This window comes from Bradyrhizobium sp. LjRoot220, assembly GCF_964252915.1.
GTDB lineage: Bacteria > Pseudomonadota > Alphaproteobacteria > Rhizobiales > Xanthobacteraceae > Bradyrhizobium.
Map to the genome: position 1 here is coordinate 1 of NZ_CAXUPS020000012.1, position 115,343 is coordinate 115,343.

Consider the following 115,343-nt stretch of genomic DNA (forward strand, 5'->3'; position numbering starts at 1 on the left):
GCTTGCGGGGAGAGGTCGGATCGCTCTTGCGATCCGGGTGAGGGGGTACAGGTCTCATCACGCACACCGAACTTGCGGATAGAGCCCCTCACCCCAACCCTCTCCCCGCAAGCGCGGGGCGAGGGAGAAGCGACACCTCGGCCTGTTCCGCCAATCCCGTCCACAGCGCGAACGCCGTACGGCCGCGCCTTCGTCGTCTCACTCCGCCGGGCTGTGCGCGATATTTCGCACCGATGCTTCGCCATGTTGCGTCAGCGGCCGGTTGCCGGCCAATGCGCGCAGCAGCACGTAGAACATCGGCGTGAAGAAGATGCCGAACGCCGTGACGCCGATCATGCCTGAAAACACCGCAACGCCCATGGCATGACGCATCTCCGAACCGGCGCCGCTGGAGATCACCAGCGGCACCACGCCCATGATGAAGGCAAGCGAAGTCATCAGGATCGGCCGCAGCCGCAGTCGGCTGGCTTCGATCGCGGCTTGCACTGGCGTACGCCCGGCGAATTCCAGCTCGCGCGCGAACTCCACGATCAGGATGGCGTTCTTGGCCGACAATCCCACCAGCACGATCAACCCGATCTGGGTGAACACGTTGTTGTCGCCCCTGGTTAGCCAGACACCGAGCATCGCCGCCAGCAATCCCATCGGCACGATCATGATGATGGACAGCGGCAGGGTCAGGCTCTCGTACTGCGCAGCGAGCACCAGGAATACCAGCAGCAGTGCCACTGGAAACACGATCAGCGACGAATTGCCGGCTATGATTTCCTGGTAGGTCAGGTCGGTCCACTCGAACGCGATGCCCTTCGGAAAGGTTTCTGCCGCGATCTTCTCCACCGCAGCCTGGGCCTGCCCGGTCGAATAGCCGGGCGCCGCACCGCCGTTGAGGTCGGCCGTGAGGAAGCCGTTGTAGCGCATGGCGCGCTCCGGTCCGGCGCTTTCCTTGATCTTCAGCAGCGCCGACAGCGGCACCATCTCGCCGGTGTCGGAGCGCACCTTCAACAGCCCGACGTCGTCGGCGCGGGCGCGGAATTTCGCGTCCGCCTGCACCCGCACCGAATAGGTGCGGCCGAACTTGTTGAAGTCGTTGACGTAGAGCGAGCCGAGATAGATCTGCATGGTCTCAAACACGCTGGTCACGGGCACGCTGAGCTGCCGCGCCCGGGTGCGGTCGATATCGGCATATAGCTGCGGCACGTTGACCTGATAGCTGGAGAACAGCCCGGCCAGTTGCGGAGCCGCGCTGGCCTTGGCGATGAACGCCTTGGTAGCGTCGTTGAGCGCGTCGTAGCCGAGCCCGGCGCGGTCCTCGATCTGCAGTTTGAAGCCGCCGATGGTGCCTAATCCGGCCACCGGCGGCGGCGGGAACATGGCAATGAAAGCTTCCTGGATCGCGGAAAACTTGCCGTTGAGCTGGCCGGCGATCGCGCCCGCGCTGAGATTGGCCGCCTTGCGCTCCTCGAACGGCTTCAAGGTGACGAACACGATCCCCGAATTGGAGCTGTTGGTAAAACCGTTGATCGACAGGCCGGGAAACGCCACAGCGCTTTCGACGCCCGGCAGCTTCAAGGCGATATCGCCCATGCGGCGGATCACCTCTTCCGTGCGGTCCAGCGTCGCGCCGTCAGGCAGTTGCGCGAAACCGACCAGATATTGCTTGTCCTGGCCGGGGACAAAGCCGCCGGGCACCGCCTTGAACAGCCCAAACGTGACGCCGATCAGCGCGACATAGCCGACCATCACGATCGCCCGCCGCGAGATCACCCGCTTGACGCCGTGGCCGTAGGCTTCGGAACTGCGGTGAAAGAAGCGGTTGAAACGCCGGAAGAACCAGCCGAGCACGCGGTCCATGCCGCGGGTCAGCGCGTCCTTTGGTGCATCATGGGATTTCAGCAGCACCGCCGCCAGCGCGGGCGACAGCGTCAGCGAATTGAATGCGGAAATCACCGTCGATATCGCCACCGTCAGCGCGAACTGCTTGTAGAACTGGCCGGTCAATCCGGTAATGAACGCCAACGGCACAAACACCGCGATCAGCACCAGCGCGATCGCGATGATCGGCCCGGTGACTTCCTGCATCGCCTGATACGCCGCCTCCTTCGGCGTTAGCCCCTGCTCGATGTTGCGTTCGACGTTTTCGACCACGACGATGGCGTCATCGACGACGATGCCGATCGCCAGCACCAGCCCGAACAGTGTCAGTGCGTTGATCGAGAAGCCGAATACATGCATGACGGCAAAGGTGCCGATGATGGAAACCGGCACTGCGATCAGCGGAATGATCGATGCACGCCAGGTCTGCAGGAACAGGATGACGACCAGCACCACGAGGGCCACGGCTTCCAGCAACGTGTGCACCACCGCCTCGATCGAGGCCCGAACGAATTGCGTGGGGTCATAGACGATGCTGTAATCCATGCCGTCGGGCATGTTCGCCTTCAGCTCGACCATCATCTTGCGGACGGTGTCGGAAATCTGGATGGCATTGGAGCCCGGCGACTGGAAGATCGGAACCGCGACCGCTGATTTGTTGTCCAGAAGCGAGCGCAGCGAATAGTCCGCGGCACCCAGCTCGATCCGGGCGATGTCGCGCAGCCTCGTGACTTCGCCATTGGCGCCGTTCTTGACGATGATCTCGCCGAACTCTTCCTCGGTCTGCAGCCGCCCCTGCGCGTTGATGGAGAGCTGCAAATCGAGCCCGACTTCGCTTGGCGATGCTCCGACCACGCCGGCTGCCGCCTGGACGTTCTGCGCCCGGATTTCGCGTACCACGTCGGCGGCCGACAGCCCGCGCTCGGCGACCTTCTGCGGATCGAGCCAGACCCGCATCGAATAGTCGCCGGAGCCGAACAGTTGCACTTGGCCGACGCCTTCGATGCGCGCCAGCCGATCCTTGACGTTGAGCACGGCATAGTTGCGCAAATAGGTCATGTCGTAGCGGCCGTTGGGCGACAGCAGATGCACCACCATGGTGAGATCGGGCGCGCTCTTGATCGTGGTGATGCCGAGGGTGCGGACCTCGGCGGGCAGCCGCGGCTCGGCCTGCGCCACGCGATTTTGCACTAGTTGCTGGGCCTTGTCGGGATCGGTGCCGAGCCGGAACGTCACGTTGAGCGTCATCAATCCGTCGGTAGTGGCCTGGCTGCTCATATAGAGCATGCCTTCGACCCCGTTGATCTGCTCCTCGATCGGCGTCGATACCGTCTCGGCGATGACCTTGGGGTTGGCACCCGGATATTGCGCGCGCACCACCACCGTCGGTGGCGCCACTTCCGGATATTCCGAGATCGGAAGCGCCGGCAGCGACAACAGTCCCGCGACGAAGATCAGGGTCGACAGCACGCCTGCGAAAATCGGCCGATCGATGAAGAATCTGGAAAAGTTCATGACACAGTCTCGCTGATAGCCGGGCTGCGAAGCGCAAGGGTCCCGGCGCGGCCGACCGTGATCGACCGCACTGATTTTATTTCTGTTGCTTTTTGATATTTGCCCGGTGCTCTCGTAAGAGCACCGGGGTCAGATTGCTAGCGCTGCGCCACCTCGGTCGCGGAAGAAGCAAAACCCATCGCCACCACCTCGGGCGCGACCAGCGCACCTGGACGCACGCGCTGCAGTCCCTTGACCACGATGCGGTCACCGGCCTGCAGCCCGCTGGTCACCACGCGCATGCCGTCGATCGATACGCCGAGCGCAACTTCGCGATATTCCGCCTTGCTGTCGTTGTCGACGACCATCACGAATTTCTTGTTCTGGTCGGTTCCGACGGCGCGTTCGCTGATCAGCAAAACCGGCTCGGCTTTGGGCTGTCCCATCAGCAGCCGCGCGAACTGGCCGGGCATCAGGCGGCCGTCGGCGTTGTCGAACACCGCCCGCACCCGCACGGTGCCGCTGCGCGCATCGACCTGGTTGTCGATTAGCTGCATCCGGCCCTTGTAGGGCGTGCCGTCGGAGGTGCCGGTCCCCATCTTCACCGGGATGCGTCCGATCTCGGACGGCGTCGATTCATCGGCCAGCGTCCGCAACGCCCGCGTCACCACCTGCTCGTCGGCATTGAAGCTGGCATAAATCGGATTGACCGAGACCAGCGTGGTCAGCACCGGCGTGCCGGGTCCGGCGGCGATCAGATTGCCGACGGTGATCTCGAGCTTGCCGACCCGCCCCGCGACCGGCGCGCGGATCTCGGTATAACCGAGATTGAGTTTTGCCGTTTGCAGCGTCGCCTCGGCCGCCTTCAGATTGGCTTCGGCTTCGCGGTAGGCGTTGACGCGACCGTCAAAATCCCGCTGCGAGATTGTGCGCGAATCCGTCAATTGCTGGCCGCGCTCGAAATCGCTCCTGGTGAGGATCAGGCGCGCCTTGGCTGCCGCCACCTGCCCTTCGGCGCGCGCCACGTCGGCCGCATACAGCGACGGATCGATCTGGATCAACAGGTCGCCCTGTTTGACCAGCGCACCCTCCGTAAAGTGGATATCCTGAATGGCGCCTGCGACGCGGGAGCGGATTTCCACCCGTTCGACAGCCTCAAGCCGGCCGGAAAACTCGTCCCAAGGTACGGTCTGCTGCGGCGCGACGACGGAGACCGAGACCGGCAGGGCCGCCGGGGCTGCCGCGGTCGTCTCGGCCTGCGCGCTTCCGCCCCGACCGCTCAGAAAGATCGCACCCGCGCCGATGGCCAAGGCGGCCAGCACCAGCCCTGCTCCAACCAAGCGTTTGTTTTTGATTATATTTTTATTTTTCATGAAGACCCCATCCGGCAGGACACTTGCGCTGCGAACCCCCGTTTCGACAGACGGACCCGGTGACGACACCCGATCCCCGCTCACGTTGCAGCGCACACATTCGTAACGTCCGGTATAGATGGCCCATCGACATCGACTGTCAAGTCACTTAACTAACGATTGGTAGGAAACTAAAGGAGGACCCCACATGGCCATGGGACGGCCCCGCGAATTCGATGTCGACAAGGCGCTCGACCTGGCGCTCCAGGTATTCTGGCGCAAAGGCTACGAAGGCGCGTCGATGGCGGACCTCACGGAAACCATGGGGATCACCAGGCCAAGCCTTTATTCCGCGTTCGGCAACAAGGAAGAACTGTTTCGCAAGGCGCTGGATCGTTATGTCGACGGTCCCGGCGGTTACGTCCAGGTCGCACTGGCCAAGCCGACCATGCGCGCCGTGGTCGAACACTTGCTGTACGAAAGCGCCGACGCCGTCACGGATCCCAACCATCCGCCGGGATGTCTGGCGGTCCAGGGCGCGCTGAGCTGCGGCGATGCCGCCGAATCCATCAAGCAGGAATTGATGTCACGCCGCGCCAAGGGCGAACAGGATTTGCGTGAGCGCTGCGAGCGGGCGATCGTCGAAGGCGACCTGCCTCAGGGATCCGATGCTGCCGATCTCGCAGCCTATCTCTCCGCGTTCCTGCAGGGGATGGCGGTGCAGGCGGCCGGCGGGACGACGCGCGAGCAACTGCGCAAGATCGCCGAGATGGCGCTGCGCACATGGCCGCCGCCGAATCCGGCAACGGTCTGACGCTGCAAGAGCGGGGCGAGGGAGGAGTTCACACCTCCGCCTTCTCAGCTAATCCCACTGCCCACAGCGCAAACGCGTACACGATCGCGATTTCGTCGAGCCGGTTGAAGCGCCCCGACGCGCCGCCATGGCCGGCGCCCATATTGGTGCGGAGTAGCACCGGGCCGCCACCGGCCATCGTCGCGCGCAATCGCGCGATCCACTTTGCGGGCTCCCAATAGGTGACGCGCGGATCGGTCAGTCCGCCCATCGCCAGAATCAGCGGATAGTCCTTGGCTTCGATATTGTCGTAGGGCGAATAGGACAGGATGGTGCGGAAATCCTTTTCGCTCTCGATCGGGTTGCCCCATTCCGGCCATTCCGGCGGCGTCAGCGGCAGCGTGTCGTCCAGCATCGTATTGAGCACGTCGACGAACGGCACTTCCGCGACGATGCCGGCGAACAATTCGCCTGCGCGGTTGGCGACCGCGCCCATCAGCATGCCGCCGGCGCTGCCGCCATGGCCGACGATGCGTTTGGCGCTGGTGTATTTGGCCTCGATCAGTGCGCGGCCCGCTGCCGCAAAGTCGTCGAACGAATTGGTCTTCTTTTCTCGCTTGCCGTCGAGATACCAGCCCCAGCCCTTGTCGGCGCCGCCTCTGATGTGCGCGATCGCGTAGACAAAACCGCGGTCGACCAGCGACAGCCGGTTGGCGGCGAATGAGGCCGGCATCGCCATGCCATAGGAGCCGTAGCCATACAGCAGCAGCGGCGCGTTGCCGTCGCGCACCAGATCCTTGCGATGCAGGATCGAGACCGGCACCTGCGCGCCGTCATGCGAGGTCGCCATGATCCGCGTGGTGACGTAATCGGCCGGGTTGTGGCCGGACGGAATCTCCTGCCGCTTGCGCAGCACCCGGGTTCGCGTCGCCATGTCGTAATCATAGACTTCCGACGGCGTCGTCATCGACGAATAGGAAAACCGCAAATTGGTGGTTTCGAATTCATAGCCGCCCATGGTGTCGAGCGAATAGGCGGCCTCGTCGAAGGCGATGGCGTGCTCTTCGCCTGATGTGAGATCGCGGATGATGATGGCGGGCAGCGCGTTGGCGCGCTCCAGCCGTACCATGTGGCCGGCATAGAGCTCGACATCGAGCACATAGATACCTGCGCGGTGCGGAATCAAGTCGCGCCAGTTCGCGCGCTCGGGTGCTGCCAGCGGCGCGGTCATCACCTTGAAGTCGATTGCGTCATCGGCGTTGGTGAGGATGAACAATTCGTCGCCGCGGTCGGCGATCGAATATTGCACGCCTTCCTCGCGCGCAGCGACCAGCCGCGGTGGCGTCTCGGGATGAGCGAGGTCGATCAGGCGCTGCTCGGAGGTCTCATGGTCGCCGCCGGCGATCACGCAAAACCGCCCGCTGGCGCTTTCATGCAGGTGGGTGAACCAGCCGGAATCCTTTTCCTCATAGACCAGCGCATCGTCCGCCTGCCTGGTGCCGAGGCGATGGCGCCAGACCTGCATCGGCCGGTGGTTGTCGTCGAGCTTGACGTAGAAGAAGCTCTTTGCGTCCGTGCTCCAGACCACCCCGCCATCGGTCTCCTCGACGAGGTCGTCAAGGTCCTTGCCGCTGGCCCAGTCGCGCACGCGGATGGAAAAATATTCCGAGCCCTTGGTGTCGGCGCTCCAGGCCTGCAATTTGTGATCGGGCGAATGCCGCGCGCCGCCGAACTTGAAATAGTTGTGGGATGCCGCCAGCGCGTCGCCGTCGAGCACGATCTCGACGTCGCCGCCATCGCGCGGGGTGCGGCCGAACATTTCGTGCTGGCCACCTTCGCGAAACTTCCGCAGGTAAGCAAACGGACCGTCCGGCGCCGGCACACTGGAATCATCCTCCTTGATGCGCCCGCGCATCTCCGCGACCAGCTTCTTCTGCAATGGCGAGGTGTGGCCTAGCAGGCTCTCGGTGTAGGCGTTCTCGCTTTCCAGATATTGCCTGATATCGCCGTCGAGGATCGAGGGATCGCGCAGCACCTCCTGCCATTTGGCGTCCTTCAGCCACGCATAATCGTCCGTCACATTGATGCCATGGGTGGTGAAGGAATGCGGCCGGCGCGGCGCGACCGGCGCCGGCAGTGAATGGCCTTTGGTCGTCGGTTGGGTCAAGCGATCCTCGTTCAGTTCCTGGAAATTTCGTGCGCGCTCGGCTTTATTGCGCGCTCGGCTTTATATCGGGTCGAAAGCGCCAATTGCCAGAAGGGTTGCCCGCTGGCTTGTTGGCGGCTGGCTTGTATGGTTAGGCTTTTCGGCGCGCTTGAGAAAGGCCTTATGCTCTTCAATTCCTACCTGTTTATTTTTGCGTTCCTGCCAGTCGTGCTGGCCGGCTATTTTGCCTTTGGCCGCCGCAGCAATCTGGCGCCCGTGATGTGGCTGGCGCTGGCATCGCTCGCCTTTTACTCCTGGAGCAATTGGCAATTCGTGCTGCTGCTACTTGGCTCGATCGCGTTCAATTACGGCGCCGGCTATCTCCTGATCGAACGGAAGTTGCATCCCAGTTGGCGCTTTGCCGTGCTGACGATTGGCGTCGCCGGCGATTTGCTGCTGCTCGGCATCTTCAAATACGCCGGCTTCGTCGCCGCCAATCTCAACGCGATGTTTGCGACGAGCTTCGTCGTCAACATCCTGCTGCCGGTCGGCATCTCCTTCTACACCTTCACCCAGATCGCCTTCCTGGTCGATGCATTCAGAGGCAATGTCGCGCGCTATGCGCTGCCGCATTACGCGCTGTTCGTCACATACTTCCCGCATCTGATCGCCGGGCCGATCCTGCACCACAAGGATATGATCCCGCAGTTCGAGCGCGCCGAGGCCAAGCGTCCCGATCCGCACCTGATCCTGTGCGGCCTGATTATCTTCGCGATCGGCCTGTTCAAGAAGAGCTGTCTTGCCGACGGCATCCAGCCGCTGGTTGCGGTCGCGTTCGGGCCGAATACGCCGACCTTCGATCAGGCCTGGATCGGCGCGCTGGCCTATACGTTCCAGCTTTATTTTGATTTCTCCGGCTATTCCGACATGGCGATCGGGATATCGCTGATGTTCGGCATCTTCCTGCCGCTGAACTTCAACTCGCCCTACAAGGCGACCTCGATCATCGAGTTCTGGCGGCGCTGGCACATGACGCTGTCGCAGTTCCTGCGCGATTATCTCTACATCCCGCTCGGCGGCAACCGCCACGGCCCACTGCTTCGCTATGTCAATCTGGCGATCACCATGCTGCTCGGCGGCCTCTGGCACGGCGCGGCCTGGACGTTCGTGGCCTGGGGCGCGCTGCATGGCGCCTATCTCTGCATCAACCACGCCTGGAACAATTTTGCGCCGACAGCTCCGCCGCGTTTCGCAGGCCTTGCCAGGGTTGCCGGCCTGATCCTTACGTTTCTCGCCGTCGTCGTGGCCTGGGTGTTCTTTCGCGCCGACAGCATGACGAACGCGCTCTCCGTGTTGTCGAAAATGGCCGACCCCGGCAACATCGCGTTCGGCCGCCTCGAAATTGCGCAAAGCCTCTTCGTGCTGATCTATGCCGGGATCGCCTGGTTCGGCCCGAACACGCAGCAGATCATGGGTTACGACCATCGCAACAGAAGGGTGGGTGAGGGGCTCAGCGCTTGGAAGATGCGCCCGCTCTTTATTTATGCGACCGCCGCGGTGCTGGCGTTCGGGATCCTCGGAATCCAGCAGCACAGCGAATTCATCTATTTCAGGTTCTGATGCGCAATCCGGCCAAATATCTCCCCAGATTCCTTTGCGCGGCGGCGCTCATGCTCGCCGCGGCCGTCGCGCTCACTTATGCGGTCGATCCGCTGCAGCTGTTCCGGCCGGCGCGGCTGTTTGCGGCGATGTATTCGCAGGATCCGCGCATGCAGAATGCCGGGCTGATCCGCAGCCAGCAATTCGACACGGTGTTCATGGGCACATCGCTCGCGGTTCATTACCGGCAGAGCGATATCGACAAGGCGTTGGGTGTCCGCTCGCTGAAGCTGGCGCTGGCCGGCTCGACCTCGAAGGAGCAGAAGTTTGTGCTGGACGCCGCGATGGAGCGGCATCCCAAACGCGTCCTCTGGCAGATGGACGAATGGATCTTCCGCGATTCGATCGACGTCGATGCCGACAGTTCCTATATTCCGGTCAATCTCTACCGCCGCAATGCCAGTGGCATCGCCAGTTACCTGTCCAGCGGCAGCATGGCGCGCGAATCGCTGTGGATCGCGCTGCGGTCGATACCGCCGCTGCAGCCGTTGATCGCGCGGTTGACCACCGGTGTCATGTTCCGGTTTCCGATCGCTGATGTCGACGACATCAATGCGCTGCATCCCCGCTTCGACGTCGCCGGCTTCTACAATGCGAAGAACGCGCTGGCGTCCTACAAGCGCATCATCGATCCTGCGAACCGTTTCCTCATCGCGCAAGGCTACGATTACGACGCCCTGGTCCGGAACTTCGAGCGCGATGCAATCGGTCTGATCGCCGCCAGTCCCGACGTGACGTTCGATATCTATTTTCCGCCCTATTCGATCCTGCAATTCGTGTCGATGCGGGACGCCTCGCCCTCGACGCTGAAGATCGTGACGGATTTCTCGGCCTATGCCGCGCCGCGCCTGCTGCAGTTTGCGAACGTCAATCTGCATGATTTTCGCGAGGCCCGCGAGATCACCCACGATCTGAACAATTACGGCGACGTCATTCACCACTCGCCCGCCACCGATCTGAAGGTGCTGGGGCTGCTGGCGACGAAAAAATATCAGGTCGATCGCGCAGCGCCATTGGCGTCGCTGGAACGGCTCAAGGCGCAGATCGAGGCGTATCAGCTCGAGCGTTAACGAGGGAAAACTGTAGGGTGGGCAAAGGCGCGCTTGCGCCGTGCCCACCATCTATCGTTGGATCGTTGAACCGTGCCGCGGCGACCGATCACGCGCCCACGCTTTCGCCGAGCCATTCGATCGCGGCTTCGGTTCCGCCCTTGCCGTGGGGGATGTTGAGGGCGTTGAGGCCGACTTCGATGACGCCGAGCGTGCCCAGGACCATCGGCGCGTTGACGTGGCCCATGTGCGCGATCCGGAACGCCTGACCGGAGAGGTCGCCGATGCCGGTCCCAAGCACCACGCCACATTTTTCCTTGCAATAGCGCTGCAGCGCGGCGGGGTCATGGCCGTTCACCGTCACCGTCGTCACGGTGTTGGAGCGCTCGTTTGCTTCCGCGATGTTGAAGCCGATGACCTGGCCCTCGGCCCAGACCGCGACCGCGCGGCGAACCGCTTCGGCGAGCAGCCGGTGGCGCAGGAAGGCATTTTCCAGGCCTTCGGCGTGGAGCATATCGATCGCCTTGCGCAGCGCGAACAAGAGATGCACCGGCGCGGTGCCGGCATATTTGCGGTAATGCTCGCTGCCTTCGCGCTCGGTCCAGTCCCAATAGGGCGTGCGCAGGTTTGCCTTCTTGTGCACCTCGCGCGCGCGGTCGTTGGCGGCGACGAAACCGAGGCCCGGCGGCGTCATCAGACCCTTCTGCGAACCGGACATCGCGACATCGATGCCCCAGGCGTCCATTTCGAACGGTACGCAGCCCAGCGAGGCAACCGTGTCGACCATGAAGAGCGCAGGATGACCCGAAGCCTTGATCGCCTTGCCGATCGCTTCGACGTCGTTATGAGCGCCCGAAGCGGTATCGATCTGCACGGCGACGATGGCCTTGATCTTGTGCTCCTTGTCCAGCTTGAGGCGCGCCTCGACTTCGGCCGGGCGGATCGCGCGGCGCCAGTCGCCTTTCAGCACCTCGACCTCAGCGCCCATCGCGGCCGCGGCCTGGCCCCAGCCGATCGCAAAGCGTCCGCTTTCCAGCACCAGCACCTTGTCGCCGCGCGACAGCACATTGGAGAGCGTCGCTTCCCAGGCGCCATGGCCGTTGGCGATGTAGATGTAGGAGTGGCCCTTGGTCGCGAACAGCTTGGAGAGATCGCCGAGCAGGCCGTGCGTCAGGTCCAGCATTTCTTTGGAATAGATATCGAGCGCCGGACGGTGCATCGCCTGAAGCACTTCGTCGGGCATGGTGGTGGGTCCGGGGATGGCCAGAAATTCCCGGCCCGCGCGAACGGTCATTTGTTTTTGTTCCTTGTTGGTGGAATGCAGAATCAAGGCACCCAAGGTTTGGCAAGGTTTGCTGGGTAGGAGCGTGACAATAATCGATCGGAGCCGCCATTGTCTGCAACAAACGCCAAGCGTTTGTGCATGAGAGCGCAGCGGAGCAATGCAGAGCCCCAAAAAGGCTTGCTCCATCTCGGAGCAATGGCGGCAAATGGCAGCTGTTTCCTCATTGCACTCGCCGGCGGGCTCGAGCGCAGCGAGCCACGAAGGATGGGCCACGGGCTATGTTCATCCCGCCCTAACGTTTGGTCTCGCGGCAGCCCGCGGCTTCGGCTTCGTCGACCGAGCAGAACCAGCGCGTGCCCTTGCTGATCTTCATTTCGATCTTCGCATACCAGCGGCTGGTGGGCTGGTGGAAGATGCACTCGCCCGAACGGTTGACGTTGCCCTTGATGGTGCAGTCGGGCGACGGCGCGACCGAGCCGGAGGCGGATGCCTGCAGAATCGTACTGGCGTTTTCGGGCGGCTTGGCGGCGCCGAGAATGACGGTTTTCTTGTTGCGGGCGCGCCAGTCCCACGGCGCAATGAAGGCGCCCTGCCACATGCCTGCCTTGGCCTCGCGCGCGGCTTTTTCATCCGCCTCGTAGTCGCGCGAAATTCGAACGGAGGCCAGCGCCCAGCCGTTGGCGACCATCCATTTCTGCACGTCCTCGCCGCCGACCTCGCATCGCGCCACGGTGCGGCCGCGGCGATCCACGGCGCGGGCACGGCAGGTCCAGCTCTTGTGGCCAAAATGCTTGATCATCTCGTCGCGCGCCGCGACCCCGCAGGTCCAGCGTTCGCCCTTGTTGTTAAGACAGAGTTGATCCACCGCCGGCGCGTCGATGCCGGCGAGCCGGATGCGGGTGTTGCCGATCTGAAGCTGGTCGCCTTGGCGGATTTTCGGGACGCCGGTGATGTCTGCGGCGTGCGCCATCGTGGGCAGCGACAAAATCACAGCAGCGCAAAACCAAATCTTTGATTTCCAGATCTTGGATTTCCAGATCTTCAATTTCATCGGCAATCCCGGCGCGAATATTTGCACAATAATTGCGCGGATTGTGCGGACATTGAGGCCGGCTCGCCAGTGTTCCGGGGTCGCATGGCTTTCAACTTCCCGTCAGAATCGAGCGGTCCCTCTTACCCTTTGCTTAAGGCGTCCTGTTACCTGCCTCGAAACAGACGCCGTTTGACTATTCTGTGAGATCGGGTGCCAGGAAAACAACGGACATCGAACGCCTGGTCGGCGTCCGATGTCTCGCTTGCTTGTATTAGCGCGCCGTCGTCTGCGGCTGCGCGGTGGCCTGGGCCTGCGCCTGCAGGTCGGCCGCGGTCGCCACCGCCGCTTCACGCGTGCAGAGATCGCGGAACACCACGCTGCCGTCGGTCTGATACTCTTTGGTGAGGCAGGTGCAGGGTGCCGGTGCGGCAGCGGGCGCCGGAGCGGCCGGCGCAGCCATCACCACGGGCTGCGGCCGGACATAGGTTGGCGGTGCCTGAACGACCACGGGCTGCGGCCGGACATAGACCGGCGGAGCCTGAACAACCACGGGCGGCCTTTCCACGATGATGGGCGGATAGCGGTCCGGCCGATGCCCGCCCGGATAGGTGTTGCCACCGCTCGGATAGGTGTTGCCGTTGCCGCCGCTTGGAGGCGTGCCCGGGTAACCGCCACCCGGCGGGTAGCCGCCGCCCTGCGAGGGGCCTTTGTTCGGCCAGTTGCCGCTACTCTGCGAGCTGCCACAGCCTGGCAAGTGGCCGAAGATTCCGCAGTCTTTGTCCGGCCTGGGCTTGGTGCCGCCGCCGCCACACCACTTGGCGCCACAAGGGGTGGTGCTGGTACCGTTGCCGGCTTGAGTGCCGCCACCGGGCGGAACCCAGACCGGTCCGGGCCGGCCGGAACTGGCGCCCGTGCTGCCCGGAACACTGCCCGGAACACGAATCGGTCCGCCGTTGCCGCCATAGCCGCCCCAGTTGCTGCCGGCTTGGGTCGGTTTGTTGGTCGGGCGGCCCGACTGCGTGGGGGCGTGTGGCCGGTGCGTGTCGTAATGACGATAGCCGCCCGGGCCAAAGGCATTGGCCGCGGCCGGCATGAGGGTGGATCCGATGGCGCTCAGGCCGAGCGCGATCGTGAGCAGCGTGGACTTGCGGGTAATCGACTTGTGGGTGATCGAGTGATGAAACATGGTGGGCTCCTGTCGGGTGAGATCATCCGGACTTGCGCGTCGGTTCACGGCGAGCCGGGTGGATTTCCGAGGCCGCACCATGCGGCTCGTGGCGCTCATCCTGATTTAATCGTCGCGCGTGCTCAGTGACGGCGGTCACGCTGATTTGGCGACACACGCACAACGCGCGCTGAAATTTTGAGCAAGGCTGTCCTACGCTCAGGCCCGCGGAAGGCCATGGCAACTTTCCGGCCGAAGCAGCGCAGGCGGCACGTTGATTGTTACGTCCTGCCGCCCCGCATCATCACCCCTCTTGCCAGCGCCAGCCCCATCAGCACGAAGGCCGAAGTCACCTCGGGGCCGCCGACCAGGATGCGCGTCGGAGTTTTCATCTTGTTCCACTCATAGGCCTTGAAGGGACCATGGCGGCCGCCTTCGCCGACATGGGCGACGATGCAATGCAGCGCAGGCGTGAAGCTTGCCGCATCGGCGCCGAGATGCGCCAGCGCCATCAGCGCCAGCGCGGCGTCGAAGGCGTTCATCTCGTGGGTGATCAGCTCGCCCTCGACATAGGCCAGCACGCGGCCGCGAATGAAGTCGAAGGTGTTTTGCGGATCGATCGCCAGCCGCGCCGCCAGCGGCAGCGCGATGAAGGCGGCATAGCAGCGGCCGAAATAGGCGCAATAGAGTTCCGGCAGATAATAGATGTGCGAGCGCGGATTGGTGAACGCGCCGGTTTCCACCAGGCGCTTCTGGAAGCCGATGATGCGGTGAACCGTCTCCAGCCGTGACGGCGTCTCGATGACCTTCCAGCGCGCAGCGTTGCGGAAGCTGACTTCGAGGATGTCGAGGTTGAGCGTGGGGTCGAGGTCGTTGCCGTAGGGGCGGTCACCGGCGAGGTTGTCGATCCAGGTGACGACGCCGCCCTCGTACTCGACATTGTCGTTCAGCGGCACCGTCACGCGGGGCTCGTTGGCGCCGCTGCGGACCTGATATCCCCGGTAGAAATCCAGCAGCGGCTGGTCGAGGATCGGATCGTTGGAACCTGCCTGTGTCGCCGCCGAAAACGAGCAGGCCGTGGTGTCGCAGTCCGGCACGTAGATGCCGAAGCCGAGATCCTGCTTGATCTGGGAAAAGAATTTTGAAAAGCGCGGATGCGGCAGCGGCGCCAGCGCGGTGATGACGCGCACCGTCGAGCCGTCATGCGACGGCACTTCCTCGGCGCTGGTGGCGAGACAAAAATCGACCATCTCGGTTATGGCGCGGCGCGAGGCGGCACTCTGGTCAACGGAGGGCAAACCGGTTTCGATGAAGCTGAGCAGCGCCTCGGTGAAGAAGGCGTCGTAATAGGCCGAGCGGTGCCGGATCTGCATCGGTTCCCACATCGGCTCGGCGATGCCGGTCCAGGGCGGGTTGATCAGCGCGCGCGCCGGCGAATGCGCGATGAAGATCCGCGCCAGATTGAACAGCAGGGTCGAGTTCTTGTAGCCGCGCGAGTTGAGCCCGGTCAGCGCCATCAGCATTTCGCGCCCGCCCATGTCGGCATCGCCGAGCAGGTTGAACGCAGCGTAGGTCGGGATGAAGCCGTTCTTGGCGAACGAGCGCAGCAGATGGGCTCCGCAGGTGCGGATCACGCGCTCGATGTCGGCGAGATCGGGCGCGTGCGCGGGGGCCACGGCCGGTGCCGGCTTTGGGTGGCGGACATCGATCGTCGCCATCAGTTCGGCGATCGGTTGACCGACCGCCTCCCAGTCCGGCGCGTCCTCGTCGCGGGCGCGGGTCAGCGCCTCACGCAGCGACTGCAGCCGGGCTTCGTCGCGCAATTGCGGCAGTCCGGTCCGGCACAGCAGCGGGCGCAACGCGGGGTTACCAAGGGCTGTTCGATAGAACTTGCCGAGATGGGGGTCGCCGCCGCGATAGTTCAGCAATAGAGGATCGCAGACGTCATAGAGCGACGGGCCGTCCTTGCGGGCGGTCAGCGCACGGTACGCGGCGCCGGCGAAATATTGAAAGCCCATGCAGTCTCTTTCGCCGGAACCGTGAGTCGAGGGCCGTCGAATCCGCCGCCGGCCTGCAAGCCATTGAAAATGATACAAATCAGCGGGAAACACAAATGTGACGCAAGTCACATAAATTGTCCCGATTTAGTACCAACATCTCCTTGGGGAACGCCATGCGCCAAAGGAGGTTGCCCGGGACCTCCCTGCGGGTTAAGGGTTTCTTTGTTGCGGTGCCGCAAATTGCCACAATTCGGCGGCACACCTCCTTCGCAACCCCTCAAACCTAAACGGCACTGGCGCGACTAACTTGGCGCGCCCTGGTCAACGATTGGGAATTGAATGATGGACGGTAAGCTTCGCATCTCACGCCGCACGGTCACCGTGGTCGCCGCGTTGGTCGGCTTGGTGTCGCTGGCGATCGGCGCCCATGCGGCGCTCAACAAGCGTTCGCTCGATGTCGCCAAGGCGATCGCGACCGAACAGAATTCCGATGTCGCCACCAAGACTTCCCGCGTCGCACTGGTGATCGGCAACGGCCATTATCCCGACGCCGCGGCGCCGCTGGCGCAGCCGATCAATGACGCGCGCGGTCTGACCGCGGCCCTGCGCGGCAAGGGTTTTGACGTCGACGTGGTGGAAGACGCCACCAAGGACGACATGGCCCGCGCCATCGGCCGGCTGAAAGCCAAGATCAAGCCCGACAGCGTCGTGATGCTGTTCTTCGGCGGCTACGGCGTCCAGGTCGGCCGCCAGAGCTACATGATCCCGGTCGATGCCGTGATCTGGAAGGAAGCCGACATCCGCCGCGACGGTGTCAGCATCGAGTCCGTGCTCGACGCGATGAGGGACCTGGGTGCCAAGGCCAAGCTCGTCGTCGTCGACGCCTCCCGCCGTAACCCCTATGAGCGCCGGTTCCGTTCCTATTCGCACGGCCTGGCGCCGATCTCGGCACCGGAAAACGCGCTGATCCTGACCTCGGCGACGCCGGGCAAGGTGGCCGACGATTCCAAAGGCCAGTACAGCGTCCTGATGTCCGAGCTGCTCAACAACCTCGCCGCTCCCGACGCTGGCCTCGAGACCGCCTTCAACAAGACCCGCGTCTCGATCTCCCGCGCCAGCGCCGGCGAGCAGGTTCCCTCGGTGTCCTCCTCGCTGCTCGAAGACGTCGCCATCGGCGGCTGAGACGAACACAACTCGTCATGCGCGGGCTTGACCCGCGCATCCATCTAAAAAACTTCTCTCAAGATCGATGGATGGCCGGGTCAAGCCCGGCCATGACGGCTATGCGCCGTCACTTCTGCTCCGCGGCCACCATCACCGGCCGCACCGGATCGCCCTCGCGCAGCAGCGCGCCGGCGCGGGCAACCACGATATCGCCTTCGACGATGCCCTCGCGGATCTCGACCTGGCCCTGCGACATCAACCCGGTTTCCACCCGCCGCGTCTCGACGCGCTGGCGTTTCACCACCTGCACCACGGTGCCGGCATTGCCGTAGAGAATCGCGGTCAGCGGCACCGAGATGCCGCAGCTCTGGCCTGTCTTGATCTGCGCCCGCCCGGCTGAATTGACCAACAGACGCCGGTTGGTGGTGATGGCGATGAAGACCTGGGCGAGCTGGCTATTGGGCTCGACCGTGGTCGACAGCCGCCGCACCCGGCCATCGACTTCGCCGGCGCCGATCACCTTGATCCGCGCACTTTGGTTGATCTGGAGTTTGGCGATGTCGCGGGTCGGCACCAGCCCGACCAGGTCGAACTCGCTGCGCGCGATGATCGAAAACAGCGCCTCGCCCTTGCCCGACGCCATGGCGCCGACCGCGGCCGTCGAGGCCGAAACCAGCCCGGCGACCGGGGCCTGCACCAGCACCGTGCCGCCTTCCGGCAGCGTCAGCCGGGCCAAAGTTTGCCCGGCGGTGACGGTATCGCCGGCATCGACCAGCACTTCGGCCACCTTCAGCCCCATGCGCTCGGGCCGCACCTGCGTCTCCTCGCGCGCAATGATGTTGCCGGACACCTCGACATTGTTGCCGAAGCAGGATTTGGCGGCCTTGAACACCGTTACCGCGGCGCCCTTGGGCGGCGCCTCTTCCTCGGCGGCGAGCGCGGCCGGCGCGGCGAGGCCGAGCGCCCCCAGAACCAGCAGAGCAGGCAGCTTGAGCTCGCGCGCGGTGATCATCGGCGTTTCGTTTCCATTCTTGGCCCGTTTCCTGGCCCGGTTCCGGGCTCATCGATACCAGATGCCCGACCGCCGCGCCAAGCGGCAAAGCCGCTCAACCGCTGGCCAGCCTTGCCAGCTTCGCTGCGCGCGGACCGGCCGCCAGCGGCACGCCGGCGAGTTCATCGGCCCGGGCGATGTGGGCCGCGATCGCCGGGTTGATGATCCCGGCATGGGTCATCGCCAGCATATGGCCGGCATCCGGCAGATGGCGCATCTCGGCGCTGTCCATGACCGCGGCCAGCCGGCGGACGATGCGCTGGGTCAGGTTCGGCGATTGCCCGCCTGAGAACAGCAGCGTCGGCGCCCGCAGCGAGGCCGCGGCCATCGTGACGTTTTGTTCGGCGAATGCGGCCGCGAAATCGAACGCCAGCCGTTCCGCGTGCTCGATCATGCGGATGCGCGCGGCCGGTGACAGCGGTTCGCGCGGGCCGGAGCCGCACCAGAATTCGGAAAACTTGTCGATCGCCTCCAGCACGGCGCCGTCCCGCAGATCCCGATGCACCTCGGCGGCGAGATCGGCGAACTGGTCGTGCAGCCGCCGGTCCGGCGCACTTTCCAAGAGCAGCGTCGGCAGCACCGGCTCGATCAGCGTCAGGCTGCGGATGCGATGCTCGTAATCCGGATCGGTCGCGATCTTGAACGCGATGGCGCCGCCATAGGAATGGCCGACCAGATGGATCGGTCCCTCGGCGTCATGCAATGTCTCGCGCAGACATTCCACTTCCCGCGCCAGCGTCACCGGCAGGTCGAAGCTGCTGATGTTATTGCCATAGCCGATCAGATCCGGCGCAACGAATTTGACGCCGGGCCCGAGTTCGGCGGCGAGCTTGCTCCACTGGCGTCCCGAACCGAGTGAGCAATGCAGCGCGACGACGGAGGCGGTGGCGCTTTGACGTGAAGATGCTTGAGTCGAGATATTCATCGAAGCAATCCTGTGTGTTCTTGCGCGATATCTCCCTCTCCCCGTTCTTCACGGGGAGAGGGTCGGGGTGAGGGGCTCTCACCGCGAGCGCTTGTGCCAATGGAGAGACCTGTACCCCCTCACCCGACGCTTCGCGTCGACCTCTCCCCGCAAGCGGGGCGAGGTAGGAAGCAAAAAAGTGAAGCGTCATCGCTTCGTAATCACCACTTCGAGATATTCGCTCGGCACCACCAGGCTGCCATTGCCGGCGCGGTTCATGCGCACGATCAGGGCGTGCAGGTCGTTGTGCAGCTCCTCCTGCCTGGCCGGCTCCAGTGCCGCGAACGCTTTCAGCACCGGGCCGTAGAAGGTCTTGAACACGTCGAGGAAATGCTCGGCCGAGCGGTAGCGGAAATTGAACAGCCGGGATTCCGCCTTGACCGAGCTCGCCCCCGCATCGAACATTTCGGTGAGCCGGGCGCGCGTGCCCCACAGCGCCGGCGATTTTGCGCCGGCCGGCGGCGGCAGATGCTTGCCGAGCGTCTTGAACACCTGGCCGATAAAACCATCCGGCGTCCAGTTGGCGAGCCCGATCTGTCCCTTCGGCTTGCACGCGCGCAGCAATTCGGAAGCCGCTCTGTCCTGGTTCGGCGTGAACATCACGCCGAAGGTCGACAGCACCACGTCAAAGCTGTTGTCGGCGAACGGCAGGTTCTCCGCATCCGCCTCGCGAAACTCCATCGTCATGCCTTCGGCGGCGGCGCGCGCCCGGCCGCGCTCCAAAAGCGCCGGCACGTAATCGGTCGACGTCACCTCGCACCAGCGCCTTGCTGCGGCGAGCGAGGCCATGCCGTTGCCGGCGGCGACATCCAGCACCGTGGAGCCGGCTTTCAGATCCATCGCCTCGCACAATTCCTCGCCGACGATCTGTAGCGTCGCGCCGACGACGGCGTAATTGCCGGATGACCACGCCGCCTGCTGCCTGGTCTTCAGCGCGGCCAGATCTGGCGCGGGCGCGGCGGCGGGCATGCTCGGGGCGGTGGCGGCAGCTGGGGTGGCCATGCGGTGTTTCCTCCGGGTGATGCGGTCACGGGGGCGACCGCTGAACCGAACATGCCCCTCGGAGGACCTAAAGACTCTGACAGGGGGCTGATTTTGCCTTGAGGACACCCTGATTTTTCTGTGAGGTAGGACACGCCATGGCTGATTTGAGCGCGTTAATTGAGCGTCCCCGCGCGGAAATCCCGGCAAAACCGGGTTCAACGCGCGTCCGATCAACAGGCCACGGGGATCGTCGCGTGCAGTTCCAGTTTGCCAACCTTGTGCTCGACACCGCCGTGCGGGAGCTGACCCGCGATGGCCAAAATGTCGCAGTCGAGCCGCAGGTGTTCGACCTGCTGACCTATTTGGTCGAGCACCGCGACCGCGTCGTTTCCAAGGACGACCTGATCGAGAGCATCTGGCACGGCCGCATCGTCTCCGAATCCACGCTGACCAGCCGCATCAACGCCGCGCGGACCGCGATCGGCGACACCGGCAAGGACCAGGCGCTGATCCGCACCATCGCGCGGAAAGGGTTTCGTTTCGTCGGCGACGTCAAGACGCCGTGCGCCAAGGCGCTGCCGCAAGCCGTGCCTGCGGCGCCCTTGCAGCCCGATCTGCCCCAGCTCACGACGCCGCAGCCGCTGCTGTCCCGCGAACCCGCCTCGCTCCCCCCGCTCGACCGCCCCGCCATCGCCGTGCTGCCGTTTACAAACATCTCCGGCGAGCCCGAGCAGGAATATTTTTCCGAAGGCATTTCCGAAGACATCATCACCGCGCTGTCAAAGCTACGCTGGTTCTATGTCATCGCCCGCAACTCCGCCTTCGTCTATCGCGGCCGTCAGGTGCACTTAAAGCAGATCGGCGAGGAGCTCGGGGTCGGCTATGTCATCGAGGGTTCGGTGCGCAAGGATGGCGACCAGGTGCGCATCACTGCCCAGCTCAATGATGTCGTCACCGGCAGTCATCTGTGGGCCGAGCGCTACGACCGCAACCTCGCCGACGTGTTCGCGGTGCAGGACGAGATCACGCAGGCCGTGGTCGCCGCGATCGAGCCGCAGCTTTACGCCGCCGAGAATTTCCGCAGCCAGCGCAAGACGCCCGACAATATGGACGCCTGGGATCTCTTGATGCGCGCGCTGTCGCATTACTGGCGGGTGACGCGGGCGGACAATCTGGTGGCGCAGGCGCTCTTGGAAAAAGCCATTGCGGTCGATCCCGGCTACGGCCAGGCGCTCAGTCTGCTCGCGGCCTGCCACACCTTTGCGGCCCATATGGGCTGGGAGGCGATGCCGTCGGCGGTGTCGTCAGCCGAGCGCGCCGCATTGGCCGCGATCCGCGCCGACAGCGAGGATGCCTGGGCGCATTATGCGCTGGCGAGCGTCTATCTGTTCAACCGCCGCTTTGACGATTGCATCGCCGAGTTCGAGCTGGCGCTGCGGCTCAATCCGAATTTCTCCCCCGCGCGCGGCGTCTATGGCGTGGCGCTGTCCTATCGCGGGCGCTGGCAGGAAGGCGACGCCGCCGCCCGGCAGGCGCTGCGCTTTTCCCCGCGCGATCCCTTTGCCGGCATCTATTGCGGCGTCGCCGCCTATTGCCAGTATGTCGGCCGCAACTACGAGGAGGCGATCCGCCTCTCCCGCGAAGCGCTGCGCCAGCGCCCCGATTTCGTCGGCGCCCACCGCGTGCTGACGGCCTCCCTCGGCATGTCCGGCCACGTCAAGGCCGCCGCCGCGGCGCTGGAGGGGCTGCGCGCGGCCCAGCCGAACATCTCGCTGGCGTGGCTGGCGAGCGAAATGCCGTATGAGCACGAGGCGGACCGGGCGCATTATCTGGAGGGGTTTAGAAGGGCGGGGTTGGGGTAGCACGATCCAGGCCGCGGCGGATTTCACGCCGCCTTCGTCAGCGGCCGTGCGCGTTCAATCCGCTTGCGTTCACGCGGCGAGTGCATCGCTTCCCAAAGGTCGGTTCGCCGCTGCACATTCAGCCAGAAATCCGCGCTGTTGCCGAATACGCGGGCAAGAATGAGCGCGGTCGCCGCAGTCACGTTGCGGCGATCGTTGCATAGGTCGTTGACATGCTTGCGTTGCACACCCATGGCTTCGGCCAGCGCACCCTGCGTCAGGCCGTTCGGCTGCATGAATTCCTCGACCAGAATTTCACCAATCGTCGCCGGCTTGCGTTTTGTCATCAACATCTGACGGATCCCTATGATCGTCCACATTGTATCCTAACGCGGCTTGGGCACCAACATTCTAGCGAGTAGCCCGCTTGAGCGGAGCGATATACGGGATCAGCGCAAGCCCCGGATGTCGCGTTGCTTATCCGGGTTACAGGCTACAGGCCGCGACGATTGGCCCGTCGGGCAAATCACTTCTGTTTTAAAGAAGTCATGTCAAGCCCCAAAATAAAAAATATTTCGCTTTTACGGAAGGCCGACTCAGGAGCATAGCTTGGCCATCCCGTCCTCCTCAGAAGGGCGTCGGCCGTGGTCACGGACGTTGGACGGGGTTTGCGGTGGACGTGACGGTGCCCTTGACCAAAGGCGCCGAAGCGTACGGCGAAGACGTGTGGTCCTGACGTCGCGGTGCTGGCGTCAATGCACCTGGAGGCAATAGCCTCCAGGGCGCTACGGAGGCAAAAGAGCCGTTCTCCGGGGAGAGCTCGTTATAAGCCGTAAAGCCATTGCGCAGGGAAGGCCGGATGCTCTCCGCTGGACCTGTATGCTCGTGTGCATTTTTTCTATGCAAACCGCACACGGGACCGCGGGTGCAGCGCGCACCCGGTCTTCCCTGCGCCCTCTATTTGGAGAGGGCGGGAAGTTTCCAGCAAACCTCGGGCGCAATGCGTCGCGAGAATGCGAAGGTGTGTATTCCACCCACAACTGTCATCACCCGCGAAAGCGGGTGATCCAGTATTCCGGAGACGCCAATGATTGAACCGAGAAGCCGCGGCGTACTGGATCGCCGCGTGCGCGGGGATGACAACCGATAACGACATGGAGCGTGATCGTTCCATGTCGTTCGTCGTTTGGGTGACCTAGTGGCAGGTGGTGGCCATCACGGGGTGGCCGGGATTGGTGGTCCGGTCGACGTACTTGTGGCAATGCAGCTTGATATTCGATTTGATCATCGGCTTCGGCGTCGGCGTCTGAACGCGGGGCGGCGTCGGGATCGGGTGGTGGATCACCGTCTTGCCGTCGAAGCTGGAGTTGCCGACCATTCCCGTCTTCGAGCCGGCGAAGCTGGAGTTGCCGACCATTCCCGGCTTCGAGCCGGCGAAGTTGGAGTGGCCGGCCATTCCCGTCCTCGAGCCGCCGAAGTTGGAATTGCCGACCATTCCGGCCTGCGCGACGGAAACGGAAGCAATGGAAGCAACGGCGGTGGCAAGGGTGATGACGGACAGGGTGATAGCGCGGGAAAGCATGGGGGTAGCTCCTGGTTGTTGGTGTTTCTGAAGGGACCAGGCCGCGACCTCTGATGCGAACTGACCGCCGTTTGTCGCAGCGAGCGGGCGGTGGGTTCTATGTGATGGCGATGAGAGGCGATGTTTTTGTGCGCTGCGACGATTTGGCGATGGTTTGCAGCTACAAACTCATCGTCGTCCCGGCCTTGAGCCGGGACCCACACCGCGTGATCTATCGAGGGGGAAGGGTGGCAGATGCCTTCCGCAAAACTTCAGCCGGTGGCTATGGGTCCCTGCGTTCGCAGGGACGACGAGGAGGCGACGATAGCGCCTACACCTTCTTCTGCCGCCGCGCCGCCGACGCCGCATCCACCACGTTATCCACCTCTTCCCGCCAGCTGATAATCTCAGCCGCCAGAATCGGATGATTGAAGCCCTTCAGATTGAGATCGTCGATCGGCCGTCCCTCCACCCAGGGCTCGACCATGCCGTAGACGCGCCTGCTAACCACGATCTGGTTGGCCTTGGCTTCGTCGCACAGCCGCGAGGCGAGGTTGGTGACGCTGCCGATCGCGGCGTATTCCAGCCGCTGCTCGAAGCCGATTTGGCCCAATGTCGCGTAGCCGAGCGCGATGCCGATGCCGAAGCCGAGATTGTGGCCGCGGTTGCGCCACTTCTCGGTGAGCTGCCCGATGGCGTCGCGCATCTCCACGCTCATCTTCACCGCGCGCTTGACGTGGTCCTCGAACTGGATCGGCGCGTTGAACAGGATCATCACGCCGTCGCCGGCATAGCGGTCGAGCGTGCCCTCATAGCGGAAGATCAATTCGCCGAGCGCGGCGTGATACTCGCGCAGCACGTTCATCGCCTCTTCCGGCTCGGTGGTCTCGGTGAACGAGGTAAATCCGCGCAAATCGCAGAACACCACCGTGACTTCGCGGCGGTGGCTGTCGAGCAACCCCTCATGGCCGTCGCCGGAGGCGATCAGTTGCGCCACCTGCGGCGCCAGGAAGCGTTCGAGGCGGCGGATGCGTTCGATCTCGCCGAGCTGGGTCTCGACCCGCTCTTCCAGCGACTTGTTCCAGTCGATCAGCTGGTGGGTCTGTTCCTGCAGCTTGTCGGCCTGCTCGCGCACGGTCGAGTTCGCCATCTCCAGTTCGCGGCTCTTGTGGTCGACTTCGCTGAACAGCCGCGCGTTGCGCATCGCGAGCACGCTTTGGTGCGCAAAGGTCTTCATCAGGCCGATCAGATTGTCGGAAAATTCGCCGGCGCTTTGCCGCAGCACCACCAGCGATCCCAAAATGCCCTGCTGGTCGACCAGCGGCACGACAAGCACCGAATGGAAGCCGGCCTCGACCACGACATCGCGCAGCGGATGATCTGGTGTCGCGTCGAGATCGGGGATCGCGATCGGCTCGCTCCGGGCGGCGGCCTCGCCGAGCGGCGAATTGTCGGCGTCGATCGCGAGGTGCTTGCCTTCTGCCGCCTTGTCGATGCCGATCGATTCGGTGAGGTTGAATTGGCGGTTGGCGGCGTCATAGCCGTAGATCAAGACCGCGTCGGCATGAGTGATTTCGAGCGCGCGGGCGGCAACCGTCGGCAGCACGGCGTTGAGGTCGAGCGAGGACGACACCGCGCGGCCGACCTCTTCCAGCACCTTCAATTCGTTGATCGACTGCGCCAGATCCCGCGTCCGCTCCTTCACCTTGGCCTCGAGGCCGGAATAGGTTTCGGCCAATTGGCTCGCCATGCCGTTGAACTGGTCGGCGAGCTCTTCCAGCTCGTCGGAGGTCTTCACTTCGATGCGGTGGCTGAAATCGCCGGCGCCGAGCCGGTGCGCGCCGGCGCGCAGCGCCTTGATCGGCACCAGCATCCGCCGCGCCATGACGGTGCCGGCGATGATCGCGGTGACGAGGCCCATCGCGATCAACAGCGCAATGCGCACCAGTTGATCCCTGATCGGCGTCAGCGCCTGCGCCGTCGGCTGCTCGAAGAACACGAACCAGCCGGTCCGCGGCACCGGGCTCACCGCCGTCATCACGTCGTGGCCGGAAACGTCGGTGCCTTCCGAAAGCAGCGAGCCGTCGAGGGCCGCAACCTGCGGCAGCTTCGAGACGTCGGAGCCGATCTCGGGCCCTTTCGCCGAACTCGCCAGCACCTGGCCCTTGCTGTCGACCATATAGGCAAAGCCGACCCGGCCGACCTCGGTATCGCCGAAGAAGTCCTGCAGGAAGCGCAGGTCGATTTCAGCGACGGTGACTTGCGAATCCGAATGCGGCAACGAGATCGCCGTGAACGGCCGCCCGTCGCGGAAATAGGGCACAGCGAAGCTGGTGCCGCGGGTGGCGGGCGCGGTGAAGCGCAGGTCGCGGGAGAAATCCGCGTTGCTGCCGTAGTTGACGGTCTGGCGCGTCAGGCGGAGCTGCTCGCGGCCCTGGGCCGAAAGCAGCGTCAGCTGGTGCACGTAAGGCACCTGATTGAGCAATTGCGCATAGTCGGCGCGGCGGTCCTCGATCTTGTTGGAGGAGGCGCGCGTCACCCAGTTGATCTGCCGTTCGAGGTCCGACACCGATTGCTGGATGCGCTTGGCGGTCGCCTCCGCCTTCTCCGACATGCCGTCGGTCAGCGAGGACTTGATGCCGCGGTAGCTGATCCAGATTTCCATCGCGCCGTTGACGGCGAGCACGAAAACGACAAGGCCGACCAGCGCCATGACGTATTTCGCGAACAGGCCCTCACGCAGGAACCAGACCTTGTCCTTGACGGCGTTCACATCCGTAACCCTCGAGCGCCACGCGTCGTGTGCGCGCATCGGTTGTCGCTGGCAGCATTCCCCGGCCGCCGGAGCCGCCGCGGTCGGCCCTGTTTAGCACGATTTGGAGGGGCGAGTCGGTGGCCTATCCCACACATGGTTAGCCCCGATTTTAGGCGGACATGCCGGGATTCTCGTCATGCCCCGGGCTTGTCCCGACGGTCGCCTCAAAGACGGTCGGCTCCCTCTCCCCTTGTGGGAGAGGGCTGGGGTGAGGGGTCACGGTCTATCGAGAGACCAGGCTCACCGGTTGAACAGCTGCCGCAAGACGTCATTCATGGGCTGGCTGTCCGCCTGCGGCGCAGCGTCATGCTGCGCCGAGGGCGCGGCGGGCGCCGCCGGCCCGGCTTCGGCGGGCGGCTGGCCCGGAGTCGGAATGCTCCGCTGGCTGTTTGGCCGCGGTGCGCCTTGACCGGGAGCGCCGCCCTGTCCTTGCTGTCCCAGGCCTTGGCCCAATCCGCCGCCCAAGCCCTGCTGCAGCAGATTGCCGAGGGCCTCGCCGAGCGGGCCGCCGAGCAGATCGCCCGGCCTGCCGCTGCCTTGACCACCTGCGGGGCCCTGTGGTCCACCCGGCGCGCCCGGCTGTCCGCCGCCGAGCAGCCCGCCCAACGCGGCACCGAGGCCGCCGCCGTTGGGGCCGAACAGGCCCTTGCCCATCTCCTTGAGCTTGGCATAGGCGGCATCGGGGTTATCCAAAATGCCCTGCATATCCGGATAGATTTTCGGCGCGCCCCACGGCCCCTCGATCATCACGGGAATGCCGAACCCGACCGGCTCGTTGGCGCGGCCCTGGCCTTCGGTGGTCATGACCAGCTTCGGTTCGACGCGAAATCCGATCTGCTTGGTGTCGAGCGCAATGGTGCCGACGCCCGTCATCCGCACCAGCGGGCCGACCAGATTGAGATCGGTGGTGACGGCCTGCCCCTTGTCGATCTTGAACGACCCCGAAAGCTGCGACAGGTCCGTCGACTGCTCCTTGCCCTCCTGCCAGCCGGACAGCGTGCCTGATGTCAGCGAGCGGATCATCTGGGCGACGTTGAGACCCTTGATGGCGCCGTCCTGGAACACGACGAACGCGGTGCCTTGCACGCCGGCCATGATCGCGCGCTGGCTGCTGCCGGCGGAGCGCACGCTGATCTTGGCTTGCATCTTGCCGTCGAGCTTGTCGAAATCGGCCAGACTTTTCAGCAGCGGCAGCGCACGCACGCTGGTGAGGTCGGCCCGCAGCGCAAACGAAGGATTGCCGGTCGTCGCATCGATGGTGAGATCGCCATTGGCGTTGCCGTCATAGGCGCCGAGATTGGAAACTTGCGTCTTCAGCACGCCGCTGTTGAGCGTGACCTCGATCGCGGCCGGCGCGAAACGCGCGTCGCCGATATTGAGCGCGGCCGCGGAGATCCGCGCCTGGGCATCGACGTAATTGAGGCCGTTGAGATCGATCGTGGCATTGCTCCAAGGCTGCGAAGATGGCTGCGCCGCCGAACCGCCATCGCCGCGGGCCAGCGGGACATCGAGCCGCTGGAAATCCAGATCGAGCTTGACCAGCGGCTTGCTCGCGATGTCGACCGAAGCCCAGCCGTTGAACGCGCCGTCGCCGAGCGTTCCGGTCAGGCCGTTGATCATCACCACCGAGCCATTGAGCCGGACTTCCGCCTTGCCCGACAGCTGCGCCTGCAGGAAACCGGGCGCCTCGATCTTGAATTCGGTCGGAATATTCTGCCGTTCGAGCGGCGGCGCCGGGGCCAGCGCCTTGATGTCGAATTTCAGCGCGTGCTCGCCGGCGCGCGCGTTGCCGGTCGCCCGGATCTTGCGGTCGGCATCGATCGACACCTCGGCGTTGACGGTCTCGATCCGGTTCTCGACGCGGTCGCGCAGATTGGAAAGCACGATCGTGCCGCCGGTGACGCTGATATGCTCGATCGTAAAGGCCTCGCCCTTGATCGCGGCGGCGGGCTTCGGACCTGGATTGGCGTCCCTGACGCGTTCGCGCTGCAGCGGCAGGTTCACGACCGGACGCACGATGGTAAGTTCAGTTATCTGCGGCTTGCCGGACCATACGCTCGCCAGCGCCACGTCCGCCTGGATGCTGCCCGCGGTGATGCGATTGTTGACGTCGCCGTTCTTCGGGTCCTGCAGCGTGACGTCGTTGAGCGTGATGTTGAGCGACGGCCAGAGCCCGATCCTGGTGCCGCCGTTGATGCTGAGCTTGTAGCCGGTCTCGCGCTCGACCCGTTCCTGGATCTGCGACGTCAGGAAGCCGGACGGGATGCCGATCACGAGCAGCAGCGCGATGATCACGATCACGGCGCCGATGGCGGCGCCGGCAATTTTCAATGCTCTCATTTCGACTTTCCAGGCCGGCTAGCGGCATCGGTTTCGGCGGCGCCTGATCGGGCGCAGCCGGACAAGCGAGCTTATCCCGGAAGGGGAGATCGCTCAAAGCAGCCCAAAATTATTCCAAGGCTACTGCAATGCTATGTGACTTATGACACACTTCTGCCGGGGTGAATCTTGCTAGGGCCTCTGGGGACGGTTTTGGGATCGAACTGGAAGGCAAACCAATGAGCAAACAGGCTGAATTTGCGGTCATTTTGAAGATGAACCCGATGTTCGCGGACCTTGGCGCCGACGAACTGCAGCGAATCTCCGGCCTCTGCCACACCCAGCAGCTGACGCTCGGCGAGACGCTGTTCCAGAAGGGGGACCCCGGCGACGCGCTTTACGGGGTCCGCCGCGGCCAGATCCGGATCGAGACCGGCGCCTCCGATGGCAGTCGCCTGACGCTGAACTTCATGGGTTCCGGCGATCTGTTCGGCGAGGTCGCCGTGCTCGACGGCCAAAGCCGCACCGCGGACGCCACCGCCGGCGAGGCGACGGAACTGTTCGTGCTCCGGCGTGAGGATTTCCTCGCCTTCCTCGAACGCGAGCCGAAGGTCGCCATCAAGATCATCACGCTGCTGTGCCAGCGCATCCGCTGGCAGAGCGAACGGATGGAAGAATCCATGCTGCAGCCGCTGCCGGTGCGGCTGGCGCGAAGGCTGGTGGCGCTGGCCGCCGATTTCGGATCGGAAGTGCATATTTCGCAGGAACAGCTCGGCGTCTTCGTCGGCGCCGCGCGCGAAAGCGTCAACCGTCAACTGCAGGCCTGGCGCAAGGATGGCATTCTGGACCTGCAGCGCGGGCGCATCCTGCTGCAGAACCTGAACAAGCTGACGACGGTGGCGCGGAACGAGTAACCGCGCCTCACTTTGCCGCTGATGACATCGCCGGCGGGACGGGCGGCGGTCCCTTGGCCGGAGGCGGCGGGGCGGGATGACCGCCCGGCGGAAGGTCGTCGCTCTCGGCTTCCGAGGCCAGCAGCAGCTTGCCGTAGCGCCAGATCAGCGCGCCGAGATCGTCCATCATCATGAACATCGCCGGCACGAACACCAGCGACAGCACCGTCGAGAATACCAGGCCGCCGATCACGGCGAGCGCCATCGGCGAGCGGAATTCGCCGCCGGCGCCGAAGGCCAGCGCTGAAGGCATCATGCCGGCCGCCATCGCGATGGTGGTCATGATGATGGGGCGGGCGCGCTTGATGCCGGCGTCGATGATCGCAAAATCGCGCTTGTTGCCTTCGCGGATCGACTCGACCGCGAACTCCACCAGCATGATGGCGTTCTTGGTGACGATGCCCATCAGCATCAGGATGCCGATCCACACCGGCGTGGTCAGTTGCTTGCCGGTCAGCAGCAATGCGGCGATCGCGCCGCCGATCGAGAGCGGCAGCGAGAACAGGATGGTGATCGGCTGCAGGAAGGTGCCGAACAACAGCACCAGCACGGCGTAGACCATCATCAGGCCGGCGGTGATCGCGGTGGCAAAGCCGTCCGACAACTCGGCCAGGCTTTCGGCGTCGCCCGACGGGCTTACCTTGACGCCCTTGGGCAGGCTCTTCATCACCGGCAAGTCGTAGATTTTCTTGGTGGCGTCGCCCAGCGCGGCGGTGCCGACGAGGTCCGCCGCAACCGTGGCCTGGCGTTCCCGGTCGTAACGGTTGATGCTGGTGGGACCCTGATCGAGCTGGATGTCGGCGACGACCGAGAGCGGCACGCCGCCGCGCTCGCCGCGCTGGCCGAGCGGAACCCGCAACTGCTGCAGCATCTGCAGATCGCCACGCGCGCTGTCTTCAAGCTGGACGCGGATCGGCACCTGGCGGTCGCCGGCGTCGAACTTGGCAAGCGCCGGGCCGACGTCGCCGATCGTCGCCACGCGGATGGTCTGCGACAGGCTTTCGGTGGAGACGCCGAGCCGCGCCGCCAGTTCGGCCCTGGGGCGGATCCGCAGCTCAGGCCGGTCGAGCGAGGTTTCCGAGATCACGTTGGCGATGATCGGAATCCGCTTCATCTGGGTCGCGAGTTCGTTGGCGACGTTGCCGACGATGTTGCTGTCGATGCCGGTCACGACCAGCGAAATCGCACGCAGGCCGTTTTCATCGAGGAACCAGAACCGGATGTCGGGAATGTTTTCCAGCTCCTTGCTAATATCAAGTTCGAGCAGGCGCTGGGTGTGGGCGCTGTCGCGGTCCTTCTTCGGCGTGTAGTTGATGATCAGCGCGGCACGCCGCACTTCCTGCGTCCCCGGCGGTACCCGGCCGCCATCGACGAATATGCTCTTGATCTCCGGGCGCTTGCGCAGGCGCTGGACAATTTCCTCCGTCACCTTCTCGGTATAGGCGAGTTGCGAGCCCGGCGGCAGCTCCATCGCCAGCAGCGAGCGCGCGGTGTCCTGCGCCGGCAGGAAGCCCTGCGGCAGCAGCGTGATGCTCCAGATCGAGGCGGCAAAGATCCCGAATCCGACCAGCACGGTGACGAAGTAGTGTCTCACCGACCAGGTCACGAGCTTGGTGTAAGCCTGCAGCAGGCGCCCGGGCGGCGGGTCCTCATGCGGGTGATCCTTGAGGAAGTAGGCTGCCAGCACCGGCGTGACGAAGCGCGCCGCGAGCAGTGAAAAGAACACCTGCACCGACACCGTGATGCCGAACTGCTTGAAGAATTGCCCGGCGATTCCGGACATGAAGCTCGCCGGCGCGAAGATCGCGATGATGGTCAGCGAGATCGCGATCACGGCGAGGCCGATTTCGTCGGCGGCCTCCAATGCGGCGCGGTAGGGCGTCTTGCCCATGCGCATGTGGCGTACGATATTTTCGATCTCGACGATGGCGTCGTCGACCAGAATACCCGTCGACAGCGTGATGGCGAGGAAGCTGACCAGGTTGAGCGAGAAGCCGAGCAGGTCCATGACCCAGAACGCCGGGAAGATCGACAGCGGCAGCGAGATCGCGGCGATGATCGTGGCGCGGATGTCGCGCAGGAACAACAGCACGACGATGACGGCGAGAATCGCGCCCTCGAACAGGGTCGAGATCGCCGCCTCATAATTGCCCTTGGTGAAATCGACCGACGTGTCGATCATCTTCAGGTCGACGTCGGGATAGGCCGCCTTCAAGGCTTCGATGCGTTTCTCCACGGCGGCGGCGACCACGACGTCGCTGGCGCCCTTCGAGCGCTTGATGCCGAGCGCGACCACCGGCTCGCCGTTGAAGCGGGCAAAGGTCCGGCGATCGGCGATGGTGTCGGTGACGGTGCCGAGATCGTCGAGCCGGACTTCGCCGCCGCCGAACAGCGGGATCATGGTGCCCGCGAGGTCGTTCAGTGTCTTGGCGCCGGCCAGCGTGCGGATCGCCTGGTCGTTGTTGCCGATTCCGGCGCGGCCGCCGGCAAGGTCGACATTGGTGCCGCGCAGGATCTGGCTGACGTTGACGGCGGTAAGCCCCGCGGCCTGCAAGCGGTCGGGATCGAGCGAGACCAGAATCTCGCGCTCGACACCGCCGATGCGCTCGACCTGCGCAACGCCGCGGACGCCCTGCAGCGCGCGTTTGACGACGTCGTCGACGAAATAGGACAGCTGCTCCGGCGTCTTGCCCGGAGAGATCGCGGCATAGGTGACGATCGGCAGGCCGATCACGTCGACGCGCTGGATCAGCGGTTCGGTGACGTTTTGCGGCAGACTGGCGCGCACGCGGGTGACGGCGTCCTTGATGTCGTTCAGCGCGCGGTCGGTGTTGGTTTCGAGCGCGAACTGGATCGTGGTCAGCGAGAGCCCGTCGGTGATCGATGACGAAATGTGCCGCACGCCCTCGACGCCGGATACGCCGTCCTCGATCGTCTTGGTGACTTGAGACTCAAGCTCCGAGGGCGCCGCGCCGAACTGCGAGACCGCGACCGAGATCACGGGGATGTCGGCGCTCGGCAGCCGCGTCACCGCGAGCTTGGTGAAGCTGACCCATCCCAGCACCAGCAGGATGATCGAAAAGACGATGGAAGGAAGCGGGTTCCGGATCGACCATGCCGAGATGTTCAAAGCCATTATCGTGCCCGCGTTCGCTCGAGTTCGTCGGCGAACATGATCTTGATCTGGTCGCCGTCATGCAGCGAGGTACCAGCATCGGCCACGACGGTTTCGCCGACGACGAGGCCTTCAAGAATTTCCGTGGAGGTGTCGGACGTCAGTCCGACCCGGACTTTTCGTGTCTGGATCGTGTTGTTGTCCTTGACCACCTGCAGGGTCAGCCGGTCGATGGCGGTACGCGGCACCGCGACGCCGCAGCTGCGCTTGGCGTCGATATTGGCGCGGGCGAACATGCCGATCTTGAGCGAGGGATTGTTGTTCAGGGAGATCCTGACCTTGCCAAGCTGGGTGGCGCGGTCGATCTGCGGCGAGATTTGCCGGACCTTGCCGACCAGATCGGGGGCATCGTCGCGGCTGATCCGCACCGTGGCGCCGGCATTGAGCTTGAGCAGATGGACGCTCGGCACCTCGGCCTCCAGCTCGATTTCGTTGTTGACGGAAATCCGGAACATCGGCCCGGCCTGCGGCGAGGCCTGCGCGCCGACGGCGGTCCTGACTTCGGTGACCAGGCCGGCACCGGGGGCACGCAGCGAGATCGGTCCAGTCCTGCCCGGGGCGCCCGGCTGCTGCGGCGGCGCGGTCAGCCGCGCCAGTTCCTGATTGTCCGTCACCATGTCGCCTTCGCGGACGAAGACATCGGTGACCCTGGAGCCATCCTGATCGACGCCGATCTGCGCTTCGCGGCGCGGGACGATAAATCCGGTGACCCGCACCATGTCCGAGAAGCAGGCATTGGTGGATTTGGTTACGATCACCAGCGCCTGGCTCGGCGTATCCTTGGGCTCGGGACGGGAGCGGTGTTCGAACCAGTAATAGAAGCCACCCACAACGACAACGAACGCTACTCCGAGCGCAGGTTTGAGATATTCGGAGAGGTTCATCGCCGGATCAATCCAGACTGGAAGTCAAATGAATCGGGGTGCATTCGGTCAACTGAAAATCAGTGTCAACCTAAAACAAAATGCGTCCCGCAAGGGTGCTGCGGGACGCATTGTAGCCGGAAAATCTAGGTCAACGCCACGCCCTTGCTTGAACAGGCTTACTTGAACAGGCTATTTGGACGCCGTGGCCTTGTTCTCCATGTTCACGACCTGCACGCGGCGATTGGCTTCGGCCATCGGCTGGTTCGGGTCCTTCAGCTTGCTCTTGCCGTAACCGACGGTCACCAGATCGGTGCCGTTGATGCCGTATTTGTCGACCAGATAGCGCTTGATCGAGTCGGCGCGCCGTTCCGAAAGGTCCTGGTTGTAGCCCTCGCCGCCGGCAGCATCGGTGTGACCGGCAACCACGAAGGTCGAGCCCCTCAGGTCGGAATTGGACAGGGCGCGTCCGAGCGCCTGAACCGACGCCAGCGATTTGGGGCTGATATCGGCCGAGTTGTAGTCGAAGTTGATTTCCAGATCGATCTTGGGCTTGTCCTTGACGATGGCGGCGATCTCTTCGCGCTCGCTGAACGACAGCGACCGCGTCGAGCGGCCGCGGATTTTCTGGACGAACTGCCCTTCGGCGGCAACGGCGGCCTGGTCAACCTGCTGCGGGCCGACCGACAGGCCGCGGGTCAGCGGCTTCTTTTCCGGCGCCAGCGCGCGGAGGATCTGATCCTCGGTCACGTTCTTGTCCTTTGCCTTCTCCTCGGCGACGGCGCTGGCCATGCCAAACGAAAGTGCGGCGCCAAGCGTTGCGATCGAAAGGATCCCGGTAAGGTTCTTCATTCCTGAGCTCTGTGACATTCCCAGTCCCTCCTGCGCGTGGTTCCAAACGTGATTCAAATGAGCTGCCGGACCGACCAACCCGGTCGCGCGGCCTGTTATTGTTAGTCTAGCCGCCCGCCTGCGGGTTCGAGGCCCGCCAGCCTTCGCGTCAAATAATCGTCACTGTACCCCGTATTCGGCGAATTCTTTAGCAATATTAGGGTCCATCGCCTTGGCGTTGTTGATGTCCAGGTCGCCTTCCGGGATCGAGCCGTTGCGCTTCTTGGCAATGCCTCGGCCGTACAGCGACGACGTCAATCTCGGGTTGATCTTCAGCGCGGCATCGAAATCGGCAATGGCGTTCTTGGTCTGCCCGCTCTTGAGGTTGACGAGGCCGCGGCTGTCCAGCGCATCGACGAAATTCGGCCGCAGCCGCAGCGCCTCGTTACAATCCTTCAGCGCGGCCTGCAGGTCGCCGATGACTGTGCGGGCCCAGCAGCGGTTGTTGTAGGCTTCCACGTCCTTCGGGTTGAGCCGCAACGAATTGTTGAAATCCTTGATGGCGAGTTCGTAGGCGCCCTTGCTGGCATAGACCTGGCCCCGCCGGTACAGCGCGGCCCCATCGTCGGGGTTGTCGTTGAGCTTGGCGGTCAGGCTCTTGATGGTCGGATCATCGGCGAGCGCCGCGATCGCCGTGTTGCCCTCGGGCGGCTTGGCGGGTGGAAGCGGGGGCGGAATCTCGACCTTCGCTTGAGGCGGAGGAGGCGGCGGGGTCGGAGTCGGAATCGGCGTCGCAACAGCCACCTGAGGGGGAGGCGGTACCTGTGGCGGAACAGGCGTGGGCGAGGGAGAAGGCGAAGCAATAACCGGAGGAGGCGGGGGCGGCGGCGAACTGGTCGGCCGCGGTCCTGCGCCGCCCGGGACAAAGGAGAAATCCTCCGCCAGCGACGATGAAATCCACGGCACCTGCTCCTGGCGCGAGGCGCGGGTGACGCCGACGCGGGTGCGGTTCAGCGTTTCCTCGGCCATCAAATCGGGGGTGCGGATTTCCTTGAGCAATTCCTTCACGAACAGGCTGTGGTCGCTGCCATTATCCGAAATGACCGACGAAAGGCCGGCCGAATACATTACCAGCGTGCCGTTGGGCGCAATGATCGGGGCAAGGCCGGCGGAAAAACTGCGGAACCGGCGCTCGAACGGATTGCGCCTGGAGGCGTCGATCAGGGCGATCTTGACGCCGGCGCCGCGGCTGTTGATCTCGCCCAGAATCATCTCGAGGCTGAACCCGTCGCGGCGAACGTCTGCCTCGGTCCAGATCTGCGCATCGATGGGGATCATGTAGCTCTGACGGTTCGACTGCACGCCGAAGCCCGAGAAGAAGAGCAGCACGACCGAGCCCGGTTTGATCTTGCCATACAGGCGTTCGAAGGCGCGGCGCATGCCGTCGCCGGTCAGGTTTTCGCCGATGTCGACGGTGAAGCCGTCGCGTTTGAGTTCTTCGGCGACATCGCGCGCGTCGTTGATCGGCTCCTTCAGTGGCGCTTCGGCATCCGGATATTTCGCGTTGCCGATCACCAGCGCAAAACGCTCGCCGGCCCCGAACGACGGGGCGATCGACGCCGCCGAAAAAATCACTGTGAGAAGCAATACAAAGCGGATTTTCATCGTCACCGCAGTCCAGCCAAAAAAGCGCCGATCCCAGCTTGCGCCGCGGCGACCATACTCCACGCAAACCGCATTATCAAACGAGCCCAGCAGGCCGTCAACCTCTTGCGAAGTCGTCGTTAATTGCGACAATTCACCGCGACGAAGCAATCGGGCCGCAGGGAATAAATCCCGTTTGTCGTGACGTTGCGGTGCGTGGTCATCCAGTAGTTGTGTGGGCGTTCAGAGGCCGGCCACCGTCTGGCACGTGCCGGGCCAGCCATTGGCAATGTGACCGGCTCACATTGGGGCGCCGCCCTGCCATGCGACGGTTCTTCGCGCCGCACGTTTGACCTTTACGGACGACGATGGCTTGCTGCGGACATCGGCCAAACGCAAACCTCAAGAAAAGTGGACACCGATGGGAAATGCCTACGAAATCTATGCGCTGCGCTATGCGACGATGTCGCCGCGCACCCCTCATCTGAACTTCCTGATACCGGACCCGCACGATACCACCGCGCAGGACCTCGATTACTTCGTCTGGCTGATCCGCGGCAACGGCCGCGAGATCCTGGTCGATACCGGCTTCAACGCCGAGGAAGCCAAGGCGCGGTCGCGCAAGCTCAACCTCAATCCGGTCGATGCGCTGGAAGGGTTTGGCGTCAAGGCCGACAGCATCAAGGACGTCATCGTCACCCATCTGCATTATGACCACGCCGGCAATCTCGATCGCTTCGCCGGCGCCCGCTTCCATCTGCAGGATCGCGAGATGAGCTACGCGACTGGACGCTGCATGTGTAACGGCCTGATCCGGCATCCGTTTTCGGTCGAGCACGTCACGCTGATGGTGCGCCACGTCTATGGCGAGCGCGTCACGTTTCACAATGGCGACGGCGAGGTCGCGCCCGGCGTCACCGTGCATCGTGTCGGCGGTCACTCTGACGGCTTGCAGGTGGTGCGGGTCGAGACCGCCCGCGGACCGGTGGTGCTGGCCTCCGACGCCGCGCATTACTACGCCAATCTGCAGCGCCGCAGTCCGTTTCCGATCGTCTACAATGTCGGCGACATGGTGCAGGGCTGGGAGATCGTCGAGCGGCTGGCCGGCCATCCCGACCGGTTCATTCCCGGCCACGATCCGATCGTGAGTGAGATCTATCCGCGCGCCAGCGACAAGGTCGACGCATTTGCCTTGCACCTGGCGCCGTCGCGATCGTTCGCGAAGTAGGAGCACGCCATGATCGAACGCTTTCCCGGCCTCACGCCAACCCGCAGCCGCGCCGTCGTCCACGACGATTTGGTGTTCACGGTGGCGGTCGCGCCCGATCCGGTCACCGCCTCGATGTACGAGCAGAGCGTCAAGGCGCTCGCCCGCATCGACGAGAGCCTGGCCTTGTGCGGCTCAAACAAGAGCAAAATCCTCTCGGCGATCGTCTACATCGCCGACATGAAGCGCAAAAGCGAGATGAACCGCGCCTGGGACGAATGGGTCGACAAGAGTAACCCGCCGATGCGGGCCTGCCTCGGCGTCGAACTCGAACCGCCGCACATCGTGGAGATCGTGGTGACGGCGGTGAAGTAGGCGGGCGTCCACCCACCTCTGTCATTCCCCGATGCGCAATTGCGCATCTGAGGGCGCGCGAAGCGCGAGCCCGGAATCCATCAGGCGGCAAGGTATGTAGGTGAATGGATTCCGGGTCTACGCCAAGTGGCGCATCCCGGAATGACGGCGTAACCTAATACGCCTCCTTCGCGTCGGCTTCCGCGCTGGTCTGCACGAGGTCGAGGCTCGCCTCGATCTTGCCGAGCAGGGCGGCGAGGTTTTTGCGTTCCTGTGCCGACAGGCATGACAGGATCTCCTGTTCCCGGCGCAGCAGGCGCGGGATCAGTTCCTCGTACAGCGCTTTGCCTTTTGCCGTCATGCGCAGCCGGAATTCGCGCCGGTCGTCGGCGTTCTCGACGCGCTCGATCATCTGGCGTTTCATCAGCGTGGTGACCGCGCGGCTGATGGTCGATTTATGGGTGCGTGTGCAATGGGCGATGTATTGCGCGCTGCAGGGCTCAAAGCGGAAACCCAGCGTCGCCAGCACGCGCCATTCCGGAATGTCGAGCCCGTACCGCTCGTGATACTCGGCCGAGAGCGCCGAGGAGACTTCGGCCGCCAGCCGGTTCAGGCGGAAGGGTACGAATTTGAACAGGTCGAGCCGCGCGTCGTTTCTGGCGGTTTTCGCAGCCGTTCCCTCGCCATCCCGGTCTGCGCGCGCGACGCTGTCGGGCCCGGACGGCGACCGGGCGCTGTTCTCGCTTGACGACGCGTTGGCCAAAATCGCTCCAATTTGAGTTGACGCCGGGGGCGTCAGCGGGTTTAAGATAGTTGCAGATGCGACTAATTTAGCAGGATCGCATGGCTTTGGCTAGCAAGGATCGCATGGCCCGGACCAAAACCCAATTCGGATACTGCAGGCACCCCGACCAGGATCGGGCGGGCGCAGATGTGGCCGAACATCCCGTCGTGGTGGTCGGCGCCGGGCCGGTGGGGCTGTCGCTGGCGATCGATCTGGCGCAGCGCGGCCAAGCGGTCGTACTGCTCGACGACGCCGACCGGATCGGCGAGGGCTCGCGTGCGATCTGCTTCTCCAAACGTTCGCTGGAATTCTGGGACCGGCTCGGCATCGGCCAGCGCATGGTCGACAAGGGCGTGGTCTGGAGTGTCGGCAAGATTTTTCACGGCGACTCGCAGCTCTACCAGTTCAACCTGTTGCCGGAAGAAGGCCACAAGCGGCCGGCCTTCATCAACCTGCAGCAATTCTATGCCGAGGCCTATCTGGTCGATCGTGTCGCGGAGCTTCCGGCCATCGACCTGCGCTGGCGCAACAAGGTGATCGGCCTGGAACAGCGCAATGACCATGCGCTGCTGACGATCGAAACGCCTGACGGCCCCTACCGGCTGCATGCCGGCTTCGTCGTCGCCTGCGACGGCGCGCGCTCGTCGTTGCGCCAGATGGTGGGCGCGGAATTTGCCGGCCAGGTGTTCGAGGACCAGTTCCTGATCGCCGACGTCAAGATGACGGCGGCATTTCCGACCGAGCGCTGGTTCTGGTTCGATCCACCGTTCCACGCCGGCAGGTCCGCGCTGTTGCACAAGCAGCCAGACAACATCTGGCGCATCGACCTACAGCTGCATCCCGATGCGGATCCCGTCGTCGAAAAGCGGCCTGAAAACGTGCGGCCGCGGATTGCGCGCATGCTCGGCCATGACAAATTCGAGTTCGAATGGATCTCGCTGTACAAATTCCAGTGCCGGCGGATGGATAGATTCCTGCATGGCCGCGTGATCTTTGCCGGCGATGCCGCCCATCAGGTCTCACCGTTCGGCGCGCGCGGCGCAAACTCAGGCCTCGAAGACGCCGAGAACATCGCGTGGAAACTCGACCGCGTGTTGCGCGGGTCATCGCCGGAAGCGCTGCTCGAGAGTTACCACACCGAACGCAGCGCGGCGGCGGACGAGAACATCCGGGAGTCCACCCGCTCGACCGATTTCATGGCACCGGTGTCGCAGCAGGAAGCGCGGCTGCGCAAGGCGGTGCTGTCGCTGGCGAAGGAAACCGAGTTCGGCAAGCGCATGGTCAATGGCGGACGGCTGTCGGTGCCATCGGTCTATGACACGCCGCTGTCGACCGCCGACCGCGATCCATGGCGCGGCGGGCCGCGGCCCGGCGCGTCGATGCCGGATGCGCCGATTGCCGCGGCAAATGGTCAGCCGATGTTCCTGACCGACGCGTTTATCCAGGCGGGAACGCGGTTCACGTTGCTGGCGTTTGACAATGGTGCTGCGGTCGATGCGCCGGAAGGCGTCGAAGCCATTCGTATCGGCGGCGAGGGCGGTCTTGTCGACGCCAAGGGACTTGTCGGTGCGCGCTACGACGCCGAACCCGGTACCGCCTATCTGCTGCGGCCCGACGGTTATGTCGCCGCGCGCTTCCGGCATCCGACCCGGCCGGCGCTCGATGCGGCCCTCAAGCGGGCCGCTGCTCTCAACCAGGGTTTGTCATGACGCTGTCGACCGCCTCAAATTTTGCAAAACCCGACGACGCCTTCCGCGCCATCGTCGAGGCTCATCGCGGCTTGAGCGAGGCGCAAAGCGCCGACCTCGACGCCGCGCTGGTTCTGGTGCTCGCCAACCATATCGGCGACATCACGGTGCTGAACGAGGCGATCGCGCTCGCCAAGCGGCGGATGATCGATGCCAGTCAGCAGCAACAACAGCAGCAACAGCAATAGCCAAATTCACGGACAAGAACGTCGCAAGGGAACTGAACTGATGGCCAAGGGTTTCGCGTCCACCACTGACATGGCGGAAAAAAAGATCACCTTCTCCGAGATCGGAACCGATCTCTACGCCTTCACCGCCGAGGGTGATCCGAATTCCGCGATCATTGTCGGCGACGACGGCTGCCTGGTGTTCGACGCGCAGTCGACGCCGGCGATGGCGAACAAAGTGATCGAGCGGGTGCGCGCGGTCACCGACAAGCCGATCAAATATGTCGTGCTGTCGCATTACCACGCGGTGCGCGTGCTCGGCGCTTCCGCCTACAAGGCGCAGGGCATCGTCGCGTCAGCGGAAACCCATCGCCTGATCGAGGAGCGCGGGCAGCAGGATTGGGATTCCGAATATGGCCGCTTCCCGCGCCTGTTCCAGGACGCCCAGAGCATTCCCGGGCTGACCTGGCCGACGCTGACCTTTGAGGGCGAGATGTCGATCTATCTCGGCAAACGCGAAGTGCGCCTGATGCAGCTCGGCGCCGGGCATACGTCTGGTGACATCGTGGCATGGGTGCCGGATGCCGAGGTGATGTTCTCCGGCGATCTCATCGAATACCACTCGGCCTGCTACTGCGGCGACGCGCATTTGCGCGAATGGCCTGTCACGCTGAACGAAATCCGCGCCTTCAATCCCAAGGCGATCGCGCCGGGCCGCGGCGATGCACTCAAGGGTCTTGCGACCGGACGCGATGCGATCGCGATGACGCGCGATTTCGTCACCACGCTTTATGGCGCGGCCGAGACCTCGGTCGCCCGGGGCCGCAACCTCAAGGAATCGATGGCGGCGACGCGCGAGGTGATGGACCCGAAGTTTTCGAGTTTTGCGATCTACGAGCACTGCCTGCCGTTCAACGTCTCGCGCGCGTTCGACGAGGCTTCCGGGATCGACGATCCCGTGATCTGGACTGACAAGCGCGATCAGGAAATGTGGGCCGCCCTGCAAGGCGCATGATCCCGAAAAGTGGGTACCGGTTTTCGGACAAGATCATGCGCAAGATGAAGGAGGATGACCATGAATATCAACACCTCGCCCGACACGATTTCCCGAGGCACCACTGGCGTCACGCCGGGCTATATGTCCGGTTTCGGCAACAGTTTCGAGACCGAGGCGCTGCCCGGCGCATTGCCGATTGGGCGCAATTCGCCGCAGCGCTGCGCCTATGGGCTCTATGCCGAGCAGCTTTCCGGCTCGCCCTTCACCGCGCCGCGCGGCGCCAATGAGCGGTCATGGCTGTATCGCATCCGCCCCTCCGTGAAGCATTCCGGGCGTTTCGCAAAAGCTGACGCCGGCCTGTGGCGTACCGCGCCATGCCATGAGTATGAATTGCCGATCGCGCAATTGCGCTGGGACCCTGCGCCGATCCCGAAAGAGGACATGACGTTGCTGCAGGGGGTGCAGACGATGACCACCGCGGGCGATGCCAACACCCAGGCCGGCATGGCAGCGCACGTCTATCTCATCACCAAATCGATGGTCGATCAGCATTTCTACAATGCTGACGGTGAGATGATGTTCGTGCTGCAGCAGGGCAATCTGCGCCTCGTCACCGAATTCGGCCGCATCGACGCCGAACCCGGCGAGATCGTGGTGATCCCGCGCGGCGTCAAATTCCGCGTCGAACTCACGAGCGGGCCGGCGCGCGGCTATCTCTGCGAAAATTACGGCGGCGCCTTCACGCTGCCGGAACGCGGACCGATCGGGGCCAATTGCCTGGCGAATTCGCGCGACTTCCTCACTCCGGTGGCGGCCTATGAGGACAAGGACACGCCGACCGAGTTGTTCGTGAAATGGGGCGGCGCGCTGTTCAAGACCACGCTGCCGCATTCGCCGATCGACGTGGTGGCGTGGCACGGCAATTACGCGCCCTATAAATACGACCTGCGCACCTTCTCGCCGGTCGGCGCCATCGGCTTCGATCATCCGGACCCCTCGATCTTCACGGTGCTGACCTCGCCGTCGGAAACCGCCGGCACGGCCAATATCGACTTTGTGATTTTCCCGGAGCGCTGGGCGGTTGCCGAGAATACGTTCCGGCCGCCCTGGTACCACATGAACATCATGTCGGAGTTCATGGGGCTGATCTACGGCGTCTATGACGCCAAGCCGGAAGGCTTCGTTCCCGGCGGCATCAGCCTGCACAACATGATGCTGCCGCACGGCCCGGATCGCCAGGCCTTCGATCATGCCTCGAACAGCGAGCTGAAGCCGGTAAAACTCACCGGCACCATGGCCTTCATGTTCGAGACCCGCTACCCGCAGCGGGTCACCGCGCATGCGGCCAAATCGGCGACCTTGCAGGATAATTACGCCGACTGCTGGCAGGGATTGGAAAAACGGTTCGATCCGAACAAGCCGTGAGATGCGGATCGGTGATGCAAAATCCCGCATCGCGGATGCAGCGGACCCTTCACGCCGTGCGGGCAAGGACGACGAAACTTGGGTTGAAGAACAACAAGCCTTAGCGTTGCTCTCTCCGTCATTCCGGGGCGCGCGAAGCGCGAGCCCGGAATCCATAACCACGATCGTGAGTATGGATTCCCCGATGCGCAATTGCGCATCTGAGGCCTGCGCCAAGAGGCGCATCCCGGAATGACGAAGGATAGTGTCGGTCGAGTATTGAGCAGGAATTGAATTATGCCCCACCCCAACGATCCCAAGCTGAAATCGTTCATCCCGGTCGATCCCGCCTCGGATTTCCCGATCCAGAATCTCCCCTACGGCGTGTTCTCCACCAGGGATGGTCTCGCCCCGCGCGTGGGCGTTGCAATCGGCGACTATGTGCTCGATCTCTGGCAGCTCGCGCAGGATTGCCGGATCGATGTGGTCGAGCAGGGGGTATTCGCAGCACCGTCGCTAAATGCCTTCATGGCATTGGGTCCAACCGTCTGGACGCGGACGCGGGCGCGGATCAGCGAGCTGTTGCGCCACGATCATCCCGAACTGCGCGACAACGAGACGCTGCGCAAGCGCACGCTGGTGCCGATGGCGGATGTCGCGCTGCATCTGCCGATCGCGGTGTCAGGCTATACCGACTTCTATTCTTCGAAGGAGCACGCCACCAATGTCGGCGTCATGTTCCGCGGCAAGGACAATGCACTGCAGCCGAACTGGCTGCATATGCCGATCGGCTACAATGGCCGCGCCTCCACCGTCGTCGTTAGCGGCACCAAAGTGCGCCGGCCGCGCGGGCAGCTGAAGCCGCCGACGGCCGAGGTGCCGAGTTTCGGGCCGTGCAAGCGGCTCGATTTCGAATTGGAAATGGGGGTCGTCATCGGACAGGCGTCAGCGATCGGCGAGATGCTAACGGAAAAACAGGCCGAGGAGATGATCTTCGGCTTCGTGATCCTCAACGACTGGAGCGCGCGCGACATCCAGCAATGGGAGTATGTGCCGCTGGGGCCGTTCCAGGCCAAGGCGTTTGCGACCTCGATCAGCCCGTGGATCGTGACGCGCGAGGCGCTGGAGCCGTTTCGCGTCCAGGGTCCCGCACAGGAGCCGCAGCCGCTGGAATATCTGCGCCAGACGCGGCCGAACAATTACGACATGCAGCTCGACGTCGCCTTGCGCGCGGGCGTCATGAACGAGGCGGCGAATATCTGCCGCACCAACTTCAAGTACATGTACTGGTCGTCGGTGCAGCAACTGGTGCACCACGCCTCGTCCGGCTGCGCCATGAATGTCGGCGATCTCCTGGGCTCTGGCACCATCTCCGGCCCGGAAGAGGACCAGCGCGGCAGCCTTCTGGAAATCAGCTGGAACGGCACCGAGCCGGTCGAATTGCCCGGCGGCGTCAAGCGCACGTTCCTCGAGGATGGCGATTCGCTTGTCATGCGCGGCTGGTGCCAAGGCGACGGCTACCGCGTCGGCTTTGGCGAGGTCGAGGGCACGATTACGCCGGCGGGCTAGCGGTCTTCGGGACGAACATCCCGAAGCCGCGCCGAATGCGCCGCGACGTCTTCCAGACTGAACTTGAGATGCACGCGCTTGTCCGACGGCGCCTGCTTTACGACGCAGACGCCCGGCCGCCATTCCCGCGCGGGCCGGATCGGCCGCGGCGTAAAACCGCCGCCGCAGTTCGGGCACACATTGTGCAGCTTGTTGTCGGCACAGTCGGCGCAGAACGTGCACTCATAGGAACAGATCCGCGCGTCCATCGCGTTCGGCGGCAGATCCTTGTCGCAATATTCGCAGTTCGGCCGGAGTTGCAGCGCCATGATCGTCTCTTCGCGTTGATGCGAGCGGGATCATCGCAAATTGGCGATCGAATGCGAATGGCGAATACCCCTCGATTTCGGCCATCTCCCTCCGTCATTCCGGGGCGCGCGAAGCGCGAGCCCGGAATCCATACTCCCGATTGTGGTTATGGATTCCGGGCCTGCGCCAAGCGGCGCATCCCGGAATGACGAAGGAGATATGGCTTTACCGTCCCAACTCCTTTAACGGCAGCTTGGCGCTTTCCTTCAACCGGTCCAGCACGATCGACGAGCGCACATGCGCTACGCTCTGGTGCGGCATCAGGACGTTGTTGACGATGTCGGACAGGCTCTTGAGGTCGCGCAGCACGACCTTCAGCAGATAATCGGCATCGCCGGTCAGCGAATAGGCCTCCTGGATCGCGTCGACGCGGCCCACCAGCGCGCGAAATTTCTTGGCGTTGTCGGGCGAATGCGTCGCCAGCGTAATGTGGATGAAGGCGATCAGGTTGAAGCCGAGCGCCTCGGCGGCGAGATCGGCGTGGTAGCCCGCGATCACCTTCTCCTGCTCCAGCCGCATCCGCCGCCGCGAGCATTGCGACGCCGACAGGCCGATCAGATCGGCCAGTTGCTGGTTGGTCAGCCGGCCGTCGTGCTGCAGCGCGGCCAGCATTTTGAGGTCGAAAGCGTCTACCCGGATCATGCGCGAAATACCCATTTAATGCACAAGTTGTGCATGACTATAGCCAATCACGTAGATATTTGCATGCACATTGCGCCCGATATGGCGGAAACTCCAGAGATCAATCAAGCAGGAGATTCCGCCATGGGTCCATTTCCGCACGACGCGCCGGCCGCCGTCATCAGCGCCGACAATCCGATGGGCACCGATGGCTTCGAGTTCGTCGAATACGCGCATCCGAGACCCGAAGAACTGCACGCGCTGTTCAAGTTGATGGGCTATTCACCGGTCGCCTGCCACAAGACCAAAAAGATCACGGTCTACCGCCAGGGCGATATCAATTATCTCATCAACGAAGAGCCCGGCACCCACGGTTTTGCCTTTGTCGCCGCGCACGGCCCCTGCGCGCCGTCGATGGCGTTCCGTGTGGTCGATGCGAAGCAGGCTTACGCGCGGGCGATCTCACTCGGCGCGGAGCCGGCGGATGTGTCATCGGCGCAGAAGACGCTCGATGTGCCCGCCATCAAGGGCATCGGCGGCAGCCTGCTGTATTTCGTCGACCGCTACGGCGCCAAGGGCTCGGCCTATGACGCCGAGTTCGAATGGTTTGACGCCAAGGACCCGCGTCCGGCGGGCGCGGGGTTGTTTTACATCGATCACCTCACCCACAACGTCCATCGCGGCCGCATGGATGTCTGGACCGGCTTCTACGCAAAACTGTTCAACTTCCGCCAGATCCGCTTCTTCGACATCGAAGGCCGCGCCTCCGGCCTGTTTTCGCGCGCGCTGACCAGCCCGGACGGCAAGATCCGGATTCCGATCAACGAGGACGCCGGCGATTCCGGCCAGATCGAGGAATATCTCAACATCTACCGCGGCGAAGGCATTCAGCACATCGCCTGCGGCGCGAGGGACATTTACGCCACGGTGGAGAGGCTACGCGCCGACGGCCTGCCGTTCATGCCGTCACCGCCACTGACCTATTTCGAGAAAATCGACGCGCGCTTGCCCCGGCATGGCGAGGACGTCGCAAGGCTGCAGCGCGACGGCATCCTGATCGACGGCGAGGGTGTCGTCGAAGGCGGTCACACCAAGGTGCTGCTGCAGATCTTCTCGGCGAATGCGATCGGGCCGATCTTCTTCGAGTTCATCCAGCGCAAGGGCGACGACGGTTTCGGTGAGGGTAACTTCAAGGCGCTGTTCGAATCGATCGAGGAAGATCAGATCCGCAGGGGTGTGCTGAAGGTGGACGCGGCTTAGCTGGTTCGTCAAACTCGGTGTCGTCCCGGCCTTGAGCTCAGATGCGCAATTGCGCATCGGGGGACCCATACGCCGCGGCCGTTGTATTGGAAAAGGAAGACAAGGGCCAGCGCGTCAAATAATTTCCGACGGTGGTTATGGGTCCCGGCTCAAGGCCGGGACGACATCGGGAGCTACCTCCCCACCTTCCACGCAGCCGTCAATTCCGCAATCTCCGCCTTCTCCGCATCCCTGATCGCCGAAGGCGTCCGCGAAAATCGCGGCGCCGGTGCGGGTTGCGTCACGCCGTGGCGCTCGACAAAAATCTTCCTTGCGGCGTTGTGCGGATGCTTCGGCGCTTCCGCCATGGTCAGGATTGGCGCGAAGCAGATGTCGGTGCCTTCCATGATCTTGCACCAGTCCTCGCGGCTCTTGCCCTTGAACACCTTTGTCAGCTTTTCCTTCAGCGCCGGCCAGGCGTTGCGGTCCATCTGGGCGTCGAAATCGGCGTCGGTGAGACCGGCGTGCTCGCGGAGCAGCGCGTAGAACTGCGGCTCGATCGATCCGATCGAGATGAAGTTGCCGCAGGAGCATTCGTAGACACCATAGAAATGCGCACCGCCGTCGAGGAAATTCTGCTCGCGGCCTTCGGTCCAGCGCCCGATCGCGGTCATGTCGAAGAACATCGACATCAGCGACGCAGCGCCGTCGCACATCGCGGCATCGACCACCTGGCCCTTGCCGGATTTCGACGCTTCCAAAAGCGCAGCGAGGACGCCGACCACCAGATAGAGCGCGCCGCCGCCGAAATCGCCGACCAGGTTGAGCGGCGGCACCGGCTTTTCCTTAGGTCCGATCGCGGCGAGCGCGCCAGTGACCGAGATGTAGTTGATGTCATGGCCGGCAGCCTGCGCCAGCGGGCCTTCCTGGCCCCAGCCGGTCATGCGGCCGAACACCAGGCGCGGATTGCGGGCCATCACCACGTCGGGCCCGAGCCCCAGCCGCTCCATCACGCCGGGCCGAAAGCCCTCGATCAGCGCGTCGGCGCCGGCGAGCAGATCGAGCACCTGGCCTACCGCGGCCTTGTCCTTCAAGTCGAGCTCGACGACCTTGCGGCCGCGTCCCGCCACCGATTTCAGATTCTTTTTGGCGCCGACGCGGTCGAGCGTCACCACCTCCGCGCCCATGTCGGCCAGCATCATGCAGGCAAACGGGCCCGGGCCGATGCCGGCGAACTCGACAATGCGGAAGCCGGCGAGCGGGCCGGAGGCGCGGGTGGCGGATTGGGCGGCGGGTTTGTCGAGCACGTCTTGTTCTCCCGGAGGTATTTTTAATTAGCCGATTAGCTAAATTGTCTCGCCTTAGGGGAGACGAGGCAAGCCTTCTTTGCTTAAGAATCTGACCAAATGCAGAGCGGCGCGCATTGCTGCGCGCCGCTTGCATGGGAACCAGTGTGTTTGGCTTAACCCGCAGCGGTCACCGCGCGCTGCGCCATTACCTTGATCAGGTTGGCACGATAATCCGCCGAGCCGTAGAGATCGGCCAGCAGGCCGTTGTCGGAAATGGTGACGCTGTCGAGCGCACTTGGCGACCAGTTCGCCTTCAGCGCTGCCTCGATTGCCGGTATCCGCATGACACCGCTTTGCGATGCTCCCGTCGCGGCCGCGCGGACGTCCCCACCCGGGGTCTTGGCGACAAACACCCCGGTCAGCGCAAAACGCGAGGCCGGATGCGGGAATTTGGAATAACCCGCCTTGGCCTGAACCGGAAACGACACGGCGGTGATGATTTCGCCGTCTTCCAGCGCGGTCGTGAACAGACCTTTGAAGAAATCGTCCGCCGCTATCGAACGCTTGTTGGTCTTCACGGTGGCACCGAGCGCCAGCACCGCCGCCGGATAGTCGGCCGCCGGATCGTTGTTGGCGAGCGAGCCGCCGATCGTGCCGCGATATCGCACCGCCGGATCGCCGATCAGCGAGGCGAGATAAGCCAGCGCCGGGATCGCTTTTTGTACAGTACCGCTCGTGGCCACGTCGTAATGGGTCGTCGCGGCCTTGATGATGATCCCGTCGCCGGATGCTTCGATCCCGATCAGCTCCTTGATCCTGCCGAGATCGATCACGTCGGATGGCGCGGCCAGCCGCTGTTTCATCACGGGGATCAGCGTGTGGCCGCCGGCGAGGTATTTCGAATCCGAGCCCTTGCCGAACAGCGCCACGGCTTCGTCGACCGAGGAGGGGCGATGATAGATTGTCTCGTACATGATTCAGCTCCCTGAAATTTTGTCTCTGATCCCCTCCGTCATTCCGGGATGCGCGCCTCTTGCGCGCAGACCCGGAATCTCGAGGAGTTAACCTAGCTCCGGATTCCGGGTTCGACGCGTTGCGTCGCCCCGGAATGACGAGAATCAACCGTGAATGGCGTGCCAGACGCGATCGGGCGTCGCGGGCATTTCGAGTTTGTTGTTGCCGATCGCATCCGTGATCGCGTTGATCACGGCGGCGGATGCGCCGATCGCGCCGGCTTCGCCGCAGCCCTTGACGCCGAGCGGGTTGCCCGGACACAGCGTCGTGGTGTGGTTCAGCTTGAACGACGGCAGGTCGTCGGCGCGCGGCATGGTGTAGTCCATGAACGACGCCGTCAGCAGCTGACCCGAACTGTCGTACGCTGCGCCTTCGAGCAGCGCCTGGCCGATGCCCTGGGCGAGACCGCCATGGACCTGGCCCTCGACGATCATCGGATTGATCAGCCGTCCGAAATCGTCCGCCGCCACGAAGTTGACAAAGGAGGTCTTGCCGGTGGCGGCGTCGACTTCGAGTTCGCAGATATAGGCGCCGGCCGGGAAGGTGAAGTTGGTCGGGTCGTAGAACGCGCCTTCCTTCAAACCCGGCTCCATGCCGTCGGGCAGATTATGCGCGGTGTAGGCGGCGAGCGCGACCATCGGCAGCGCGATCGACTTGTCGGTGCCGGTGACCTTGAACTCGCCGTTCTCGATGACAATGTCGTTCTCGGATGCTTCGAGCGCATGGGCTGCGATCTTTTTCGCCTTGCTCTCGACCTTCTCCATCGCCTTGAGGATCGCGGTCAGGCCGACGGCCGCCGAGCGTGACCCATACGTGCCCATGCCGAACTGCACCTTGTCGGTGTCGCCGTGGACGATCTGCACCTGGCTGATGGGAACGCCGAGGCGTTCGGCCACCAGCTGGCAGAACGTGGTTTCATGGCCCTGGCCGTGGCTGTGCGATCCGGTGAGGATTTCGATGGTGCCGACCGGGTTGACGCGAACTTCCGCGGATTCCCACAGGCCGACGCCGGCCCCTAAGCTGCCGACCGCCTTCGAGGGCGCGATGCCGCAGGCCTCGATGTAGCAGGAGACGCCGATGCCACGAAGCTTGCCTTCGGACTTGGCCTTCGCCTTCCGGGCCGGGAAGCCGGCGTAGTCGATCGCCTTCATCGCCGAGTCGAGCGAAGCGCCGAAATCTCCGACGTCGTAGGCCATGATGACCGGCGTCTGATGCGGAAATTGCGTGATGAAGTTCTTGCGGCGCAATTCCGCCGGATCGACCTTCAACTGCCGCGCCGCCGTCTCCAGCAGCCGTTCCACCACGAAACTCGCTTCGGGCCGGCCCGCGCCGCGATAGGCGTCGACCGGGGTGGTGTTGGTGTAGACGCTGATCACCTCGGCGAAGATGTTGGGGATGTTGTACTGTCCCGACAACAGCGTCGCGTAGAGATAGGTCGGCACCGACGACGAGAACAGCGACATGTAGGCGCCGAGATTGGCATAGGTTTTTACGCGCAGGCCCGTGATCTTGTTGTTGGCGTCGAGCGCCAGTTCGGCATTGGTCAAATGATCGCGGCCATGGGCATCGGTCAGGAAAGCCTCGGTGCGATCGCCGGTCCACTTCACCGGGCGCCCCACCTTCTTGGAAGCCCACAGCGCCACCATCTCCTCGGGGTAAATGAAGATCTTGGAGCCGAAACCGCCGCCGACATCCGGCGCCACCACCCGCAATTTGTGCTCCGGCGCGATGTTGTAGAACGCGGACAGCACAAGACGCGCGACGTGCGGATTCTGCGAGGTCGTGTACAGCGTGAAGTGCTCTTCCGCCTCGTTATAATCGCCGATCGCCGCACGCGGTTCCATCGCGTTCGGCACCAGCCGGTTGTTGGTGATGTCGAGCGAAACCACGTTGGCCGCGGCCTTGAACGCCGCTTCGGTGGCGGCCTCGTCGCCGATGGTCCAGTCGTAGATGATGTTGCCGGGCGCTTCGGGGTGAAGCTGCGGCGCGCCTGCTTTGATCGCCGCGCGAATATCGGCCGCGGCCGGCAGTTCCTCGTAGTTGACGACGACGGCTTCGGCGGCGTCCTTGGCCTGGTTCTTGGTTTCGGCGATCACCACCGCGACCGCCTGGCCGACAAAGCGTACGGTCTCCGGCGCCATCGCCGGCCATGCGCCCATCTTCATCCCGGTGCCGTCCTTCGAGGTGATGGCCCAGCCGCAGATCAGATTGCCGACCTTGTCGTCGACGATCTGCTGGCCGGTCAGGACGCCGACCACGCCCGGCATCTTCATTGCCGCCGATGAATCGATGCTCTTTACCTTGGCGTGGGCGTGCGGGCTGCGAATGAAGTGTGCGTGGGTCAGGCCCACAATCTTGATGTCGTCGACGTAACGGCCCTTGCCGGTAATGAAACGGCGGTCTTCCTTGCGCACAACGCTTGCGCCAATGCCTTCAACGCCCATGTTCTGATCTCCCAACCGGAGTAATTGTTTCCGCCGTTTCCATTGAAACGAAGCGGCCTTTGAATGCTGGTTTCGTGGTCCGCGGCAGCTATTCAGCCGCCTGCGAGACCTTCATGCGGCCGGCGGCATCGAGCACCGCCTTGACGATGTTGTGGTAACCGGTGCAGCGGCAGATATTGCCTTCGAGCTCATGCCGGACGGTTGCCTCGTCGAGCTTGCCACCATAGCGGTTCACGATATCGATCGACGACATGATCATGCCCGGGGTGCAATAGCCGCACTGCAGGCCGTGATTATCGCGGAACGCCAATTGCATCGGGTGCAGTTCGTCGCCCTTGGCGATGCCCTCGATGGTGGTGACGTTGGACCCGGCGGCCTGGCCCGCCAGCACGGTGCAGGATTTTACCGCCCGGCCGTCGATATGGACGACGCAGGCGCCGCACTGGCTGGTGTCGCAGCCAACATGGGTGCCGGTCAGGTTCAGGTTTTCGCGCAGCAGATGGACGAGGAGGGTCCGGTCCTCGACGTCGGCTGAGACAGCCTTGCCGTTCACCGTCAGTTTGATGGTAGACACGCGTGATACCTCCCGATGCTTTATAATTATTCCAATTAGAAACACGGGCGAGGGAACTTGCAACTAGGATTTTTGTTGCGCGGGTCATTGTGATGACATCCTCGCGGCGCGCGCGCCGTCGGCCAACCGATTCTTGAGCGGTCCCCCGGCGGCTTGGTGGCGAGTGCCGCCAAACCGTCGCATTCGGTGGAAGGCAAATGGTCGGGCTGAGGTCTCGTCCACCCCGCACCGCATCATATCCGGGTCGACCGACCAGCCCCCAAGCATCGACCCAAAAAAGCACGCTTCCGGCCCTGCAACTTAGAGGGAATACGGCCGGAATTTACCCACCCTTATCCATTGTGCCTTAGTTTTGCGCACTGGATCGGGGGCGGGTGGCACCCGATCCGGGTTTTCAGAATGAAAACGGGGGGCTTGAGGTGGGATTTAAGAAACGTACGGGCTTGTTTTCGATCAAACTCCCAACTTTTCGATTCCGCGCCAAGATCATGCTTGGCTTTGCCGTGACGCTGGCCATCTCGGCGGCCAGCATGGGCATTGCCTTTATGGGATTTGAGCACGTCTCCGGAGGCGTGGATGCCTATCGGCGCAGCGTGCGGGAGGCCGATCTGGCGCGCGACATCGACCGCGAGCTGATCTCCTATAGCTCGCTCGCCCGCTATTTCGTGGTCACAGCCAAGGAAGAGGACGGCAAGGCGGCTCTGGCGGCCGAAGCCAAACTGAAGGAAGCCATTATTGCCTCGATGAAGGGCACCACCGATCCGAGCCGGCTCGAGCAACTCGCCAAGCTGGAGCGGGAATTCCGCGCCTTTGCCAAGATCTTTGCCGAAATCGTCAAGGTCAAGGACGAGAGCGCGCGGATCACCCAGAACCAGCTCACGCGCAGCGGTATGTCGCTGCACTACAAGGTCGACGATCTCCCGAGCAACGCCGACGAGGCCGAGCAGCCGGTCATCACCCTCGGTGCGAAGAAAGTCTTCGAGCAGTTTCAGGCCGTCACCGCACTGGTCAATACGTTCGTCATCAATGCCGACAAGGCGGTGGCCGCCAGCGCGTTGGCGCGGCTGAAATTCGTCGAGAACTCGCTGAAGTCGATTTCCTCGACGAATGAAAAGGTCGTCGCTGACCTCAAGGAGGTTGCCGGGCTTCTGGAAGCCTATCGGGAGGCGCTTGCCAAGCTGATTCACAACGCCAAGGAAATCGACGATCTGACGCTCGACATGACGGATTCAGTCACCGCGATCAGCAAGGGCGCTGCCGCGATGAAGTCCAGCCTGCTGGCCGACCAGACGCGGCTTGAATCGGAGTCGGATTCGACCATCGGCGAGACCGAGCGTCTGATCCTGATCCTGGCCGCCGGCGGTTTCCTGCTCGGCTGCGTCTGGGCGTTCTTCCTCGGCAAGGGCATATCCCGCCCCATTGCCAAGATGTGCAGTGCGATGCGTGAACTCGCCGCCGGCAATTTCGACGTCGTGCTGCCTGGTCTCGGGCGCAAGGACGAGCTCGGCGAGATGGCCAGCGCGGTCGAGGAATTCAAGGTTCAGGCGATCGCCAAGGCGGAACGCGACGCCGCCACGCAAGAGGCGCAGAACAAGGCGAGCAGTGCGGCGCGCCGCGCCGAACTGATTCGCTTTGCCGACGAATTCGAAACCGCGGTGGGCGCCATCGTCTCCAACGTCTCGGCGTCGGCCGTGCAGCTGGAAGCATCGGCGGGAACGCTGACGCGAACGGCGGAAACCACCCAGAGCCTGTCGAGCCAGGTGGCCGGCGCTTCGGAGCAAGCCTCCAGCAACATGCAATCGGTGGCGTCCGCGACCGAGGAGCTTTCGGCCTCCGTCGACGAGATCGGCCGCCGCGTCAAGGAATCCAGCCAGATTGCCGAAGCCGCCGTGCGCCAGGCCGAACAGACCGACAGCCGTATCGGCAAGCTCTCGCGCGCCGCGCAGGATATCGGTGATGTGGTCAAGCTGATCACGGCGATTGCCGAGCAGACCAATCTGCTGGCGCTGAACGCGACCATCGAGGCCGCCCGCGCCGGCGATGCCGGCCGCGGCTTTGCCGTCGTCGCCTCCGAGGTCAAATCGCTCGCCAGCCAGACCGCGAAGGCGACCGACGAGATCTCCAATCACATCTCGGGCATGCAGGGCGCGACCCAGGAATCGGTCGCGGCGATCAAGGAGATCGGCGGCACCATCGGCAAGATCTCCGACATCGCCACGACGATTGCGGATGCGGTCTCGCAGCAGAGCTCGGCGACCCAGGAAATCGCGCGCAGCGTCCAGAACGTCGCGCAAGGCACCGAGGAAGCCGCCGCCAGCATCATGCAAGTCAACCGCGGCGCGACCGAGACCGGGTCAGCTTCGGAAGAGGTGCTGCATTCGGCGCGCACGCTGTCGAGCGAAAGCACGCGGCTGCGCGAAGAACTCGACCGCTTCATGGCGAATATCCGCGCGGCTTAAACCGACACTCCACCGTCGTCCCTGCGAACGCAGGGACCCATAGCCAGCGATGTCGATTGTTTGCGGAGGACGTTTGCCACGTCGTCCAACCGATGGGCCGCGGCGTAGGGACCCTGCGTTCGCAGGGACGACGATAGATAGGATGCTTCCCCCTTGAGTCGCGTGCGCGCAATGGCGAACATCATCGCTGACTGCGACAAATCAACCCGACGGGCAAATCAGTTCTGGTTTACAGAATTCATGTCAACCCCCAAACTAAAAAATATTTCTCTTTTACAGAAACCAAATCAGGGGTATATCCTTGGCCATCCCGGCCTACTCAGAAGGGCGTCGGCCGTCGTCACGGACGTTGGACGGGTTGCGGTGGACGCTGAAGTCACGGAGACGACCGTGGCGGATCGCGTACGGCGAAGACGTGTGGTCCTGACGCCGCGGTGCTGGCGTCAATGCACCTGGAGGCAATAGTTTTCAGGGCGCAACGGAGGCAAAAGAGCCGTTCTCCGGGGAGAGCACGTTATAAGCCGTAAAGCCATTGCGCAGGGAAGGCCGGGTGTTCACCGCTGCCCTGTATGCTCGTGTGCACACTCTTGTTGCACAATCGCACACGAGACCGCGGGTGCAGCGCGCACCCGGTCTTCCCTGCGCCCTCTTATGAGAGGGCGGGAAGCTTCCAGCAAAAGCTCGGGCGCAATGAGCCGCGAGAATGCGCAGGTGTGTTTCCGTCATCCTGAGGTGTGAGCGTAGCGGTGCACTTGCACCACTGGCGAGCCTCGAAGGATGAATCGGCCACGGACGGGCCGTCGTCCTTCGAGGCGCGCAAGAGCGCGCACCTCAGGATGACGGATTGGAAAGAAGAAGGTGCGAAGGATGGGTGGAGCGAAGCGATACCCATCACCACGCATACCGGCATTGATGGGTATCGCTTCGCTCCACCCATCCGGAACTGAGACTACTCGCGTCCAAACTGATGCTTCAATTCCGTCTTTGCGCGTTGCAGCCGGTCGACCTGGGCTTTCGGCAAATTCTTGCCGGCGCGGTTGATGTAGAAGGTCAGCATCGAGAGCGCGGAGCGATAGGCGCCGGTCTTGCGACGCGAGCTTCGCTCCGCGGACCGTTTGAGGGAGGCTGCGATTTTCTTCGCGCTGGTCTGCTTGAATACGCCAGCTTCGAGGTCGAGCGCATCGCTTTGCTGCGTGACGCGCTGCGACCAGCGCTTGGGCGATGTTTTCGCGGTGCTGCCCTTTCGCCGCGCCGGGGTGTTGCGGGCTGATTTGCGCGTTGCTGATTTTCGACGCTCGGTCATCGTCAACTCCATGGTTTAGCTGCATAAACTGCAGCAAATCGCATCAGTTCCCATGCCGCATTGCAGGAACCATGACGTGGCGGGGGCGTTGTCGTTGCGTGGCGGGCATCCTGTTTGCCGCAATTCGGACCAAAGAACCTCCAATACCCACCAAATCTCCTTTGGGCGGGGTGTTCCGAGGCGCTTTGTTGTTGGTTCAATTCTCATGGGTGTGCAGCTGATACGAGACGGTTCGGCAGCGAACGATCCCGCCTCGCCGGTCCGGCAGGATAATGATCGCGTCATCGAAACTTCCATCCCGGCACGGCTCGATGATTTGCGCTGGAGCGGATTTCATACCCGCGTCGTGCTGGCACTCGGGATCACCTGGATTCTGGATGGACTGGAAGTCACGCTGGCCGGCGCGTTGTCCGGCGCGCTGAAGGAAAGCCCGACGCTTCAGTTTTCGAATTTCGATGTCGGATTGGCCAATAGCGCCTATCTCGCCGGCGCCGTGCTGGGTGCGATCGGCTTTGGCTGGCTGACGGACCGAATCGGCCGCAAGAAACTGTTCTTCATCACGCTTGCGGTCTATCTCACGGCGACCGCGGCAACGGCGTTTTCATGGAGCGTCGGAAGCTACGCGCTCTTTAGATTCCTGACCGGTGCGGGGATCGGCGGCGAATACACCGCGATCAATTCGACGATCCAGGAACTGGTGCCGGCGCGCTATCGCGGCTGGACTGATCTGGTGATCAACGGCAGCTTCTGGATCGGGGCCGCGATCGGCGCTGTCAGCGCGATCGTGCTGCTCGATCCGGCGCTGATCGGGCCCGATCTCGGCTGGCGGCTCGCCTATCTCACGGGCGCCGGGCTCGGCCTCATCGTTTTCGTGATGCGGATGTGGATTCCGGAAAGCCCGCGCTGGCTGATGATCCATGGCCGTCCCGACGAGGCGCACGCGATCGTCGACGAGATCGAGAAATCGGCCAGGCGGCATGTGCAGGATCAGCCGCAACCAGCGTTTCCGAAAGTCAGATTGCGGATGCGCAGCCATACGCCGCTGCGCGAGGTCGCGCACACCTTGTTCACGGTCTATCGCCAGCGTTCGATGGTCGGTCTGGTGCTGATGGCGGCGCAGGCGTTCTTCTACAACGCGATCTTCTTCACCTTCGCGCTGATACTGACCGACTTCTTCGGCATCCCGGCCAATCACGTCGGCTGGTACATCCTTCCGTTCGCGGCGGGCAATTTCCTCGGCCCGCTGCTGCTGGGCCGGTTGTTCGATACGCTGGGCCGCCGCAAGATGATCACGCTGACCTATGGCGTGTCGGGCGTGCTGCTGGCGCTGACCGGCTACCTGTTCTCGATCGGCGTCCTGACCGCGCAGACGCAGACCATCGCCTGGATGGTGATTTTCTTCTTTGCCTCGCCGGCGGCGAGCGCGGCGTATCTCACCGTCAGCGAGACGTTCCCGCTGGAAGTGCGCGCGCTGGCGATCGCGCTGTTTTATGCGATCGGCACCGGAATTGGCGGCGTAATCGGGCCCGCTTTGTTTGGCGCGTTGATCGATACGGGATCGCGCACGAGTGTCTTCGCCGGCTACCTGTTGGGGTCGGCATTGATGGTCATTGCGGCAGCCGTGGCGTGGCGTTACGCCGTCGCCGCCGAGCGCAAGTCGCTCGAAACTGTCGCACGACCGCTAGCCTTTGTGGAGTAGGATGGACATGAATCAGGATCTGGCCGAAATGCCATTGGAAGATGATATCGTTATCGACGAGGAAGGTGCGCTGGAAACCGTTCCGGTGCCGCGCTCGCTGGTGCCGCACTTGAGCGAAACCGCCATTTTGCTCGACATCGACGGCACGCTGCTCGAACTGATGCCGACGCCGCGCGAGGTCTGGGTACCGCCGGGACTGGCGAAGACGCTGAACCGGCTGTTGGCTCGCACCAACGGCGCGCTTGCACTCGTCAGCGGCCGCTCGCTCAACGATATCGATTTAATCTTCGCGCCGGAGCAATTTCCGATCGTCGGCGGCCATGGCGCGGAGATGCGGATCGATCCCGAAAGCGAAGCGGTTGCCGCTCATGCGCCGCCGATGGACAAGGAATTGAAGCGCCGCCTTGCGGCGATTGCCAAGCTCAGCCCGGGAATACTGCTGGAGGACAAGGGCTATTCGCTGGCGCTGCATTATCGCCTTGCACCGCATGCCGAGAAGGCGATCTATGCTGCGGTGTCGCTGATCAGGGCCGACCTGCCGAACGCGCCGATCGAGGTGCTGCCGGGAAAATGCGTCTGCGAGATCAAGCATTCCGGCTTCACCAAGGCGACCGGTGTGCGCGAGCTGATGACGCGTGAACCGTTCAAGGGCCGCCGTCCGCTCTTTATCGGCGACGACGTCACCGACGAAACGGTGTTTGGCATTATGCCGGACTACGATGGTCTCGCATTCTCGGTCGGCCGCCGCGCCAAGGGCGTAGCCGGACATTTCGATGCGCCGAGTGATGTTCGCGAATTTCTCGCGCATCTGCTCGACGACGAAAGGGATGCGCCGGTGCCATAATCGGCGGTTGATTTTATCGGCGTTTTATTTTTCAACGCCGCCGGCTTTCGAACACAGTTCCCTCTCGCATCACGCCGCACCTCGCGAAAAATTTTCTTTTTCGTGAGTTCTGGTGAGTTCCCTCGCAAACAGCCCGAATTTGGTTTCAATTCGTTGAAACGTTGGCGAGGAACCATATTGATGAATGGTTGTTAATTCGCCGGTGCAGCAACAGGAGGGGACCTGGTGAATCTCGTTGTCGTCTCGAACCGCGTTGCGCGCGGCAAGCCCAACGAACCCATGACCGGGGGTCTGGCCGCGGCGTTATTGCCGGTTGTCGAGAAATCCGGCGCGATTTGGGTTGGCTCCAGTGGCCGGGTCCGCGACGGGAACCTGAAGGAGCCTTTCGCCGAAATCGAAGCCTTGGGGGCGGGCGCGCTGGCAATGCTCGATCTGCCGGCGGCGCACTACGGGGGTTATTACGAGGGCTTTGCGAACTCGGCGCTGTGGCCGGCGCTGCATTCCCGCGCCGATCTGATTCGCGCCTCCCAGGAGGATTACCTCAGCTATCGCGAAGTGAACGCCTTCATGGCGCGCGCCTTGCTGCGCTTCAAAAAGCCGGACTCCGCGTTCTGGATTCAGGACTATCATTTTCTCGCGCTCGGTGCGGAGCTGCGCGACCTCGGCGTCACGCAGCCGATCGGTTTCTTCCTGCATACGCCGTGGCCCGCGCGCGCCGTGATCGGCGGCGTGCCGCATCATCGCGATCTGATCGAGGCGATGCTGGCCTATGACCTGATCGGTTTCCAGACCGAAGAGGATTGCGAGAATTTCCTGTCATACGCGCAGTCCGATCTCGGGCTCGCCGTGCAGGATGGCGTCGTCGTCTCCCGGTTTGGCCGGACGCGCGCCGCGGTATTTCCGATCGGCATCGATCCGCGGAAATTCGCCCAAGCGGCCGCCAAGGCCATGACGCATCCCGACGTGTCGCGGCTGCGGCGCAGCCTGAACGGCGAGAAGCTGGCGATAGGCGTCGACCGGCTGGATTATTCGAAGGGCCTGATCAACCGCATCAAGGCGTTCGACCGGATGTGGTCCTTGCATCCGCAGCTGTTGCGCACCGTGTCGCTGTTGCAGATCGCGACGCCGTCGCGCGGCGCGATCGAAGCCTATGGCAATCTGCAGAGCGAGGTCGCCAAGCTCGTCAGCGACGTCAACGGTGTCCATGGTGAAGTCGACTGGACGCCAATCCGCTATCTCAACAAGGGTTTTGGCCAGGCTGTGCTCGCGGGCCTTTACCGCACCGCGCAGGTCGGCGTGGTGACGCCGCTGCAGGACGGCATGAATCTCGTCGCCAAGGAATATGTCGCAGCCCAGAACCCGGCCGATCCCGGCGTGCTGGTGCTGTCGAAATTCGCCGGTGCCGCCAACGAGCTCGAAACGGCATTGCTGGTCAACCCGCACGATGTCGACGGGATGGCCCGCACCATCGCGACCGCGCTTGCAATGCCGGTGGCCGAGCGCCGGATGCGTTGGGAAGCGATGATGGTCAAGCTGCGCGGCGGCACGATCCAGCAATGGTTTGCCGATTTCATCGACGCGCTGCAGGACAGCCAGCTCGATAGAGGCCCTTTGGGACCCTCCATTGCTGACACGCCGACCCGGTGGCCGCTGCGCTCCGTCAACAATGGCGCGCGGTATCATCACTAAGGGGAAGCGCCAGGGTCTCGGTTCAGTAACAATACGCCACGCCATCCAGCACCGGGCAGCGTGCCCTGCGCGGATCGCTCGGATTTTCCATCGGCACGACGCCGTTACCCTTGCCGACGAACACGCCTTTTCCGACGATGACGGACGATTTGTTGCCGATGATGACGCTCGGATGCGGCGAGGTCAGGCTCGATCGCGAGCCGTCGGCCCAGATGATCGTGTCGCCGGCGAGGACGCCGCGCCGTCCGTCATCGCAGCTCACATCGACGCCCTGACGGGTGCAGGATTGCGCCATGGCCGGGGCGGCGGTGCCCAAGCTGAGCGCCGCGATCAGGCTGGAAAGCGAAAGCGCTTGGGTGATGGTCATATCGTTCTCCGCCCCTGGTTGCCCTATGGTCGTCGGCGCTAGCCTGATTCCGGTTCAAGGCCCAACCTGCCCGCATCGCTTCAGCCGACATAAGCGACAAATTATCCAATAATTTCAATCGATTGGGGAAAGTTCGGCGAGCGCGCCCGGCGTCCCTTGCAAAAAGCGTCCCGCCCCTTCAAGAGAGGGCCTCCGGAGAGATGGCCGAGTGGCTTAAGGCGCACGCTTGGAAAGCGTGTGTGCGGGAAACCGTACCGTGGGTTCGAATCCCACTCTCTCCGCCATCACTCAGTTCTCCTCTGTATCCGATCGTTCGAATCAGCTGCAAAGACAACGAGTGGCGCGACAAAGGCGCTTGACGTCGAACGCGAAACTCGGCCGGGCATACCCTGACGGTGATGGGCTCCACCTGATTGTCGCGCCACCTCGAAGAACTGGAGCTACCGGTACCGGAAGGACGGCACGCAGCGGTGGCTCGGCACCCACACGCTTGCGGCCAATGTCGAGAACCTGGTGCTGAGCGGGGCGGCGGCGATCAACGGCACCGGCAATCCACTGAACAACAGCCTCACCGGCAACGGCGCCGCCAACATCATCAACGGCGGAGCGGGAGCGGACATATTAAGCGGCAACGGCGGGAATGACACCTTCGTGTTCAATTTTGGCGAGGCGAACGGCGATACGATCGTCGACTTCGATGGCCTGGGCGCATCCGGCGATTCCCTGTGGTTCGTCGGCTACGGTTCCGGTGCGACGCTCACGAATATCGACGCTACCCATTGGCAGATCGACTACAACGGTGGCGCGTCACACGAGGTGATCACTTTCAGCAACGCCGCATCCCTGCATCCAGCGACTACTTGTTCGTGTGATAGCTCCCTGGAGCTAGCATCTTCACAAACCGTCGCCGCCGGAAAAAGGGTAACCCAGCAGTCGACGCTACTAGAGTTTCAAAATAGAACGTTTTCCTGCCGTCTGGCCCGGGCTCGGCGCCGAACCCTCGTTTGTTGATTGCCCCAAGGCCACTGAAACTGGTCTCGCGAGCATTTACTCACACGAGACGAGGCGGTCGTGCGGCAAAGCCTCCAACGATCGCTCGAATCCCCTAGCCATAGATTCGATAGAACGGGGCCACTGAGCGGTAGAACTGCCACGTCACTTTCCTGGCGGGTTCAGGGCACGAGCGCCCGCGGCTCCGCGAGCTGCTGGCTTGAGCGCAACAGTCGTATCAGTTGAATTCGTGCCTTGCGAATGCGTCAGCGGGCTTGTCGTTCGCTGGCCGGAGAACGATTGCCGCTTGACTAGTTCTAAAAAAGAACTGTATCTCTAGATAAGATGACCGATCGCAACGGCCGCGATGTGCCGGTTGCAGCGCTGGAAGGCGCTGGGACCAACTCACCGAACTACCACCCGATGCGGGTTCGCACGGAACGGTAGCGGCGGCACAGCAAAAACAGAACCGCGTGCCCACAAGGGCGCATCGCGTTTGGGAGGAGAGGACAAAATGTCGATGAAATGGAAGGCCGTGGTGGCTCTCGCAGTACTTTTGAGCGGGCCCGCATTCGCGGCCGAAGAGCCTGGAATTTCGGCGACGGAGATCAAGATCGGCGGCGTTTTCCCCTTTAGCGGGCCGGCATCATCGATCGGTCTCGTGGGCAAGGGGGTTATGGCCTATATTCAGTCGGTCAACGATCGTGGCGGTATTAACGGCCGCAAGATCAACTACATCGCATACGACGACGCCTACAGCCCTCCCAAGGCGGTGGAGCACGTTCGCAAGCTCGTTGAGAGCGACGAAGTGTCGTTCATGTTCGGTCAGCTTGGCACTCCCGGCATTTCGGCTACGGCAAAATACCTGCGGTCGAAAGGGGTGCCCAGCATCGCCATTATCAGCGGGTCATCCAAATTCACCGACGTCGCCAGTTACCCGCTGACCACGACAGGTCTCGTCAGCTACGACACCGAAGGAAAGATCTACGCCAAGTATCTGACGAAGGCACTGCCAAACGCGAAATATGCCATCCTCTATCAGAACGACGACCTCGGCAAAGACTACGTCAACGCCTTCAAGGCGTTTCTCGGCAAGGATTTCGACCGCAAGGTCGTGACTTCTTCCTACGAGGTCACTGAACCGACGGTCGATTCGCAGGTGGTCAACCTGAAGAGCTCTGGTGCGGACGCCCTCGTGATCGCCGGCACACCGAAGTTCGCCGCGCAGGCCATCCGGCAAGCTTCGGTAATCGGCTGGAAGGCGACCGTCATCATCAATTTCCCATCCGGCTCGGTCGGAGGCACGCTCGCACCGGCCGGTCTCGACAAATCGGTCGGCGTGATCGTCGGCACGACCAACAAGGACATTCTGGATTCGGCGTGGAAGGATGATCCGGGCATGCAGGCCTTCAGGGTATTCTTTGAAAAGTATCTGCCGGGCGCCGACATTACCAACGGCAGCTATCTCACTGGCTATCAGCAAGGCGTCCTGCTCGAGCAGATTCTCAAGCAATGCGGCAATGATCTGTCCCGGAAAAACATTCTTGCGCAGGCCAAAAACCTCAGGGATTTCGTCGTTCCAACCACGCTGCCTGGCATCAAGGTCAATACAAGCGAAACCGAGAACATGATCTGGACGCAAATGCGGCTGCAGCGATGGACCGGCACCAGTTGGCGAACCTTTGGGGAGGTGCTGGACGCCAAGTCCGAGTGACCTCGCACGGGCAGCGACTGGTGCGGCAGCTTGCGCGTTGATGCGAACTGCCGACCGGTCTGGCCCGTAGCCAACTGACAGCGCGCGCTGTCCAGGCTGACGGCCCAGCCGCGATGGGCATGAGGCCAAGCGCAAGTAGCTTGCTCGATCGGCTCATCCCGACAATTCAGGAGATCTTTTCGATGTCGACGAAGGCACTGAAGTTTGCAGCAAGGGAGCTTTCCATCGAGCGTCGAACCGACGGCACGCTCGTGCTGAGCTCGCCCCTTGAATTGGGCAAGTGTGACTGGCGCATCACGGACTTCCTCCCGACCTGGGCAAATTCTGTCCCTGATAGAGTTTTTCTTGCGCAGCGCAATGCGAAGGGGGGATGGGACGAGATCACCTATCGCGAGGCATGGTCGCAGGTTCAGGCGGTCGGCCAAAGCCTGATCGAGATGGGCGCAAAGCCGGCTGATAAGCTGGCGATACTCTCAGGAAACTCCATCGAGAACGCTGTGATCTCGTTTGCCGCGATGTCTATAGGCGTAATCCTGGCGCCAATATCGCCAAACTACACGCTGATGCCCGGTGGCTTGGCTCGTCTCAAGGATATCGCGGAAGCGCTGCGCCCGAATTTCGTGTTCGTCCAGAGCGGGCGCGACTTTTCCGCGGGGCGCGCGATTCCCGAGCTGGCAGCCGCAACCTGGGTCAGTGTCGATGGAGCGCCGGATACCGTGCCTTTCGGCGCGCTGACATCCCGAACGGGCAGCGAAGGATTCGCGGATGCTTCACGTGCGGTTTCTTGCGACGCTGTCGCAAAGATTCTCTTCACATCCGGTTCGACCGGTTTTCCCAAAGGCGTGCTCAACACCCACCGCATGATGGCGAGCTCCCTGCAAATGGGGAGCCTGCTGGTGTCTCCTCCGGAAGCGCCGGTGCAGGTCGAGTGGCTGCCCTGGCACCATACAATGGGCAGTAACGTTATTCTTCACAGCATCCTCAAAAATGGCGGGACGCTCTATATCGACGATGGACGGCCGCTGCCTCAGCTCTTCCACAAGACGGTCGCGAATCTCAAGGAGATCTCGCCCACCGCGATGTTCAACGTACCTGCCGGCTATAATCTCTTGTGTGACGCGATCGATAACGACTTCGATCTTGGCGCCAGCGTGTTCAGGCGGATGGACCGATTGAGTTATGCCGGGGCTGCAATTTCGCAAACCACCCTTGAAAAGCTCTATCGGCTGACGTTGTCGATCACCGGCCGGCGAATTCCGGTGATGTCGGGCTACGGCACCACCGAAACGGCCCCGACCATCAGTACGACCCATTGGGCGACCGACCAGCCGGGAGAGATTGGTCTTCCCGCGCCGGGTCTGCAGCTAAAGCTGATCCCTGTTGCCGATACTTACGAAGCAAGGGTCAAGGGACCCAATGTTACGCCAGGTTATCTCGGAAGGCCGGATTTGACGGAGACGGCTTTCGATGAGGAAGGGTTCTATCGCATCGGCGATACCGTCTCGTTTCTGGATCCTGAGAAGCCGGAGCGTGGGCTGCGCTTTACAGGCAGAATTTCCGAGAACTTCAAACTCGCGAACGGCACATGGGTTTCGATCGGGAATATGCGCTCGGCGATTTTGGCCGCTACGAGCGGCGTATTGCTGGACATTGTCGTCGCGGGAGAAAGTCGTGAATCGTGCGCGCTGCTCTGCTGGTTGAATCCTACCGAGGCAGCGCGGATCTCGAAGACGCCAGCGTCGGATTTGACCTGCGACCCTCTCGTGGTTCAGTTCCTGAAAAATCGTTTTCAGGAGTACAATGAAACCGTTGGAAGCAGCGAAGGAATCTACTCGTTCGCCCTGCTGAAGGACCCGCCATCATTGGCCGCAGGAGAAATCACCGACAAGGCCTATGTCAACCAACGCGCTGTGCTGAAACATCGCTCTGAACAAGTCGAACGTCTCTACCGGAAGGACCCAAATCAAGATGTGATTTGGGTCTGAGGCGGCGTTTCGTGGTGACGAACGTCTGGTGTTCGCCATTCGGTGCCGGCGGGAGGGCTTGCGCCGAAGCTTAGCGAGAACTTCGATGGGTCGCGAGAGCGGGCCACCTCACGCAGCGCTGCGGCGCGGCTTTGCCTTGGGCTTCTCCGGCACCTTGATGGCCGGGGTGCTTCGCGCGCCGGGGCCGGGGTGAGTATGAACCTCCTTGGCCGAAAGCGGCTCACCGCATTCGGAGCACACCATGACCGGATCGAAGTCCTTGCCGCATTTGCGGTGCTGGTGCAGCAGCGGCCGCCCGCGTTCGTCGACCATGTGGGTGTCACCCCAGTGCACGATGGCCATCATGATTGGATAGAGATCGAGTCCTTTCTGGGTGAGAATATATTCATGCCGTTTGGGCGACTCCTGATATGGAATGCGGCGCAGCACGCCCAGCCGAACCAGCTTCTTCAAGCGTTCGGCAAGCAAGTGGCGCGTGATTCCAAGCGCTGACTGAAAACCCTCGAAGCGGCGCGTACGCAGAAAGCATTCGCGCAGGATCAGCAGCGTCCAACGGTCGCCAATCACGCCGATGGTTCGAGCCATCGAACATGGCTCGTCCTCAAGTTCATCCCATTTCATTCCTGGTCTCCGGTCGTCCGGCGCCCGCTCCACTCGAATCATCCAGGGAACTGCAAGCCGCTCAGACCATTCTAGATAGGTACTAAATTCGAAACAATACCCCGGTGAGCAGCTCAAACCAGCGGAATTCGGCATGGATTTGACAGTTCAATTTTAGAACTGTAAGAACGAATTGAAGCCGGAGTACGGCTTAGCGGATCACCAGACCTGACGATTCATTCGCTCTACGGGAGGAGCTGACATGCCCCTGAAAGTTGAATTCCTGTTCGATTTCGGCAGCCCGAACGCCTATCTGGCGGAACTGGTCCTTCCGGGAATAGAATGGCGCACCGGCGTGAAATTCGAGTATGTCCCGGTTCTGCTCGGCGGCATCTTCAAGGGGACCGGCAACATGTCACCGTTCGACTCGCTGCGCGGAATCAAGAACAAGCCGGAATACCAGGCGCTCGAGACCCAGCGCTTCATCCGCCGGCACAACATCACGAAATTCCGTCAAAATCCCTTCTTTCCGGTCAACACGCTGATGCTGATGCGCGGCGCCGTCGCCGCCCAATTCGAAGGCGTGTTCGAACCCTACTTCCGTGCTGCCTACCATCATATGTGGGAAGAGCCCAAGAAGATGGACGACCTCGAAACCTTCCGGAACGCATTCACCTCCTCAGGCATCGATATCGACCGGCTGATTGCGCGTGCGCAGCAGGATGACGTCAAGAAGGGATTGATCGATCGGACCACCGACGCGGTCAACCGCGGAGCATTCGGCTCGCCAACTTTCTTCGTTGGAAAGGAAATGTTCTTCGGCAAGGACCAGCTCCGTGACGTCGAGGAGTCGATCGTCGAACAGACCAGTCAGCTGGTCTCGAAAACGGCCTAAGGTGGGAATTCAGGCTTGCAGCGCCCGGCCGATTTCCGGGCCTGCATGAGAAACACTCAGTCGGCCCCATAACGAAATAAACTCAGGGAGAATGCCCATGCCTGGCCCACTTAGCGGAGTTCGGGTCCTGGATTTGACAGGCGTGGTGTCGGGTCCTTACGCCACCATGTTTCTGGCGGATCAGGGGGCCGACGTTCTGAAGATCGAGCCGATTGGCGGCGATATTACGCGGCGCAGCCGCGCTACCATTGACAAGGATGGCGAGTTCTCTGCGCTTTTTATCTCTTCGAACCGCGGCAAGCGCTCCCTGTCGATCGACGTCAAGAGCGCGGCCGGCCGCGAGGTTCTCGCCAAGCTGGTCGCGCAGGCCGACGTCCTGGTGCAGAATTTCCGCCCCGGCACGATGGAGCGCCTTGGTCTTGGCGTCGATGAGTTGCGCCAGCGCCATCCGCGCTTGATCTATGTTTCGATCAGCGGCGTCGGCGAGACCGGCCCGTATGTGAAGAAGCGGGTCTATGATCCGATCATTCAGGCGCTGTCGGGCTTTGCCGATATCCAGTCGCAGCCGGTCACGAACCGTCCGCAGATGATCCGCACCATCGTATGCGACAAGACCACCGCGGTGTTCACCGCGCAGGCAGTGGCAGCGGCGCTCTACGCACGCGAAAAGACCGGGCAGGGCGATCACATCCAGGTCGCGATGCTGGATGCGATGATTTCATACCTGTGGCCGGAAGGCATGATGCAGTACACGGTGGTGGGAGCCGAGGCCGCCGCCGCCGACCCCAACGACCGACCGGATCTCGTGTTCAAGACCAGCGACGGCTACATCACGGCCGGTACCATCTCGGATTCCGAATGGCAGGGGTTTTGCCGGGCCTCCGGCGATCCCGAGCTTGCCAACGATCCCCGCTTTGCGACTCCGGGCGCGCGCTCGGTCAACGCCACGGCCCGCATCAACAAGATGGCGGAATACATCGGCCAGCGCACCACAGCCGAATGGCTGGAGCGCCTCGACGTTGCCGACGTGCCCTGCGCGCCGATCCTGCGCCGAGGCGAAATCATCCACAACGAACAGGTAATCGCGCGCGGCATCATCGCGGAGTTCGACCAGCCGAAGGTCGGTCGGGTGCGGCAGCCGAAGCCAGCGGCCCGATTTGCGGTCAATGAGGCCGCGATCGGCGGGCCTGCCCCCCGTGTTGGCGAGCACTCGCGCGACGTGTTGCGCGAGTTGGGTTATGACGACGGCGCGATCGACAGGATGGTCGCCGAGCGCAGCGTCCGCGTGGCGATCTGACCTCGAATTCCCTGCACGAGTGGCGTGCGGCTTCTAAAGTTTCGCCGCGACCGGCGTGATCGGTACTAACGGGGCATTTGCCGCGACGGCTCGCTGAAAGGCCTCCCGTTGCTTGATCCGTTCGAGATAGGGCTGCGCGTTGTCGCAGATGCCGACGCCATAGGCGACGGCCCACTCAAGGCAGGTCGTGAGCAGGATGTCAGCGCTGGTAAACCGGTCGCCCATCAGGAATTGCCGGCCGTCTGCGAGCGCGACTTCGACATGGCGCAACTGCTGGCGGAAATACTCGCCGGCCTGGGCAACGACCTCGGGCGCAATGCCGTAGATCGGACCGAGTGCATCGGCCCGATGTCGGCGCATGACGTAAAGGCTGGTTGAATCCAGCTCCGCGACGATAAAGAAACACCATTCCAGCCACGCGGCATATTCTCGGGTGCTTTCAGGAACCAGCGAGCGCTCCGCCGTGGAGTACATTCGCGACAGGTAGGCAACGATCGCAGCGCTCTCACCGATGCAGAAGTCGCCGTCCTGAAGCAGCGGAATCTTCTGGCGCGGATTGAGTCTGGTGTATTCAGCGGTCTTGGTCTCGCCCGTTCGCGGCCCGATCGGCCTTGTCTCGTAGGCCAGGCCCAGTTCGTGCATGGCCCAATGCGGACGAATGGTGCGGCTTGTCCCGACGCCCCACAGGGTCAGGTTTGGTATCGCGTTCATGTTACCACTTCTCCACGGACGGACGCAGATCGAGCTCGTGGGTCCAGCCATCCCTGCTTTGCTGGTGGGTGAACCAGTAGGCGTCAGCAATGGAAGACGTCTTGGTCAGGCTATCCGGGGGAATTGCGCTTGCCTCGATCCCCTTCGCCGCTTTCATACGCTGGTGAATAGCCTCGCTGTCGACGCCGGCGTCGATCAGGAGATGCACGACGTGAATGTTCTTTGGTCCGAGTTCGCGCGCCATCGCCTGGGCCACGGCCCGAAGTCCGAACTTTGCTGATGAAAACGCCGCAAACCCCTGGCCGCCACGCACACTGGCCGTCGCACCCGTAAAGAAGATGGTGCCGTGTCCGCGCGGCAGCATGACGCGGGCAGCTTCACGTCCGACCAGGAAGCCGCCGTAGCAGGCCAATTCCCAGGCCTTGAAGAACAGCTTCTCGGTTGTCTCCAGCAATGGCTTGTTGACGTTCGATCCCGCGTTGAAGAGGCAGACCTCGATAGGTCCGAACTCTTTCTCGATCCGTGCGAATATACCCTGGACCTCTGCTTCCTGGCGGGCATCGACGCTGAACGCGTGAATGTTATGTCCGGCATCCCTCAGTTCGGCCACAAGCCCCTGCGACTTGGACGCGTCACGCCTGCAAATGCAAACCGTATAGCCGCCCTTGGCAAAACGCCGCGCGACCGCCGCCCCAATGGCATCGCCCGCGCCCACCAATATTGCTACGCCGCGGTTCGCCGTCATTCCGTTTCTCCCCCAATAAGTTCCTATTTGATACTTTTACACTACCGATCGGATGATCCCTTGTAAACGACGACCCTCAGCAATTCGTCGCGCTATAATAGGGCAGCTTGGTTGCCCCTTCCGACTTCGTGAAGCCGAAGCGGTGATTTAGTGATTGACGAGTTCTAAAAAAGAACGGTAGGGTCGACCAAGCATCCCGCATTACGCGAGCGGGCGATCGTTGATGGGAGGGTCAGTCGTGGCGGAGCTTTCTGAGACGATCCATCTCGACGAGATTGCTGCCGGCTTGCCGAGCCGCATCCATGAGGTTACGGCAAGACAGGTTGCCAATGCTCCCGAGCGGATTGCATTGGTCGAAAACGGCGCATCCTGGAGCTACCGCGATCTGCAGCAACGCGTTACCGAGATCGCCGCCGTCCTCTCGTCGCTGGGGATCAGGCCGGGCGACCGGATGATCATTGTCAGTGAAAACTGTATCGCGCTCGCTGCCTTGCTGCTGGCGACGAGTCGGCTTGACGCGTGGGCCATCGTCGCCAACCCGCGATTGTCCGCACGTGAACTGGACCAGATCCGCGACCATAGCGGCGCCCGCCGGATGTTTTTCACGTCAGGCATTTCGAAGGAAGCCGAGGCGCATGCGTCGCGCAATGGCGCGAAGAGTAGGAAAATAGGCGCACTGCGGGAGATTGGCGTTGGCCCGCTTAACGAAAGCGCAACCGTCGAGCCGGTGGAGGCCGAGCCGGCGAAACAAGTCGCGGTGCTGATCTATACCTCGGGAACAACCGGGACCCCGAAGGGGGTGATGCTCTCGCATGACAACCTGCTGATCAGCGCAAAGACCACCGCCTACATCCGCAAAATGAATGAGGACGACAAGATCTATCTCGTCTTGCCGATCTCGCATATCGTCGGCATCTCGCTCCTGATCATGACGCTCATGGTCGGCGGCACGGTGCGCATGGTCAGCAAGTACGATCCAGCCGCGGCCGCCGCGGCGATCGCGGAGGAGGGCATAACCATCCTCAATGGCGTGCCTGCCACCTATCAACGCCTTCTGGAATACAAGAACGTATCGGGCCTGAAACAGCTCAATCCGGGCTCGCTACGCTTGATTGCGGTGGCCGGCGCGCCGCTCGACCTCAATCTCAAATCGCGTGTCGAGAAAGAGTTTGGTTTGCCGCTTCTCAACGGCTACGGGATCACCGAATGTTCGCCGGGGATTTCGGGCGTACGCCTCGATGCGCCGCGCGCCGACCAGGCGGTTGGCACTGTGCTGCCGGGAGTAGAGGCGCGGGTCAGAACACTCGACGGCATTCCGACGGCAAGGGGTGAGATCGGAGAACTGCATGTCCGCGGGCGCAACGTGATGCTCGGCTATTATCGTGCCGCCGAGCTGACCGCAAAAGTCATCGACAGCGAGGGCTGGTTCAATACCGGAGATCTGGCGCGTTTCGATGGCGACTGCCTGTACATTGTCGGCCGCACCAAGGAAATGATTATCCGTTCGGGCTTCAACGTCTATCCCGCCGAGGTCGAAGCGGTCCTTAGTTCACACAAGGACGTTGTACAATGCGCCGTGGTCGGCCGTGCCGTCGACGGCAACGAAGAGATTGTCGGCTTTGTGCAACTGCTACCGGGATCGCAGGCGACGCCGGAGGATCTGATGAGTTACATCCGATTTCAGCTCACCTCATACAAGCGCCCGTCCGAAATCATCATCCTTGATGCCTTGCCGGCCACCTCAACGGGCAAGATACTCAAGCACAAACTCGTGGAGTCGTCGCGCACCGAAGGTGGCGGAACCCCTGCAGCGCGGACGGCCGAATTCTCGCAGACAACTGTCTAATTACCGGGAGAACACCCTTGCAGAAGAGAAACGCAACCGTGGCCGTGATCGGCGCCGGGGACTACATAGGCGGCGAGATCGCCAAGAAGTTCACCTCCGAGGGCTTCACGGTGTTCGCCGGACGCCGCAACGGCGCCAAGCTTGAGCCGCTGGTCAAGGAAATCGAGAAGGCCGGCGGTGAAATTCACGCGCGCTCGCTCGATGCGCGCAAGGAAGAGGAGATCATCTCCTTCCTTGGCGACGCCGACAAGCACGCGCCACTGGAAGTCTGCATCTTCAACATCGGCGCCAACGTCAACTTTCCGATCCTGGATACAACCGAACGCGTGTTCCGCAAGGTCTGGGAAATGGCCTGCTATTCCGGCTTCCTCGCCGGCCGCGAGGCGGCTCGCCTGATGCTGCCCCGCGGCAAAGGCAACATCTTCTTCACCGGCGCGACAGCGAGTCTTCGCGGTGGGTCGGGATATGCGGCCTTCGCCAGCGCGAAGTTCGGTCTACGGGCCGTTGCACAGGCGACCGCGCGCGAGTTGGGGCCCAAGAATATCCACGTCGCGCATCTCATCATCGACTCCGGGGTCGACACTGAATGGGTGCGGCAGCGGCGAATTGAGGCACTTGGTCCGAACGCCCTGGATGATCCCGATCTGCTCATGCCACCGTCGTCGGTCGCGGAGTCCTACTGGCTGCTCTATCAGCAGCCCAAAAGCGCCTGGACGTTTGAACTGGAGATCCGTCCGTTTGGCGAGAAGTGGTAGCGGGGGTCTCGCACAATGGAGCTCAATCTTTCCAGTGAGGAGGCTGCATTTCGAGACGAGGTGCGCGCCTTCATCGCGGAGAACTATCCGGCGGAAATGCGCGTTCCCAATCCGGAAACCGACCTTTCCAAGGAGCAGATGCTGCTCTGGCACCGTATCCTGCACCAGAAGGGATGGATCGCGCCGCTCTGGCCCAAGGAGTGCGGCGGGCCGGGCTGGTCGATCACGCAGCGCTTCATCTTTGAACAGGAGACCTCACGCACCGGGACACTGCCGCCACTCGCATTCAGCGTGACCATGGTCGGCCCGGTCATCTATACATTCGGCAACGACACGCAGAAGCAAAGGTTTCTGCCGCGGATTCTCTCCGGCGAGGATTGGTGGTGCCAGGGCTATTCGGAGCCGGGCTCCGGCTCCGATCTCGCATCGGTCCGCACCAAGGCGGTGCGCGACGGGGATCACTACATCGTCAACGGCCACAAGACCTGGACGACGTTGGCCCAACATGCCGACTGGATCTTCTGCCTGGTGCGGACCGATCCTTCGGCAAAGGCCCAGGCCGGCATCTCCTTCCTGCTGATCGACATGAAATCGCCCGGCGTCACCGTGCGACCCATCATCACCATCGACGGCTCCCACGAAGTCAATGACGTGTTCCTGGAGGACGTGCGCGTTCCCGCGGAAAATTTGATCGGCGAGGAAAACAAGGGCTGGACCTACGCAAAATTCCTGCTGGGGAACGAGCGGACCAGCATGGCCGGGATCGGCCGGTCGACGCGGTATCTCACGCGTCTCAAGCAGATCGTGAGAACCGAAGTCGGTGAAGACGATCCGGCGTTCGGAGAGTTCATCAGGGAGATTGCACGCGTTGAACTCGATGTGCTCGCGCTGGAGGCGACCGAACTGCGAATCGTCGCGCAGATGTCGCGCGGCATCGACCCGGGTCCGGCCGCGTCGCTGTTCAAGATCAGGGGCACCGAGATATTCCAGCGCATCACGGATCTGACGCACCAGGCAATCGGCAACTACGGCCTGGCGATCCGCGAGCACCCGGTGAGCGCCAACCGCTTCATGCCGGGGCCGGAGTACGGGCACACCGCGACCGAGAAGTATTTGAACTCCCGAAAACTAAGCATTTACGGGGGATCGAATGAAATCCAGCGCAACATCATCGCAAAAGCGGTCCTTGGTCTCTGACCACATCGCACGAGGCATCGGATGGATATCCAGTTGACGGAAGAACAGGAATTGCTCCGCTCCAGCATTCAACGATTCCTGCGCGAGCAATATGATTTTGACGAGCGCCGCAAGATCGTTGCGACCGATGAAGGCTGGAGCCGCAAGCACTGGAAATCCTTTGCCGAACTCGGGCTCTGCGCGGCGCCGTTCCAGGAAAGCTCCGGCGGCCTTGGCGGCGGCGCGCTTGCGACGATGATTGTGATGCAGGAGTTTGGCCGCAACCTCGTCGTCGAACCCTATTTCGAGACGGTTGTCCTCGCCGGCGGTCTGATCGAGGACGTCGGCTCGGCCGAGCAGCGCGAAGCATCCCTGCCTGATATCATGGAGGGCGATGCAATATGGGCGCTGGCCTGGGCGGAGGGGCGGTCACGCTATGATTTCAACAACGTCACCACCACCGCGCGACGCCAGGGGGACAAATTTGTTCTGAGCGGAACCAAAGCTGCCGTGGTCGGTGCGCCGTGGGCTGACAAGCTGATCGTCTCGGCGCGCACGTCGGGCGGACAACGCGATCGCGACGGTGTGAGTCTGTTTGTCGTGGATCGCCATGCAGCCAATCTCCACCTGCAGAGCTTCAAGACCGTCGACGGCCGGCGCGCCGCCGAACTCACGCTGATGAATGTCGAGGTGCCGGCCAGCCAGCTGCTAGGCAGCGAGGGCGAGGGCGTGGTGGCCCTGGAGGCGACCCGCGATCGCGCCATCGCCGCACTCTGCGCGGAAGCAGTCGGCGCGATGTCAGTGCTGAATTCGGCGACGCTTGAATACAGCAAAGCGCGCAAGCAGTTCGGGGTCGCCCTCGGGACGTTTCAGGTTTTGCAGCACCGCATGGTCGACATGTTCATTGCGCTCGAAGAGTCGATCTCGCTCACACAACATTTGAGCCTCAGCCTTGCAGCGCGGGAGGCAAATGGATCGAAGCTGGCATCGGGTGCGAAGTCGAAGGTCGGCACCGCCGCGCGCTTCGTCGCCGAGCAGGCCGTGCAGCTACATGGCGGCATGGGGATGAGCGACGAACTGAACGTCGGGCATTATTTCAAGCGGATAAACTCCATCAATATCCAGTTTGGCGATCCTGCCTATCATCTGATGCGATACGCCCAGCAAGGCTGACTGCCGTCCGAGGCGGTAATCCGACTGTCTTATCCAACCAAAGGTATAGCTATGACTGAAGCTGTTATCGTCTCGACCGCCCGCACCCCGATCGGCAAGGCATACAAAGGCGCGCTCAACCATACCGAGGGCGCCACCCTATTAGGGCATGCGATCTCCTCGGCGCTGTCACGCGCCAGGATCGAGGGCGCCGAAGTCGAGGATGTCGTGATGGGTTGTGCCATGCAACAGGGCACTACAGGGATGAACATTGCACGCAAGGCGCTGCTGCGCGCCGGACTTCCGGTGAGCGTGGCCGGAACCACCATCGACCGGCAATGCGCGTCCGGCCTTCAGGCGATTGCCCTGGCTGCGCGGTCCGTGATTTTCGATGGCGTGGAGGTCGCCATTGGCGGCGGCGGCGAATCCATCAGCCTGGTCCAAAACAACCAGATGAACAATTTTCATGCCGTCGATCCTGAACTGCTCGCGATGAAAGGAGACGCCTACATCGCGATGCTGGATACCGCCGAGATCGTGGCCAAGCGCTACGACATTTCGCGCGAACGACAGGATGAATATAGCCTGGAGAGCCAGCGCCGGACGGCGGCAGCGCAGCAGGCGGGCCGCTTCAACGATGAACTCGCGCCGATCAAGACCACGATGGCCGTGACGGACAAGGCGACGAGTGCCGTGTCGTATCAGCAAGTGACGCTGTCGGCCGACGAGGGGCCACGTCCCGATACCACCGCTGAGGGCCTCGCAGGCGTCAAGCCGGCCAAGGGGCCGGGCTTCACCATTACGGGTGGCAATGCGAGCCAGCTCTCCGACGGCGCCAGTGCCGTCGTCATCATGAGCGACAAGCTGGCGGCGCAGAAGGGACTAAAACCGCTCGGGATTTTCCGCGGGTTTGTCGCGGCGGGCTGCGAGCCGGACGAGATGGGAGTGGGGCCGGTGTACGCCGTGCCCCGGCTGCTCAAGCGTCACGGACTCAAGATCGACGACATCGGTCTCTGGGAATTGAACGAGGCATTCGCGGTGCAAGTGATCCATTGCCGCGACAAGCTCGGGATCGACCCGGAAAAGCTCAACGTCAATGGCGGCTCGATCGCAGTCGGACATCCCTACGGCATGACCGGGGCGCGGCTGACCGGCCACGCCCTGATCGAGGGGCGCCGGCGCAAGGCCAAGTATGCTGTTGTTACCATGTGTATTGGCGGCGGCATGGGCGCCGCGGGCTTGCTCGAAATCGTCCACTGACGAACAACAGGCCGGGATATCTGTGAAACCACATCGGAGGCACGCGTGAAGACTGCAATCACTGAGATGTTCGGTATCGAACATCCGATCATCCAGGGCGGAATGCACTATGTGGGGTTTGCCGAACTCGCGGCCGCGGTGTCGAACGCCGGCGGGCTCGGCCTCATCACGGGCTTGACGCAGCGGACGCCAGAATTATTGGCCAAGGAGATCGCGCGCTGCCGGGACATGACGGACAAGCCGTTCGGCGTGAACCTGACGTTCCTGCCGACCTTCAGCGCGCCGCCCTATCCGGAATACATCGCAGCCATCAGGGAGGGCGGGATCAAGGTCGTTGAAACCGCGGGTCGCAGCCCCGAGCAGTATATGCCGGCCTTGAAGGCGGGTGGCATCAAGGTGATCCACAAATGCACCTCAGTTCGCCACTCGCTGAAGGCCGAGCAGATCGGCTGCGACGCCGTCAGCGTCGACGGCTTCGAATGCGGCGGCCATCCCGGCGAAGACGACATGCCCAACATGATCCTGCTGCCGCGCGCGGCTGAGGAACTGTCGATACCGTTCGTTGCCTCCGGCGGCATGGCAGATGCGCGAAGCCTGGTCGCGGCGCTGGCGATGGGCGCCGCCGGCATGAACATGGGAACGCGTTTTATCGCCACCAAAGAAGCGCCGGTACACCAGAACGTCAAGGATGCCCTGGTCAAGGCATCGGAACTCGACACCCGTCTGGTCATGCGCGGGCTGCGGAATACCGAGCGCGTATTGAACAACAAAGGCGTCGAGCATCTGCTCGAGATCGAACGAGCAAAAGGCAAGCAACTCAAGATCGAAGACATCCACGATCAGGTGGCGGGCGTCTATCCCAAGGTGATGATCGACGGCGATATGGACGCCGGCGCCTGGAGTTGCGGCATGGTCGCGGGCCTGATTCGCGACATTCCGACGGTAAAGGAACTGATCGATCGGATCATGGCGGACGCCGAACGCATCATCCGCCAGCGCCTGACCGGCTTCCTCGATGATGCGAAGCAGAGGCCGACCGCCGCCCGCGCGATCGCGTGAGCGTTCTGACCGATATGTAGCTGTCGGATGTGCTGACGAGGGCTATGCCTACGCATAGTCATGGGCGTTTGATTGTTGTTGATCAAGCTCGACTGGCGACGATCAATGCGTCCGGCAGCCTCAGGGCGAGGGGAATTCATGGATTTGGCTGACTTCCACTACTACGAGCCCTCGAAGGGACATGGACTCAGGCATAATCCGTTCAACGCGATTGTCGCGCCGCGGCCGATTGGCTGGATTTCGTCGCGGAATGCGGCCGGTCAACTGAATCTGGCCCCATACAGCTTCTTCAATGCGTTCCTTTACGACCCCCCGATCATCGGATTCTCCTCAATTTCGTGGAAGGACACCGTCAAGAACGTCAGCGAGACCCGTGAGTTCGTCTGGAATCTGGTCACGATGGATCTGGGCGAGCGCATGAACAAGACAGCGGCACCCCTCGATCACGGCGTCAGCGAGTTCGAGACAGCAGGCCTGACGCCAATACCCGGGCGCCATGTGGCTGTGCCGCGGGTAGGCGAGAGCAGGGCCGCGATGGAATGCAAGGTCACGGAGGTTTCTCAGCTGGCGAATGCGCGCGGTGAGAAGGTCGAAGGGTGGTTCGTCCTCGGCGAGGTCGTCGCCGTATACATCGATAAGTCCTTGATCGAGGACGGCGTTTACAACACTGCACTTGCGCGCCCCATACTGCGCGCCGGCCGTGGTGGGGATTACCTCGAGGTCAGGACGGAGAACATGTTCGAGATGAAGCGTCCGGCTGGCAGCAGCAAACCGGAATTTCACGGTAGCTGATCAGCGGAACGACCGATGACCCGGCGTGTGAAAACGGCGGGCGTAGACTGCGCCTCTCCCGCTCGACGCGCTGGTAATCAACGCGGTGGTCACGAGTGTGCCCCTCAGTTACCTTGCAACAGTGCGCTGCTTGCACATGATTGTGATCGTCCGGGGCTCGTTTGGCGCGCTAGCTAGCTTGGTGGAGCTGTCACCCGCGATTTCAAGTGAAGCATGGGATAATGCTCGTAATGGCCGGCGCCGTTCTTCACGATGGGGTCTTCCGAAGTGATTGTAGCGATGTCCTGATCATCGGCGATCTGGTAGAGCGACACGCCATAACCGCCGCTTGGGTCCATCACGGGGCCGTGGGCCACGATCAGTCCCTTGTCGAGCAGGTTATTCAAGAAATCTCCGTGCTGCTTCATCCATTTGCTTTCGTCCGCAGTCATGGTTGCGAGAAAGTCAGCGCGGGGCGGGATATACTTGCACAGATAGAACTTCATTTTTCGCTCCTTGGTGAAAGAGGTATGCTGATTCAGTTGGCGATTCACGACGTGAGCGACAAGCGGCCCATGTTGAGTCACAGCCATCAAGACCTCGGGATCCGCGCGTACAGGCCGAGCGCCAGCAGTGAAAACGCGCTCATCACGACGCCGAGCGCGAACATTGCCTCATGCGAGACCGTGGCGGCGAGCCACACGCCGATTGCAGCGTTCATCATTTGCCAGAAACCCAGCAGCGCCGAAGCGGCGCCGGCCTTCTCTCCGAACGGAGAGAGCGCCCGCGCGGTAGCCAATGGGCTGACAACGCCCATGCCGAGAAGAAAGACGCACATCGCGCCTAGAAACGGTAAGAAAGTCGGGCTGATCATCGAGATGAGCAGGATCGCAAGGCTGCTGGCGGCCGTCGCCCACAGTCCCGCCCGGATCGGGCCATCGAGCCCGTAGCGTGGTGCCAATTTCGTCGCCAGCATGCCCGCGGCGAATACGATAAAGACGGTGCCGGCGAAAAAGAGGCCGAGCTGGATCGGCGTGAAGTGCAACGCTTCGATGAACAAGCGCGGTGCTGCCGAAAACATCGAGAACAAGGCGCCTATGGTCAGGCTCGCGGTTGCAGCCGGGATAGCGAAACGACGATCGCCAATCAGGCTACCATAGGTTCTTGCGATGGCCACCGGATTGAGTGGAGTACGGATCGAATTGTGGGTTTCGCCGAGGACGATGCCGTAGGCGATGGCGCCGGCTGCGGCAAAGGCTGCGACAAGGGCGAATTCGGAGCGCCAGCCAAAACTGTGATCGAGTGCGCCGCCAAGCAGCGGCGAGAAACCGGGCGCTGCGGACATTACGATCATGATGAGTGCCATCGCGCGCGCCAGTGCCGGGCCGCTGAACATGTCGCGGGCGATCGCGCGAGACAACACTGACGTCGCGCAAGCGCCCGCAGCCTGCACGATGCGCCCGACCAGAAGATTAGGCAGGTCATTTGCCAGACCGCACCAGACGCTGCCGCCGATGAACACGGTAAATCCGATCAGGACCGGCCAGCGTCTTCCGTAGCGATCCGAAAGCGGTCCGACCAGGAGCTGGCCGATACCGAACACCGCAAGGAAGACGGTGATGGCGGATGTGACCGCCGCGCTGGTGACATTCAATGAGATCGCAATTTGTGGCAGCGACGGCAGCAAGATGTTGGTTGCGAGCGTTCCGGTGGCGGCCAGGACGGAAAGGACCGCGATCGGCAGAGCGCTGGAGACGGGAACGTCCAGCGCCGCGGTCTTGATCGTCTCGCTCTGGTCAGCCATGTGAACTTTCGTGCTGTTGGGGATAGGCAGGTGTCAAGACGGCGAGCGACGCGTTTCACGCCGCTCGCCAAGGCCGCTTTGACGGATCGGCCGTGCTATCGGCGGACGACGCGCTCGATCGCGATGGCGGTGGCTTCACCGCCGCCGATGCAGAGGGCTGCCACGCCACGCTTGAGGTTTTGGGCTTCGAGCGCATGCAGCAGCGTCACGATCAGGCGCGCGCCGGTGGCGCCAATGGGATGACCGAGCGCGCAGGCGCCGCCATTGACGTTCAGCTTCTCCCTGGGAATGCCGAGGTCCTTCTGCGCCGCCATCGCCACCACGGCGAAGGCTTCGTTGATCTCGAACAGATCGACATCGCCGACGCTCCAGCCGACTTTGTCCAATAGCTTGCGAATCGCCGGGATCGGCGCCGTGGTGAACCATTGCGGTTCCTGGCTGTGGGTGGCGTGGCCCTTGATCTCGGCCAGCACCGGAAGGCCGTCGCGATCCGCGAGCGAGCGCTTTGCGAGAATGAGCGCGGCGGCCCCGTCGGCATTGGCCGAGGAGGCGGCCGGCGTGATGGTGCCGTTGGCGCGGAACGCGGCTTTCAGCCCCGGGATCTTGGCGGGATCGACCTTGAGCGGGTGCTCGTCATTGGCGATGATCCGCGGCCCGGCCTTTTCGGTCAGCGTGATCGGCGCGATCTCGGCTTTGAATGCGCCGCCTTCGACCGCCGTGCGCGCACGCGTCAGCGTCTCCATGGCGTAGGCGTCCTGGTCCTTCCGGGTGAATTGATAGGCTTCCGCGGTGGCCTCGCCGAAATCGCCCATCGAGCGGCCGGTCTCATAGGCGTCCTCCAGCCCGTCCATCATCATGTGGTCGATGATGCGGTCGTGACCAGCGCGGTAACCGCCGCGTGCCTTTGCCAGCAGATAGGGCGCATTGCTCATGCTCTCCATGCCGCCGGACAGCACAATCGAGGCCGAGCCTGCAATGATGATGTCATGGGCCAGCATGGTCGCCTTCATGCCGGAACCGCAGACCTTGTTGACGGTGGTGGCGCCGGTAGCATCCGGCAATTTGGCGCCGCGGGCGGCCTGACGCGCCGGTGCCTGACCTTGCCCGGCCGGCAATACGTTGCCCATGAAAACCTCATCGATCCGCTCGGGCGCAAGCTTGGCCCGTTCCAGCGCCGCGCCGATCACGTGGGAGCCGAGCTTGTGGGCACTGAGAGGCGACAGCTCGCCCATGAAGCGGCCGAGCGGCGTACGGGCCGCGGCAACGATGACGACGGGATCGGAAGTGGTGGCTACCATGGCGAACTCTCCTGTTGATAGCTGTTGTTATATGACGATACTCATATAATATAGCCGGCATTGCAATGAAATATGCCGTGACCATCAAGGAAGCGCGGTTCCAGAATTACTCGGAGGGGAGGGGGACGGCTTGTACAGCCGAGCACCTTCAGGGCCTTGCACGGAGTGGCGATGCGATACGTAGAAGACCACAGGCGTCAAACCCGCCGCCGGATCGTTGAAAACGCCTCCTACGGTTTGCGCCAAAAAGGTGCAAATGGCCTCAGTGTCGTCGACTTGATGAGGCTCGCGGGCCTGACGCATGGCGGCTTCTACAATCATTTCGATTCACGCGCCGCGCTCGTCGGCGAGGCAATCGCCTTTGCAATGAACCAGATGACCGAGCGATGGACCAAACTGGCGAACGGGAAGCCCGACGGGGAGCGCTTCGAGGCGCTGATCGCCGATTATGTCAGTACCCGGCATCGCGACAATCCTAAACACGGTTGTGCGCTGCCAACCCTGGCCGTTGATGTCGCGCGATCGAGCCCGAGCGAGCAGCAGGCCCTGGCCTCCAGGCTGGAGGAGATGATCGATATCTTTGTCGATCTGCTTCCCGGCGAGCCGCCTCGGCAAGCCCGCCAAATCGCGACCGGCGCTATCGCAACCATGGTGGGATCGATCGTGCTGTCGCGCGCCGTCGGCGCGGGAAAACTTTCCGACCGCATCCTCGATGCCGGACGGGAGACCGCCGGCGGCCGCATTCGAAAGCCTCAGCGAAGAACAAAAAAGGCGTTGCGCTGCGAAAAATCATAACAACTAAGGGAGGTCACCATGACGGCCGGCAAATGGCTGAAGACAGCGTGCAACCTGTGCTACATCAATTGCGGCATAGAAGTCCTGGTGAATGACGGGCGACTCGAGAAAGTGCGAGGCGACCGTTCGAGCCCGAAATCGCAAGGCTATCTGTGCAACAAGGCGACCCGGCTTCCATATTATGCGCATCACAGGGATCGGCTCACGACGCCGCTGCGTCGCCGCGCCGACGGCGGCTTCGATGAAATCGGGTGGGATGTGGCGATCGCAGAAATCGCGGAGCGTCTGCGAGACATCGTCGACAGGTATGGCGGCAAGACTATCGCCCTGTACGGCGGCGGCGGGCAGGGCAACCACGCCGGCGGCGCCTACGCCAGCGGACTGTTGCGCGCACTGGGTTCGCGCAGCGTCTTCAACGCGCTTTCGCAGGAAAAAACCGGCGACTTCTGGGTCAATGGCCATATGTTCGGCAGCCAGACGTGCCACACCGCCGAGGACGTGCATCATTGCGATCTCTTGCTGGTCATCGGTGCAAATCCCTGGATCGCGCACGGCTTCCCAAACGCGCGCGATCATCTCAATCAAATCCGCAAGGATCCCGCACGCAAGCTGATCGTCATCGATCCCAGACGAACCGAAACCGCCGAAATGGCGGATCTGCATCTCGCGGTTCGTCCCGGCACGGACTCGTTTCTCCTTGGCGCGCTGCTGGCCACGCTGTTGCGTTCCGACCGGATCGACCACGCGTTCATTGAGGAGCACACGATCGGCTTCGCGGAGGTGCGGCAGGCATTGCTGAACATCCCCGTAGAAGAATGGGCTGCTGCCGCCGATATCCCGATCGCGGACCTCGAGAGTTGCGCGGCGATGATCGCCGCGGCGAAGGCTATGGTGGTTCGGGTCGAGCTTGGCATCCAGCAAGGCACCAACTCGACGCTCAACTCCTATCTCGAAAAGCTCTTGATCATGCTTTCCGGCAATTTCGGCCGTAAGGGCACCAACCAAATGCATAGCTGGCTTCAGCCGCTATGGGGAAATTCGCCTAACCAGACATTCGCGCCGACCGGCGACGCGATTATTGGAGGCCTGTTGCCGCCCAACATTTTCCCCGAGGCGGTGCTCAACGACCATCCCGACCGTTTGCGTTGCGCCTGGGTCGACAGTTCCAATCCCGCCAACACGGCCGCGAACACCGAGGCCGTGGAACGCGCGTTGCGCTCGCTCGACCTATGCGTGGTGGTCGACGTTGCGATGACCGAAACCGCACGGCTCGCGCATTACGTTCTCCCGGCGTCCTCGCAATTCGAGAAGACTGAATTCACCCTGTTCAACTTCGAATTCCCGACGAACTATTTTCACGTTCGCGCCGGCGTACTGCCGCCGCTTGCCGGCACCTTGCCGGAGCCCGAGATCTACACGCGGCTCGCCGTCGCGTTGGGGCTTCTGCCGGGTGACAACGTACTGGCTCCCTTGCGCGAGGCGGCGCGGCGTTCGCGAGCGGAGTTTGCCGTCGCCTTTCGTGCTTTCATCGCCGAAAACCCCGGCGCGGTTCCTGCGCTGGTGCTCTACCATACGCTGGGGCAGACGCTTCCGGATGGCACGGCGGCCGCGGCACCGTTGTGGGGTGCGGCGCTGGCTTGCGCGAAGCGATCGCCGCAACCGGTCCGGCGCGCGATCGGCGCGTCCGACGAGGTGGCGGATCATCAACTCGGCGATCTCCTGTTCGACACTATCGTGGCCACCCGGCAGGGCACGCCGGTTACCCAGCATGACTATGACGAGGTCTGGTCGTTGATCAGCCATTCGGATCGCAGGGTCCGGCTGGTGGTCCCGCAGATGCTGGAATGGCTCGCGCGTCTCGATCCGCAAGCCGCGGGCGCACCAAAAGAGTTCCCGTTCATGCTGGCGGCTGGCGGTCGTCGCATGTTCAATGCCAACCAGATCTTTCGCGATCCCGCGTGGCGCCGCGAGGATCCGGACGGCGCCATGCTGATCAATTCGAGCGATCTGAGCGCGTTGGGCGCGAAGGATGGCGACTGGATCGCCGTCGAGTCGGTCGTCGGGCGGCTCGTCGTCCGCTGCAAGGTCGATGACGCCATGCGGAATGGCCAGCTGGCGCTGCCGCATGGCTACGGTCAGGCATACCCCACGTCAGACGGAGAGCGCCTGATCAACGGGCCGCGCATCAATCTGCTGACCGAGAGCGGCAACCGCGATCCAATTGCGGGCACGCCCTACCACAAGAACGTCGCGGTGCGTCTGGCCCTGGTGTCCGCGCACGAGGCCGCCGTCCATCAGTCGCAGTCCGAGCGAATTCATATGAGAGCGGTCGGACAATAGCTCAAAAGGATTGCAAAATGACCGAGAAACCAATCGCGATCGTGACCGGGGTCGGGCCAGGCACGGGGGCTGCCATCGTCAAGCGGTTCTCTGCAGGCGGGTTCCGCATCATAGCGCTTGCCCGCTCAGCGGAGCTCATCAATCGCCTTGCGCAAGAGCTTCCCGACGTGCACGCGATAACCTGCGACGTCTCCGACGAGGGCGAGGTGCGAACGGCCGTCACCGACGTAAAGCGCCGTTTTGGCTCGCCCGAAGTTCTCATCCACAATGCGGTCGGAGGAGGCTGGGGGAGCTTTCGCGAGATCGACCCGAAGATGCTGAAGGGTAATTTCGAGGTCAACGTGATGGGCTTGTTGTACCTGGCGCGCGAAGTGGCTCCTGACATGATCGATCGCGGCAAGGGCGCGATCCTGGTGACCGGAAACACGTCTTCGATCCGAGGCAAGGCCAATTTCGCAGGCTTCGCTCCGACCAAGGCGGCGCAGCGCATTTTGACCGAGTCGATCGCACGTGACATGGGGCCTCTCGGCGTGCACGTCGCCTATCTTCTCATCGACGCCGTGATCGACACGCCCCGGATGCGCACGCGGATGAGCGACAAACCGGATGAATTCTTCATCAAGCCTGCCGCCATCGCCGACGAACTGTACCATCTCTACGGTCAGGATCGATCGGCCTGGTCATTCCTCACAGAACTACGACCATTCCGCGAAAACTGGTGACACTTGGCCGGTGAGAAAGCACGGTCACAGCGGAGGCAACGCGCTTACTCGCTTTTGAGAGCTCCGCAGACGCAGGACTTGAAAGGTCACAACCATGACGGATGAGTCAATCTCGATTGATACAGGGACGGACGAACTGCTGTGTGCGATCCGGGATCGCGTCGCCGTGATCACCTTGAACCGGCCCGAGGCGCGAAATTCGCTGTCCGACCATCTCACGCCGGCGTTGCGACGAATGATCAAACGCAACGGTGACGATCCGGACGTCGGCGCATTGCTGATTACCGGTGCAGGCCGCGCTTTCTGTTCCGGCGGCGACGTCAAGGGGATGGGTGGCAACTCTGCCGCACCCGCCATGTCATTCACCGACAAGGTTGCCCGATTGCAGGAACGTCAGCGAACCCTGACCGGTGTGCTTGTCTCGGTGCGTAAACCTACCATCGCGGCCTTGCCGGGACCGGCGGCTGGCGCCGGGCTTGCGATCGCGCTCGCCTGCGACATTCGTATCGCAGCCGAATCCACTATCATGACGACTGGTTACGCCAGGATTGCGCTCACCGGCGATTACGGCATTTCGTGGCTGTTGACCCGGTTGGCCGGAACGGCGCGTGCACGCGAACTGATGTTTTTGTCCGAACGGATCGATGCACGCCGCTGCGAAGCGTTGGGATTGATAAATCGCGTGGTGCCTGATGTTGACCTGCAGACCGAAGCATTTGGGCTGGCGAGGACGTTGGCAAACGGTCCGTCGAGCGCTTACGCCTCCATCAAGGATAATCTCGACCTTGCGCTGTCTGCCGACTTCCTGACGTCATTGGATCACGAGGCGGAGAGAATGGTCGCGGCGGCGAGCACCGCACAGCACGCCGAAGCCGTGCGGGCCTTCATCGAGAAACGCATCCCCAATTACAGGTGAAGCCTCTCGGCTGAAAGCGCCAAAGCATTTCTGCCGCGGCGCTGCATCACTGCTCGACGGGTTTGTTTTCCGGGGATGGTCCCGCAATATCCGCCACGACGGCAGCCATCAGCGATTCCGCCAGAGGGTCTTCCGCAATCACCCGAGACAATATGACAGCCCCAACCATCTCCGAGAGGATGGCCGCGGGATGTCTGCTGCCCGCAGACCTTGGGGGCGCGGACGACAGTTTCGCAATCTGGTCGAGATAGTACTGGATTGCGGCGACGAAGACCGCGCGGAGCGCGGGATCGTCGCGCCGCGCGGCATCCGCGGCCAGCGCCGGTAGAATGCAGCCGGAACCTGGATCGTCGCGATGGGCCGATGACACATAGCGTTCGATCAGTGTGCGAAGCGGATCTTTGGGCTGTTGGGCCAGTCCATCCTTCAGTAACGCTTTGGTGTCTGCGATCGCATGTTCGCTGGCCTTGACCGCCAGATCATCCTTTGAAGCGAAGTTGCGATAAAAGCCGCCGTGAGTCAGCCCGGCCGCCTTCATGATGTCGGCAACGCCGATCCCGTCGAAACCATGCTTACGCAGCAGATGCGCCGCAGTCTCGATGATCTGTTCGCGGTTCTCCAGCGCCTTTTCTCGCGACACCCTCATGGCTTGCTCACTCTGTTTGTCGCAGGACCGGACCTTGGTCCAATGGTCCTCGCCACGGCCGGGCGTTCCCGGATTCGTAAAAACTCGGCTTGACATTTTGCATGACGATCATCATCTATCAGATAAGATGACGATCGTCATCAAAAAAAGTGAGGCGGCTAATGAACGCTGCCAGCCGGTTGAAGCCGGCGCCGCTTCATACTGAGAGGTAAAATGCTGCCATGTTAAAGACCCACCAGAAGTCCGCGTTTCTCACCGGCGCGCCGAGTGGCATCGGCAAGGCTGCGCCGGAGGTCGCACTCGTCCGGCGTCCGCGAGCCCTGTGCGACGAGATTCTGTGTTCGCAAGTCGCGCCGGCGTAATCAGCACGTGTACTGGCGCGCAAGGAGAAAGCCGTGCCATCCGGCCGAGTATCCCTCCCATCTTGGGATTTTTGGTCCGAGCCGGACAATGGAGAAGACCATGGCAAGTTTTGTTACAAATCTCGGGCGACGGGTGAGCTATATAGATGCACCCACCCTTTCGATAAATGTCGGGGGGACGAGTTTCGTCTACCGCGACGTCGGCCCTCGGAACGGTGTGCCGCTAATTCTGCTTAATCATTGGGGTGCGGTTCTCGACAATTTCGATCCGCGGATTGTCGACGGCCTCGCCAGCAAACATCGCGTGATCGCGACCAATTACCGGGGGATCGGTGCGTCGGGCGGAACAGCGCCTGTGACCATCGATGAAATGGCACGGGATGCGATTGCCCTGATCCGCGCGCTGGGCTTCGAGAAGGTCGACCTGCTCGGCTTTTCCCTCGGTGGATTCGTGGCGCAGGATGTCACGCTGAAGGCACCAGACCTGGTGCGAAAGCTCATTTTGACCGGCACGGGCCCGGCCGGCGGCAAAGGTATCGACAAGGTGTGGTCAGTATCCTGGCCTTTGATGATCAAAGGCCTGCTGACGCTGCGGGACCCAAAATTCTACCTGTTTTTCACCTCCACGGCCAACGGCCGCCAAGCGGCGACAGCCTTCCTGAAGCGGCTGAAAGAGCGCAAGGCAGGCCGGGACAAAGGACCTACGCCCGGCGCTTTCATGCGGCAGGTCAAGGCGATCACGGCTTGGGGCCGGCAGGCGCCTCAGAATCTCGGCAGCATTCGGATCCCGGTACTGATCGCGAATGGCGATAGCGATATCATGGTGCCGACCGAAAACAGCATCGATTTGGCGCGCCGCATCCCGGGCGCTCAGCTGGTCATCTACGAAGATGCCGGCCATGGCGGGATCTTTCAGAACCATGCCGATTTCGTGCCGAAGGCCCTGTCCTTCCTCGACGCCTGACGCCGCGACAAAATTCAAATTGGAGAAGACGCCATGAAGGCATTCGTTGTCGACAAATACAAAAAGAAGGGCGATCTGCGCCTGGCCAAAGTGCCGGAGCCGGAGGTCCGGGACGATGACGTCATGGTTCGAGTTCACGCAACCGCCGTGAACCTTCTGGACTCCAAGATCAGGGACGGAGAATTCAAGCTCTTCCTGCCGTATCGTCCGCCTTTCGTTCTGGGGCACGACGTGGCCGGCCTGGTCACCAGGGTTGGCCCCAAGGTCAGGCGGTTCAAGGCGGGCGACGAGGTCTATGCACGGCCGCGCGATCATCGGGTCGGAACATTCGCGGAATTCATTGCCGTGAATGAAGCTGACGTGGCGCTAAAGCCCAAAAACATCAGCATGGAAGAAGCCGCCTCCATCCCGCTGGTGGGGCTGACCGCCTGGCAGGCGCTGGTTGAGTTGGCCAAGGTGAAACCCGGCCAGAAGGTTTTCATCCAGGCCGGCTCCGGTGGCGTGGGAACATTTGCCATCCAGCTTGCCAAGCATCTCGGCGCGACGGTTGCGACGACGACGAGCGCGAAAAATGTCGAACTGGTCAAGAGCCTCGGCGCTGATGTGGTCATCGACTACAAGACGCAGGATTTCGAGAAGGTTTTGTCGGGCTACGATCTCGTCCTGCACAGCCAGGACGCCAAGACGCTTGAAAAGTCTCTGCGCGTGTTGAAACCGGGTGGCCTCCTCGTCTCGATTTCAGGGCCGCCGGATCCCGAATTCGCCAGGGAACAGGGGTTGAACCTGTTCCTGAAGCTGGTGATGCGCTTGCTGAGCCGCGGTGCGCGGAACAAGGCCCAAAGTCTGGGCGTGCGCTATTCATTCCTGTTCATGCGAGCGCAGGGGCAGCAGCTGAGCGAAATCGCGTCCCTGATCGAATCCGGCATGATCCGTCCGGTCGTGGATAAAGTCTTCCCGTTCGAAAAAACTGCGGACGCTTTGGCTTACATCGAGACAGGACGCGCCAGAGGCAAGGTCGTCATTGCAGTGAAACAATAGGTTCCGTAACGCGGCCTGAGTCGCGATGTCACGACGCTGGCCGACCGCCAAACGCATCCGAGGAAATAACATGGCTCAATCCAACCGCGACCCCCAATCTTCCGTGCAGGACGTTGCACTCATTGTCGGCGGCGGCCCGGGCATCAGCTCGAGTTGCGCCAGGCTGTTCGCGGAAAGCGGCATGCGTGTCGGCGTCGCAGCCAGGAATCCCGAAAAGGCGGTCCTTGAGACTCTTGAGAAGACGCATGGTGTGCGTCGATACGCCTGCGATGCCAGCGAACCGGCGGCCGTGGCGCAGCTGTTCGAGAATGTCGTTCAAGACATCGGAACGCCGAGGCTTGTCGTGCACAACATCGATGGCCGGGTGCCCGGCATTTTCCGCAAGAACGTTATCGAAGCCGATCCGGTCATGGCGCTCGAAACGCTTCGAAACTCGGCGTTCAGCGCCTTTCTGGTCGGTCAGCAGGCAGCCCGGCTCATGCTCGGAAACGAACCCGACGCCAACGGCGCGAGAGGGACGATCATCTTCACGAACGCCAGCGCGGCGCTCAAGGGCTTCCCGTCAAGTGGCGCCTTTGCAATGGCGTGTCATGCCAAGTCCGGACTCGCACAAAGCATGGCAAGAGAGCTGATGCCGCAGGGTATCCACGTCGCGAATGTGCCGATCGATGCCGCGATCGGCTGGACTCAGGAGGACGGGACCCGCGCGCACCGGCTGGCGGGAACGACTGTCGACGACAACATGGCCGACCCCGTCCATATCGCGAAAACCTATCTGCAACTGCACCGCCAGCATCGGTCGACCTGGGCGTTCGAAGTCGTGCTCCGGCCGTGGGTCGAGAAATGGTGACGCGCAGTTGCCTCGGTGCGGACCGACGAAGGGCGGCTTGACGAGGCATCGGCGGCCCCGGACGCTACGCACTCGGGTCCGGAGCCGTCTCAACCGATGCCGAGCTTGGCCTTCTATTCCTGACGCTCCCAAATCTGCGAACGGCCCAGCATTGACACGCCAATGTAGCCGCGCACGTTAAGCTTCCTGCCGCCGTCGGTCAGCTGGATTTTGCTGCTGTAGACCTTGCCATTGTCCGGATCGAGGATTTTGCCGGCGGTATATTCGGCGCCCTCCTTCTTCAGGCCACTCAGGATTACCAAGCCGATGACCGGCGCATCCTTGAGCGGGCCATCGCATTTTTCACATTTGGGATTCCGGTCTTCGGACGGAGCGCGGAACACTTTTTCAATCTTGCCCTGCAGGGTGCCATTTGATTCCGTGACGCGGATAAGCGCTCTCGGTTTGCCGCTGACGTCATCGACATTTCTCCACAAGCCGACAGGTGAGGCACTATCCGCCCAGGCACCGGAGGACATGAGTGCAGCAGCCAAGGTGAGCGCGAGAGCGCCTGATCGTTTCAAAATACGCATTCTGATGGTCTCCAAGGGACGGGGTCATTGTCGTCGTGCTGCCGGATTCTGGTCGGGCTGTAGCCAACAGCCGGTGATCATGCATTGACGTCAACGACCGTGCGGCCCTGGACCTTCCCGGCGAACATTTGGCGCACCACGTCGGGGACCTCTGCGAGGCCGACCACCTGCATGGTTCGGGCGAGCTTGTTCACGTCCAGATCGCGAGCCAAACGCGACCAAGCCTCGAGCCGCACCTCTTGCGGAGCATTCACCGAGTCGATGCCGGCAAGGGTGACATTGCGCAGGATGAACGGCAGAACCGTTCCGGGAAGATCGACACCCTGAGCCAGGCCGCAGGCCGTCACCACGCCGCGGTACTGCGTCTGCGCCAATACGTTCACCAGCGTATGACTGCCGACGGAATCGACCGCGCCAGCCCAGCGTTCGCGCGCGACAGGAGCTCCAGGTTCCGAAAGCGTTCGTCGGTCGATGACGTCAGCGGCGCCGAGCCCGCGCAGATAATCGGCTTCTTCAGGACGTCCGGTCGACGCAACAACGCGATAACCGAGATCGGCGAGAAGAGCGATCGCGATCGAGCCGACGCCGCCATTGGCGCCGGTCACGACGATGTCGCCACGCTGCGGTGTAATGCCGCCATGTTCGAGGGCCAGCACCGACAGCATCGCGGTGTAACCGGCCGTGCCGATTGCCATGGCGTCCTTTGTCGAAAATGGTGCCGGAATCTTGACCAGCCACTCGCCTTTCATCCGCGCCTTCTGCGCGTATCCGCCGTGATGGGTCTGGCTCAGTCCCCAGCTGTTGGCGACGACGCGGTCTCCGACTGCGATGCCGGGATAGGAGGATGCCTCCACCGTTCCAGCGAGGTCGATGCCGGGAATGAGGGGAAACTGCCGAATGATCTCCGCGCGTCCGGAAATGGCCAGCGCATCCTTGTAGTTCACGGTCGAATAATCGACTTTGACCGTAACGTCGCCAGGCATGAGATCCTGCTCGTTCATTTCGACCACGCTGGTCGTAATCTTCTCACCTGTCTTTGCAGCCAGCAGCGCCTTGAACGTCATCGCCATATCCTAGATTGGAGTTTCGCTGTCCACGCACCTAGGCTCGCGCCGCTTGATCGCAAGAAGGCACAATTAAAGCGGATACTATCATTTATGTAGGTACCCCGCCGCGCGCCCCCTGTGGGAGGCCCGGTCTTGGGCGATATGACAGCGGGCCTGACATGGCGACGCAGCTCCCCGAAACGCGAGCTGGCAACCTGCTATTCCGAGGCCCGTCCGAGCGGTTGGTCTGGCGCGGGCTGTCCGACGAGCCCTCTGTCGCGGTCCGTCACTGTCTGCGACTGTTGTATTATGAACGTCATGTGATATGAATACGTAAGTCAAAAAAGCTGTTCAATAGCGTCGATGGTCAGATCCGAAGACGTCAACGGGGCGTGTGTGACCGGGACTTTTGGTGCGCTCTACGGACCCCAGAAACGAGTGCCTTCGTGCCGTTAGAGCGCAAATTATAGCCGATACTGTTACTTATGGAGGTGACCATGCGTCCTAGAAGGTTTGACGCGAAAAGCGGATGCGCGGTCGGGGTGACGTTGTCCGTCATTGGCGGCATGTGGAAGCCGCTGATCCTGTTTCATCTCTTCGCCGGCAAGAAGCGGTTCATGGAACTGTCCCGAGCCATCCCCAACGCCACGCAGAGGATATTGACCCTTCAGTTGCGCGAGTTGGAGGCCGATGGCGTGATCGTTCGCCATGCCTACCCGCAGATTCCTCCGAAGGTGGAATATGAAATCTCTGCCTTCGGCCAGAGCCTCGGGCCTGTACTGCTTTCGCTTCGGGGTTGGGGCAAGCAGTATGGTGGCTCAATTGAAGGCGTCTCTCAGCCACACCACGCTCCTGAAGATCGCCAGCTAAACGCATGCTCCCTTTAACGGTTGAATGAGCGATCGCGGCCGGTCCTGCATACACATGGCCGGCGTCGGTCGACTTGAGATGTCTCACGCTCGCGCCACTTCCGCCGGCGGCTCGAGTTTTCCTGTCGAGCGCTGACGCGCTCGATCGTGAGCGGAAAGCTGTCGCTTCAGACTGCTCTGCCGCCTTCACAGGCGTACGTCACAAGCGAGCCTTATCCCACGGATTTATCCGAACGACTTACGTCGTAACACCGAATTCCAAATAGGAATTAGGAGAGTACGACCGACATAGCGGCGTCCTTCAAAATCGACAGGCTGTCATTCGTCTTGACAGTTCTATTTTAGAACTATTTACTCCGCCGTGAAAGAGCAGGCTTACCCGTTTGAAGGGGGCCGCGCAGCGCCCCCGAAAAGAGGCGCGAGGGAGGACGGCATGAGGAGCGTGGACGAACTCACTGCGGCCGAATTGCTCGATGGCCTGCCTTCAAGAGTGCACCAGGTCTACGCGCCGTTCGTGCGGGACATCCCCGATCATCCGGCCTTCGTTGAAGGCGGGCGTTCGTGGAGCTACCGGCAGTTCTCGGAAGCCGTCGACGCCGCAGCGAAGGGCCTCGTCGATCTGGGGATCAGGCCTGGCGACCGCGTGATGATTGCGAGCGAGAACAGTGTCGCTCTGGGGGCGATGCTTTTCGCGGCGAGCAAGCTCGATGCTTGGGGTATTGCGGTTAACCCCCGCCTCTCGGCCAGGGAGATCGACCTGATCGGGACGCACAGCGGCGCCAGACGGGTGCTGTTCAATTCGGCGCTCTCAAAGGAAGCCGCCGATCACGCGAGCCGCGTCGGCGCAAAAACAGGCGCTGTGGGACCGTTCGGCGGAATCGGCATTGGTCCCCTCAATGCGGATGCGCAAGCGGAGCCCGTCGAGAAGGATGGCGACCGACAGGTCGCGGGTCTCTTGTACACCTCGGGCACGACCGGTGCACCGAAGGGAGTGATGCTGAGCCACCGCAACCTGCTCTTCACCGCAAGGACTTCGGGAATCCTTCGCCAAAGCAGCCCGGCCGACCGCATCTACGGCGTGCTGCCGATGTCCCACATCGTCGGGTATTCGATCCTGCTGATCGCCACGCTGATGCACGGCGGCACATTGTATGTTGTGGCCAAGGCCGATCCCGCTGCGCTGGCCCATGCCATCGCCGAGGAGGGGATCACGAGCCTGTTCGGTGTGCCCGCCACATATCAGCGCCTGCTTGAACACAAGGCGGTCAGGGGCATCAAACGGCTCGAGCGAGGCAAGCTGCGGGTCATGGCCGTCGCCGGCGCTCCGCTTGATCTCGATCTGAAGCAGCGGATCGAGGACGAGTTCGGAATCCCGTTATTGAACAACTACGGCATAACCGAATGTTCGCCGGGCCTGTCGGGCGTTCGTTCAGAACACCCTGTCTCAGACGAGTCGGTCGGTCCTTTTCTTCCCGGTATCGAGCACCGGATCGTGGACAGGCAAGGCAAGAACGTCGCGACCGGTGAAGTGGGCGAACTGCACGTCCGAGGCCCCAACGTGATGCTCGGCTACTATCGTGCTCCGGACCTCACGGCGGCGGCGATCGATGACCAGGGATGGTTCAACACAGGGGATCTCGCCCGGGTGAACGGCGAGGGCCATCTCTACATCGCTGGCCGAACCAAAGAACTCATCATCCGCTCCGGCTTCAACGTTTACCCTGCCGAGGTGGAGGCGGTTCTGAACACGCACGAGCAAGTCGTCCAATCAGCTGTGGTGGGACGACCGGTTGACGGCAATGAGGAGGTCGTCGCGTTCGTGCAGCTTCTCCCCGGCGCCCGCGTTAGCGCCGAAGACCTGAAAGCATACACGGCTCAACAGCTCACTTCGTACAAGCGTCCGACTGAATTGATCGTGCTCGACGCCCTGCCTTCAGCCTCCACCGGCAAGATACTCAAACACAAGCTGCGGGAGATGGCCATCGAACGAGGAGTTGCGAAGGCGTCCGATGCGGCAGCCGCGGGCTGACCGATGTACTTGCTGATGAGACGAAGCCACGCCCGGAACCGAAAATCTCGAAGTAGCTCGGGACTAGGCCAAGAGAATGCCGGTGCGGTCGCAACGACGCAGGCGACTATGTCGGTCACCGAGGTCGCACGGAAGTTTGGCGAATGATGAGCGACGCAACCCGTCGCCGAAGGGAGATATCGATGTTCAGGAAGTCCATACTGGCAGCCGCGCTTGGCGTGACGATTGTCGGCGCGCACGCGCGTGCCGAAACGCCCGGCATCACGAGCGCCGAAGTGAAGGTGGGAGCGACCTTCCCGTTTAGTGGCCCGGCATCGCCGCTCAGCAATACCGGAAAGGGTCTGATTGCCTACATCAATTCGATCAACGATCGGGGCGGCATCAACGGCCGCAAGATAAATCTCATCACCTACGACGATGCGTACAGTCCGCCCAAGACGGTGGAGCAAACCAGAAAACTTGTCGAAAGCGACGAGGTGGCCTTCCTGTTCGGCCCGCTCGGTACTCCCGGCATCGGCGCCACCATCAAGTATGTCAACGCAAAGAAGGTGCCTCATCTGTTCGTCGTCAGCGGCGTCACCAAATTCACGAACTTTGCTGAATTTCCGATGACCACAACGGGGCTGCCCAGCTATGATACGGAAGGGCGGATCTACGCGAAATACATCACCCATGCCCGGCCGGACGCAAAGATTGCCATCCTGTACCAGAACGACGATCTGGGTAAGGATTTCCTCAATGCATTCAAAGGCTACCTGAAGGGCGACTTCGACAAGAAGGTTGTAGCGTCCTCGTATGAGGTCACCGAGCCGACGATCGATTCCCACGTGGTGAAGCTGAAATCGTCTGGCGCGGAGGTGTTCCTGGTCGCCGGCACGCCGAAGTTCGCGGCTCAGGCTATCAAGAAGGCCGATGAGGTCAATTGGAAGCCTCTATTCCTGATCAACTTCGTTTCGAGCTCGGTCTCTTCAACGATCATCCCCGCGGGACCGGAAAAGGCCGTCGGCATCATCGCGGCAACGATTACCAAGGATCCGAACGACAAGAAGTGGGCCGACGACACCGGCATCAAATGGTACCGCGAACATTTTGCGAAATACCTGCCGGGCGCCGACATCGGCGACGCCAATTATCTGTTCGGTACGCAGCAGGGACAGATCCTGGAGCAGGTGCTCAAGCAATGCGGTGACGATCTCTCGCGCGAGAATATCGTCAAACAATCGCGGAATATACGAGGGCTGTCGCTCCCCACACTCATCCCGGGTGTTACGGTCAACACGGGCCCGGAAAGCAGTATGGCGTACACGCAGCTGCAACTGCAGCGCTGGAACGGCAGCACATGGGATCAATTCGGTAAGGTTCTCAGCGCCGAGGAAAAGTGAGCTTGCCTTTTGAACGGGCGATGCGAGGGTGAGCAAGAGCCCGCAAAGCTACCAACTGAATGGGAAGCGTGAATGTCCAGCGATGTACTTTTCCGGCCTTTCAAGCTGAAAGGGCTGAACTTGCCGAACCGGGTCGTGATGGCGCCGATGACGCGCTCATTCTCTCCCGGCGGAATTCCAACCGAAGACGTCGCGCGGTACTACCGCCGCCGTGCCGAAGGAGCGGTCGGGTTCATCATATCGGAGGGGACGGGCGTGGATCGTCCGGCATCCCTGAACGATCCGAATGTTCCTCGCTTTCATGGCGAGAAGGAACTGGCGGGGTGGCGGCGTGTGGTTGACGAGGTGCACGCCGCGGGTGGCCTGATGGCGCCGCAGCTATGGCATGTCGGAGCCGTTCGCACGCGCGCCCAGAACTGGTCTCCTCCTGGCGCCTACGACAGTCCGTCCGGCCTGTCGCGACCGGAGAAGACGTTCGGCGAGCCGATGAGCGAAGAGGACATCGCAGACGCCATTCGCGCTTTCGCCGATGCGGCGCTTGCCGCGAAGCGCCTGGGGTTCGATGCCATCGAGTTGCACGGCGCGCACGGCTATCTGATCGACCAGTTCTTCTGGGAGGGCACCAATCGCCGCGAGGATAGCTATGGTGGCAAGGACCTGCCTGGCCGAGCCCGGTTTGCCGCTGATATCGTCCACGCGGTACGCAAGTCGGTGGGGCCGGATTATCCGATATTGCTCCGGATCAGCCAGTGGAAGCAGCAGGATTATGAGGTGAAACTGGCCGACGCGCCTCGCGCATTGGAGGCCTGGCTCAAACCGCTGGTCGACGCGGGGGTCGACATGTTGCATTGCTCGCAACGGCGCTTCTGGGAGCCGGAGTTCGATGGCTCCGATCTGAATTTCGCCGGATGGGCGAAGAAAGTGACGGGAGTACCGACGATTTCGGTCGGGTCGGTCGGTCTGACCGGTGAATTCATTGCCGCTTACGGCGGAGAAAGCTCCCGTCCGGCCTCCCTCGACGAGTTGATCCGTCGCCTCGATCGCGAGGAGTTCGATCTCGTCGCGGTGGGGCGGGCGCTGCTTCAGGATCCGCAGTGGCTGCTGAAAATACGTGACGGCCGGACGGAAGAACTGATGGCTTTCGAACGTACCGCGTTCGCGGCGTTAAGCTGAGGCGATTCGGAGACCAGCACATGAACGAGAAAACCCAAATCGGCCAGATCCGCACCGAAGTGCACGGGCACGTCTTCAAGATCATCATCGACAACGTGGCGAAGAAGAACTCCTTCAGCCCGCAGATGATGGCGCAGATGTCCGATGCGATGACGCTTCTCGACCGAACGGACGATTACTGGGTGGGCGTGCTCTGTGCCGAAGGCCCGGATTTCACGGCCGGGCTGGATATGCCGAAGTTCTTCGGGCCCAAGGCCGAGAACACCGAGATCAAGCCCGGCAACGTCGACGCGTTCGCCCTGAAAAGCCGGTGCCGGAAGCCGATTGTGACGGCGGTGCAGGGGATCTGTTTCACCATCGGCATCGAAATGATGCTGGCGGGCGACATCGTCGTGGCGGCCGATGACGCCCGGTTCTGCCAGATGGAATCCAAGCGCGGGATCGCACCCCTTGGCGGCGCCCATTTTCGGTATTTGACGCGGGCCGGCTGGGGAGATGCGATGTATCACCTGTTCCTGTGCGACGAGTTCAATGCGGCCCGGGCGCATAAAATCGGGTTTGTTCAGGAAGTTGTCGCTCCCGGCCAACAGATTGCCCGTGCAATGGAAATCGCACAACTCATCGCCAAGAACGCGCCGATCGGCATTCAGGTGACCAAGGAAGCCGCATTGAAATATATCGAGGCGGGCGAGACAGCTGCGATCGATTACATTCCCAAGATCAAGGACCGCGTCTTCAGCAGCGAAGACATGAAAGAAGGCATCCAGTCTTTCGTGGAACGTCGCTCGGCGGTGTTCCGCGGCAAATAGGGATTCCGCGGGTCCCCGCGCAACCCTGCCGCAGAACGTCGCCCACCAGCTTGAGGCAAGCACATCACCGGTTAGACCTTTGCCGTCGATGGCGGTCCAGACTTCGGCGATATCGCCAGGGAACCGCCGGCGTCAGCGTGTCGGCAACCAGGGCGCCGGCGTTTGGCTGTTCTCGATCTCGCGTGATGACCTCGTCATGCCGGGGAACCAACGCCGGGGCATTTGCCTTATTGGCGAATGAAGGCGTCGAAATCAGCCATGACCGAGATCATCGCTGGCCTTGCGCTCGCAATCGCGCTGGGCGCGACCATCTACTACGGCTATTTGGCCTGGCTGCTGGTGTCGCCGGATTGAAATGTCGTCATTGATCCTGCGTCAGGGTAAGTTCCGACGCTTTCAGCCCCCAAGTTGCTAATCTTGCGCCAGCGAGCCGCCGCCCAATCCAGCCTCACGGACAGGATCAACCTCAGCATTGCTGAGGCCTTCGTCACCGGCGGCTCACTGACTCGGTTGAACCTATACGTCCGGCGCTGCTTGCGCAAATTTGCGCAGACCGATCGGGTTGCCGGCCGTCCGAGTTCGCCGACCAAAAGAAGTACCTTTGATCCGCCTACGACTTGCCGACCTTGCGCGGCATAAGCGCCAACAGTCCCGCCGCGACAAACGCCAGCATCGCCGCAACTTGAAAAGTCTGTTGGAACGCTTCGAAGAAGCCATGCTTCGTTTGCAGGATTTCGAACGCCAGAAAGAAGACCGAGGCGGCGGTGACGGTGCCCAGCGTTCGCGTCAGCAGCGCAAGGCTGCCGGCAACGCCGCGCTCCGTCATCGGCAGCGTTGCGGTCACGATATCGGAATAGGCAAGCTGGAACAGGCCGAGGCCGGCGCCTTGAATGATCAACCCTGCGACCCGCAGCGCCGTCGGGGTCTGCTCCGTCCATGCACCCAGCAGCAGAAGACCGGCGCCAATGGCGACGGCGCCTGCAATGGCCAGCCGCTTAGCGGAGAACAGCCGCCCGGTGAGGTGACCGCCGATCGGCGCCGCCAGCGCAGCGCCTGCCGCGCCGGCGGCCAGGATGGCGCCGCCCTCCGTCAGCGTATAGGAGGGCATCCGCGCCAGATAATAGGGCACCAATAGCCAGACCGAAAAGGCGGTGAGATTAGCCAATACGCTGACGAGATTGAGCAGCGCAAAGCCCGGCAGCTTGAGAACTTCCATCGCGATGATCGGACGCAACGCGCGGGACTGGCGGAAGGCAAAGCCCGCGAAGGCGAGGGCGGATAGCAGTCCAAGCGAGAGAGCCGAGAATTCGCTGGCGCGGTTGATCGCCATCAGCATGGTGACCAGGCCGAGCGCCAGCGCAATGCCGCTTGGAATGTCAAAGCGATCGTGGGTAAGGCGTGGCGGCGCCGGGGGCAGGCCGCGCAGCAGCAACAGTGCCGCAATCGCAATTGGAATTCGGAACCAAAAGACCGCAGGCCAATCCCAAATGGTCGTCAAGGTGCCGCCGAGCAAAGGACCGAGCATCCAGCCCAAGGCCATCATCATCGTGTAAGTGCCGAGCGCCCGGCTGCGTCGCGCTTCGCCGTAGAGCGAGGTCACCAGCGCAGCGCCGCAGCTCATCACCAGTGCCGCGCCGACACCCTGCAGGCAGCGAAACACCAGCATCGCGCCGTAACTCGGCGCACAGCTGACCAGAAGCAGCGCCACCGCGCTGCAGATCAGGCCGGTGCGGAATACGATCGCGTGACCAATGGTGTCGCCGATGCGTCCGAGCGCCAACAGCAGGCTGGCGTAGGTCAGGACGTAGCAGATCACCACCCACTGGATGTCGCCAATCGCGAGCTCAAATCCTCGGGTGATGGCAGGGAAGGCAATATTGACTGAGGTGTCGAGCTGCGCCGTGGCGGTACCCAGACCGATCATCGCGATCTGCCACCCTTTCGAGTGGAGCAAGGTGGCGGATGCTTTGCGAGGATCGGGTGCGGCTGTTGAAGGCACGTTATTATTATGCCGGGGTGAAGCTGATCGCGCCGGCGGCATCGACATCGCGCGTCAGTCTCCCGAGCGAGGCCAGCATATTCAGATGCGCAAGCGACTCGCCAAAAGCCTGGCGCGGGTTGGCGTACAGCACCCGCGGGAATACTTCCTGTGCGACCGTAAACGCTGTCGTCTTTGCGGTGACGACGGACGCGACGTCGTCGAGCCGGGCTTGATGATGCTCGCGCAGCTGGGCCAGCCTCGTATGCAGCCCGCGAAACGGCAGGCCATGCGACGGCAGCACCAGCGTATCCGGCGACAGCGCCTCGAGCCGCGTCAGCGCTGCCAGATACTCCTGCATCGGATTGGCTTCCGGCTGCGCCGGCGGCACGATCACAGAGGGCGCCATGTGCGACAGGATCTGGTCGCCCGCGATCAGCAGCTTGTCGCTCTCGCAATAGAACATCGCGTGTTCCGGCGAATGCCCGCCTGCCGTGACCACCCGCCACTCGCGCTGCCCCATGGCGATCACGTCGCCGTCGCGGATACGAATGAATTCCCGCGGTGGCCGGAGGCCCAGATATTTCGAGCGGCGCTGCGCTTCGGTGATCGCGGCGGCGTCATCGTCGGAGGCGCCGTTCCGCTTCACGAAGGCGCCGAACTGTTCGTCCTGCGCATCCTCGCGCTCATGCCACATCTTCCAGCCGCTGAGCCATTCGGCCAGCGGCATGCGCACCACGCATTTCATTTCCTTCACCAGATATCCGGCGAGGCCGAAATGATCGAGATGCGCATGCGTGAAGGTGAGGTCCTGCAAGGGACGGGCACGCAATAGCCCTCGCCACAGCTTGTCCCAGATTTCAAACGTGTCGTCGGTGTTCAAGCCGCAATCGACCAGCGTCCATCCCGGGCCGTTGTCGAGCAGCCAGCAATTGACGTGATTGGGTACCGTCGGCATCGGCAGCCGCACCCAGAACATTCCGGGCAGCAGGTCCGTCAATTCGCCATAGGCCGGCGGGCGCTGGACCGTGAATTTCAGATCATCGGACATTCGTTTCCCCCGGGCCGGTAGCTTACGCGATTTCGCCGGGCCATCAACGCCGGAGGGATTTTCATGCCTCCTATGCGGGCCAAGACAGCAAAATATTCCATGTGGGCTTGAGAGGCAGCCGTTTTTCCTAGAGAAGGTGGCGGCAGGCCTCGCGCGCACCGGCCGTGCGCGGCGCCTCCCGAGGTCAGTTGAGCAAGCATAAAAATGGATGCACTGAACCCCCAATCAGGGCTCAAGCCGGAAGCTGACCTGACCCAGCATTTGGCGCAGGACCTCGATCGGCGCGCACGTCGCAATCTGCTGTTGCTGGCCTGTTGTCAGGCGGTCGGGCAGTCCTGCAACACCATGATGTTTGCGGCGACCGGGCTGTCCGTCATCACCTTCTATCACCGGCCCGATCTGGCCAACCTGCCGGTCACGATGCAGCATATCGGCGTCATGATCTGGGTATTCCCGGCGGCGCTGCTGATGCAGCGGGTCGGCCGCAGCATCGGCTTTCGTGTCGGCTCGCTGTTCGGCATGGCCGGCGCCATCATTATGTGCCTCGGGCTGTATGCCGCCAACTTTGCCGTCATGTGCGCCGGCGGTCTCATCCTCGGCTACGCGGTGGCCTGCCTGCAGATGTATCGGTTCGCCGCGGCGGAACTGGTGCCGATCCATTACCGCGCCAAGGCGATTTCATGGGTCACGGCCGGCGGCGTCGCCGCTGCCGTGATCGGCCCCAGCCTCGTGCGCGTGACGCACGATTTGGTGATGCCGCTGTATCTGGCGACCTATGCCGCCATTCTCGGCCTGCATGTGATCGTCTTTTTGGTCATGTCCTTTATCACCTTCCCCGCGGTCGCGACGACGGCTTCGGGCGCTGAAACGGCCGAAGCCGCAGCGCCTCCGCGACCGCTATGGGTGATTGCCAGCCAACCGCGCTTCATCGCATCAGTCATCGCCGGCATGCTGGCGTTCGGCACGATGTCCTTCATCATGAGCGCGTCGCCGCTGGCCATCGTCGGCTGCGGGTTTCCGCACGCGGAAGCCCACTGGGTCATCTTCATGCATGTGCTTGGCATGTTCGTGCCGTCGTTCTTCACCGGCAATCTGATCAACCGGTTCGGCACCACCACTGTCATGGCCTGGGGCGTCGTGCTGATGCTGGCCGGTGTTGCTGCCGCGCTCGCCGGGCTGAGCGAATGGAATTTCCGGGTCGCACTCACCGTCAATGGCGTCGGCTGGAATTTCCTGTTCGTCGGCGCCACCACGCTGGTGACGACGTGCTATCGCCCGAACGAACGCGGCAAGACCCAGGCGCTCAACGACCTCCTGGTTTTCAGCACGACGGCGACGTCGAGCTTCATGGCGGGGTTCCTGCAGGATCGCTGGGGCTGGCATCCGCTCAACTGGTTTTCCGTGCTCCTGCTGCTGGCCGCCGCCGCCGCTGTCATATGGCTTCGCTACCAGCGCCCCAATGTGAGCCTGGCACGCTAGGACATCCCGCGTCGCATTGTATTTGATTTGCGGGCGCGCAATCAGCATGATCTGCATCCATGCGATGCCGCACCGTTTGCTGCAGTGCAGCTTCGCGAGCGCCTGCACGACCGCAAACATGCGGCATGACAACAAAAGAAAAGTCCTGGGAGGACGCCGTCGTGATCAATCGGCTTTTTAGAACCGCGCTTATCGGCTTCGGCCTCTTGTTTGCCGTGCTTGCTACCCAGGCTCACGCGCAGTCGCCCTCCAAAACGATAACGCTGGTAGTGCCCTATGCGGCCGGCGGCGGCACGGATACGGTCGCGCGCCTGATTGGCGAGCGGATGTCGCAGACGCTCGGCCAGTCCGTCATCATCGAGAACGTGGTCGGCGGTGGCAGCACGCTGGCCAATGACCGGGTGGCCCGATCGGCGCCTGACGGCTCCACCATCCTGATCAATCACGTCGCGCTGCTGGCGGCGCCCAGCCTGTTCACCAACCTGCGCTACGATACCACGACCGCATTCGAGGCGGTCGGCCTCGTCAACAATGCGCCGATGGTGCTGATCGGCCGCAAGTCGATTCCTGGCGCGGGACCGAAGGATTATGTGGCCTGGATCAAGGCGCAAGGCGACAAGGCGAACTTCGCGCACGGCGGCATCGGCACCAACAGTCATCTGTGCGCCGTGATGATGGGCAATGTGCTCGGCTTCAAGCCGACCGTCGTGGCGTATCGCGGATCGGCACCGGCGATCGGCGATCTCCTGGCGGGGCAGATCGATCTGCTGTGGGATCAGGTGACCAACGCGCTGCCGCAGATTCAAGCCGGAACGCTTCACGGCATCGCCATCACGTCGCCAAAGCGGCTTGAACAATTGAAAGACGTGCCGACCACCGCTGAGCTCGGCATGCCCGAGGTCAGCTACACGATGTGGCATGGGCTCTACGTGGCCAAGGGCACACCCAAGGAGACCGTCGGCGCGCTGAACGCAGCGCTCCGCAAGGCGCTGGCTGACCCAGTCCTGCTGGAGAAGCTGACGCAGCTCGGCACCTTGCCATTCCCTGAAAGCGAGTTGACGCCCGAGGCGCATGCGCGCCTGTTCGCCGCCGACCTGCCACGGGTGGCAAAGCTCGTTGAAAGCTCGGGCATCAAGGCGAGCGAGGCGAAGTAAGGCGCGGTGCCCTTCAATCAATTTCCGGATTGACACCCTTTAGTTGAAAGAACAAAGTGGGAACTGCGGATCGGGCTTTGGGCCGCACTTCGCGTGCCGGTTGCGGTTCCGTGGCACTGAAGATGCCGGCCTCGCTTGCGGTTTGATTTCAACGCCCATTGAGATGGGCGCTCATTTGAGTAGGTCGAAATGAGATTTGCAATCGGAGCGGTTGTTGCAGCGTTGTGCCTGATTGCGGCGTCTTCAACATCCAGTGCGCGTGGTCCTTATGGCACCATCAATGTGGGCAACTGGAAGGGCGGGGCCTATACCAACGACCAGAGCGGCGCGTTTACGCATTGCGCCGCCGGCGCCACTTACGGGAGCGGCATCCACTTTCTGGTCACGATAGACGACAAGGGAGGATGGGGCCTGGGATTCGCCCATGAAAATTGGACGCTGACGACCGGGCAGGCATTCCCGATTGTCCTGACGTTTGATGGTCAGACGCCATTCAATGTTCATGGCATCCCGATTGCCGACAAACTGGTCCGTGTGCCGATGCCGATCAACTCGGCGCTCATTGCGCAATTCCGCAAGGCCAAGGCGATGACGGCCTTTACGCAGGGGCAGCTCTTTCAGTTCAAGCTCGATCAGACCGCGCAATTGTTGCCGACGCTGGCGAATTGCGTGGCCAAGGTGAAACAGTTCGGTATCGCCGCCGCCGGGGATTTTTCAGTTGCGGTTGCGGCGACGAAGTCGGCGGCGGCGGCGCCGGGTTCTGCGTCGGCCAAGCCTGAAAAGATGACCAGTCAAACCGGAACCGGTTTTCTGGTCAGCACCGGTGGACACCTCGTCACCAATCAGCACGTCGTCGATGGTTGTGTCGGGGATATCCAAGGCAGCCTGACCGGCGAAGCACCGGTCAAGCTACGTCTGGTTTCCAGCGATGAAACGAACGAACTTGCCCTGCTTCAGGCCCCTGGCACGTTCAAGGACATCGCTGTCATCAAGGACAAGGCGATACACTCCGGGGATAGCGTTGTGGCGATCGGCTATCCGTTTCACGGATTGCTCACGTCCGACTTCACGGTGACGACCGGAATCGTGAGTTCGCTCAGCGGTATTTTGAACGACACGCGTTTCCTGCAAATTAGTGCCGCGGTCCAGCCGGGCAACAGCGGCGGGCCGTTGCTGGCCTCGAGCGGCGAAGTCGTCGGCGTCGTTGCGGCCAAGCTGAATGCGCTGAAATTTGTCAAGGCGACTGGCAATATCCCCGAGAACATCAATTTCGCCATCAAGACCGGCGCCTTGAGAGACTTTTTGGATAACAGCGTGGTCTCGTACCAAACGTCCGATTCGAAGGCCGAGTTGAAGACCGCTGACATCGCCCGCAATGCGAGGGCGTTTACCCTCTTGATTTCGTGCAAAGCGAAAGCACCGACCGAGAGCGCCAAGAATTAGGGCGACGCGTTGGGCACGTAACTTGGGGACGTCGGCGTGCCCGCGCGGCTATTGAACGTCCGCCTCAAAAATCCAGCGGCGCGTTATCGACGACTTCCTTCATGACGAAGAAGGTCCGCGTCTGGCGCACGCCGGGCAGCGCGATCAGCTGCTCGCCGTGGATGCGGTTGAAATCCTCCATGTCGCCGACGCGAATTTTCAGGAAGTAATCGAAATCGCCGGCTACCAGGTGGCAGTCGAGAACGAATTTCAGTTTCGCGATCGCGCGCTCGAATGAGGCAAAACTCTCGGGCGTGGAGCGGTCGAGCACGACGCCGACCATGACCAGCGCGCCCTTGCCGACCTTGCGCGGCGCCACCATTGCCCGGACCGCGCCGATAAAGCCGTCGTCGAACAGGCGCTGGGTGCGGCGATGGCAGGTGGCTGCGCTGACCCCGACCGCTTCGGCCAGTTCGGCGTTACTCAGCCGCCCGCTATTTTGCAGCAAACGCAATATCTTGAGGTCAGTTCTATCCAGTTGGCCGGTCACGGAAGAATCTTTCATCATTTAGCTGGTTGACGGATGAAAACTAGCATTTCTGGCGGGGGTGGCAATGAATTAGCGAATATTCAGAGTCAACTTAGAAAGCACCTTTCCATCGTCTGATGATAAGCGGTTCGCTCGGAACAGACATCACGGAGGATGACGGCATGCTGGAAAAATTCGAACGCTATCCGCTGACATTCGGGCCAACCCATATCGAGAAGCTGGAGCGGCTGACGCAGCATCTCGGCGGCAAGGTCGAGCTCTACGCCAAGCGCGAGGATTGCAATTCCGGGCTGGCGTTCGGCGGCAACAAGCTGCGCAAGCTCGAATACATCGTGCCCGACGCGATCGCTTCCAATGCCGATACGCTGGTCTCGATCGGTGGCGTCCAATCCAATCACACCCGCATGGTCGCCGCGGTCGCGGCCAAGATCGGCATGAAATGCCGTCTAGTGCAGGAAAGCTGGGTGCCGCACGAAGACGCCGTCTACGACCGCGTCGGCAATATCCTGCTCAGCCGCGTCATGGGTGCCGACGTCCAGCTGGTGGATGAAGGCTTTGACATCGGCATTCGCCAAAGCTGGGAAGAGGCGATCGCAGACGTCAAATCAAAAGGCGGCAAGCCCTATGCGATCCCGGCCGGCGCTTCCGTGCACAAATATGGCGGGCTCGGCTATGTCGGCTTTGCCGAAGAGGTCCGTGCCCAGGAAAAGGAACTCGGCTTCGCCTTCGACTACATCGTGGTCTGCACCGTCACCGGCTCGACCCATGCCGGCATGCTGGTTGGATTTGCCAAGGACGGCCGCGCGCGCAAGGTGATCGGGATCGACGCCTCGTTCACGCCCGAGCAGACCAAGGCGCAGGTGCTCGATATCGCCCGCAATACGGCTTCCCTGGTTGAACTGGGCAAGGAGATCGTCGAGGACGACGTCGTCCTGATCGAGGACTATGCCTATCCGGCTTATGGCGTTCCCTCGGAAGAGACCAAGGAGGCAATCCGGCTCTGCGCCCGTCTTGAGGGCATGATCACCGATCCCGTTTATGAGGGTAAATCCATGCAGGGCATGATCGACCTCGTGAACAAGGGCTACTTCCCCAAGGGATCGAAGGTGCTCTACGCCCATCTCGGCGGTGCGCCCGCGATCAACGGATACGCCTACACGTTCCGCAACGGGTGATGCGGCGGTAAGTGCTTAGCGCTCTGCCGCCTTCACCAGCGCGATCAGCTCGTCGCCATAATGCTCGAGCTTCTTGTCGCCGATGCCTGGAATGTTGCGGAGTTGGTTGAGCGACGCGGGGCGGGAGGCGGCGATGCCGTCGATGGTCGAATCGTGCAGCACCACATAGGCCGGCACGCCGCGCTTGCGCGCGATCTCGGAGCGCCATGCCCGCAGCGCCGCCTGCAGGCCGGCATCGGCGACTTCACCTTCTCCACCAGCGCGCGGTGCCAGATCGCCGCGCCTTGACTTGGTCCGGCTGGCGCGAACGCGGGTGCCGGCCGGCGCTTCGCGCAGCATCACTTCGGTCTCGCCCTTCAACACGCCGCGGGCGCTCTCCGTCAGCTTCAAGGCGCCAAACGCTTCGCTGTCGGATTGAAGGTGACCCATCGCCACCACTTGCCGAATCGCCGCGCGCCATTGCTTTTCGTTGAGTTCGGCGCCGATGCCGAACACGGATATCTTGTCGTGCCCGAACTGCGTGACGCGCTCGGTCATGCGGCCGACCAGCACATCGATCAGGTGCATGGCGCCGAAGCGCTGCCCGGTGCGATAGGCGCAGGACAATATTTTCTGTGCGATCACCTTGCCGTCGAGAAGCTGTGGCGGCGACAGGCAGTTGTCGCAATTGCCGCAATTGCCATCACTGACCGCTTCGCCGAAATAGCCGAGCAGGCGGCTGCGCCGGCAGCCGGCGGTTTCGGCGAGCCCGACCAGCGCATCGAGCTTGCCGATCGACACGCGCTTGAAAGCCTCCGAGCCGGTAGATTCATCGATCATGCGACGCTGCTGCACGATATCGGACAGGCCATAGGCCATCCAGGCGCTGGAGGGTTTGCCGTCACGGCCCGCGCGCCCGGTCTCCTGGTAATACGCCTCGATGCTCTTCGGCAGGTCGAGATGCGCGACGAAGCGTACGTCGGGCTTGTCGATGCCCATGCCGAACGCGATGGTGGCGACGATCACCACGCCGTCCTCGTTGATGAAGCGATCCTGGTTGCGGGAGCGCAGACCGGCGTCGAGCCCGGCGTGATAGGGCAGCGCCGGCACGCCGGCCTTGTTCAATGCGGCCGCGGTATCTTCAACCTTGGCGCGCGACAGGCAATAGACGATGCCGGCATCGCCCGCATGGCGCTCGCTGATGAAGGCCTTGAGCTGCGCCGGGGCGTTCTGCTTATCGACAATCTCATAGCGGATGTTCGGCCGGTCGAAGCTCGCAACAAAGCGAGGAGCATCGGTAAGCCTGAGCCGCTCGGCGATTTCCTGGCGCGTGAGATCATCGGCGGTGGCGGTCAGCGCGATGCGCGGGACATCTGGGAAACGCTCGGCGATGACGGATAGGCCGATATATTCCGGACGGAAGTCATGCCCCCATTGCGACACGCAATGCGCCTCGTCGATCGCAAACAGCGCAATTTTGGCCCGGGCGAGCAGGCCGAGGCAGCGCGGCGTCAACAGACGTTCGGGCGCGACGTAGAGCACGTCGAGGTCGCCGGACAACAGCCGCTGCTCGACCTGGTTGGCTTCCTCATACGACAGCGTCGAGTTCAGCACCGCCGCCCTGACGCCAGCTTCGAGCAGTCCCGCGACCTGGTCGCGCATCAGCGCGATCAGCGGCGAGACCACGATGCCGCACCCGTCGCGCAATAGCGACGGCAGCTGATAGCACAGCGATTTGCCGCCGCCGGTCGGCATCAGCACCAGGCAGTTACCGCCGTCCGTGAGGTGCCGGACGATCTTTTCCTGCTCACCCCGAAAGGCCGGCAGGCCGAACACGGCATTCAGCACGGACAGCGCGTCGGGGGCTTGGTCCGGCTTTCGATTAAGGGCTGATTCCATGTCGGCTTCAAACGGGGGCGGTGGATGAGGGATTCGCGAATGAACAATATCAGGATATCCCAAAACACGGCCCAACAATGTCGGTCATTTCGTCGGAATAACCGCCTATTGATAACTCGCCACGATATCCGAAACCGCACGCTCCAGCTGCTGCGCGGTCGCGCATTGCCGTACCACGGTGCAGAAGGTAGAATAACGCGGCATTTCCGAGTCGCCCCAGCCCCAGGCCATTCGCCCCTCGGGGTTGAGCCAGACCAGCCGCTTCGATCGTTCGCCGATACGGCGCAGGATATCCGCGCGGGGATCGAGGTTGTTGCTGCGGGCATCGCCGAGGATGATCACGGTGGTCTGTGGCGTGATCGCGTTCATCCATTCATGCTCGAAATCGGCAAATGAATTGCCATAGTCCGAGGAACCGAAGCCGACCTTGGACATGATCTCGGCCATTGCCTCTTCCGGCGATTTGGATTCCAGGATGTCGCTGACCTCGATCAGATGTCCGGAAAAGGCAAACGAACGGACATCCGAGACTACTTCGTGCAGGCTGTGGATCAGCAGCAGAAAGAAATCGGACACGCGTGCCACCGAACCCGAGACGTCGCAGAGCGCGATGATCTTCGGCTTGTCGCGGTGGCGCCGCTTCCAGGCGGTGAGGAACGGCACGCCGCCCCAGGCCGCATTGCGCCGGATGGTCCGGCGCACGTCGAGATGGCCGCGGCGCTGCCGCTTGCGCGGCTTGCTGTAACGCTCGCGCAGGCGGCGCGCGATCTGGCGGATCAGCAGCCGCATCTGCTCGACCTGCCGCGGCTCGATCCGCGACAGCGGCGCATTGCGCAGGATCTCGTTGCGTAGATTTTCGGCTTCCTCGCGGCCGTACAGCATCAGGGCCTGGGAGACGGTTTCGCGCACGGTGTCGCGCAAGCCGTCCAGCGCGGCCTGCAGCCGTTCCGCCAATGCCGGATTGGTCGCCGTCAGCGCGTCGAGGTCGTCGCGCAGGCGCTGGATGCCCATCTGGTCGAGAATCCGGCCGGAGAAAATGCCGCGCTGCGTGAAATAGCGGATGTTGGACAGCGATGCGGCATTCGAGGCGTTGGCGATGGCCGCGGCCATCGCGTTGCGGTCCTGCGACAGCAGCATCTGCGCGAGCTGGCCGAGATCTTGTGCCTCCTCACCGCCATCGGTGTCGCCTTGCGTCTCCGATGCGGCGTCGGCGTCCGGCGTGTCGGACTTGTCCGTCTCGCTCTCTTCGGGCGGCGGCTGCGACGTTTCCGGCTGGTCGAAGAAGAGATCGAAGCAGTCGCCAAGCGCCTTCTTCTCATCCTGGCTCTTGGCGAGTGTCAGCAGGAATGTATCGCGCAGAACGGTGCGATCGGTGAAGCCGACCTTGGAGACCGCGCGCATCGCATCTATGCTTTCGGCCGGCGAGAGCCTGACGCCTGCGCCCCGCGCCGCACGAAAGAAGCGATGCAGGTTCTCTCTCATCTTGGGCCTATCCGAAGACGTTCTGACGCGAAGCCTTGCCGATGAAGCTCGAGACCTGAGGCAGGGTGGCCTCGATGTCCGCCTCGTACTTCAACAGCACATTCAACGTATCCTTGACCACTTCGTGGCCAAGCTCGGGTGCCTGCAGCAGAACCAGCACCCGGGCCCAATCGATGGTCTCGCTCACCGACGGCAGCTTCTTCAGATCCAGCGTGCGGACCTCGTGGATAAATCCGACCATCTGCTTGCGCAGCGTCTGGGAAATGCCGGGCACGCGGCTTTCGACGATGCGCTCCTCCAGTTTCTGCTCGGGGAAGCCGATGTGCAAATGGAGGCAGCGGCGCTTCAGTGCGTCACCAAGATCGCGCTCGCTGTTCGAGGTCAGGATCACGGTCGGCGCGGCGATGGCGGTAATGGTGCCGAGTTCGGGAAGCGTGACCTGGAAATCGCTGAGAATTTCCAGCAGCAGCGATTCGAACTCGGCATCCGATTTGTCGATTTCGTCGATCAAGAGCACGCAGCCGGCAGGCTGCTCCAGTGCCTGCAGCAGCGGCCGCGCTTCGACAAACTCCTTGGAGAAGAACACGTCGCCGAAGTCGTGCAGCTGCGCCAGCGCCTCCTGCAGCGTCTCGGCGCCGCCGAGCACCTCGCCGAGCTTGTCTTTCAGGATCTGCGTGTACAGAAGCTGCTTGGCGTATTTCCACTCGTAGAGCGCCTTGGCTTCGTCGAGCCCTTCGTAGCATTGCAGGCGGATCATCTTCAGCCCGCGCCACGCCGCGATTGCTTTCGCAAGCTCGGTCTTGCCGACGCCGGCGGGACCTTCGACCAGGATGGGCTTGTCGATCGCTTGCGAGAGATAGACCGCGGTCGCGATCTGCCGGCTCGCAATATAGCCCTGCGCGGCAAGGCCGCTTTCCACGGCCTCGATCGAGGCGGTCGGCCCTTTGTCAGCCACGGGTTTCAACTCCGAAATTCACTGGATTTCAGAGTGTTCTGCCTGCGTTCCCGGCAAAGAACAAGCCTCGTTTGCTCATACGAAGGCGACAAATTCGGCTAATTCCGCCTAGCGCAATGTAAGCCCAGTCGCGGCCTCGAGCTCGGCGATCGCCTGCGCCGCATTGAGCACCTTGATCGTGGTCATGCCCATCTCGCGCGCCGGCTTCAGGTTGACGCCGAGGTCGTCGAGATAGACGCAGTTCTTGGGATCGACCTTCAGCGTCTCGACCATCATCCGGTAGATGCGAGGATCCGGCTTGCGCAGGCCGATCTTGGCAGACTCGATGACATGATCGAACAGCACCATGACCTCGGCGACATAGAGCGAGCGGCCGCTATGGCTGCCGATCGCATTGGCGGGAAGGTTGTTGGTAATGCAGCCGGTTTTGAATCTGGCCTTCACGCGTTTGAGCGCCTCGACCATTTCGGGACGCAGATCGCCAGAGAGCAGCGGCAACACATCCCTGCCGCGGACTTCCGCGCCGAGGGCGAGCGATTCCGTGGCGAACAGCGCATCGAAGGCTTCGATATCGACTTCGGCGCGTTCGAACTTGGCCCAGGCGTTTTCCAGATGATTGGCAGCGTTGGTGCGCCGGATGATATCGGCGGGCAGCCCGCGCTCGGTCTCGAATCGCGTAAAGGCCTCGAATGGCGAAGTCGTCAGCACCCCGCCGAAGTCCCAGATCACTGCCTCGATCATTAGTCCCTGCCATATCCATGCGCGATGGGCGAGCGGCTAACACAGAATGCCCTTCGGAGCCAGTCCGATCCGCGGCTTGGCGATGCCGGCCACGCGGGGTATTGCTGCGGTGATGAAAATGTTGCTTCGAATTTCCGCCGTCCTTGTGCCACTGGCCGTCGCGCCTGCTTACGCCATCGTGGGCGGTGGCGCGCCACCCGCCGAGGGTGTCGGCCGCTCCGTCGTCACCATTGTCGGCTCCCGCGGAAATTTTTGCACGGGAGCGGTGATCGCGCCCAAAATCGTGTTGACCGCGGCGCATTGCGTACAGCCTGGCGCCGACTACAAGATCGTCGAGTATGGCGCGGACAGGCAGCCGTCCCTGCAGGACGTCAAGAGCGTTGCCATTCATCCCGGCTTCAATAAGCAGGCGATGCTGGCGCACCGGGCGACCGCCGATGTGGCGCTGCTGCAATTGGGTTCACCCGTCAAAGGCAAGACGCCATCGACGCTCGGCATGCCCAATATTCCCATTATCGTCGGCAGCCGCTTCACGATCGCCGGCATCGGCGTCACCTTGCGCGGCGATGGCAAGAGCGGCGGCACCATCCGCGTCGCCGGTTTAGTTGCAACCGGCAAGCCGGGAACGCTGCAGATTCGCCTCGTCGATCCCGTGGGCCAAGGCACGCGCGACGGGCTCGGCGCCTGCACCGGCGATTCCGGCGGTCCGGTATTCGAGGACAAGCAAACCGGTCCGACCATCGTCGGCGTCGTCAGCTGGTCGACCGGACCGAACGGCTCCGCCGGTTGCGGCGGGCTGACCGGCGTCACGCCGCTGACGCTTTATCGCGACTGGCTGGTACAGACCGCGCGGCAATGGGGCGCGGGGTTGTAGCTATACATCCGTCGTCCCTGCGAACGCAGGGACCCATACGCCGTGGCCTATCGGCAAGGCGATGGTGGTAGTTGCCTTCTCAACAATTGGCATCGGTGGTTATGGGTCCCTGCGTTCGCAGGGACGACGATGACTGCTGAACTGATCGCCTAATGCCCCGCCGCCTTGTTCGCCGCGGCGTTGTTGAGCACGATCAATCCGTCGACCGCGACGCCGACCTTGCTGTTGATCAGGAACGGATTGACGTCGATCGACGCGATGCGGGTTCCCGCATCCGCCATCAGATTGGATAGACCGACCAGCGCCTTCACCGCCGAAGCCTCGTGCAATGCAGGTTTGCCGCGATAACCCTTCATCTTGACGCCGGCCTTGGTCTTGCCGATCAGCTCTTTTGCCTCGTCGGCATCGAGCGGCGCGCCGGCGAGCGCGACATCCTTCATCAGTTCGATGTCGACGCCGCCGGTGCCGAACAGCACCACGGGGCCCATCTCGGCGTCGAGCGAGGCGCCGACCACGAGTTCAAGGTCGGCCTTGACCTGCTGCGCGATCAGAATGCCTTCAAGCTTGGGCTTGTTCTTCAGCTTCCTGACCCGTGCGGTGATGTCGTTGAATGCCTTCTTCACCTCAGTGGCGCTGTTGATGTTCAGCACCACACCGCCAATGTCGGACTTGTGCAGGATTTCGGCGCTGACCACCTTGGCGACGACGGGAAACCCGATCTTCCTGGCGATCTTCACCGCGTCCGCCGCGGTCTGTGCGATCTCTTCCTTGGACACAGGAATGCCATAGGCTTTCAGCAGCTTTTTCGACGCGACCTCGTCAAGCGCCGCGGCGCCGTTGGCGCTCTTCAGCGTCTTCTCCAGCACGGCGCGCGCGGAAGCCTTCGAACTCGACACAATGTCAGGCACTTCCTTGCGCAGCGAGGCATATTCGATCAGCGACTTGATTGCACCCACCGCGCGGTCGAGGCCCTGCATGACTGCGATGTTCGGCAGCGACTTGCGCAGGCCCTTGGTGAATTCGGTGAAGCCGATCGACATCGTGCTGATGTAGATCACGGGCTTGTTGGCGGCGCCCGCCATGTCGTTGACGATACGCAGATTGCGCTCGCGCAGTTCATGCGGCGCCTTCGGCAGTTCGGCGTCGATGATGACGATATCGGTGTCGGGATCATCGATCATGATCTTGATCGACTGCATGTAGACGGATGGATCGACCACGGCGGCAAATCCCGCGTCGAGCGGATTGCCGACGATGCTGCCCGGCCCGAGCATCCTGGACAGTTTTTCGGTGGCTCCGGGCGGGAGCGGCGCAAAATCCATCCCGGCGGAATCGAATGCGTCGATCAGCAGGCCGCGCTTGCCGCCTGACAGGGAGACGGCAGCGAGGCGATTGCCCTTCGGCGGATCGGCGTGCACGAAGCACTCGGTGGTCTCGATCAGTTCATCGAGGCCGCGGACGCGGATCACGCCCTCGCGCGCCGAGATCGCATCGAAGGTTTGAATGGAGCCGGCCAGCGCGCCGGTATGCGCCATCGCAGCCGCACGGCCGCCCTCGGAGGCGCCGAGCTTGAGCGCAATCACCGGTTTGCCGGCGGCGCGCGCAGCTTTGCAAGCTTCGCGGAACACTTTTGTGTTCCTCACGCCTTCGAGATAGACCACGATCACGCGGATCGACGGATCGGCCGCGAAATAAGCCATCAGGTCCGGCGTCTCGAGCCCGGTCTCGTTGCCGGTGGTGACCATGTAACCGACGCCGACGCCACGATCCTCCAGCGCCTGGCGGATCGCCATCACGATCGCGCCGGATTGCCCGGCGATCGCGACGGGACCGGCTTCCATCGTGACGATGCGGTCGTCGATATTGGTGAAGAGGTTTTCACCCGCGCTCAGATTGCCGAGGCAGTTCGGGCCGGTGACGGCAAGCCCGGTTTCGCGTACCGCCTCTTTCAGTTCGACCGCCAGCCGCTGGCTTTCCGCGTCCTGCAATTCGCTGAAGCCCGAAGTGACGATGGTGGCGGAGCGGGCGCCGGCGGCTGCCGCGTCGCGGATCACCTGCACCGCGAAACGCGCCGGCACCAGCACCAATACGTGATCGGGCTTCTCCGGGAGGCTGGCGAAATCCTTGTAGCAGGGTACGCCCCAGATCGTTTCGCGCTTGGAATTAACGGGAAACAGTTTGCCCTTGTATTGGTACTTGACCAGATTGTTCCAGATGCGCTCGGCATAGTTGCCGGGCTTGTCGGTCGCGCCGACCAGCACGATGTTGCGCGGGTGCAGCATCGCATGGATGCTTTTGACGATGTCGCTGGCGTCGGACGAGGGCGACCATTTTTCGATCGAATGCGACGCGTTGACTACCCGAGCTTCCATGGAGCGTGCCCTTACCTTGTTGTGTCCTTTGGCCGGTGGCGATCTCTTGCGATCGTCAGCCGCCATGCGTTTTCATTCTTTTTATTGAGACTCGGGGAGGGTGGCAACACGCGTTGGCCCGATAGCACCCTTCGCGCAACGCACGATATCCCGGCAGGCGGAGTATTCGTTGCTTCCCGTACGGAAGGATGAACTCAGGGAACAGGCCCGATCAAGGTGGCGTGCAGGAGATAGCGGTCCGGCCCCGGTGTCAGCGCCTCGAACGGCCAGCAGGTCGACAGCACCAGCTCATATCCGCTCGACAGCGGATCGATGCCCGAGGCATCGAAACGCACGATGGAAGTCGAATCCGCGCGATAGCGAAATTTCCTGCCGTCGCTGCGCGTGACGTCGATCTCGTCGCCGATGGCGACATCTTTCAGGAATCGAAAGTGCGTATCGCGGTGCGCAGAATAGACCGCCACGCCGCGTTCGCCCGCGTCGGGGGTGTTCTCGACATGGCCCGGACCGAAGGCGAGCGCCTGTCCGCTGCTGCCCGCGAGCACGATGGTGCTGGCATGGATCCGCCTCACCTCGATGCGCGCCACCGGCCAGGTGTCCGCCCACGACCACGGTTTTGTCTCGCGGCCGGTGGCGATGGCTTCGGTGAACGCCCGCTCCAGCAGGATCTGCGCGAGCAGCGCCTTGGCGTGGATGTAGCCGCCCTGGCCGAACAGGATGAGGCCGGCGAGCGCGAGCAGGAGTGGGAAGGCGAAGCGGCGCATTTGGGTGGCCCATACTTCCGTCATTGCCTGCGACAAACGCGAAGCGTTTGCGCAAGGGAGCGTCAGCGACGAAGCGATCCACTCTTGCTTTGTTGCACCATGGATTGCTTCGCTTCGCTCGCAATGACGGCGTTGAAGACGACTTTGAAAAAAGTCGCGCGCGCGACCCTGGGGGACGGAGGGCCGCGCGCGCATTCGGGAGGAGCTTGGGGGGCCTCCTCCGTCAAGTCGGCGTCAGGGGGGTCAACGCCTGGCGCCGATTGAACGCGAACAGCACAAGGCTGAATATGAGGAAGATCACACCCAGGATCATTCTCAGCTCGGCGTCGGTCGCCGTCGTCGGAAGCTGGACGGTGCCCGGCGCCGCCGTGACCGCCGGAACCGAACGCTTCAGCGCGGCGACTTGAACCCTGGCCTCGCCGGCCTCGGCGCGACGTTCGGTCGGCGCGACCGGCAGGGCCGGGCGTTCACCGAACACTTTTGCAAAGTCCCATCCGGCCGGCAGGTTGATCGGTAGTTCCGCGACTTTGAGCGGCTCGCCCTCGGGGCGGCTCGGGGTCTTGTCGACCGCCACGAGACTGGTCAGCCGCGTCACCAGTTGATGTTCCAGCGCCAGCGCGAGGATGGTCTTGTCGGCATCCTCCGGGCTCGCCTGCCGCGTGGTGCGCGCGACTTCGGCGTCCGCAATTTTGCGACGCGCCCATAATTTCGACAGGCCCTTGCCCTCGGCCGCATTCGCCAGCGGTAGCGTCACCACCCAGGGG

94 protein-coding genes and 1 tRNA gene (1 of these 95 running past the window's edge) are annotated in these 115,343 nt (G+C 62.5%); 49 read left to right on the forward strand and 46 right to left on the reverse strand.

All coding sequences use genetic code 11. From position 1 onward, the window contains the following. Positions 1-198 precede the first annotated feature (198 nt). Both ACSQ84_RS32385 and ACSQ84_RS32390 read right to left on the reverse strand, forming a co-directional pair. Positions 199-3,387 (reverse strand): efflux RND transporter permease subunit, encoded by a 3,189-nt coding sequence (locus ACSQ84_RS32385; protein WP_436215803.1) that lies wholly within the window; start codon positions 3,385-3,387, stop codon positions 199-201. 137 nt (positions 3,388-3,524) lie between these two features. Next, positions 3,525-4,739, reverse strand: a complete 1,215-nt coding sequence (locus tag ACSQ84_RS32390) for an efflux RND transporter periplasmic adaptor subunit (protein ID WP_436215804.1) — start codon at positions 4,737-4,739, stop codon at positions 3,525-3,527. Positions 4,740-4,926: 187 nt separating this feature from the next. Here ACSQ84_RS32390 and ACSQ84_RS32395 point away from each other — a divergent pair, with 187 nt between their 5' ends. Then, positions 4,927-5,532, forward strand: coding sequence for a TetR/AcrR family transcriptional regulator (locus tag ACSQ84_RS32395; protein WP_436215805.1), 606 nt, complete (start codon positions 4,927-4,929; stop codon positions 5,530-5,532). Between the two features lie 28 nt (positions 5,533-5,560). Here ACSQ84_RS32395 and ACSQ84_RS32400 read toward each other — a convergent pair whose 3' ends face one another. Then, positions 5,561-7,678, reverse strand: coding sequence for a S9 family peptidase (locus tag ACSQ84_RS32400; RefSeq protein WP_436215806.1), 2,118 nt, complete (start codon positions 7,676-7,678; stop codon positions 5,561-5,563). A 162-nt stretch (positions 7,679-7,840) separates the two neighbouring features. On the opposite strand from ACSQ84_RS32400, the gene ACSQ84_RS32405 reads away from it, so the two are divergent. Together ACSQ84_RS32405 and ACSQ84_RS32410 are read left to right on the forward strand one after the other, a co-directional pair. Then, the gene (locus ACSQ84_RS32405) at positions 7,841-9,277 is read left to right on the forward strand and encodes an MBOAT family O-acyltransferase (protein ID WP_436215807.1); all 1,437 of its coding nucleotides are present in this window, start codon (positions 7,841-7,843) and stop codon (positions 9,275-9,277) included. A 50-nt stretch (positions 9,278-9,327) separates the two neighbouring features. Continuing rightward, complete coding sequence (locus ACSQ84_RS32410) at positions 9,328-10,386, forward strand: hypothetical protein (RefSeq protein WP_436215808.1); 1,059 nt, start codon at positions 9,328-9,330, stop codon at positions 10,384-10,386. Between the two features lie 88 nt (positions 10,387-10,474). Here the strand turns inward: ACSQ84_RS32410 and ACSQ84_RS32415 are convergent, their stop codons facing one another. The 4 genes from ACSQ84_RS32415 to ACSQ84_RS32430 all read right to left on the reverse strand — a co-directional run bounded on the left by ACSQ84_RS32415 (position 10,475) and on the right by ACSQ84_RS32430 (position 15,866). Beyond that, positions 10,475-11,659, reverse strand: a complete 1,185-nt coding sequence (locus tag ACSQ84_RS32415) for a pyridoxal-phosphate-dependent aminotransferase family protein (protein ID WP_436215809.1) — start codon at positions 11,657-11,659, stop codon at positions 10,475-10,477. 283 nt (positions 11,660-11,942) lie between these two features. Further along, positions 11,943-12,620, reverse strand: a complete 678-nt coding sequence (locus ACSQ84_RS32420) for a thermonuclease family protein (protein ID WP_436215916.1) — start codon at positions 12,618-12,620, stop codon at positions 11,943-11,945. A 334-nt stretch (positions 12,621-12,954) separates the two neighbouring features. After that, positions 12,955-13,869 (reverse strand): hypothetical protein, encoded by a 915-nt coding sequence (locus ACSQ84_RS32425; RefSeq protein WP_436215810.1) that lies wholly within the window; start codon positions 13,867-13,869, stop codon positions 12,955-12,957. 260 nt (positions 13,870-14,129) lie between these two features. Further along, positions 14,130-15,866: a hypothetical protein gene (locus ACSQ84_RS32430; RefSeq protein ID WP_436215811.1), complete on the reverse strand. Its 1,737-nt coding sequence runs from the start codon at positions 15,864-15,866 to the stop codon at positions 14,130-14,132. A gap of 321 nt (positions 15,867-16,187) precedes the next feature. On the opposite strand from ACSQ84_RS32430, the gene ACSQ84_RS32435 reads away from it, so the two are divergent. Continuing rightward, entirely contained in the window at positions 16,188-17,030 is an 843-nt protein-coding gene (locus ACSQ84_RS32435) for a caspase family protein (RefSeq protein ID WP_436215812.1), read from the forward strand. Between the two features lie 109 nt (positions 17,031-17,139). Here the strand turns inward: ACSQ84_RS32435 and ACSQ84_RS32440 are convergent, their stop codons facing one another. From ACSQ84_RS32440 to ACSQ84_RS32450, 3 genes are all read right to left on the reverse strand, one after another. Further along, positions 17,140-18,024, reverse strand: a complete 885-nt coding sequence (locus tag ACSQ84_RS32440) for an efflux RND transporter periplasmic adaptor subunit (RefSeq protein ID WP_436215813.1) — start codon at positions 18,022-18,024, stop codon at positions 17,140-17,142. 94 nt (positions 18,025-18,118) lie between these two features. Continuing rightward, entirely contained in the window at positions 18,119-18,988 is an 870-nt protein-coding gene (locus tag ACSQ84_RS32445; RefSeq protein WP_436215814.1) for an alpha/beta fold hydrolase, read from the reverse strand. 186 nt (positions 18,989-19,174) lie between these two features. Beyond that, complete coding sequence (locus tag ACSQ84_RS32450) at positions 19,175-20,029, reverse strand: class I SAM-dependent methyltransferase (protein WP_436215815.1); 855 nt, start codon at positions 20,027-20,029, stop codon at positions 19,175-19,177. A gap of 236 nt (positions 20,030-20,265) precedes the next feature. On the opposite strand from ACSQ84_RS32450, the gene ACSQ84_RS32455 reads away from it, so the two are divergent. After that, on the forward strand, positions 20,266-21,873 hold the full coding sequence (locus ACSQ84_RS32455; RefSeq protein WP_436215816.1) for a winged helix-turn-helix domain-containing protein: 1,608 nt from the start codon (positions 20,266-20,268) through the stop codon (positions 21,871-21,873). Between the two features lie 23 nt (positions 21,874-21,896). On the opposite strand, the gene ACSQ84_RS32460 is transcribed toward ACSQ84_RS32455, so the two are convergent. The 4 genes from ACSQ84_RS32460 to ACSQ84_RS32475 all read right to left on the reverse strand — a co-directional run bounded on the left by ACSQ84_RS32460 (position 21,897) and on the right by ACSQ84_RS32475 (position 28,568). Then, the gene (locus tag ACSQ84_RS32460; protein WP_436215817.1) at positions 21,897-22,205 is read right to left on the reverse strand and encodes a HigA family addiction module antitoxin; all 309 of its coding nucleotides are present in this window, start codon (positions 22,203-22,205) and stop codon (positions 21,897-21,899) included. A gap of 842 nt (positions 22,206-23,047) precedes the next feature. Then, positions 23,048-23,434, reverse strand: coding sequence for a hypothetical protein (locus ACSQ84_RS32465; protein ID WP_436215818.1), 387 nt, complete (start codon positions 23,432-23,434; stop codon positions 23,048-23,050). A 310-nt stretch (positions 23,435-23,744) separates the two neighbouring features. Beyond that, positions 23,745-26,186 carry an adenylate/guanylate cyclase domain-containing protein gene (locus ACSQ84_RS32470; RefSeq protein WP_436215819.1) on the reverse strand — a complete coding sequence of 814 codons (2,442 nt, stop codon included), beginning with the start codon at positions 26,184-26,186 and terminating at the stop codon, positions 23,745-23,747. A gap of 282 nt (positions 26,187-26,468) precedes the next feature. After that, positions 26,469-28,568: an AsmA family protein gene (locus ACSQ84_RS32475; RefSeq protein WP_436215820.1), complete on the reverse strand. Its 2,100-nt coding sequence runs from the start codon at positions 28,566-28,568 to the stop codon at positions 26,469-26,471. 218 nt (positions 28,569-28,786) lie between these two features. Here ACSQ84_RS32475 and ACSQ84_RS32480 point away from each other — a divergent pair, with 218 nt between their 5' ends. After that, a complete protein-coding gene (locus tag ACSQ84_RS32480) occupies positions 28,787-29,461 on the forward strand; it encodes a Crp/Fnr family transcriptional regulator (protein ID WP_436215821.1) in 675 nt (224 codons plus the stop codon). Between the two features lie 7 nt (positions 29,462-29,468). On the opposite strand, the gene ACSQ84_RS32485 is transcribed toward ACSQ84_RS32480, so the two are convergent. The 4 genes from ACSQ84_RS32485 to ACSQ84_RS32500 all read right to left on the reverse strand — a co-directional run bounded on the left by ACSQ84_RS32485 (position 29,469) and on the right by ACSQ84_RS32500 (position 36,034). Then, positions 29,469-32,636, reverse strand: a complete 3,168-nt coding sequence (locus ACSQ84_RS32485; RefSeq protein WP_436215822.1) for an efflux RND transporter permease subunit — start codon at positions 32,634-32,636, stop codon at positions 29,469-29,471. Next, positions 32,636-33,559 carry an efflux RND transporter periplasmic adaptor subunit gene (locus ACSQ84_RS32490; RefSeq protein ID WP_436215823.1) on the reverse strand — a complete coding sequence of 308 codons (924 nt, stop codon included), beginning with the start codon at positions 33,557-33,559 and terminating at the stop codon, positions 32,636-32,638. Before ACSQ84_RS32490 ends, ACSQ84_RS32485 begins: the two co-directional genes overlap by 1 nt. A 171-nt stretch (positions 33,560-33,730) precedes the next feature. Next, positions 33,731-34,408, reverse strand: coding sequence for an OmpA family protein (locus ACSQ84_RS32495; RefSeq protein WP_436215824.1), 678 nt, complete (start codon positions 34,406-34,408; stop codon positions 33,731-33,733). Positions 34,409-34,549: 141 nt separating this feature from the next. Beyond that, positions 34,550-36,034, reverse strand: coding sequence for a caspase family protein (locus tag ACSQ84_RS32500; protein ID WP_436215825.1), 1,485 nt, complete (start codon positions 36,032-36,034; stop codon positions 34,550-34,552). A 400-nt stretch (positions 36,035-36,434) separates the two neighbouring features. On the opposite strand from ACSQ84_RS32500, the gene ACSQ84_RS32505 reads away from it, so the two are divergent. Together ACSQ84_RS32505 and ACSQ84_RS32510 are read left to right on the forward strand one after the other, a co-directional pair. After that, the gene (locus ACSQ84_RS32505) at positions 36,435-37,241 is read left to right on the forward strand and encodes an N-acyl homoserine lactonase family protein (protein WP_436215826.1); all 807 of its coding nucleotides are present in this window, start codon (positions 36,435-36,437) and stop codon (positions 37,239-37,241) included. 9 nt (positions 37,242-37,250) lie between these two features. Then, positions 37,251-37,595 (forward strand): RidA family protein, encoded by a 345-nt coding sequence (locus tag ACSQ84_RS32510; RefSeq protein ID WP_436215827.1) that lies wholly within the window; start codon positions 37,251-37,253, stop codon positions 37,593-37,595. A 154-nt stretch (positions 37,596-37,749) separates the two neighbouring features. On the opposite strand, the gene ACSQ84_RS32515 is transcribed toward ACSQ84_RS32510, so the two are convergent. Then, a complete protein-coding gene (locus ACSQ84_RS32515) occupies positions 37,750-38,211 on the reverse strand; it encodes a MarR family winged helix-turn-helix transcriptional regulator (protein WP_436215917.1) in 462 nt (153 codons plus the stop codon). A 230-nt stretch (positions 38,212-38,441) separates the two neighbouring features. Between ACSQ84_RS32515 and ACSQ84_RS32520 the strand changes: the two genes are divergently transcribed. The 5 genes from ACSQ84_RS32520 (at position 38,442) to fahA (ending at position 44,243) form a co-directional block, all read left to right on the forward strand. After that, complete coding sequence (locus tag ACSQ84_RS32520; RefSeq protein WP_436215828.1) at positions 38,442-40,067, forward strand: FAD-dependent oxidoreductase; 1,626 nt, start codon at positions 38,442-38,444, stop codon at positions 40,065-40,067. Continuing rightward, positions 40,064-40,294: a DUF2783 domain-containing protein gene (locus tag ACSQ84_RS32525; RefSeq protein WP_436215829.1), complete on the forward strand. Its 231-nt coding sequence runs from the start codon at positions 40,064-40,066 to the stop codon at positions 40,292-40,294. Before ACSQ84_RS32520 ends, ACSQ84_RS32525 begins: the two co-directional genes overlap by 4 nt. A 40-nt stretch (positions 40,295-40,334) precedes the next feature. Further along, a complete protein-coding gene (locus ACSQ84_RS32530; RefSeq protein ID WP_436215830.1) occupies positions 40,335-41,288 on the forward strand; it encodes an MBL fold metallo-hydrolase in 954 nt (317 codons plus the stop codon). 60 nt (positions 41,289-41,348) lie between these two features. After that, positions 41,349-42,695, forward strand: coding sequence for a homogentisate 1,2-dioxygenase (gene hmgA / locus ACSQ84_RS32535; protein ID WP_436215831.1), 1,347 nt, complete (start codon positions 41,349-41,351; stop codon positions 42,693-42,695). Between the two features lie 276 nt (positions 42,696-42,971). Beyond that, positions 42,972-44,243 carry a fumarylacetoacetase gene (gene fahA / locus ACSQ84_RS32540; RefSeq protein WP_436215832.1) on the forward strand — a complete coding sequence of 424 codons (1,272 nt, stop codon included), beginning with the start codon at positions 42,972-42,974 and terminating at the stop codon, positions 44,241-44,243. On the opposite strand, the gene ACSQ84_RS32545 is transcribed toward fahA, so the two are convergent. After that, positions 44,240-44,551, reverse strand: a complete 312-nt coding sequence (locus ACSQ84_RS32545) for a DUF1272 domain-containing protein (RefSeq protein ID WP_436215833.1) — start codon at positions 44,549-44,551, stop codon at positions 44,240-44,242. The genes fahA and ACSQ84_RS32545 overlap by 4 nt on opposite strands. A 205-nt stretch (positions 44,552-44,756) precedes the next feature. Beyond that, on the reverse strand, positions 44,757-45,233 hold the full coding sequence (locus ACSQ84_RS32550) for an Lrp/AsnC family transcriptional regulator (RefSeq protein ID WP_436215834.1): 477 nt from the start codon (positions 45,231-45,233) through the stop codon (positions 44,757-44,759). A gap of 123 nt (positions 45,234-45,356) precedes the next feature. On the opposite strand from ACSQ84_RS32550, the gene hppD reads away from it, so the two are divergent. Next, positions 45,357-46,472 (forward strand): 4-hydroxyphenylpyruvate dioxygenase, encoded by a 1,116-nt coding sequence (hppD, locus tag ACSQ84_RS32555; protein ID WP_436215835.1) that lies wholly within the window; start codon positions 45,357-45,359, stop codon positions 46,470-46,472. A gap of 173 nt (positions 46,473-46,645) precedes the next feature. Here hppD and ACSQ84_RS32560 read toward each other — a convergent pair whose 3' ends face one another. From ACSQ84_RS32560 to ACSQ84_RS32575, 4 genes are all read right to left on the reverse strand, one after another. Continuing rightward, complete coding sequence (locus tag ACSQ84_RS32560) at positions 46,646-47,758, reverse strand: CaiB/BaiF CoA transferase family protein (RefSeq protein ID WP_436215836.1); 1,113 nt, start codon at positions 47,756-47,758, stop codon at positions 46,646-46,648. A 155-nt stretch (positions 47,759-47,913) separates the two neighbouring features. Beyond that, positions 47,914-48,714 carry an FAD binding domain-containing protein gene (locus ACSQ84_RS32565; protein WP_436215837.1) on the reverse strand — a complete coding sequence of 267 codons (801 nt, stop codon included), beginning with the start codon at positions 48,712-48,714 and terminating at the stop codon, positions 47,914-47,916. 144 nt (positions 48,715-48,858) lie between these two features. After that, positions 48,859-51,198, reverse strand: coding sequence for a xanthine dehydrogenase family protein molybdopterin-binding subunit (locus ACSQ84_RS32570; protein ID WP_436215838.1), 2,340 nt, complete (start codon positions 51,196-51,198; stop codon positions 48,859-48,861). Between the two features lie 88 nt (positions 51,199-51,286). Further along, a complete protein-coding gene (locus tag ACSQ84_RS32575) occupies positions 51,287-51,772 on the reverse strand; it encodes a (2Fe-2S)-binding protein (RefSeq protein WP_436215839.1) in 486 nt (161 codons plus the stop codon). Positions 51,773-52,260: 488 nt separating this feature from the next. On the opposite strand from ACSQ84_RS32575, the gene ACSQ84_RS32580 reads away from it, so the two are divergent. Further along, positions 52,261-54,231, forward strand: a complete 1,971-nt coding sequence (locus ACSQ84_RS32580; protein ID WP_436215918.1) for a methyl-accepting chemotaxis protein — start codon at positions 52,261-52,263, stop codon at positions 54,229-54,231. Positions 54,232-55,180: 949 nt separating this feature from the next. Here ACSQ84_RS32580 and ACSQ84_RS32585 read toward each other — a convergent pair. Next, positions 55,181-55,534: a DUF3175 domain-containing protein gene (locus tag ACSQ84_RS32585; RefSeq protein ID WP_436215840.1), complete on the reverse strand. Its 354-nt coding sequence runs from the start codon at positions 55,532-55,534 to the stop codon at positions 55,181-55,183. Between the two features lie 205 nt (positions 55,535-55,739). Here ACSQ84_RS32585 and ACSQ84_RS32590 point away from each other — a divergent pair, with 205 nt between their 5' ends. The 3 genes from ACSQ84_RS32590 to ACSQ84_RS32600 all read left to right on the forward strand — a co-directional run bounded on the left by ACSQ84_RS32590 (position 55,740) and on the right by ACSQ84_RS32600 (position 59,766). After that, positions 55,740-57,233, forward strand: a complete 1,494-nt coding sequence (locus ACSQ84_RS32590; RefSeq protein WP_436215841.1) for an MFS transporter — start codon at positions 55,740-55,742, stop codon at positions 57,231-57,233. Positions 57,234-57,240: 7 nt separating this feature from the next. After that, complete coding sequence (gene otsB, locus ACSQ84_RS32595; protein ID WP_436215842.1) at positions 57,241-58,077, forward strand: trehalose-phosphatase; 837 nt, start codon at positions 57,241-57,243, stop codon at positions 58,075-58,077. 225 nt (positions 58,078-58,302) lie between these two features. After that, a complete protein-coding gene (locus ACSQ84_RS32600; protein WP_436215843.1) occupies positions 58,303-59,766 on the forward strand; it encodes a trehalose-6-phosphate synthase in 1,464 nt (487 codons plus the stop codon). Positions 59,767-59,788: 22 nt separating this feature from the next. Here ACSQ84_RS32600 and ACSQ84_RS32605 read toward each other — a convergent pair whose 3' ends face one another. Then, positions 59,789-60,133: a hypothetical protein gene (locus ACSQ84_RS32605; RefSeq protein WP_436215844.1), complete on the reverse strand. Its 345-nt coding sequence runs from the start codon at positions 60,131-60,133 to the stop codon at positions 59,789-59,791. A 194-nt stretch (positions 60,134-60,327) separates the two neighbouring features. Between ACSQ84_RS32605 and ACSQ84_RS32610 the strand changes: the two genes are divergently transcribed. The 4 genes from ACSQ84_RS32610 to ACSQ84_RS32625 all read left to right on the forward strand — a co-directional run bounded on the left by ACSQ84_RS32610 (position 60,328) and on the right by ACSQ84_RS32625 (position 64,822). After that, positions 60,328-60,417: transfer RNA gene (locus ACSQ84_RS32610), tRNA-Ser, on the forward strand. 229 nt (positions 60,418-60,646) lie between these two features. Next, entirely contained in the window at positions 60,647-61,144 is a 498-nt protein-coding gene (locus ACSQ84_RS32615; RefSeq protein ID WP_436215845.1) for a hypothetical protein, read from the forward strand. A gap of 493 nt (positions 61,145-61,637) precedes the next feature. After that, positions 61,638-62,837: an ABC transporter substrate-binding protein gene (locus tag ACSQ84_RS32620; protein WP_436215919.1), complete on the forward strand. Its 1,200-nt coding sequence runs from the start codon at positions 61,638-61,640 to the stop codon at positions 62,835-62,837. A gap of 182 nt (positions 62,838-63,019) precedes the next feature. Continuing rightward, positions 63,020-64,822 carry an AMP-binding protein gene (locus tag ACSQ84_RS32625; protein ID WP_436215846.1) on the forward strand — a complete coding sequence of 601 codons (1,803 nt, stop codon included), beginning with the start codon at positions 63,020-63,022 and terminating at the stop codon, positions 64,820-64,822. 108 nt (positions 64,823-64,930) lie between these two features. Here the strand turns inward: ACSQ84_RS32625 and ACSQ84_RS32630 are convergent, their stop codons facing one another. Further along, a complete protein-coding gene (locus tag ACSQ84_RS32630) occupies positions 64,931-65,443 on the reverse strand; it encodes a winged helix-turn-helix transcriptional regulator (protein ID WP_436215920.1) in 513 nt (170 codons plus the stop codon). Positions 65,444-65,684: 241 nt separating this feature from the next. On the opposite strand from ACSQ84_RS32630, the gene ACSQ84_RS32635 reads away from it, so the two are divergent. Both ACSQ84_RS32635 and ACSQ84_RS32640 read left to right on the forward strand, forming a co-directional pair. Then, positions 65,685-66,317, forward strand: a complete 633-nt coding sequence (locus ACSQ84_RS32635) for a 2-hydroxychromene-2-carboxylate isomerase (protein ID WP_436215847.1) — start codon at positions 65,685-65,687, stop codon at positions 66,315-66,317. Between the two features lie 97 nt (positions 66,318-66,414). After that, the gene (locus ACSQ84_RS32640) at positions 66,415-67,614 is read left to right on the forward strand and encodes a CaiB/BaiF CoA transferase family protein (RefSeq protein ID WP_436215848.1); all 1,200 of its coding nucleotides are present in this window, start codon (positions 66,415-66,417) and stop codon (positions 67,612-67,614) included. A gap of 33 nt (positions 67,615-67,647) precedes the next feature. Here the strand turns inward: ACSQ84_RS32640 and ACSQ84_RS32645 are convergent, their stop codons facing one another. Together ACSQ84_RS32645 and ACSQ84_RS32650 are read right to left on the reverse strand one after the other, a co-directional pair. Further along, positions 67,648-68,325, reverse strand: a complete 678-nt coding sequence (locus tag ACSQ84_RS32645) for a glutathione S-transferase family protein (RefSeq protein WP_436215849.1) — start codon at positions 68,323-68,325, stop codon at positions 67,648-67,650. 1 nt (position 68,326) lies between these two features. Next, complete coding sequence (locus tag ACSQ84_RS32650; RefSeq protein ID WP_436215850.1) at positions 68,327-69,070, reverse strand: SDR family NAD(P)-dependent oxidoreductase; 744 nt, start codon at positions 69,068-69,070, stop codon at positions 68,327-68,329. A gap of 286 nt (positions 69,071-69,356) precedes the next feature. On the opposite strand from ACSQ84_RS32650, the gene ACSQ84_RS32655 reads away from it, so the two are divergent. The 7 genes from ACSQ84_RS32655 (at position 69,357) to ACSQ84_RS32685 (ending at position 77,110) form a co-directional block, all read left to right on the forward strand. Continuing rightward, complete coding sequence (locus ACSQ84_RS32655; RefSeq protein WP_436215851.1) at positions 69,357-70,916, forward strand: class I adenylate-forming enzyme family protein; 1,560 nt, start codon at positions 69,357-69,359, stop codon at positions 70,914-70,916. Between the two features lie 17 nt (positions 70,917-70,933). Next, on the forward strand, positions 70,934-71,671 hold the full coding sequence (locus ACSQ84_RS32660; RefSeq protein WP_436215852.1) for an SDR family oxidoreductase: 738 nt from the start codon (positions 70,934-70,936) through the stop codon (positions 71,669-71,671). 15 nt (positions 71,672-71,686) lie between these two features. Then, positions 71,687-72,868, forward strand: coding sequence for an acyl-CoA dehydrogenase family protein (locus tag ACSQ84_RS32665; protein WP_436215853.1), 1,182 nt, complete (start codon positions 71,687-71,689; stop codon positions 72,866-72,868). A 21-nt stretch (positions 72,869-72,889) separates the two neighbouring features. Next, positions 72,890-74,020: an acyl-CoA dehydrogenase family protein gene (locus ACSQ84_RS32670; protein WP_436215854.1), complete on the forward strand. Its 1,131-nt coding sequence runs from the start codon at positions 72,890-72,892 to the stop codon at positions 74,018-74,020. A 51-nt stretch (positions 74,021-74,071) separates the two neighbouring features. Further along, the gene (locus ACSQ84_RS32675; RefSeq protein ID WP_436215855.1) at positions 74,072-75,259 is read left to right on the forward strand and encodes an acetyl-CoA C-acyltransferase; all 1,188 of its coding nucleotides are present in this window, start codon (positions 74,072-74,074) and stop codon (positions 75,257-75,259) included. 45 nt (positions 75,260-75,304) lie between these two features. Beyond that, entirely contained in the window at positions 75,305-76,318 is a 1,014-nt protein-coding gene (locus ACSQ84_RS32680; protein WP_436215856.1) for an NAD(P)H-dependent flavin oxidoreductase, read from the forward strand. Positions 76,319-76,456: 138 nt separating this feature from the next. After that, entirely contained in the window at positions 76,457-77,110 is a 654-nt protein-coding gene (locus tag ACSQ84_RS32685) for a flavin reductase family protein (protein ID WP_436215857.1), read from the forward strand. A gap of 173 nt (positions 77,111-77,283) precedes the next feature. Here ACSQ84_RS32685 and ACSQ84_RS32690 read toward each other — a convergent pair whose 3' ends face one another. Both ACSQ84_RS32690 and ACSQ84_RS32695 read right to left on the reverse strand, forming a co-directional pair. Continuing rightward, positions 77,284-77,595, reverse strand: a complete 312-nt coding sequence (locus ACSQ84_RS32690; RefSeq protein ID WP_436215858.1) for a YciI family protein — start codon at positions 77,593-77,595, stop codon at positions 77,284-77,286. Between the two features lie 86 nt (positions 77,596-77,681). After that, positions 77,682-78,779, reverse strand: coding sequence for a multidrug effflux MFS transporter (locus tag ACSQ84_RS32695; RefSeq protein WP_436215921.1), 1,098 nt, complete (start codon positions 78,777-78,779; stop codon positions 77,682-77,684). Between ACSQ84_RS32695 and ACSQ84_RS32700 the strand changes: the two genes are divergently transcribed. Next, entirely contained in the window at positions 78,709-78,897 is a 189-nt protein-coding gene (locus ACSQ84_RS32700; RefSeq protein ID WP_436215927.1) for a hypothetical protein, read from the forward strand. The two genes, ACSQ84_RS32695 and ACSQ84_RS32700, sit on opposite strands and share 71 nt — an antisense overlap. Positions 78,898-78,988: 91 nt before the next feature. Here the strand turns inward: ACSQ84_RS32700 and ACSQ84_RS32705 are convergent, their stop codons facing one another. Further along, positions 78,989-80,191, reverse strand: coding sequence for an acetyl-CoA C-acyltransferase (locus ACSQ84_RS32705; protein ID WP_436215859.1), 1,203 nt, complete (start codon positions 80,189-80,191; stop codon positions 78,989-78,991). 171 nt (positions 80,192-80,362) lie between these two features. Between ACSQ84_RS32705 and ACSQ84_RS32710 the strand changes: the two genes are divergently transcribed. The 4 genes from ACSQ84_RS32710 (at position 80,363) to ACSQ84_RS32725 (ending at position 84,964) form a co-directional block, all read left to right on the forward strand. Next, positions 80,363-80,986 carry a TetR/AcrR family transcriptional regulator gene (locus ACSQ84_RS32710; protein ID WP_436215860.1) on the forward strand — a complete coding sequence of 208 codons (624 nt, stop codon included), beginning with the start codon at positions 80,363-80,365 and terminating at the stop codon, positions 80,984-80,986. Between the two features lie 18 nt (positions 80,987-81,004). Further along, entirely contained in the window at positions 81,005-83,326 is a 2,322-nt protein-coding gene (locus ACSQ84_RS32715; protein ID WP_436215861.1) for a molybdopterin-dependent oxidoreductase, read from the forward strand. Between the two features lie 17 nt (positions 83,327-83,343). Next, entirely contained in the window at positions 83,344-84,048 is a 705-nt protein-coding gene (locus tag ACSQ84_RS32720; protein WP_436215862.1) for an SDR family NAD(P)-dependent oxidoreductase, read from the forward strand. Between the two features lie 94 nt (positions 84,049-84,142). Next, complete coding sequence (locus ACSQ84_RS32725) at positions 84,143-84,964, forward strand: enoyl-CoA hydratase-related protein (protein ID WP_436215863.1); 822 nt, start codon at positions 84,143-84,145, stop codon at positions 84,962-84,964. A 46-nt stretch (positions 84,965-85,010) separates the two neighbouring features. Here the strand turns inward: ACSQ84_RS32725 and ACSQ84_RS32730 are convergent, their stop codons facing one another. Beyond that, positions 85,011-85,610 (reverse strand): TetR/AcrR family transcriptional regulator, encoded by a 600-nt coding sequence (locus ACSQ84_RS32730; protein WP_436215864.1) that lies wholly within the window; start codon positions 85,608-85,610, stop codon positions 85,011-85,013. Between the two features lie 462 nt (positions 85,611-86,072). On the opposite strand from ACSQ84_RS32730, the gene ACSQ84_RS32735 reads away from it, so the two are divergent. The 3 genes from ACSQ84_RS32735 to ACSQ84_RS32745 all read left to right on the forward strand — a co-directional run bounded on the left by ACSQ84_RS32735 (position 86,073) and on the right by ACSQ84_RS32745 (position 88,824). After that, positions 86,073-86,936: an alpha/beta fold hydrolase gene (locus ACSQ84_RS32735; protein WP_436215922.1), complete on the forward strand. Its 864-nt coding sequence runs from the start codon at positions 86,073-86,075 to the stop codon at positions 86,934-86,936. 33 nt (positions 86,937-86,969) lie between these two features. After that, positions 86,970-87,974: an NADP-dependent oxidoreductase gene (locus ACSQ84_RS32740; protein WP_436215865.1), complete on the forward strand. Its 1,005-nt coding sequence runs from the start codon at positions 86,970-86,972 to the stop codon at positions 87,972-87,974. A 70-nt stretch (positions 87,975-88,044) separates the two neighbouring features. Next, a complete protein-coding gene (locus ACSQ84_RS32745) occupies positions 88,045-88,824 on the forward strand; it encodes an SDR family oxidoreductase (protein ID WP_436215866.1) in 780 nt (259 codons plus the stop codon). A gap of 113 nt (positions 88,825-88,937) precedes the next feature. Here the strand turns inward: ACSQ84_RS32745 and ACSQ84_RS32750 are convergent, their stop codons facing one another. Further along, entirely contained in the window at positions 88,938-89,396 is a 459-nt protein-coding gene (locus tag ACSQ84_RS32750; RefSeq protein WP_436215867.1) for a DUF2147 domain-containing protein, read from the reverse strand. Positions 89,397-89,473: 77 nt separating this feature from the next. Beyond that, positions 89,474-90,460: an acrylyl-CoA reductase (NADPH) gene (gene acuI, locus ACSQ84_RS32755; protein WP_436215868.1), complete on the reverse strand. Its 987-nt coding sequence runs from the start codon at positions 90,458-90,460 to the stop codon at positions 89,474-89,476. 479 nt (positions 90,461-90,939) lie between these two features. Here acuI and ACSQ84_RS32760 point away from each other — a divergent pair, with 479 nt between their 5' ends. From ACSQ84_RS32760 to ACSQ84_RS32780, 5 genes are all read left to right on the forward strand, one after another. After that, positions 90,940-91,329 carry a winged helix-turn-helix transcriptional regulator gene (locus ACSQ84_RS32760; RefSeq protein ID WP_436215869.1) on the forward strand — a complete coding sequence of 130 codons (390 nt, stop codon included), beginning with the start codon at positions 90,940-90,942 and terminating at the stop codon, positions 91,327-91,329. Positions 91,330-91,744: 415 nt separating this feature from the next. Continuing rightward, positions 91,745-93,340: a class I adenylate-forming enzyme family protein gene (locus tag ACSQ84_RS32765; RefSeq protein WP_436215870.1), complete on the forward strand. Its 1,596-nt coding sequence runs from the start codon at positions 91,745-91,747 to the stop codon at positions 93,338-93,340. Between the two features lie 182 nt (positions 93,341-93,522). Beyond that, positions 93,523-94,722 (forward strand): ABC transporter substrate-binding protein, encoded by a 1,200-nt coding sequence (locus tag ACSQ84_RS32770; RefSeq protein WP_436215871.1) that lies wholly within the window; start codon positions 93,523-93,525, stop codon positions 94,720-94,722. 72 nt (positions 94,723-94,794) lie between these two features. Next, positions 94,795-95,895: an NADH:flavin oxidoreductase gene (locus ACSQ84_RS32775; protein ID WP_436215872.1), complete on the forward strand. Its 1,101-nt coding sequence runs from the start codon at positions 94,795-94,797 to the stop codon at positions 95,893-95,895. A 20-nt stretch (positions 95,896-95,915) separates the two neighbouring features. Then, positions 95,916-96,704: a crotonase/enoyl-CoA hydratase family protein gene (locus ACSQ84_RS32780; protein ID WP_436215873.1), complete on the forward strand. Its 789-nt coding sequence runs from the start codon at positions 95,916-95,918 to the stop codon at positions 96,702-96,704. Between the two features lie 610 nt (positions 96,705-97,314). Here ACSQ84_RS32780 and ACSQ84_RS32785 read toward each other — a convergent pair. Both ACSQ84_RS32785 and ACSQ84_RS32790 read right to left on the reverse strand, forming a co-directional pair. Then, complete coding sequence (locus ACSQ84_RS32785) at positions 97,315-98,628, reverse strand: MFS transporter (RefSeq protein WP_436215874.1); 1,314 nt, start codon at positions 98,626-98,628, stop codon at positions 97,315-97,317. A gap of 82 nt (positions 98,629-98,710) precedes the next feature. After that, entirely contained in the window at positions 98,711-99,733 is a 1,023-nt protein-coding gene (locus tag ACSQ84_RS32790) for an MBL fold metallo-hydrolase (RefSeq protein WP_436215875.1), read from the reverse strand. Positions 99,734-99,937: 204 nt separating this feature from the next. On the opposite strand from ACSQ84_RS32790, the gene ACSQ84_RS32795 reads away from it, so the two are divergent. The 3 genes from ACSQ84_RS32795 to ACSQ84_RS32805 all read left to right on the forward strand — a co-directional run bounded on the left by ACSQ84_RS32795 (position 99,938) and on the right by ACSQ84_RS32805 (position 103,809). Beyond that, a complete protein-coding gene (locus tag ACSQ84_RS32795) occupies positions 99,938-101,212 on the forward strand; it encodes an MFS transporter (RefSeq protein ID WP_436215876.1) in 1,275 nt (424 codons plus the stop codon). Between the two features lie 125 nt (positions 101,213-101,337). After that, the gene (locus ACSQ84_RS32800; protein ID WP_436215877.1) at positions 101,338-102,366 is read left to right on the forward strand and encodes a Bug family tripartite tricarboxylate transporter substrate binding protein; all 1,029 of its coding nucleotides are present in this window, start codon (positions 101,338-101,340) and stop codon (positions 102,364-102,366) included. A gap of 189 nt (positions 102,367-102,555) precedes the next feature. Further along, complete coding sequence (locus ACSQ84_RS32805; protein WP_436215878.1) at positions 102,556-103,809, forward strand: S1C family serine protease; 1,254 nt, start codon at positions 102,556-102,558, stop codon at positions 103,807-103,809. A 64-nt stretch (positions 103,810-103,873) separates the two neighbouring features. Here the strand turns inward: ACSQ84_RS32805 and ACSQ84_RS32810 are convergent, their stop codons facing one another. After that, positions 103,874-104,338, reverse strand: a complete 465-nt coding sequence (locus ACSQ84_RS32810; protein ID WP_436215879.1) for an Lrp/AsnC family transcriptional regulator — start codon at positions 104,336-104,338, stop codon at positions 103,874-103,876. A gap of 161 nt (positions 104,339-104,499) precedes the next feature. Here ACSQ84_RS32810 and ACSQ84_RS32815 point away from each other — a divergent pair, with 161 nt between their 5' ends. Further along, positions 104,500-105,513, forward strand: a complete 1,014-nt coding sequence (locus tag ACSQ84_RS32815) for a 1-aminocyclopropane-1-carboxylate deaminase (protein ID WP_436215880.1) — start codon at positions 104,500-104,502, stop codon at positions 105,511-105,513. A 15-nt stretch (positions 105,514-105,528) separates the two neighbouring features. Here ACSQ84_RS32815 and recQ read toward each other — a convergent pair whose 3' ends face one another. The 4 genes from recQ to ACSQ84_RS32835 all read right to left on the reverse strand — a co-directional run bounded on the left by recQ (position 105,529) and on the right by ACSQ84_RS32835 (position 110,569). Beyond that, the gene (gene recQ, locus ACSQ84_RS32820) at positions 105,529-107,391 is read right to left on the reverse strand and encodes a DNA helicase RecQ (RefSeq protein WP_436215881.1); all 1,863 of its coding nucleotides are present in this window, start codon (positions 107,389-107,391) and stop codon (positions 105,529-105,531) included. Positions 107,392-107,496: 105 nt separating this feature from the next. Continuing rightward, positions 107,497-108,873 carry a vWA domain-containing protein gene (locus ACSQ84_RS32825; protein ID WP_436215882.1) on the reverse strand — a complete coding sequence of 459 codons (1,377 nt, stop codon included), beginning with the start codon at positions 108,871-108,873 and terminating at the stop codon, positions 107,497-107,499. A 7-nt stretch (positions 108,874-108,880) separates the two neighbouring features. Beyond that, a complete protein-coding gene (locus ACSQ84_RS32830) occupies positions 108,881-109,828 on the reverse strand; it encodes an AAA family ATPase (RefSeq protein WP_436215883.1) in 948 nt (315 codons plus the stop codon). Between the two features lie 108 nt (positions 109,829-109,936). Then, positions 109,937-110,569 carry an HAD-IA family hydrolase gene (locus ACSQ84_RS32835; protein ID WP_436215884.1) on the reverse strand — a complete coding sequence of 211 codons (633 nt, stop codon included), beginning with the start codon at positions 110,567-110,569 and terminating at the stop codon, positions 109,937-109,939. 112 nt (positions 110,570-110,681) lie between these two features. On the opposite strand from ACSQ84_RS32835, the gene ACSQ84_RS32840 reads away from it, so the two are divergent. Next, positions 110,682-111,443, forward strand: coding sequence for a S1 family peptidase (locus ACSQ84_RS32840; RefSeq protein WP_436215885.1), 762 nt, complete (start codon positions 110,682-110,684; stop codon positions 111,441-111,443). Positions 111,444-111,592: 149 nt separating this feature from the next. On the opposite strand, the gene ACSQ84_RS32845 is transcribed toward ACSQ84_RS32840, so the two are convergent. The 3 genes from ACSQ84_RS32845 to ACSQ84_RS32855 all read right to left on the reverse strand — a co-directional run. Then, the gene (locus ACSQ84_RS32845; protein ID WP_436215886.1) at positions 111,593-113,815 is read right to left on the reverse strand and encodes an acetate--CoA ligase family protein; all 2,223 of its coding nucleotides are present in this window, start codon (positions 113,813-113,815) and stop codon (positions 111,593-111,595) included. 194 nt (positions 113,816-114,009) lie between these two features. Next, positions 114,010-114,579: a class GN sortase gene (locus tag ACSQ84_RS32850; protein ID WP_436215887.1), complete on the reverse strand. Its 570-nt coding sequence runs from the start codon at positions 114,577-114,579 to the stop codon at positions 114,010-114,012. 223 nt (positions 114,580-114,802) lie between these two features. Further along, positions 114,803-115,343, reverse strand: the final stretch of a protein-coding gene (locus ACSQ84_RS32855) for a marine proteobacterial sortase target protein (RefSeq protein ID WP_436215923.1). The gene runs 1,694 nt beyond the window's last position; only the last 541 of its 2,235 coding nucleotides appear in the window; the start codon falls outside the window, past its right edge; its stop codon occupies positions 114,803-114,805.

Coding starts and splice junctions, on each gene's coding strand:
- ACSQ84_RS32385 (WP_436215803.1), bottom strand. CDS start 3,387: ATGAACTTTTCCAGATTCTTCATCGATCGGCCGATTTTCGCAGGCGTG.
- ACSQ84_RS32390 (WP_436215804.1), bottom strand. CDS start 4,739: ATGAAAAATAAAAATATAATCAAAAACAAACGCTTGGTTGGAGCAGGG.
- ACSQ84_RS32395 (WP_436215805.1), top strand. CDS start 4,927: ATGGCCATGGGACGGCCCCGCGAATTCGATGTCGACAAGGCGCTCGAC.
- ACSQ84_RS32405 (WP_436215807.1), top strand. CDS start 7,841: ATGCTCTTCAATTCCTACCTGTTTATTTTTGCGTTCCTGCCAGTCGTG.
- ACSQ84_RS32410 (WP_436215808.1), top strand. CDS start 9,328: ATGCTCGCCGCGGCCGTCGCGCTCACTTATGCGGTCGATCCGCTGCAG.
- ACSQ84_RS32415 (WP_436215809.1), bottom strand. CDS start 11,659: ATGACCGTTCGCGCGGGCCGGGAATTTCTGGCCATCCCCGGACCCACC.
- ACSQ84_RS32420 (WP_436215916.1), bottom strand. CDS start 12,620: ATGGCGCACGCCGCAGACATCACCGGCGTCCCGAAAATCCGCCAAGGC.
- ACSQ84_RS32425 (WP_436215810.1), bottom strand. CDS start 13,869: ATGTTTCATCACTCGATCACCCACAAGTCGATTACCCGCAAGTCCACG.
- ACSQ84_RS32430 (WP_436215811.1), bottom strand. CDS start 15,866: ATGGGCTTTCAATATTTCGCCGGCGCCGCGTACCGTGCGCTGACCGCC.
- ACSQ84_RS32435 (WP_436215812.1), top strand. CDS start 16,188: ATGATGGACGGTAAGCTTCGCATCTCACGCCGCACGGTCACCGTGGTC.
- ACSQ84_RS32440 (WP_436215813.1), bottom strand. CDS start 18,024: ATGATCACCGCGCGCGAGCTCAAGCTGCCTGCTCTGCTGGTTCTGGGG.
- ACSQ84_RS32445 (WP_436215814.1), bottom strand. CDS start 18,988: ATGAATATCTCGACTCAAGCATCTTCACGTCAAAGCGCCACCGCCTCC.
- ACSQ84_RS32450 (WP_436215815.1), bottom strand. CDS start 20,029: ATGGCCACCCCAGCTGCCGCCACCGCCCCGAGCATGCCCGCCGCCGCG.
- ACSQ84_RS32460 (WP_436215817.1), bottom strand. CDS start 22,205: ATGTTGATGACAAAACGCAAGCCGGCGACGATTGGTGAAATTCTGGTC.
- ACSQ84_RS32465 (WP_436215818.1), bottom strand. CDS start 23,434: ATGCTTTCCCGCGCTATCACCCTGTCCGTCATCACCCTTGCCACCGCC.
- ACSQ84_RS32475 (WP_436215820.1), bottom strand. CDS start 28,568: ATGAGAGCATTGAAAATTGCCGGCGCCGCCATCGGCGCCGTGATCGTG.
- ACSQ84_RS32480 (WP_436215821.1), top strand. CDS start 28,787: ATGAGCAAACAGGCTGAATTTGCGGTCATTTTGAAGATGAACCCGATG.
- ACSQ84_RS32485 (WP_436215822.1), bottom strand. CDS start 32,636: ATGGCTTTGAACATCTCGGCATGGTCGATCCGGAACCCGCTTCCTTCC.
- ACSQ84_RS32490 (WP_436215823.1), bottom strand. CDS start 33,559: ATGAACCTCTCCGAATATCTCAAACCTGCGCTCGGAGTAGCGTTCGTT.
- ACSQ84_RS32495 (WP_436215824.1), bottom strand. CDS start 34,408: ATGTCACAGAGCTCAGGAATGAAGAACCTTACCGGGATCCTTTCGATC.
- ACSQ84_RS32500 (WP_436215825.1), bottom strand. CDS start 36,034: ATGAAAATCCGCTTTGTATTGCTTCTCACAGTGATTTTTTCGGCGGCG.
- ACSQ84_RS32505 (WP_436215826.1), top strand. CDS start 36,435: ATGGGAAATGCCTACGAAATCTATGCGCTGCGCTATGCGACGATGTCG.
- ACSQ84_RS32510 (WP_436215827.1), top strand. CDS start 37,251: ATGATCGAACGCTTTCCCGGCCTCACGCCAACCCGCAGCCGCGCCGTC.
- ACSQ84_RS32520 (WP_436215828.1), top strand. CDS start 38,442: ATGGCCCGGACCAAAACCCAATTCGGATACTGCAGGCACCCCGACCAG.
- ACSQ84_RS32525 (WP_436215829.1), top strand. CDS start 40,064: ATGACGCTGTCGACCGCCTCAAATTTTGCAAAACCCGACGACGCCTTC.
- ACSQ84_RS32530 (WP_436215830.1), top strand. CDS start 40,335: ATGGCCAAGGGTTTCGCGTCCACCACTGACATGGCGGAAAAAAAGATC.
- hmgA (WP_436215831.1), top strand. CDS start 41,349: ATGAATATCAACACCTCGCCCGACACGATTTCCCGAGGCACCACTGGC.
- fahA (WP_436215832.1), top strand. CDS start 42,972: ATGCCCCACCCCAACGATCCCAAGCTGAAATCGTTCATCCCGGTCGAT.
- ACSQ84_RS32545 (WP_436215833.1), bottom strand. CDS start 44,551: ATGGCGCTGCAACTCCGGCCGAACTGCGAATATTGCGACAAGGATCTG.
- ACSQ84_RS32550 (WP_436215834.1), bottom strand. CDS start 45,233: ATGATCCGGGTAGACGCTTTCGACCTCAAAATGCTGGCCGCGCTGCAG.
- hppD (WP_436215835.1), top strand. CDS start 45,357: ATGGGTCCATTTCCGCACGACGCGCCGGCCGCCGTCATCAGCGCCGAC.
- ACSQ84_RS32565 (WP_436215837.1), bottom strand. CDS start 48,714: ATGTACGAGACAATCTATCATCGCCCCTCCTCGGTCGACGAAGCCGTG.
- ACSQ84_RS32570 (WP_436215838.1), bottom strand. CDS start 51,198: ATGGGCGTTGAAGGCATTGGCGCAAGCGTTGTGCGCAAGGAAGACCGC.
- ACSQ84_RS32580 (WP_436215918.1), top strand. CDS start 52,261: ATGCTTGGCTTTGCCGTGACGCTGGCCATCTCGGCGGCCAGCATGGGC.
- ACSQ84_RS32585 (WP_436215840.1), bottom strand. CDS start 55,534: ATGACCGAGCGTCGAAAATCAGCAACGCGCAAATCAGCCCGCAACACC.
- ACSQ84_RS32590 (WP_436215841.1), top strand. CDS start 55,740: ATGGGTGTGCAGCTGATACGAGACGGTTCGGCAGCGAACGATCCCGCC.
- otsB (WP_436215842.1), top strand. CDS start 57,241: ATGAATCAGGATCTGGCCGAAATGCCATTGGAAGATGATATCGTTATC.
- ACSQ84_RS32605 (WP_436215844.1), bottom strand. CDS start 60,133: ATGACCATCACCCAAGCGCTTTCGCTTTCCAGCCTGATCGCGGCGCTC.
- ACSQ84_RS32620 (WP_436215919.1), top strand. CDS start 61,638: ATGTCGATGAAATGGAAGGCCGTGGTGGCTCTCGCAGTACTTTTGAGC.
- ACSQ84_RS32625 (WP_436215846.1), top strand. CDS start 63,020: ATGTCGACGAAGGCACTGAAGTTTGCAGCAAGGGAGCTTTCCATCGAG.
- ACSQ84_RS32630 (WP_436215920.1), bottom strand. CDS start 65,443: ATGAAATGGGATGAACTTGAGGACGAGCCATGTTCGATGGCTCGAACC.
- ACSQ84_RS32635 (WP_436215847.1), top strand. CDS start 65,685: ATGCCCCTGAAAGTTGAATTCCTGTTCGATTTCGGCAGCCCGAACGCC.
- ACSQ84_RS32640 (WP_436215848.1), top strand. CDS start 66,415: ATGCCTGGCCCACTTAGCGGAGTTCGGGTCCTGGATTTGACAGGCGTG.
- ACSQ84_RS32645 (WP_436215849.1), bottom strand. CDS start 68,325: ATGAACGCGATACCAAACCTGACCCTGTGGGGCGTCGGGACAAGCCGC.
- ACSQ84_RS32650 (WP_436215850.1), bottom strand. CDS start 69,070: ATGACGGCGAACCGCGGCGTAGCAATATTGGTGGGCGCGGGCGATGCC.
- ACSQ84_RS32665 (WP_436215853.1), top strand. CDS start 71,687: ATGGAGCTCAATCTTTCCAGTGAGGAGGCTGCATTTCGAGACGAGGTG.
- ACSQ84_RS32670 (WP_436215854.1), top strand. CDS start 72,890: ATGGATATCCAGTTGACGGAAGAACAGGAATTGCTCCGCTCCAGCATT.
- ACSQ84_RS32675 (WP_436215855.1), top strand. CDS start 74,072: ATGACTGAAGCTGTTATCGTCTCGACCGCCCGCACCCCGATCGGCAAG.
- ACSQ84_RS32685 (WP_436215857.1), top strand. CDS start 76,457: ATGGATTTGGCTGACTTCCACTACTACGAGCCCTCGAAGGGACATGGA.
- ACSQ84_RS32690 (WP_436215858.1), bottom strand. CDS start 77,595: ATGAAGTTCTATCTGTGCAAGTATATCCCGCCCCGCGCTGACTTTCTC.
- ACSQ84_RS32700 (WP_436215927.1), top strand. CDS start 78,709: ATGGCGGATGTGACCGCCGCGCTGGTGACATTCAATGAGATCGCAATT.
- ACSQ84_RS32705 (WP_436215859.1), bottom strand. CDS start 80,191: ATGGTAGCCACCACTTCCGATCCCGTCGTCATCGTTGCCGCGGCCCGT.
- ACSQ84_RS32710 (WP_436215860.1), top strand. CDS start 80,363: ATGCGATACGTAGAAGACCACAGGCGTCAAACCCGCCGCCGGATCGTT.
- ACSQ84_RS32715 (WP_436215861.1), top strand. CDS start 81,005: ATGACGGCCGGCAAATGGCTGAAGACAGCGTGCAACCTGTGCTACATC.
- ACSQ84_RS32720 (WP_436215862.1), top strand. CDS start 83,344: ATGACCGAGAAACCAATCGCGATCGTGACCGGGGTCGGGCCAGGCACG.
- ACSQ84_RS32725 (WP_436215863.1), top strand. CDS start 84,143: ATGACGGATGAGTCAATCTCGATTGATACAGGGACGGACGAACTGCTG.
- ACSQ84_RS32730 (WP_436215864.1), bottom strand. CDS start 85,610: ATGAGGGTGTCGCGAGAAAAGGCGCTGGAGAACCGCGAACAGATCATC.
- ACSQ84_RS32735 (WP_436215922.1), top strand. CDS start 86,073: ATGGCAAGTTTTGTTACAAATCTCGGGCGACGGGTGAGCTATATAGAT.
- ACSQ84_RS32740 (WP_436215865.1), top strand. CDS start 86,970: ATGAAGGCATTCGTTGTCGACAAATACAAAAAGAAGGGCGATCTGCGC.
- ACSQ84_RS32745 (WP_436215866.1), top strand. CDS start 88,045: ATGGCTCAATCCAACCGCGACCCCCAATCTTCCGTGCAGGACGTTGCA.
- ACSQ84_RS32750 (WP_436215867.1), bottom strand. CDS start 89,396: ATGCGTATTTTGAAACGATCAGGCGCTCTCGCGCTCACCTTGGCTGCT.
- acuI (WP_436215868.1), bottom strand. CDS start 90,460: ATGACGTTCAAGGCGCTGCTGGCTGCAAAGACAGGTGAGAAGATTACG.
- ACSQ84_RS32760 (WP_436215869.1), top strand. CDS start 90,940: ATGCGTCCTAGAAGGTTTGACGCGAAAAGCGGATGCGCGGTCGGGGTG.
- ACSQ84_RS32765 (WP_436215870.1), top strand. CDS start 91,745: ATGAGGAGCGTGGACGAACTCACTGCGGCCGAATTGCTCGATGGCCTG.
- ACSQ84_RS32770 (WP_436215871.1), top strand. CDS start 93,523: ATGTTCAGGAAGTCCATACTGGCAGCCGCGCTTGGCGTGACGATTGTC.
- ACSQ84_RS32775 (WP_436215872.1), top strand. CDS start 94,795: ATGTCCAGCGATGTACTTTTCCGGCCTTTCAAGCTGAAAGGGCTGAAC.
- ACSQ84_RS32780 (WP_436215873.1), top strand. CDS start 95,916: ATGAACGAGAAAACCCAAATCGGCCAGATCCGCACCGAAGTGCACGGG.
- ACSQ84_RS32785 (WP_436215874.1), bottom strand. CDS start 98,628: ATGATCGGTCTGGGTACCGCCACGGCGCAGCTCGACACCTCAGTCAAT.
- ACSQ84_RS32790 (WP_436215875.1), bottom strand. CDS start 99,733: ATGTCCGATGATCTGAAATTCACGGTCCAGCGCCCGCCGGCCTATGGC.
- ACSQ84_RS32795 (WP_436215876.1), top strand. CDS start 99,938: ATGGATGCACTGAACCCCCAATCAGGGCTCAAGCCGGAAGCTGACCTG.
- ACSQ84_RS32800 (WP_436215877.1), top strand. CDS start 101,338: ATGACAACAAAAGAAAAGTCCTGGGAGGACGCCGTCGTGATCAATCGG.
- ACSQ84_RS32805 (WP_436215878.1), top strand. CDS start 102,556: ATGAGATTTGCAATCGGAGCGGTTGTTGCAGCGTTGTGCCTGATTGCG.
- ACSQ84_RS32815 (WP_436215880.1), top strand. CDS start 104,500: ATGCTGGAAAAATTCGAACGCTATCCGCTGACATTCGGGCCAACCCAT.
- recQ (WP_436215881.1), bottom strand. CDS start 107,391: ATGGAATCAGCCCTTAATCGAAAGCCGGACCAAGCCCCCGACGCGCTG.
- ACSQ84_RS32825 (WP_436215882.1), bottom strand. CDS start 108,873: ATGAGAGAGAACCTGCATCGCTTCTTTCGTGCGGCGCGGGGCGCAGGC.
- ACSQ84_RS32835 (WP_436215884.1), bottom strand. CDS start 110,569: ATGATCGAGGCAGTGATCTGGGACTTCGGCGGGGTGCTGACGACTTCG.
- ACSQ84_RS32840 (WP_436215885.1), top strand. CDS start 110,682: ATGAAAATGTTGCTTCGAATTTCCGCCGTCCTTGTGCCACTGGCCGTC.
- ACSQ84_RS32845 (WP_436215886.1), bottom strand. CDS start 113,815: ATGGAAGCTCGGGTAGTCAACGCGTCGCATTCGATCGAAAAATGGTCG.
- ACSQ84_RS32850 (WP_436215887.1), bottom strand. CDS start 114,579: ATGCGCCGCTTCGCCTTCCCACTCCTGCTCGCGCTCGCCGGCCTCATC.